Source organism: Photobacterium sp., from assembly GCF_033720175.1.
In the GTDB taxonomy this organism is placed as follows: Bacteria; Pseudomonadota; Gammaproteobacteria; order Enterobacterales; family Vibrionaceae; genus Photobacterium.
Genome location: NZ_JAWWDA010000012.1, coordinates 57,672 through 155,720 on the forward strand (window position 1 = coordinate 57,672; position 98,049 = coordinate 155,720).

General features: G+C 47.3%; 85 protein-coding genes, 1 tRNA gene, 1 pseudogene and 1 riboswitch (1 of these 88 cut by a window edge). Of the genes and pseudogenes, 54 read left to right on the plus strand and 33 right to left on the minus strand.

The genetic code is table 11. The features are described from left to right. A protein-coding gene (locus R3289_RS13945) for a multifunctional CCA addition/repair protein (RefSeq protein ID WP_318926300.1) crosses the window boundary here: on the plus strand, positions 1–438 show its end. It extends 798 nt beyond the left edge of the window; 438 of the gene's 1,236 nt are visible here — the last part of the coding sequence; its start codon lies off the left edge, out of view; it ends in the stop codon at positions 436–438. Between the two features lie 106 nt (positions 439–544). Here R3289_RS13945 and R3289_RS13950 read toward each other — a convergent pair whose 3' ends face one another. Genes R3289_RS13950 through folB form a run of 3 tightly spaced genes read right to left on the minus strand, consistent with a single transcriptional unit; the run spans position 545 to position 2,192 of the window. Continuing rightward, positions 545–1,351 (minus strand): undecaprenyl-diphosphate phosphatase, encoded by an 807-nt coding sequence (locus tag R3289_RS13950; protein WP_318926301.1) that lies wholly within the window; start codon positions 1,349–1,351, stop codon positions 545–547. Next, a complete protein-coding gene (gene folK, locus R3289_RS13955; protein ID WP_318926302.1) occupies positions 1,351–1,842 on the minus strand; it encodes a 2-amino-4-hydroxy-6-hydroxymethyldihydropteridine diphosphokinase in 492 nt (163 codons plus the stop codon). The genes R3289_RS13950 and folK overlap by 1 nt, the downstream gene beginning before the upstream one ends. Beyond that, on the minus strand, positions 1,839–2,192 hold the full coding sequence (gene folB / locus R3289_RS13960) for a dihydroneopterin aldolase (RefSeq protein ID WP_318926303.1): 354 nt from the start codon (positions 2,190–2,192) through the stop codon (positions 1,839–1,841). The genes folK and folB overlap by 4 nt, the downstream gene beginning before the upstream one ends. A 236-nt stretch (positions 2,193–2,428) precedes the next feature. Between folB and plsY the strand changes: the two genes are divergently transcribed. Then, positions 2,429–3,046, plus strand: coding sequence for a glycerol-3-phosphate 1-O-acyltransferase PlsY (gene plsY, locus R3289_RS13965; RefSeq protein ID WP_318926304.1), 618 nt, complete (start codon positions 2,429–2,431; stop codon positions 3,044–3,046). Positions 3,047–3,078: 32 nt separating this feature from the next. Here plsY and tsaD read toward each other — a convergent pair whose 3' ends face one another. Continuing rightward, on the minus strand, positions 3,079–4,098 hold the full coding sequence (gene tsaD, locus R3289_RS13970; RefSeq protein ID WP_318926305.1) for a tRNA (adenosine(37)-N6)-threonylcarbamoyltransferase complex transferase subunit TsaD: 1,020 nt from the start codon (positions 4,096–4,098) through the stop codon (positions 3,079–3,081). A gap of 253 nt (positions 4,099–4,351) precedes the next feature. Here tsaD and rpsU point away from each other — a divergent pair, with 253 nt between their 5' ends. The 7 genes from rpsU (at position 4,352) to R3289_RS14005 (ending at position 10,710) form a co-directional block, all read left to right on the plus strand. Then, complete coding sequence (gene rpsU / locus R3289_RS13975) at positions 4,352–4,567, plus strand: 30S ribosomal protein S21 (RefSeq protein WP_062691783.1); 216 nt, start codon at positions 4,352–4,354, stop codon at positions 4,565–4,567. A gap of 26 nt (positions 4,568–4,593) precedes the next feature. Then, the gene (locus R3289_RS13980; protein ID WP_318926306.1) at positions 4,594–5,037 is read left to right on the plus strand and encodes a GatB/YqeY domain-containing protein; all 444 of its coding nucleotides are present in this window, start codon (positions 4,594–4,596) and stop codon (positions 5,035–5,037) included. Positions 5,038–5,168: 131 nt separating this feature from the next. Beyond that, positions 5,169–6,920, plus strand: a complete 1,752-nt coding sequence (gene dnaG, locus R3289_RS13985; protein WP_318926307.1) for a DNA primase — start codon at positions 5,169–5,171, stop codon at positions 6,918–6,920. A 92-nt stretch (positions 6,921–7,012) separates the two neighbouring features. Next, the gene (rpoD, locus tag R3289_RS13990; RefSeq protein ID WP_318926308.1) at positions 7,013–8,854 is read left to right on the plus strand and encodes an RNA polymerase sigma factor RpoD; all 1,842 of its coding nucleotides are present in this window, start codon (positions 7,013–7,015) and stop codon (positions 8,852–8,854) included. A 223-nt stretch (positions 8,855–9,077) separates the two neighbouring features. Then, positions 9,078–9,153 (plus strand) — tRNA-Ile (locus tag R3289_RS13995). 476 nt (positions 9,154–9,629) lie between these two features. Continuing rightward, complete coding sequence (locus R3289_RS14000; RefSeq protein WP_318926309.1) at positions 9,630–9,815, plus strand: hypothetical protein; 186 nt, start codon at positions 9,630–9,632, stop codon at positions 9,813–9,815. Between the two features lie 124 nt (positions 9,816–9,939). Further along, on the plus strand, positions 9,940–10,710 hold the full coding sequence (locus R3289_RS14005) for a reverse transcriptase domain-containing protein (protein WP_318926310.1): 771 nt from the start codon (positions 9,940–9,942) through the stop codon (positions 10,708–10,710). Between the two features lie 48 nt (positions 10,711–10,758). Here the strand turns inward: R3289_RS14005 and R3289_RS14010 are convergent, their stop codons facing one another. The 5 genes from R3289_RS14010 to R3289_RS14030 all read right to left on the minus strand — a co-directional run bounded on the left by R3289_RS14010 (position 10,759) and on the right by R3289_RS14030 (position 14,471). After that, positions 10,759–12,312, minus strand: a complete 1,554-nt coding sequence (locus tag R3289_RS14010; RefSeq protein WP_318926311.1) for a replication endonuclease — start codon at positions 12,310–12,312, stop codon at positions 10,759–10,761. Next, positions 12,306–12,560 (minus strand): hypothetical protein, encoded by a 255-nt coding sequence (locus R3289_RS14015; RefSeq protein WP_318926312.1) that lies wholly within the window; start codon positions 12,558–12,560, stop codon positions 12,306–12,308. The genes R3289_RS14010 and R3289_RS14015 overlap by 7 nt, the downstream gene beginning before the upstream one ends. Continuing rightward, the gene (locus R3289_RS14020; RefSeq protein WP_318926313.1) at positions 12,553–12,795 is read right to left on the minus strand and encodes a helix-turn-helix domain-containing protein; all 243 of its coding nucleotides are present in this window, start codon (positions 12,793–12,795) and stop codon (positions 12,553–12,555) included. The genes R3289_RS14015 and R3289_RS14020 overlap by 8 nt, the downstream gene beginning before the upstream one ends. Positions 12,796–12,867: 72 nt before the next feature. Continuing rightward, the gene (locus R3289_RS14025; RefSeq protein WP_318926314.1) at positions 12,868–13,836 is read right to left on the minus strand and encodes a hypothetical protein; all 969 of its coding nucleotides are present in this window, start codon (positions 13,834–13,836) and stop codon (positions 12,868–12,870) included. 296 nt (positions 13,837–14,132) lie between these two features. Continuing rightward, positions 14,133–14,471 carry a hypothetical protein gene (locus tag R3289_RS14030; protein WP_036802973.1) on the minus strand — a complete coding sequence of 113 codons (339 nt, stop codon included), beginning with the start codon at positions 14,469–14,471 and terminating at the stop codon, positions 14,133–14,135. Positions 14,472–14,982: 511 nt separating this feature from the next. On the opposite strand from R3289_RS14030, the gene R3289_RS14035 reads away from it, so the two are divergent. Continuing rightward, positions 14,983–16,062 (plus strand): hypothetical protein, encoded by a 1,080-nt coding sequence (locus R3289_RS14035; RefSeq protein ID WP_318926315.1) that lies wholly within the window; start codon positions 14,983–14,985, stop codon positions 16,060–16,062. 108 nt (positions 16,063–16,170) lie between these two features. Here R3289_RS14035 and R3289_RS14040 read toward each other — a convergent pair whose 3' ends face one another. Next, on the minus strand, positions 16,171–17,493 hold the full coding sequence (locus tag R3289_RS14040) for a hypothetical protein (RefSeq protein WP_318926316.1): 1,323 nt from the start codon (positions 17,491–17,493) through the stop codon (positions 16,171–16,173). Between the two features lie 570 nt (positions 17,494–18,063). After that, on the minus strand, positions 18,064–19,299 hold the full coding sequence (locus tag R3289_RS14045) for a site-specific integrase (RefSeq protein WP_318926317.1): 1,236 nt from the start codon (positions 19,297–19,299) through the stop codon (positions 18,064–18,066). Positions 19,300–20,012: 713 nt separating this feature from the next. Between R3289_RS14045 and dmeF the strand changes: the two are divergent. The 8 genes and pseudogenes from dmeF (at position 20,013) to pdxY (ending at position 26,823) form a co-directional block, all read left to right on the plus strand. Further along, positions 20,013–20,958, plus strand: a pseudogene (gene dmeF, locus R3289_RS14050) (CDF family Co(II)/Ni(II) efflux transporter DmeF). Further along, positions 20,921–21,337 (plus strand): MarR family transcriptional regulator, encoded by a 417-nt coding sequence (locus R3289_RS14055; RefSeq protein ID WP_318926319.1) that lies wholly within the window; start codon positions 20,921–20,923, stop codon positions 21,335–21,337. Before dmeF ends, R3289_RS14055 begins: the two are co-directional and overlap by 38 nt. Before the next feature lie 512 nt (positions 21,338–21,849). Continuing rightward, the gene (tnaC, locus tag R3289_RS20555; RefSeq protein WP_413466705.1) at positions 21,850–21,948 is read left to right on the plus strand and encodes a tryptophanase leader peptide; all 99 of its coding nucleotides are present in this window, start codon (positions 21,850–21,852) and stop codon (positions 21,946–21,948) included. A 172-nt stretch (positions 21,949–22,120) separates the two neighbouring features. After that, complete coding sequence (gene tnaC, locus R3289_RS20560; RefSeq protein ID WP_413466707.1) at positions 22,121–22,207, plus strand: tryptophanase leader peptide; 87 nt, start codon at positions 22,121–22,123, stop codon at positions 22,205–22,207. A 211-nt stretch (positions 22,208–22,418) separates the two neighbouring features. Further along, complete coding sequence (gene tnaA, locus R3289_RS14060; RefSeq protein ID WP_318926320.1) at positions 22,419–23,885, plus strand: tryptophanase; 1,467 nt, start codon at positions 22,419–22,421, stop codon at positions 23,883–23,885. Between the two features lie 114 nt (positions 23,886–23,999). Then, on the plus strand, positions 24,000–25,253 hold the full coding sequence (locus tag R3289_RS14065) for an aromatic amino acid transporter (protein WP_318926321.1): 1,254 nt from the start codon (positions 24,000–24,002) through the stop codon (positions 25,251–25,253). Positions 25,254–25,350: 97 nt separating this feature from the next. Beyond that, positions 25,351–25,731 (plus strand): Rid family detoxifying hydrolase, encoded by a 381-nt coding sequence (locus tag R3289_RS14070; RefSeq protein ID WP_318926322.1) that lies wholly within the window; start codon positions 25,351–25,353, stop codon positions 25,729–25,731. A gap of 216 nt (positions 25,732–25,947) precedes the next feature. Further along, positions 25,948–26,823, plus strand: a complete 876-nt coding sequence (gene pdxY / locus R3289_RS14075) for a pyridoxal kinase PdxY (protein ID WP_318926323.1) — start codon at positions 25,948–25,950, stop codon at positions 26,821–26,823. A gap of 41 nt (positions 26,824–26,864) precedes the next feature. Here the strand turns inward: pdxY and R3289_RS14080 are convergent, their stop codons facing one another. Beyond that, complete coding sequence (locus R3289_RS14080) at positions 26,865–27,338, minus strand: glycine zipper 2TM domain-containing protein (protein ID WP_318926324.1); 474 nt, start codon at positions 27,336–27,338, stop codon at positions 26,865–26,867. Between the two features lie 358 nt (positions 27,339–27,696). Here R3289_RS14080 and fusA point away from each other — a divergent pair, with 358 nt between their 5' ends. From fusA to R3289_RS14095, 3 genes are all read left to right on the plus strand, one after another. After that, on the plus strand, positions 27,697–29,727 hold the full coding sequence (gene fusA / locus R3289_RS14085) for an elongation factor G (protein WP_318926325.1): 2,031 nt from the start codon (positions 27,697–27,699) through the stop codon (positions 29,725–29,727). Between the two features lie 659 nt (positions 29,728–30,386). Next, entirely contained in the window at positions 30,387–31,799 is a 1,413-nt protein-coding gene (gene pykF / locus R3289_RS14090; RefSeq protein WP_318926326.1) for a pyruvate kinase PykF, read from the plus strand. 310 nt (positions 31,800–32,109) lie between these two features. Continuing rightward, positions 32,110–32,754 (plus strand): FCD domain-containing protein, encoded by a 645-nt coding sequence (locus tag R3289_RS14095; protein ID WP_318926379.1) that lies wholly within the window; start codon positions 32,110–32,112, stop codon positions 32,752–32,754. Between the two features lie 577 nt (positions 32,755–33,331). Here R3289_RS14095 and ilvN read toward each other — a convergent pair. The 6 genes from ilvN to R3289_RS14125 all read right to left on the minus strand — a co-directional run bounded on the left by ilvN (position 33,332) and on the right by R3289_RS14125 (position 44,348). After that, positions 33,332–33,829 (minus strand): acetolactate synthase small subunit, encoded by a 498-nt coding sequence (gene ilvN / locus R3289_RS14100; protein ID WP_107285451.1) that lies wholly within the window; start codon positions 33,827–33,829, stop codon positions 33,332–33,334. Further along, positions 33,829–35,547: an acetolactate synthase 3 large subunit gene (locus tag R3289_RS14105; RefSeq protein WP_318926327.1), complete on the minus strand. Its 1,719-nt coding sequence runs from the start codon at positions 35,545–35,547 to the stop codon at positions 33,829–33,831. The genes ilvN and R3289_RS14105 overlap by 1 nt, the downstream gene beginning before the upstream one ends. Before the next feature lie 590 nt (positions 35,548–36,137). Then, positions 36,138–37,955, minus strand: a complete 1,818-nt coding sequence (locus R3289_RS14110; RefSeq protein ID WP_318926328.1) for a long-chain fatty acid--CoA ligase — start codon at positions 37,953–37,955, stop codon at positions 36,138–36,140. Positions 37,956–38,330: 375 nt separating this feature from the next. After that, positions 38,331–39,290 (minus strand): transcriptional regulator LeuO, encoded by a 960-nt coding sequence (gene leuO / locus R3289_RS14115; RefSeq protein ID WP_318926329.1) that lies wholly within the window; start codon positions 39,288–39,290, stop codon positions 38,331–38,333. 544 nt (positions 39,291–39,834) lie between these two features. After that, positions 39,835–42,963, minus strand: coding sequence for an efflux RND transporter permease subunit (locus R3289_RS14120; RefSeq protein WP_318926330.1), 3,129 nt, complete (start codon positions 42,961–42,963; stop codon positions 39,835–39,837). After that, positions 42,960–44,348: an HlyD family secretion protein gene (locus R3289_RS14125; RefSeq protein WP_318926331.1), complete on the minus strand. Its 1,389-nt coding sequence runs from the start codon at positions 44,346–44,348 to the stop codon at positions 42,960–42,962. The genes R3289_RS14120 and R3289_RS14125 overlap by 4 nt, the downstream gene beginning before the upstream one ends. A gap of 773 nt (positions 44,349–45,121) precedes the next feature. Here R3289_RS14125 and leuA point away from each other — a divergent pair. The 8 genes from leuA to thiQ all read left to right on the plus strand — a co-directional run bounded on the left by leuA (position 45,122) and on the right by thiQ (position 54,575). Further along, positions 45,122–46,666, plus strand: coding sequence for a 2-isopropylmalate synthase (leuA, locus tag R3289_RS14130; protein ID WP_318926332.1), 1,545 nt, complete (start codon positions 45,122–45,124; stop codon positions 46,664–46,666). Between the two features lie 169 nt (positions 46,667–46,835). Further along, entirely contained in the window at positions 46,836–47,924 is a 1,089-nt protein-coding gene (leuB, locus tag R3289_RS14135; protein WP_318926333.1) for a 3-isopropylmalate dehydrogenase, read from the plus strand. Positions 47,925–47,951: 27 nt separating this feature from the next. Beyond that, positions 47,952–49,388, plus strand: coding sequence for a 3-isopropylmalate dehydratase large subunit (leuC, locus tag R3289_RS14140; protein ID WP_318926334.1), 1,437 nt, complete (start codon positions 47,952–47,954; stop codon positions 49,386–49,388). A gap of 17 nt (positions 49,389–49,405) precedes the next feature. Beyond that, the gene (gene leuD, locus R3289_RS14145) at positions 49,406–50,008 is read left to right on the plus strand and encodes a 3-isopropylmalate dehydratase small subunit (RefSeq protein WP_318926335.1); all 603 of its coding nucleotides are present in this window, start codon (positions 49,406–49,408) and stop codon (positions 50,006–50,008) included. Between the two features lie 97 nt (positions 50,009–50,105). Further along, the gene (locus R3289_RS14150) at positions 50,106–50,888 is read left to right on the plus strand and encodes a DUF547 domain-containing protein (protein ID WP_318926336.1); all 783 of its coding nucleotides are present in this window, start codon (positions 50,106–50,108) and stop codon (positions 50,886–50,888) included. A 73-nt stretch (positions 50,889–50,961) separates the two neighbouring features. Continuing rightward, a riboswitch (TPP riboswitch) is annotated at positions 50,962–51,076 on the plus strand. A gap of 98 nt (positions 51,077–51,174) precedes the next feature. After that, positions 51,175–52,164 (plus strand): thiamine ABC transporter substrate binding subunit, encoded by a 990-nt coding sequence (thiB, locus tag R3289_RS14155; RefSeq protein ID WP_318926337.1) that lies wholly within the window; start codon positions 51,175–51,177, stop codon positions 52,162–52,164. An 81-nt stretch (positions 52,165–52,245) separates the two neighbouring features. After that, on the plus strand, positions 52,246–53,841 hold the full coding sequence (thiP, locus tag R3289_RS14160) for a thiamine/thiamine pyrophosphate ABC transporter permease ThiP (RefSeq protein WP_413466706.1): 1,596 nt from the start codon (positions 52,246–52,248) through the stop codon (positions 53,839–53,841). 8 nt (positions 53,842–53,849) lie between these two features. Continuing rightward, on the plus strand, positions 53,850–54,575 hold the full coding sequence (gene thiQ, locus R3289_RS14165) for a thiamine ABC transporter ATP-binding protein (RefSeq protein ID WP_318926338.1): 726 nt from the start codon (positions 53,850–53,852) through the stop codon (positions 54,573–54,575). 162 nt (positions 54,576–54,737) lie between these two features. Here thiQ and R3289_RS14170 read toward each other — a convergent pair whose 3' ends face one another. Continuing rightward, positions 54,738–56,114, minus strand: a complete 1,377-nt coding sequence (locus R3289_RS14170; protein ID WP_318926339.1) for a PhoH family protein — start codon at positions 56,112–56,114, stop codon at positions 54,738–54,740. 296 nt (positions 56,115–56,410) lie between these two features. Here R3289_RS14170 and rapA point away from each other — a divergent pair, with 296 nt between their 5' ends. From rapA to R3289_RS14185, 3 genes are all read left to right on the plus strand, one after another. Then, a complete protein-coding gene (rapA, locus tag R3289_RS14175; RefSeq protein ID WP_318926340.1) occupies positions 56,411–59,329 on the plus strand; it encodes an RNA polymerase-associated protein RapA in 2,919 nt (972 codons plus the stop codon). 116 nt (positions 59,330–59,445) lie between these two features. Further along, positions 59,446–60,159, plus strand: a complete 714-nt coding sequence (gene rluA, locus R3289_RS14180) for a bifunctional tRNA pseudouridine(32) synthase/23S rRNA pseudouridine(746) synthase RluA (RefSeq protein ID WP_318926341.1) — start codon at positions 59,446–59,448, stop codon at positions 60,157–60,159. 132 nt (positions 60,160–60,291) lie between these two features. After that, on the plus strand, positions 60,292–61,245 hold the full coding sequence (locus R3289_RS14185) for a D-2-hydroxyacid dehydrogenase (protein ID WP_318926342.1): 954 nt from the start codon (positions 60,292–60,294) through the stop codon (positions 61,243–61,245). Positions 61,246–61,350: 105 nt separating this feature from the next. On the opposite strand, the gene djlA is transcribed toward R3289_RS14185, so the two are convergent. Next, a complete protein-coding gene (gene djlA, locus R3289_RS14190) occupies positions 61,351–62,196 on the minus strand; it encodes a co-chaperone DjlA (protein ID WP_318926343.1) in 846 nt (281 codons plus the stop codon). Between the two features lie 175 nt (positions 62,197–62,371). Between djlA and lptD the strand changes: the two genes are divergently transcribed. The 6 genes from lptD to R3289_RS14220 are packed head-to-tail and all read left to right on the plus strand — an operon-like array spanning position 62,372 to position 69,154. Next, a complete protein-coding gene (lptD, locus tag R3289_RS14195) occupies positions 62,372–64,756 on the plus strand; it encodes an LPS assembly protein LptD (RefSeq protein ID WP_318926344.1) in 2,385 nt (794 codons plus the stop codon). Between the two features lie 46 nt (positions 64,757–64,802). After that, a complete protein-coding gene (surA, locus tag R3289_RS14200) occupies positions 64,803–66,101 on the plus strand; it encodes a peptidylprolyl isomerase SurA (RefSeq protein ID WP_318926345.1) in 1,299 nt (432 codons plus the stop codon). Next, complete coding sequence (gene pdxA / locus R3289_RS14205) at positions 66,094–67,086, plus strand: 4-hydroxythreonine-4-phosphate dehydrogenase PdxA (protein ID WP_318926346.1); 993 nt, start codon at positions 66,094–66,096, stop codon at positions 67,084–67,086. The genes surA and pdxA overlap by 8 nt, the downstream gene beginning before the upstream one ends. Then, positions 67,083–67,898 carry a 16S rRNA (adenine(1518)-N(6)/adenine(1519)-N(6))-dimethyltransferase RsmA gene (gene rsmA / locus R3289_RS14210; RefSeq protein ID WP_318926347.1) on the plus strand — a complete coding sequence of 272 codons (816 nt, stop codon included), beginning with the start codon at positions 67,083–67,085 and terminating at the stop codon, positions 67,896–67,898. The genes pdxA and rsmA overlap by 4 nt, the downstream gene beginning before the upstream one ends. Before the next feature lie 39 nt (positions 67,899–67,937). Then, positions 67,938–68,327, plus strand: a complete 390-nt coding sequence (apaG, locus tag R3289_RS14215; RefSeq protein WP_318926348.1) for a Co2+/Mg2+ efflux protein ApaG — start codon at positions 67,938–67,940, stop codon at positions 68,325–68,327. Between the two features lie 8 nt (positions 68,328–68,335). Next, positions 68,336–69,154, plus strand: a complete 819-nt coding sequence (locus R3289_RS14220) for a symmetrical bis(5'-nucleosyl)-tetraphosphatase (RefSeq protein WP_318926349.1) — start codon at positions 68,336–68,338, stop codon at positions 69,152–69,154. Between the two features lie 52 nt (positions 69,155–69,206). Here R3289_RS14220 and folA read toward each other — a convergent pair whose 3' ends face one another. The 7 genes from folA to rplU all read right to left on the minus strand — a co-directional run bounded on the left by folA (position 69,207) and on the right by rplU (position 73,352). Continuing rightward, on the minus strand, positions 69,207–69,695 hold the full coding sequence (gene folA, locus R3289_RS14225) for a type 3 dihydrofolate reductase (protein ID WP_318926350.1): 489 nt from the start codon (positions 69,693–69,695) through the stop codon (positions 69,207–69,209). A 35-nt stretch (positions 69,696–69,730) separates the two neighbouring features. Then, positions 69,731–70,204 carry a threonine/serine exporter family protein gene (locus tag R3289_RS14230; protein ID WP_318926351.1) on the minus strand — a complete coding sequence of 158 codons (474 nt, stop codon included), beginning with the start codon at positions 70,202–70,204 and terminating at the stop codon, positions 69,731–69,733. Next, positions 70,201–70,992, minus strand: a complete 792-nt coding sequence (locus tag R3289_RS14235) for a threonine/serine exporter family protein (RefSeq protein ID WP_318926352.1) — start codon at positions 70,990–70,992, stop codon at positions 70,201–70,203. The genes R3289_RS14230 and R3289_RS14235 overlap by 4 nt, the downstream gene beginning before the upstream one ends. Positions 70,993–71,197: 205 nt before the next feature. Then, the gene (cgtA, locus tag R3289_RS14240) at positions 71,198–72,370 is read right to left on the minus strand and encodes an Obg family GTPase CgtA (protein ID WP_318926353.1); all 1,173 of its coding nucleotides are present in this window, start codon (positions 72,368–72,370) and stop codon (positions 71,198–71,200) included. Between the two features lie 90 nt (positions 72,371–72,460). Then, positions 72,461–72,670 carry a hypothetical protein gene (locus R3289_RS14245; protein ID WP_318926354.1) on the minus strand — a complete coding sequence of 70 codons (210 nt, stop codon included), beginning with the start codon at positions 72,668–72,670 and terminating at the stop codon, positions 72,461–72,463. 92 nt (positions 72,671–72,762) lie between these two features. After that, on the minus strand, positions 72,763–73,020 hold the full coding sequence (rpmA, locus tag R3289_RS14250; RefSeq protein WP_107285195.1) for a 50S ribosomal protein L27: 258 nt from the start codon (positions 73,018–73,020) through the stop codon (positions 72,763–72,765). A 20-nt stretch (positions 73,021–73,040) separates the two neighbouring features. After that, a complete protein-coding gene (gene rplU, locus R3289_RS14255) occupies positions 73,041–73,352 on the minus strand; it encodes a 50S ribosomal protein L21 (RefSeq protein WP_107285196.1) in 312 nt (103 codons plus the stop codon). A gap of 279 nt (positions 73,353–73,631) precedes the next feature. Here rplU and ispB point away from each other — a divergent pair, with 279 nt between their 5' ends. Both ispB and R3289_RS14265 read left to right on the plus strand, forming a co-directional pair. Next, positions 73,632–74,603 (plus strand): octaprenyl diphosphate synthase, encoded by a 972-nt coding sequence (ispB, locus tag R3289_RS14260; protein WP_318926355.1) that lies wholly within the window; start codon positions 73,632–73,634, stop codon positions 74,601–74,603. A gap of 151 nt (positions 74,604–74,754) precedes the next feature. Next, on the plus strand, positions 74,755–74,946 hold the full coding sequence (locus R3289_RS14265) for a hypothetical protein (protein WP_318926356.1): 192 nt from the start codon (positions 74,755–74,757) through the stop codon (positions 74,944–74,946). A 98-nt stretch (positions 74,947–75,044) separates the two neighbouring features. Here R3289_RS14265 and mdh read toward each other — a convergent pair whose 3' ends face one another. Beyond that, positions 75,045–75,983 (minus strand): malate dehydrogenase, encoded by a 939-nt coding sequence (gene mdh, locus R3289_RS14270; RefSeq protein ID WP_318926357.1) that lies wholly within the window; start codon positions 75,981–75,983, stop codon positions 75,045–75,047. 363 nt (positions 75,984–76,346) lie between these two features. Between mdh and argR the strand changes: the two genes are divergently transcribed. The 4 genes from argR to R3289_RS14290 all read left to right on the plus strand — a co-directional run bounded on the left by argR (position 76,347) and on the right by R3289_RS14290 (position 81,286). After that, a complete protein-coding gene (gene argR, locus R3289_RS14275; RefSeq protein ID WP_318926358.1) occupies positions 76,347–76,817 on the plus strand; it encodes a transcriptional regulator ArgR in 471 nt (156 codons plus the stop codon). 296 nt (positions 76,818–77,113) lie between these two features. Then, entirely contained in the window at positions 77,114–78,085 is a 972-nt protein-coding gene (locus R3289_RS14280) for a TAXI family TRAP transporter solute-binding subunit (RefSeq protein WP_318926359.1), read from the plus strand. Between the two features lie 96 nt (positions 78,086–78,181). Continuing rightward, entirely contained in the window at positions 78,182–80,758 is a 2,577-nt protein-coding gene (locus R3289_RS14285) for a TRAP transporter permease (RefSeq protein WP_318926360.1), read from the plus strand. A gap of 81 nt (positions 80,759–80,839) precedes the next feature. Next, positions 80,840–81,286, plus strand: a complete 447-nt coding sequence (locus R3289_RS14290; RefSeq protein ID WP_318926361.1) for a universal stress protein — start codon at positions 80,840–80,842, stop codon at positions 81,284–81,286. 68 nt (positions 81,287–81,354) lie between these two features. On the opposite strand, the gene R3289_RS14295 is transcribed toward R3289_RS14290, so the two are convergent. Both R3289_RS14295 and mpl read right to left on the minus strand, forming a co-directional pair. Then, positions 81,355–81,975: a flavin prenyltransferase UbiX gene (locus tag R3289_RS14295; protein ID WP_318926362.1), complete on the minus strand. Its 621-nt coding sequence runs from the start codon at positions 81,973–81,975 to the stop codon at positions 81,355–81,357. Between the two features lie 21 nt (positions 81,976–81,996). After that, positions 81,997–83,352, minus strand: coding sequence for a UDP-N-acetylmuramate:L-alanyl-gamma-D-glutamyl-meso-diaminopimelate ligase (gene mpl, locus R3289_RS14300; protein WP_318926363.1), 1,356 nt, complete (start codon positions 83,350–83,352; stop codon positions 81,997–81,999). A 208-nt stretch (positions 83,353–83,560) separates the two neighbouring features. On the opposite strand from mpl, the gene fbp reads away from it, so the two are divergent. The 3 genes from fbp (at position 83,561) to R3289_RS14315 (ending at position 85,742) form a co-directional block, all read left to right on the plus strand. After that, entirely contained in the window at positions 83,561–84,577 is a 1,017-nt protein-coding gene (fbp, locus tag R3289_RS14305; protein ID WP_318926364.1) for a class 1 fructose-bisphosphatase, read from the plus strand. 153 nt (positions 84,578–84,730) lie between these two features. After that, positions 84,731–85,261 (plus strand): inorganic diphosphatase, encoded by a 531-nt coding sequence (ppa, locus tag R3289_RS14310; protein WP_318926365.1) that lies wholly within the window; start codon positions 84,731–84,733, stop codon positions 85,259–85,261. 88 nt (positions 85,262–85,349) lie between these two features. Beyond that, positions 85,350–85,742, plus strand: coding sequence for a rhodanese-like domain-containing protein (locus tag R3289_RS14315; protein ID WP_318926366.1), 393 nt, complete (start codon positions 85,350–85,352; stop codon positions 85,740–85,742). A 51-nt stretch (positions 85,743–85,793) separates the two neighbouring features. Here R3289_RS14315 and R3289_RS14320 read toward each other — a convergent pair whose 3' ends face one another. Both R3289_RS14320 and R3289_RS14325 read right to left on the minus strand, forming a co-directional pair. Next, positions 85,794–89,531 (minus strand): translocation/assembly module TamB domain-containing protein, encoded by a 3,738-nt coding sequence (locus R3289_RS14320; RefSeq protein ID WP_318926367.1) that lies wholly within the window; start codon positions 89,529–89,531, stop codon positions 85,794–85,796. Beyond that, on the minus strand, positions 89,528–91,249 hold the full coding sequence (locus R3289_RS14325; protein WP_318926368.1) for an autotransporter assembly complex family protein: 1,722 nt from the start codon (positions 91,247–91,249) through the stop codon (positions 89,528–89,530). The genes R3289_RS14320 and R3289_RS14325 overlap by 4 nt, the downstream gene beginning before the upstream one ends. A gap of 175 nt (positions 91,250–91,424) precedes the next feature. Between R3289_RS14325 and msrA the strand changes: the two genes are divergently transcribed. After that, entirely contained in the window at positions 91,425–92,057 is a 633-nt protein-coding gene (gene msrA / locus R3289_RS14330; protein ID WP_318926369.1) for a peptide-methionine (S)-S-oxide reductase MsrA, read from the plus strand. Positions 92,058–92,084: 27 nt separating this feature from the next. Here msrA and R3289_RS14335 read toward each other — a convergent pair whose 3' ends face one another. Beyond that, the gene (locus R3289_RS14335; protein ID WP_318926370.1) at positions 92,085–92,294 is read right to left on the minus strand and encodes a DUF1107 domain-containing protein; all 210 of its coding nucleotides are present in this window, start codon (positions 92,292–92,294) and stop codon (positions 92,085–92,087) included. A gap of 311 nt (positions 92,295–92,605) precedes the next feature. On the opposite strand from R3289_RS14335, the gene R3289_RS14340 reads away from it, so the two are divergent. From R3289_RS14340 to R3289_RS14365, 6 genes are all read left to right on the plus strand, one after another. Further along, complete coding sequence (locus R3289_RS14340) at positions 92,606–93,157, plus strand: YtfJ family protein (RefSeq protein ID WP_318926371.1); 552 nt, start codon at positions 92,606–92,608, stop codon at positions 93,155–93,157. 443 nt (positions 93,158–93,600) lie between these two features. Then, the gene (gene zrgA, locus R3289_RS14345) at positions 93,601–94,182 is read left to right on the plus strand and encodes a zinc uptake protein ZrgA (RefSeq protein WP_318926372.1); all 582 of its coding nucleotides are present in this window, start codon (positions 93,601–93,603) and stop codon (positions 94,180–94,182) included. 72 nt (positions 94,183–94,254) lie between these two features. Further along, positions 94,255–94,950: an ATP-binding cassette domain-containing protein gene (locus R3289_RS14350; RefSeq protein ID WP_318926373.1), complete on the plus strand. Its 696-nt coding sequence runs from the start codon at positions 94,255–94,257 to the stop codon at positions 94,948–94,950. Then, positions 94,947–96,206, plus strand: a complete 1,260-nt coding sequence (locus tag R3289_RS14355) for an ABC transporter permease (RefSeq protein WP_318926374.1) — start codon at positions 94,947–94,949, stop codon at positions 96,204–96,206. Before R3289_RS14350 ends, R3289_RS14355 begins: the two co-directional genes overlap by 4 nt. Before the next feature lie 12 nt (positions 96,207–96,218). After that, a complete protein-coding gene (locus R3289_RS14360) occupies positions 96,219–96,701 on the plus strand; it encodes a DUF3299 domain-containing protein (RefSeq protein ID WP_318926375.1) in 483 nt (160 codons plus the stop codon). Between the two features lie 271 nt (positions 96,702–96,972). Further along, the gene (locus R3289_RS14365; protein WP_318926376.1) at positions 96,973–97,851 is read left to right on the plus strand and encodes a TIGR03899 family protein; all 879 of its coding nucleotides are present in this window, start codon (positions 96,973–96,975) and stop codon (positions 97,849–97,851) included. Positions 97,852–98,049: the final 198 nt, after the last annotated feature.

Here is a 98,049-nt window from a genome sequence, read left to right on the forward strand (position 1 = left end):
CTACCAAGCCATAAAATGCATTGCCATACCGGGTTAAAGGCAATAAAAACGTTATGCCAACGCTTGCGGATCCCCAATGATTATCGCGATACCGCACTGATGGTATGTGCTCAGCATACTAAAATTCACCTTGCCGATGAGATGCGCCCGGCGACCTTTATCAAAATATTGGATCAGATAGATGGCTGGCGAAAACCCGAACGGGTTAACCAGCTAGCACTATGCTGCAGGGCTGATGCGCGAGGCAGAACAGGTCATGAACAGGATGAATACCGCCAAGCTGACATCTTGGTGGCCGCGTTTACCGCCGCCCAAGGTGTTGCCGTCAAGCCGATTGTTGAGGCAGGCTTTAAAGGGAAAGAGATCAAAGAGCAGCTTGCGATTCGTCGTGCTGTTGCTGTTGAGGAAGCGCTGAAACCGCTGAGATTCAGACACTAACACTGCGTCTCCGTTTCCATCAAAACACAAAGCCCGGCAACGTCAGCCGGGCTTTGTTCTTTTCACAATCGGTATCAGCACCATTTTATACGGTGATTCAACGCCGCTATGACTGGATCAGCAAATATGCAATCAAGCCACCGCCCAAGAGCAGGCGGTAGATAACAAACGGCATCATCCCCAAACGGGTTACCAGCTTGAGGAACACATGGATACAGGCATAAGCGCTGATAAAAGAAACGGCTATGCCTATGTTTAACGCCCCAAAATCGACGGGTTCGCCGCTGGTCACCAGCTTCGTGCCAAGATAGCCACCAGCCAATAGAATAATCGGGATCGACATCAGGAACGAAAAGCGGGCTGCCGCTTCACGGGTAAACCCTAAATACAGCGCTGCCGTCATGGTCGCCCCTGAACGCGACGTGCCCGGGATCATTGCGGCCGCTTGTGAGAATCCGATAAACAGCGAGCGTTTCCAATCCGTCTGATATTCATCATCCTGCTGAGTTGCACGTTTATCTACCCACCATAGCAACAAGCCAAATACGATGGTCGTACAGGCAATAACCCAGGCTGAACGCAGATACAGCTCAATAATATCTTTCATGAACAAGCCAAAAATACAGGCCGGAATCGTTGCCAGTACAATCATCCAGGCCAACTTAGCTTCTGCGCTGCGATGGCCTTTGAAGATCGATCCAATCCAGGCTGATAGCAAGGCCACCACTTCTTTGCGGAAGTACAGGATCACCGCCGCCAACGTACCGACATGCACGGCGACATCAAAGGCTAACCCCTGATCGCTCCACCCTAATATCTCGGAAGGTAAGATCAGGTGGGCCGAGCTTGAAATAGGCAAAAATTCTGTCAGCCCCTGGATCAGGGCCAGCATAAAGGCTTCAAAATGACTCATTAATTATCCTCTGTTACTAATTCCACCGGCCACAAGGCTTGAGAATGTTCAAATGCCTGCCATAACTGCCCGATGGTACGACCATCACCCGGAATCACGCGATCAGGGCAAAGCTCCGCCATCGGCCATAAAACAAAGGCAAATTTATAAAGGTCTGAACGTGGAACGGCAGGGCCAGCCTCACGTAACTCCTCACCGAACAACAAGATATCCAGGTCTAACGTTCGACTTTGGTTTTTTTGCGCATTCGGCGACCGCCCGTATTGCAGCTCCAGCTGTTTAAGGGTCTGTTGCAGACTATCAAGTGTCAGCGACGTCTCTATTTCAACCACACAATTAAAAAAATTGGGGCCGGTAAAGCCCACGGGCTCGGCTTCGAAGATTCGAGACGCCCGGTAATGTGCACCCAGTTCTCTCAGCTCAGTCATTGCAGCCTGAATATGGTACTCACGCTCAATATTGGATCCCAGGCTGATGTACACTCTGGTCACTTGCTGCCTCTCTCGATCTGAACCCCGACACCACGGGCATTAACAACCGCGCCGGGTTTGGTGACCCGCACCTTCAGCCAAGGAACAGAAAACCGCTCCATAATCAGACTGGCGACTTCTTCCGCCACCCGCTCGACCAGTAAAAAACGGCCATTCTGAATATGGTCCGTCACCGCGGTACTGACCGCGGCGTAATCCAATGCATAGACCACATCATCACTGTTTGCCGCCGGGCGATTATCGTGCGCCATTTCCAAATCGAGCACGAGTTTCTGTTTTATTTCTTGTTCCCAGTCATACGCCCCGATAGTGGTGATAACTTCAAGATGTTCGATAAATACTAAATCCATGTTCAATCGCTAATTTTGTTAGAGGTCGGATACCTAATGTGAGCAAAAGCGCGTATTATCAGGTCGTAATCGTCAAAAATTATGACATTCATTCGTCAGGTCATTATATTGCATATCAACCTGGAGTGGCACTATACCACATGAGTGAATATCTGGGATGGAACCGGGTGATTATCATCACGATAACACCTGAATGATACGGCAGCGATGTTGTCGCTAGCCCGCTGGAATTTTGCATGACGCCATTAGTTCTTCTGATCATCATTGGAGCCTACCTGCTAGGCTCTATATCGAGCGCGGTCTTAATCACCCGGTTCTATGGGCTGCCCGACCCCCGCGATTCAGGGTCAGGCAATCCCGGGGCGACCAATGTCTTACGCCTGGGCGGCAAAAAAGTCGCAACCATGGTGCTGATCTGCGATATCTTGAAAGGTATGCTGCCGGTCTGGCTCAGTTACTACCTCAACATCAACCCATTCTTACTTGGCATTATCGGTATTGCCGCTTGTCTCGGCCATATCTATCCGATTTTCTTTCATTTCCGGGGCGGAAAAGGGGTTGCGACGGCTTTGGGGGCACTGGCACCAATCGGCTGGGATCTCAGTGGGATGTTGATTGGAACATGGTTGCTGGCGGTATTTATTACCGGCTACTCATCGCTTGCTTCACTGATCACCGCACTAGCCGCGCCGATGTTAACCTGGATGGTAAAACCGGAATACACCATGCCGGTCTCAATGCTCTCTTGCCTGATTGTACTCCGCCACCATGACAATGTACGTCGTCTGCTGGAAGGTAAAGAGACCAAAATCTGGCAAAAAATAAGCCGCAAAACCAAATCCGGATCGAATTGATTAATGCGGCCCTGTCTACTTGCTGCGATAACTTAGTTGTTCACCGGCTCCAGCTGATCAATCGGCCAGCGCGGGTAGGCTTTCACCGCAAGATCGGTGGTTTCCTGATTCTTCAGGCGCTGCATGCCAGCATAGGCAATCATTGCACCATTATCGGTACAGAACTCAGTACGCGGATAAAATACCTCACCCTGCATCTTCGTCATCAGCGCCTCTAATTCCTGACGCAAGTATTTATTCGCACTTACACCGCCAGCAATCACTAACCGTTTCAGGCCAGTTTGTTTTAACGCGCGCTTACATTTAATCGCCAGCGTATCAACAACCGCCTCCTGGAAGGCAAAGGCAATATCAGCACGGGTCTGCTCATCGTCCTCATTGGCACGAATGGTGTTGGCGGCAAATGTTTTCAACCCAGAAAAGCTAAAATCCAGCCCCGGACGATCGGTCATCGGTCGCGGAAATTTAAAGCGTCCCTGGGTGCCTTTTTCTGCCAGCTTTGATAACAACGGGCCGCCAGGATAGTCCAGCCCCATCAGTTTCGCGGTTTTATCAAAGGCTTCACCTGCGGCATCATCAACAGACTCACCCAGGATCTGGTAGTCACCAATGCCTTTGACTTCCACCAGCATGGTATGCCCACCAGAAACCAGCAGGGCCACAAATGGAAATTCAGGTGCATTATCTTCCAGCATCGGAGCCAGCAGATGCCCCTCCATGTGGTGTACCGCGACAGCGGGCAGATCCCATGCATATGCCAGGCTGCGACCGATGGTGGCACCCACTAGCAATGCCCCCACCAAGCCAGGCCCTGCAGTGTAGGCCACACCATCAAGATCGGCTGGTGTTAGCCCTGCATTTTTCAACGCCTCTTTGATCAGCGGAATGGTTTTTTTTACATGATCGCGCGACGCCAGTTCTGGCACCACGCCGCCATAATCAGCGTGAAGTTTTACCTGACTGTAAAGCTCATGTGACAGCAGACCTTTTTCATCATCGAAAATTGCAACGCCTGTTTCGTCACAGGAGGTTTCGATGCCCAGTATACGCATAACAACCTCTATACTATTAGAGTGCCAATCTGATTAAATATGTCGCCCTTTCAGAGCACTTAACACGTCAGATTGGTATTTAGGGGGAGTAATTGTGGGCCATGTTACCGCCCTTGACAGAAATTAACCAGTTCATGGTTGCAGAATGCTTTACAAATGCCCCCTAATCAGATTAGAATTTCGCACCATTTTTAATCAGCTGACACTCTTCGACTGTCAGCGTTAAACCGAATCACTCTGAGGTGAGTATTACATGCCAGTAATCAAAGTACGTGAAAACGAACCGTTTGACGTAGCACTACGTCGTTTCAAGCGCTCTTGCGAAAAAGCAGGTGTTCTTTCTGAAGTACGTCGTCGTGAGCACTTCGAAAAGCCAACAACTGTACGTAAGCGTGCGAAAGCAGCGGCAGTTAAGCGTCACCTGAAGAAATTGGCTCGCGAAAACGCGCGTCGCGTTCGTCTGTACTAATCGTCAGATAACGAAAGGATCGCGTAATGACTCTGATTGAACGTCTGAAAGACGAACAAAAAGCGGCAATGAAAGCGAGAAATAAACCTCGCCTTGGTGCCATCCGTTTGGTTCTTGCAGCTATCAAGCAACGTGAAGTTGACGAAAGAATAACACTTTCTGATGACGATGTTGTTGCTGTATTAACTAAGATGGTTAAGCAACGCCGTGACTCTGTAGCTCAATATGAAGCTGCAAGTCGCCAGGATCTTGCTGATGTTGAGCTTGCTGAAATTACAGTGCTTGAAGAATTTATGCCTCAACCACTGAGCGACGACGAAGTTGCCGCTCTGCTGGATGACGCTATTGCTTCTACAGGTGCTGCCAGCATGCAAGACATGGGTAAGCTAATGGGCGTGCTAAAACCGCAGATTCAGGGTCGTGCCGACATGGGTAAAGTTAGTCAATTAGTGAAAGCTAAGCTAGGCTAAAACTAACCCAATTCTACAACAAGCCGTGCTATCCATTAGGAATGCGCGGCTTGTTTGTATTTTACCGTCAACATTTTTCAGTCTATTTTTACACTCTATTCCCATAATTATTTTCAGGTGTTACTCATTGTATGGCAGGAAAAATCCCTCGTTCATTTATTGATGATCTCATCACACGACATGACATCGTGGATGTCATTGATGCACGAGTGAAGCTAAAGAAACAGGGTAAAAACTTCGGTGCCTGTTGTCCTTTCCATAATGAGAAAACCCCTTCCTTTTCTGTCAGCCAGGAAAAGCAGTTCTATCACTGTTTTGGCTGTGGCGTGCACGGTAACGTTCTTGACTTCGTCATGGAGTTTGATCGGCTTGAGTTTGTCGAAGCCGTTGAAGAGCTTGCCTCACAACTCGGTCTTGATGTTCCCCGTGAAGACGGCGGCAAACCTTCTGGCCCACGTACTGCAGAAAAAAGAAGCCTGTATGATCAGATGGGGTTAATTTCACAATTTTACCAATCCCAACTCCGTACTCCTGATGGACAAGTCGCGATCGATTACCTGAAAAACCGAGGCCTGTCCGGTGAAGTCGTGCAAAAATTTGGGATCGGTTATATCCCCGATCAATGGGATATGGTCCGCAGCCGTTTCGGCCGGGATCCTGAATCGCAAAAATCACTTGTCACCACCGGCATGTTGATCGAAAACGATAATGGTCGTCGTTATGACCGTTTCCGTGGCCGAGTGATGTTTCCGATCCATGATCGCCGCGGGCGCGTCATTGGCTTTGGCGGCCGGGTATTAGGTGATGGAACCCCCAAATACCTTAACTCGCCGGAAACCCCGATCTTCCATAAAGGTCGCGAATTGTACGGCCTTTATGAAGTGCTGCAAGCCCACAGGGAACCCGAAAAGCTCCTGGTTGTCGAAGGATATATGGACGTCGCAGCCCTGGCGCAATTTGGGGTTGATTATGCCGTGGCCTCTCTGGGAACGGCTACCACAGGCGATCATATCCAGACACTGTTTCGCCAGACCAGTACTGTCGTTTGCTGTTACGACGGTGATCGGGCAGGCCGGGAAGCGGCATGGCGCGCCATGGAGCAGGGACTGCCCTTCCTGACCGATGGGCGACAGTTGAAATTCATGTTTTTACCCGATGGTGAAGACCCGGATTCCTGTATTCGCAGTGAAGGCAAGGAAGCATTCGAGCAACGGATCAACCAGGCCATGCCCCTGACAGAGTTTTTATTTAATACCCTGATGCAACAAGTTGATACCAGCAGCAAAGAAGGTAAAGCCAAAATCAGCACCCTGGCGGTTCCGCTGATCGATAAAGTGCCAGGTGGAACGCTGCGACTATACTTACGTGAGCAGCTCGGGAAAAAGTTAGGTTTACCAGACGAAACACAACTTCAACAGCTAATATCAAGGCAAGGTGTTGAAACTAAAAAAGTTGGTCAACCCGACATTAAGCGAACACCAATGCGTGAGGTGATCGCATTACTGATCCAGAAACCGAACTTTGTCAACAGCCTCGAATTTGACATGGCGGCATTTGAAGGAATAAACGTAGCTGGGTTAAATTTATTGCTGTCAATAGTTGATAAATGCCGAGCTAACCCCAATATCACCACAGGCCAGCTACTAGAGAACTGGCGTGGTAATAAGCAAGAATCCATGATGGCCCGTTTGGCGGCATGGGAACTGCCTCTGTCAAAAGACGAGGACAACACTCTAGATGTATTTTTAGACGCCATGGACAAAGTAATTGGCCAGTGCGTTAAACAACAAATCGAAAAATTGCAGGCGAAATCAAATACCGTCGGCTTATCAGTCGAAGAAAAGCAGGAGTTACAGTTACTATTACTGAACCGTCCTGGCTAGTATGTAGTCAACAATTAAGAAATTTGTTATAGTTAATGGTTTGCATCTCTGCACACTAAATTCTCACTCAGACCCGAAGTTGGATATCGTCTATGGAGCAAAATCCGCAGTCTCAGCTAAAGTTACTTGTCGCGAAAGGCAAAGAGCAAGGCTATCTGACCTACGCCGAAGTAAATGATCACCTGCCGGAAGACATTGTTGATTCCGATCAGGTTGAAGACATTATCCAAATGATCAATGACATGGGTATTAAGGTAGTTGAAACCGCTCCTGATGCCGATGAATTGATGATGACTGAAGATAATGCAGATGAAGACGCCATCGAAGCGGCGGCCCAAGCGTTATCTAGCGTAGAAAGCGAGATCGGTCGTACCACTGACCCGGTTCGCATGTACATGCGTGAAATGGGTACGGTAGAACTACTTACCCGTGAAGGCGAGATTGATATCGCAAAACGCATTGAAGATGGTATTAACCAGGTTCAGTGTTCAGTAGCTGAGTATCCTTCTGCAATCGCTCACCTGTTAGAGCAATTTGATAAAGTTGAAGCCGACGAGCTTCGTCTGACTGATATCATCTCTGGCTTTATTGACCCGAACGAAGAGCAAACCGCATCACCGACGGCGACTCACATCGGTTCAGAGCTAAGCGAAAGCGAACTTGAAGATGAAGATAAAGATCTTGAAGACAGCGATGACGACGAAGAAGAAGAAGAAGATACTGGTATTGATCCAGAGTTAGCTCGCGAGAAATTCCTCGAGCTACGCAACTCTTATGAAAAAATGGCGACAGCAATTACGACTCACGGCCGCCACAATGCGAAGACCGAAGTGGCTGTTGCAGAGCTATCTGAAATTTTCAAGCAGTTCCGCCTGATCCCAAAACAGTTTGATAAGCTTGTTCGCTCACTACGTGATTCCATGGATAAAGTACGCACCAATGAGCGTCTTATCATGCGTATGTGTGTCGATAACAGCAAGATGCCAAAGAAAACCTTTATTAAATTCTTTGCTGGCAACGAATCTTCAAGTGAATGGATTGATGAAGCACTTAATTCTGGCAAGCCGTATGCCGAGCGTCTGAAGAACTATGAAGAAGATCTTCGTCGCGCATCATATAAGCTGAGAATACTGGAAAAAGAATCTGGCCTGTCAATCGAACGTATTAAAGATATCAGCCGTCGTATGTCTATCGGTGAAGCGAAAGCCCGCCGAGCGAAGAAAGAGATGGTTGAAGCAAACCTACGTCTGGTTATCTCGATTGCGAAGAAATACACCAACCGTGGTCTGCAATTCCTGGATCTGATCCAAGAAGGCAACATCGGCCTGATGAAAGCGGTAGACAAGTTCGAATACCGTCGTGGTTATAAGTTCTCAACTTATGCAACATGGTGGATCCGTCAGGCTATCACTCGTTCGATTGCTGACCAAGCGCGCACTATCCGTATTCCGGTACACATGATTGAAACGATCAACAAACTGAATCGTATCTCTCGCCAAATGCTACAGGAAATGGGTCGTGAACCTTTACCGGAAGAACTGGCTGAGCGCATGCAAATGCCTGAAGACAAAATCCGTAAAGTGCTTAAGATTGCCAAAGAGCCGATTTCGATGGAAACCCCAATTGGTGATGATGAAGATTCACACCTAGGTGATTTCATTGAAGATAACACGCTGCAGCTACCAATGGATGCCGCGACAGCAACGAACCTGCGCGGAGCAACTAACGATGTTCTGGCCGGTCTGACGCCTCGTGAAGCTAAAGTCCTTCGTATGCGTTTCGGTATCGACATGAACACTGACCACACCTTAGAGGAAGTCGGTAAGCAGTTCGACGTAACGCGTGAGCGTATTCGTCAGATCGAAGCGAAAGCACTGCGTAAACTCCGTCACCCAAGCCGTTCAGACGTGCTACGCAGTTTCCTTGACGAGTAACTGCTGAAGTTTACAATAAAAAAAGCGAACCTTCGGGTTCGCTTTTTTATTTCCGCTCCAACCTTCTGCACTGCTCTCATCATTTCTCCAGCCCGGTAATCGTAATCTCTCCTTACCTAATGATTACAAGGCAATAATTTTTTAACTGCCTAAAAAGCAAACAAAACATCGCCTTTAATCGCTAGACAAGCGTCAGGTCATCCCATATAATTTCCCGCACACTGGCCCCTTAGCTCAGTGGTTAGAGCAGGCGACTCATAATCGCTTGGTCGTCTGTTCAAGTCAGACAGGGGCCACCAGATATAGAAAGGCCGAGGCGGTTAGTAACCACTTCGGCCTTTTGCATTTCTGAAAGCTGTGTAGCATATATGTAGCATTTATTTCTATCTAACTTCAGACTCTTTGCCCCTCAATCTCATCAAATAAGAATCAAACAACAAATTTGATGTACTCATCTAAATAAACTCATAGCATTCATATGCTGACTGCCTATAAATCAATAAAAAATGCCCCCAGTCAACCACAAGGCTTACTAATCAATAAATTAGAAGAATTAAGATTGACTTACAGTACCAGAAATATATTATAAAAATCCCTGGCATAAGGCGGTTCGGTCCGTCACCTCTTACAGTTGTCACTTAGTGATTGTATGCCCGACTTGGATATCCTAATTAGTTATCTCATTAATAATTTGATTAGTTATCCCTCCAAGTCATCTTAAACAAAGTCATGCGCTTGCGCTGGGCGTGTCAGGGATGGTAAGAGGAGAATAATTATGAATAATAATTGCCGCCCTGTCGAAGATAGCACTCAGCCTAAGAAGAGTTCAATGAAGAAATTCATTCAGAACTCTGAGCTTTGTATGCGTATTTATACGTATGCAGACAAGCTTGGCCTGCTTGACAAGCTAAAGGATGTGGATTTTAGCGAACTTTTTCAGTCGATTGTAGACTTTTTGTAATTGTTAGCTACGAGAAGCGTAATACACAGGTGAGTTAGGCGGTCAAAACTTAACCAGGCCTCATCTGTGGAATCTTCGACATGGCTTTTTTTAATTACTCCTCCCCCCTCGTTTGAAGGCCAACATGAATTCACCTGTAAGCTGGACTGAAAAATATGAAGTAAAGCCAGGTCGGTGGGTATATGTCCCAAAAGAAGAAACAAAACTACTCGGTCGAAAAATCATTGATGTAGTTAATAAAAAATGGACAGCTCCCGAGTACTTTTTTCACCTTAAGAAAGGGGGGCATGTACGAGCTTTAAAAGAACATACTAAGAATGTTTTTTTCTCTTGTTTAGACCTGACTGACTTTTTTGGTTCAATGAGCCGAACAAGAGTTACACGTTCATTAAAAAGCCATATAGGTTACGAGGCAGCCAGAGCACTAGCCAAAGCCTCAACAGTTCCTCACCTAAGAATGAATGAACACAGTCACTCGATACCATATGGCTTTAGTCAATCACCGATTTTAGCCACTTTATGTCTCGATAAAAGCACGTTAGGACAATGCATAAAACAGTGCCATGAAAGTAGAGATGTCACTGTTACCATTTATATGGATGATATTGTTATTTCCTCTAGTGATTCAGTCTATCTTGCAACTTGGATAACACTATTTAAAGAAGCAGCACTAAAATCAAAACTTGTTCTCAATGACTCCAAAGAATCACCAATTGCAACAAGTGTTGAGGTTTTCAATATAGAGCTATCCCATAAACATTTAAAAGTGACAGAAGAACGATTTAATTTATTTTATAAGGCTTATAACGAAAGTGATTCACTCCAACAACGTAATGGTATTGGCGGCTATGTATGGACGGTCAATCCAGCTCAAGCTAAAATGTTAGATCAATAGAAACAATAATTATCGGTTCTAAAATACACTTATTCACAGAACTCCAAGTTAAGGCGCGCATGGCACCTGAAACGCTATGCGCCATTCATGTAAGCGGGTAATGATCGCTTTGCCCGCTATCGTGACACCTTTAAGCGCCCTGACAAGCTCGCTCTCGCAATACTGGCTGGTCTTCACAGCTCCGGTATCGGTATCAACCGACAGCTCATAGTGAGGCTGGAAAGCCTGCTCTTTGCGTTTGCAGAACACACCACCCATCAGTTGGGTAAAGCTTTTCCAATCACTGCTATCAGCCGCTTCTGTAATTTGCTGGGCCACTTTTCCTTCACCCAGTAACGACTTAAGACGGCGCAGTTCACGCCAAACAGTAACGGAGCAACCACCTAATTGCTGAAACTGCCTGATACCCCAGCAAGCGGCCCATGCATCAACACGCGCTGCGGCGTTTTTAGGATCTTCGCCATAAATTCCGGAATCCAGATTCTCACCATCGATATTCTTTGAAATGTACTTAGCGATGTAGCCTGTTGCCGATCCTTTGCTCTCGTCAATCTTGACCTCGGTGAAACGATGTTGGTCTGCGCCCTTCTCTTGGCTATCTTCGCGCATGGCATACTCACGCATGATAGACGTCATGCCTTGGTAGTGTTCCGGCTCAACAAACAAGAGTAAATGCCAGTGCGGCGTTCCATCATGCTGTGGCTCTGCAACCCGAAAACCATAGAAACGGATCCCTTCACGATGTAACTTAGAACGAATCAGCTTCCATACCTCATTGAGGTACTGCTGACCATCCAACGGCGTATAACCTTCCCAGTTGGGATTTTCCATACCAGACTTTGAATAACTGCGGTGATACTTAGACGGGCAAGTAATGGTGATAAAAGTCGCAACATGACCAAGCCCTTTCGCCAACTCTTCAAAGCCCCTCGCCCTTACCATCAACTCGGCTTTACGGATTTTAGGATCAGCGACGCCTTTTTGTGACAACTCCAATAGCGAGAAGCTCTGTCCATCCTGATTAGTTGCGATGGTGTTAGCCAGGTACTCTTGCTGAAAGTGTTTCTGGTTTATCCTGGCTTTCAAGGTTGAATTGGAACAATAGATGCCCTTAATACGATTAACCTGATTGAGGTGATGATAAACCAGCTCAACATTACGGTTATGGGCTTTACGTAACTTACGAAGCCACCACTTATCATCACAAAGACGGCCTGTGATCCCTTCCATTGAATAACTTTCACGGCTTGGAGACTTCACACCTTGAATAGTAGCAAACTGTTCAAGCTGCAAAAGTGCCTCTTCTGGTTCGTTGATATGGAAACGACGAAGAGAAAGGCAAGCAGACGAAAAACTCTTGGCATCAGCCCGTAGCCCATCTTCACTGACATTAAGATTGAGCTTTTTAATAGGAATTGAAATCTTATTGGCGAGAGAATCCGTTGTTTCCCTGAGGTACGCATTGCGATCCCGTTTGCTCGGCATTGAAAGATAATGGTTAAACAGTTTCTGCTGAACAAAATCAGGAAAAGGCCGAAGACGGCCTTTTACAAATTCCTTATCGTCCCAGTCGACCACGGCAAAATTTAACCCTGTTAGCATAACGCCATCTTCCCTTTCAGCGTGATAGAGAAGCGATCCCAACGAACACCATACTTCTGAATTTCGTGGTACTTAATCAAGCCTTCACGGCGAAGTTTGCAAATGGTTGGATGAATAATTCGAGTTGTAAGGGGATGAGATAAAATCACCTTCCCTTGCATAGAGCAGTATTCAGAGCAAACATCGAACGTATGGCCTTGCTTCAACCATTCCAATACATTCTTTTGCTCTTTAGTGAGGTTATGCATAAGCGCCCCCTTCATGAGAGAGTTGATGCATTTTGCGATGGCTATCTAACCATTGGTCGAGATCTTCTTTGAGGTATCGCACAGCGCGGCCAATTTTAATAAACGGCGGGGATTCAGTGCGGTTCTTGCGTAGCCCTTCCATTCGCGACTGACGAAGGAAGGAACGGCTCATGCCGATGTAGTGGGATGTTTCTTGTTCTGTGTATACACGTTTTTCTTGAGTTGCTGACTGCATGTTTGTGTCTCCAGTTGTTTACTGAGAGACAATCTACAACTGCAAAACGTCACGTTACGCTGAGCGTGACGTTCAGCGTGATACTTTTTGTTTTCGTTCTTTCTTTACCTCTGAAACAAGGTTTTTGAAGCGGGAAAAACCTGTTGTCACTTGGGCTTCAGTACCAACACCAAAACGGATTATCTGTTCCGAATCCATTTCATCAATCACGCACTCATCATCAAAACGACGGGTTTCGGTTAACACATCTTCTTTTAAGGCATTCCAAACCTGCCTTGACCCTAAATCAGGCCAAACATCTAAGATGGAATGAATCACCACCTTGAGCGGGTTTGTCTCCATATTTGGTTTTATTGGCTTTACCGTTTGGCTTGAAAGCGAATCCTTTTGGTTAACGGTTCGGTTAGTTACGCCTAAACGTTCAGGTTGTTTTAAGCAATCAATACCAAAATATTCGGTTAATTTTCGAATATCAAACCGTAACTGTTCTGGCTTAATTTCTATAGGTTGAATACCAAGCTGTTTAACGGGTGCATCGACAAATAAAGACATCCAATCATCAAATAACTTAACCTTTTCGCCCTGCTCTAACGCTTTTTGCTGCTTTTCCTTAATATGATTCAAAGAGGCTAGTTGGTCAGATACCTCACCAACAGAGCCACACGCCACGAACAGAGATGTAGGCACATCACTTCGGTATAGTAGCTTCGAAAAGGTGCGGTTAGGCAAACCAGCGAACCGATCCCGACAATCTACGATCGCCTTGATTCGCTCTGGCTCTTGGATCTTAAACTGTTCAAGGCGAATACTTTTGCCTTCACAAAGCAACGTTTGGGATTGTTGTTTGGTTAAGCTAACTGTACCGTTATAGTCAAACAGACCTAATAAAGCATTTGTTTTGCTTACCAAGCCGAAATCTTTTCCTTCTATCCAAGCGCATAATGCAAGATCTTGGCGCTCGACAGCATCTAGTAAGTCACTTTTGGTTAGGCTGGTTATATCGGAGATCTCATCAATTCGATAGAAATTGCGCTTTATCATATGCATCAGTTATTGGTTGCAAAGATTACAAGTTATCGATTGGGTTCGATTAGCTCAAATAGACCGCTGCATAGCCGTTAAGTGACTCGCATTTATCGATAAGAATTACTCTTTGACTCAGTTATAAACTGATTACTCAAATCCATATGGCTATCGAAAAGGCGGGAGCATTGCCTTAGGACAACGAATCTAATTTTTGGTAATTTCAACGCCAAGTTCAGCCTTTATCTATCACGCTTTTGCCCCATTCCTTGCTAGGGGTGCCAATTCGCCGATTTCAACTTACTGAATAATTTTCAGTCCATTCGGGTAATAAAGGTTTGCTCGTCATCCACAAAAGCCACAAAGCCGCCGTAATAGATAAACACCCGACCACGCCCCTCAACTAGGCAGGCAAGCTGTGGGTTCAAATCTTCTTCGTTATCCTGGCTTTGAAAAGTGCCGGTATCGGTGATTACGCCGCTGAGTGTAGGCAAATATCCATAAGTGCGCTTGGCTTGATCAATCAGGTTCAATTCGCTGGCGGTAGAGAAGCAAAAGGGGATCGCACCGGCTTCTTCGATAAATATAGTTTTCAGTTCTTCAAAAGCTGTAATCACCAGCCAGTCGATGCCGTTAACATGATGGATAAACATAGAGTTTCTCGTTAATTCTGATGCGGAGATTTTATCACTATCAGGGGCAGAACGTAGTAGAGATTTAGTTGCTAAAGGCGGTAATTCTGTGCCATTTCCGGACATTCACTAAGCCAACTTGAAACACGTTTTTGCCCCATTCGGTGTTAGATCAAATACTCATTCATAAGCTGTTCAAGCTGATTTTCGATACTTGACGTAATGTGATGATGGTCTGTTTTTCCGAGAGTCAGCATCGCACGCTACTTCCAATACCTAGCGTTGCGCAAATTTTAATGGTTCTTAGCGGCATTGTTTTTTCGCTAGCTATCAGGGACAGCTAGCTTTGATTCCTCTTAGAAGAAGCATGAGTATATTGAAAATATATTCAAACATTAAATAGCCACTTGGTATGTCATATTTATAAGCATTTGATAATCATGGTAATGTTTTACTTTTGTTGATGTCGTTCACGGATCTTAATTACAGTTGCTGATATTTTTCCACCTTGTAATAATTGCTAGTTAACATTATGAAAATTAATAAACTTTTACCCTTGGTAGCTGCCATTTCTGTTTTATGTGGCTGTGTATCGGTATCTCGAACAGAAAAACCATTCCTTTACGACATAACCACTTATCCTGAGCGCGTTGAAGTAAACAAAGATAATTGGGATGAGGTTGTAAAAGTCAGCTATATGGCTAATATGCTAATGGAAAACGATAATCGCGCTGAAATCATAAAAAAGGTGACTAATTCAGAGGTTGTGAAAGAGTGGAACTCTGCACAAACTGCCACGGTCGCACAAATGTCGACAGACTTAGCTGTGGGGCAATTTAACTCTGGGGCTGGAGCGCATGTGGCAACCGCCGTATTTGCCGCTGATGTGTTGTTGGGTGAGTTCTTCGATGGTAGTGAGGACTTCGCAACAAGAGCATGGCTACCAAAAACATACAATGGACAAGAGTTAAATACTGAGCAGCAGGCTCAAGCAGCGTTAGTCGATTTTTCTATCAAGCGAGCACAAAAAGTCGCGAAGACATTAGGCTGGGAAACAACATGTATTTATGGCTGTGAATCAACACGTATTGTAATGCATTTTAAAAATACACAAGAACGCCCACTACATGCTGATTACATCTATAAGCCTGCCGAGTTTGTCATTCAAATTTCGTTCAATCCATTGATTAAATTTGATGCTCAAGATCCCATTCATGCATTAATGGGGGAACCACTTAGTTGGAAAACTAATGGACATAACTCTTATTTTGTCAAAGTGTTGAGTGGTCTTGTACACGATGAAAGTGCTGGGTTCAAATTTACCGTTGACGAAAATAATGGAGACAAATATATTTTCGCTTACAGAAACATGGGTGAAACGCATATGGGGCGCGACATCCTTCGTACTTATCACAGCACACCATACACCTTGTTTGGTTCTAATGATCAATATCCACGCGTGATCTATTACAACGGTGTGGCTTACACGTTCTTGAGTAACAGCAACACTTATATTGCGTCTGATTATCTTGATGAACCGTATCTACTGGACGGCAAAGCGCCAGTTCGAACTCCTGTAGAGAGCCAGACACAGGTTGTAGACGGTTATTAGATACAAATATTTTGGGGACGTTTTGGGTTATAGACGCCATCTCTCCGGTCTATGCGTTCTACAATATTTGGAAAAGAAGGGAGCGTTATAGCTCCCTCATTTTTTCTATTAATATTTAGCTGGTATTACACGTTTTACATCGTATAGCGTTTTTTCTTTATCAGTATCGACCACAACATATTTCATAGCAGCACCAATCTTAATGCTTCGCTTAAGATCGCTTGCAACAACATTATTCATAGTAAGTCTTTTTGTTGTCAATCTATAGTCACTCATAAGACCGATATGTTTTTTTGCTTGAGGTGGGATATTAATCGAAAGATTATTTTTAGTTTCAATATCTTCACCAACGTAGAATGATAGCGCATCTACTTTAACGAATGAATTTGTGTTGTTAACCACCACTATTTCACTGTTATCTTTAGAAACTAAAGAGATATTCCTATCTTTTAATGCAGGGAAGTAGTCTATCTTATCTGACTTTTTGTTATTAACTTGATACGTTACAGATAGTTTTTGGTTATGGCCTAAGCCAACCGATTTGTCACAACCGCTGGTTGATAGTGACCATTGACGAAATTGATTTGTATCACAATTAACCGTAAATGTTACTAGTTCTTTTTTGAATTTTATTTGCTCATTTAGAGCTTGATATAATTCAGGCATGTCTGAAAAAACGGTCCAAGGTGTAGATAATTCAATATCGACGTGTCGCTGGCCCAACCTTATTGCTTGTTTATCAAGGGTATCCTTGTACAACTTACTTTTATCAATAAAATGAATATCTAGTGAGTTCTTTAACTGCAAATATTTTTTATCAATGGCGGCATTCAGACTATCTTCATTTTCTTGCTTATCAACAAGAAATTTATCGAGTTCGTTTCGCAACTTATTCAGGTCGATTTTTGAACTGGCATCTTTTACGGCTTTCTCATATGCATCTATGTCAAACTCACTTGTATAGTGACCTTCAGCAGATAACGCCCCAAGGCCAAAAGAGAAAACAATGTAAGCGGCATTAAGGACTGTTGATTGTGCTACATCACCTGCACTTAGTGTGGATGAACGGAACAATTGATCTTTAAGTTCCTCAGAGTCACAAATTTTATTATTGGGTTTTGAGGCACTGCCTAGTAAACCTCCGGTAGAGCAGTCAATGTTTGATACAACAAATTGAGGTTGCATGTCATGGAGAGACACCCAAGGCTCTTCAGAAATTCGACTTGGAGTTTCTCCACCGCGTTTGAATTTTGAAAAGCTGTAATTACCTTTTTTATCTTTTTCTAGGTAACCATAAAGATTAACCTCTGAGAACGCGTCACTTGTCGAAATGTTGGTTGAATCATTATTTGAATTATTAGGTGTTGAAGTTGAAGAACAGGCGCTCATCAGTACACAGGCGGTTAAAACCACTGACTGTTTTAAATTCATGATATTAAATCCATATGGGTAATATTTTATTACAACTAACAACATTATAATTGCAACACATTGTTTTTAATATCTATTGTTATGATTTGTGTGATTTATGTGATTTTTTAGCTTAGTATCCAGTTTAGAGTACGACTAAATCGAGAGATGAGTGAGTTTTCACAAGTTGTAGCAAAAAAATAAATATGATCTGCTTAATAGCCGTTACTTATAAGTTAACCAAGCTCATCGGCTCCGAAAAACTCAAATTAGAAAAAATCTAAGGTTTTTGTGCCCAAAGCAGGCAGGCTAGTGAAAATTATTTATGAGGTCATTTTGACCATCCTAAAAATTTCCCACGTTCGGTTCTTCTCGTTTGTGAGGGTAACAGTGTGAATAACGATGTCGGTAGTAACAGATCAGTACTTGGTAGTTTGAGGTACTTTCTCTTATCCGACAGATCCAAGTTTAAGCATAAGTTCTAAATCACTTCTGTCCAAAAGCAACTCAGCCGTGTTCTTTCTATCATCAACAATAGAACGCTACACTTTGATGGTGTTGTATGGCGCAATAGGAGCTAAAGCGAATTAATCACCCGATTAGGTTTACCGCAGCCGCTTTGTGCTCCGGTGCCAAATGCGCGTATCTCAAAGTCATGTTCAAATCAGCATGCCCCAACAATTCGCGAACAGTATTCAGATCAACGCCAGCCATCACCAACTTACTGGCAAAGTGATGACGTAAGTCGTGAAACTTGAAGTCTGTTATATAAGCAGCTTCCAGCACCAAGCCCCAAGGCTTCTTCACATCCGTCAGGGGTTGGCCTGTTTTCCCCTCATATATATAGAGGGAATCGGAATTTTGCTGTCGCCAACTTTCCAATATTGAAAACGCCTCATTATTAAGAGGTACGATTCGTCCTTCTTTTGATTTAGCATTACTGGCGCGGACCGTTAAGTATCGACCTGAAAAAGAAATATCCCCCCAAGCAAGGTTCAACAGCTCACCTCTACGTAATCCGGTATTCATAGCAATCAATACCAATGGCTCAAGGTAATCAGAAAAGGCTATCTCATCCAAACTCGGTGAAGGTTCTTTATGTCGTTTAATTTTGTGTTCATTTGCTGATTGTCTAGCAAGGCGAATTTTCTGATCGCGGTCTTTAAGTGCATGCCGTAATCTCTTCTCTTCCATCTCGGTTAAATATCGCACCCGAGTATTATCACTCTTGATTGCTTTAACCTTACTGAGTTCATGACTGTCAATGAGCCCCCACTCTACTGCACGAGATAATGCCCCCTTCAGAGTATTGACGGTGTAATTGATCGTTGCAGGTGCTTTACCCAATCTACGTTGTTCACTGCGCCACTTTTCCAAATCCCACGCTGTTATTTGGTCAAGGTCTCTTTTTAACAGGAGGTCGAATCGAGAACGAAGGTGGTTAACGATTCGGTTAGCTGTTTTAGGATTGCGGGTATGTAAGAAAGGGAGGTAACGTTCTTTGAGGAAGACTGACAAATTGAGGTGTTTACGACGAAGGGTATCTTCTCTTGTTTGTTTCTTCACGGCATGAACATCATTACCTTTTGCTACCTCACCCATTTTCTCTTTGGCAAGGTCTCGAGCCTGTGCTGGCGTTAGATCACTGGCGGGACCAATCTTGTAGTTGACCTGTTTTCCATCAAGACGGTAGTAAAGGTAATAGACGATACGACCCGCACTGGAGATTCGAGCATGAAAACCGAGAATCTCAGTATCATTGAGTCGTTTGTCTTCAACTGTGAGCTGTTTGATGGTTGAGGCCGATATCTTCTTCTTCAATGCCATTTCATTCGCTTCCCTGCATTAGGCCACTCTCTATATGTAGCATATATGTAGCAAATGAATTGTATTTCAGTAGATCTCAGTGAACAACGAAAAACCAACTCGTAACTATAAGTCATTGATAACAAATGGAGTTATGTCACATTACTGTTCACTGGCGTTCATTGGAATTCACTAAAAAATCGACTCATAATCGCTTGGTCGTCTGTTCAAGTCAGACAGGGGCCACCAGATATAGAAAGGCCGAAGCGGTTAATAACCACTTCGGCCTTTTGCATTTCTAAAAGCTGTACTACAAATTTTTCAGGCTTCCATTCCCGACGACTATTCCCCCAGCAGAGAGTGCTTTATCCTCCGGCCGCAACGCTGGCAACCCGTTTTACAGATGCACAGACTTGCCGAAGTATCGTTATATACACCTATAACGCGGGGCTGAATCATCCTGCTTGTAACTCGCATCACTCCTAATCGGACTTGATTCATTTAACACGCCGCTGCCCCAAAACGTATTTCAGGACTTCCTGTTAGCCATTACAGTGGTTAATGAGGTCCCTAGCACTACAAGCTCTCTATCCAGAGCCACTACCATTCACCGAATAGGACACAAATATGTGCACTCGATATCTACGTTTGACAATGTTTGACAATCAAACTAAATTGACAATCAAACTAAATTGACAATCAAATAATTTGACAATCAAACTAATGGTGGGACTTTGAACTTATCACTAAAACATCATCATGATTTTTCAGGCCATAACCATCATGGTGAAAAGAGAACGTTCTACGTACTGATACTAACGGTCATGACAATGATCGTTGAGATTGTTGCAGGGACAGTATTTGGTTCAATGGCGCTGTTGGCTGACGGCTGGCATATGGGAACTCATGCTGCTGCATTCTGCATAACATTATTCGCATACCGTTATGCTAAAAAACACGCGGAAAATGATAGATTTTCGTTTGGTACCGGCAAGGTGAGTGTGCTTGGTGGCTACACGAGTGCGATTGCATTAGGGATTGTGGCGTTATTAATGTTTGCGGAGTCTGTACATCGATTATTTAACCCACAAAACATCCAGTTTAATGAGGCTATAACTGTCGCATGTGTCGGTCTGGCAGTAAACGTTGCAAGTATGTTCTTGCTTGGAGATCATCATCATGATCATGACCACTCTCATTCACATGATAATGGGCATAGCCACCACCATGATCATAACCTCAGAGCCGCATACCTACATGTTCTCGCAGATACACTCACTTCACTGCTCGCAATAGTCGCACTACTTTTTGGCAAGTTTTATGGATGGAACTGGCTTGATGCCTTTATGGGTATGGTGGGAGCCGTCGTAATTACGAAATGGACACTTAACTTGCTCAACCAAACGAGCCCAATCTTACTTGATGAGAATATTGACGAGGCATATCGTATTGCCATCAAAGATGAACTTGCTCCTTTTGCGACGGTAACTGACTTACACATTTGGAAAATTAGTGGGCACCATTACTCTGCAGCAATAACACTGGACTCAACAACCAGTTTGACGGCTGGTGAATACAAGCAAAAGCTTGCCAAGTTTGATAAGATTAATCATCTTACTCTGGAAGTACATACCTCATCACCATGCGAAACATAGAGCTTTTAAATCAACTTCTTACTGAGTTTTACGATAAAATGTCGTCTTGGGAGCAATCTGTTGTGAGAGAAACGGGTTACTCCCTTGCTCAAGTTCATACGATAGAAGTGTTAGGTGTTCATGGTGCTTTGAGGATGAAAGAACTAGCAGAGAAACTAGGGATCACGACTGGAACCTTAACGGTTCAAATCGAAAAACTCGTTACCGCAAACTTAATCGAGCGTTGTGCCCATCCTAGTGACCGCAGAGCTATCGTTGTCAGACTGACAGAAGAAGGTCAGATAATTCACCGCCATCATAATCAATTACACTTGGATTTAGTTAAGGATCTCACTAGACATATCGATCCTGAACATGAGGAGCTTTTTGCTTCATGCCTTAATAAAATGAACCAAGAATTTTAACAAGGTGTGATAAAAAAGACGCAACGCTGTTCATCGCGGTTGCGCCTCATTAAAGCGTGGATTATAGGATTGGGGTGATATCTTGCTTGGTATATTCGTCAGCTTTTACATCAACTGGCGTATAGTGTTGATAAATCATACACCTCTTGACAAAACTCCACGCTAAGGGGCGAATGTTAAACGCTAACACCCTGCCCAATTGTCCTGACCACTCACCCACCCTAGAAAAGATTGGCGACTGAAAATTCACTGAATCATGACTGAGTATTGTCTAGAGGTAACCTGCGTATATGAGATGTGGATGGCACTAAACCGATAGATTCAAACCAAATGCAAAGCCCTTTACTTTCTATCTTTGACTTCGGTCACAACCTGACAGCCATTCAATTTCCGCATGCGATTTTTTGCTTGGCTTGGTCACATTTATTGATAACAAGCATATATTTAACAATTGAACTATAGGATACTTTCGTCATTAGTTTAACGCATTGCTTTTCCATATAGGACATAAAATGAACGTGTACCTCAAATGGCAATCAACTTCGGCGCTAACATTGTTAGCCTGGTATAACGTAGATCACAAACTATCCTTTCATTTATCTTCAGAGTAAAGTCTAGAGGCGAATTTAGCGCAGCCTCAAAAAATCAATATATTTTAACAACTAACTTTTAATGTTATTAGGTTAATTTAATTGTGTGGTGTCAATTCGCACCTGCATATTTAACCCATAATAATGAACGTTAATTTTTAACTTGTTTTTCATATTGGAAAATAACATGAATATGTATCTGAGATGGCAATCATCATCTTTGTCATTGCTGACACCATGGTATATTGAAGATAATAAAATATCTTACTATTTCCCATAAAAATCATTCTGATCGCGTTTACGCCTGATTTATTGTAGGCGACATTAGCAACCCTGATATTTCGTTATTTATTTGGCGCGATTTTATTCACCATAAAAATCAGCACATCCGATAACGTTGAAGGAATGTTATTCATTTAATTTTTATTTTTTATAAAACCAAATATTAACTTCTGGTGAACAACACACCACATAAGAGTAAAGGCATTATTATGGAAAACTTTAAACACTTACCTGAACCATTCCGTATCCGTGTTATTGAACCGGTAAAACGTACTACTCGTGAATATCGCGATGAAGCTATTTTAAAAGCAGGTATGAACCCATTCCTACTAGATAGTGAAGACGTATTTATCGATCTACTGACTGACAGTGGAACAGGTGCAATTACTCAAGAAATGCAAGCCGCGATGTTCCGCGGTGATGAAGCATACAGCGGTAGCCGCAGCTACTATGCACTTGCAAACGCGGTAAAAGATATCTTTGGTTATGAACTAACCATTCCGACCCACCAAGGTCGTGGTGCCGAGCAAATCTACATTCCTGTTCTTATTAAGAAACGTGAAATGGAGAAGGGACTAGACCGTAGCAAGATGGTCGCACTGTCTAACTACTTCTTTGATACAACACAAGGTCACACTCAGGTGAACTGTTGTGTGGCGAAAAATGTATATACAGAAGAAGCGTTTGATACCTCGGTCAATGCCGACTTCAAAGGTAACTTTGACCTTGTCAAGCTAGAAGAAGCGATCCTTGCCGCAGATCCTGTAAACGTACCTTACATTGTAAGTACTATTACCTGTAACTCTGCAGGTGGTCAGCCTGTTTCTATCGCCAACCTAAAAGCCGTGTATGAGATCGCGAAGAAGTATGATATTCCAGTGATTATGGACTCTGCTCGTTATGCTGAGAATGCCTACTTTATTCAGCAGCGTGAGCCTGGTTACAAAGATTGGACTATCGAAGAGATCACTCGCGAGTCCTACAAGTATGCAGACGGCCTGGCGATGTCGGCAAAGAAAGATGCCATGGTACAGATGGGTGGGCTGCTCTGCTTCAAAGATGAGTCGATGATGGATGCGTACACCGAGTGTCGTACTTTGTGTGTGATTCAGGAAGGTTTCCCAACCTACGGTGGCCTGGAAGGCGGAGCGATGGAGCGTCTTGCCGTTGGCCTTTATGACGGTATGCGTCAGGAGTGGCTGGCATATCGCATCGGTCAAGTGCAATACCTTGTAGATGGCCTGGAAGCTATCGGTGTCGTCTGCCAGCAAGCGGGTGGTCACGCAGCATTCGTAGACGCAGGCAAGCTGCTTCCACACATTCCTTCCGAGCAGTTCCCAGCCCATGCACTGGCTTGCGAACTCTATAAAGTTGCGGGTATCCGCGCAGTTGAAATCGGCTCTTTATTACTAGGTCGCGATCCAGCGACGGGCAAACAACATCCTTGTCCTGCGGAGCTACTTCGTCTGACTATCCCGCGTGCGACTTATACTCAAACGCACATGGATTTCGTTATCGAAGCGTTCCAAAAAGTGAAGGAAAACGCCGCAAATGTGAAAGGTCTTGATTTCACCTATGAGCCTGCGGTGCTTCGTCACTTTACTGCTCGACTCGAAGAAGTTGAGCCCGCGCAAAAGGTGACAAAAACGAAAACCAAAACTCTAGAAGAAGCTTAATTACAATAAAAGAGCGCAACCCCTTGGGGTTGCGCTCTTTTCCTAAACACATAATAAAAAATACGGTTTAGGTTCATCAATCCAATGACGTGAAATTACAAGAGTGACTGAATTATGGAAAAGAGTCCGACGTTAGTAATAAGTGATAGCATTAAGGAAAAGAATCCGTCGTTAATCGGTGGGGCATGCATTATAGCCAGTGTCTGCGTCGGTGCAGGTATGCTAGGGCTCCCAAGTGCGGGAGCCGGTGCATGGACTACTTGGTCTGTTTTCGCGATTACATTAACAATGGTCGTAATGACCGTTTCGGGTTGGATGCTGCTAGAAGCTTTTAAGCATTATGACTTAAAGGTCTCTTTCAACACGGTAACCAAAGACATGCTTGGTGATAAGGTCAACATGTTCAATAACCTGACGGTGTATTTTGTAGGGGGTATTTTACTGTACGCCTATATCACATCTTCAGGCCTTATCCTTCAAGATGTTCTGGGCCTCGATAGTAAAATCACCTCTATCTTGTTTGTATTGGTGTTTTCAGCCTTTGTGTGGCACTCAACTCGAGCAGTAGACCGAATTTCCGTTGTTCTAATCGCATTTATGGTCTTAAGCTTTGTCTTTGGTGTGTCAGGACTGGCGATCAAGGTCGATATGTCCATCTTGTTTGACACTATCAATGAAAAAACAAGCTACGCCCCCTACGCTATGGCGATGCTGCCTGTCGCGTTGACCTCGTTTGGTTATCACCATTCAGTGGCTTCAATGCGTGCGTATTACGGCGAAGAGCGAAAAGCAAAATACGCGATTTTGGGCGGCACAGTCATCGCATTAAGTCTGTATTTCCTGTGGCTGTTCAGCATTTATGGAAATCTGCCTAGAAGCCAGTTTGGATCGGTGATTGAGCAAGGCGGTAACGTAGATGCACTGCTAGCCGCGTTAGGCTCAGTCATTGAGTCTGAAAAAGTGGCGAATGCGATCAATACCTTCTCAATGGCAGCTATTCTCTCTTCTTTCATTGGTGTGGGTCTTGGGGTGTTTGACTATTTGGCCGATCTGTTCAAGTTCGAAGACACCAAGCAAGGTCGTGCAAAAACGTGGTTGGTGACGTTCTTGCCACCACTGATCCTGTCATTGCTCTTCCCGTTTGGTTTTGTGATTGTAATTGGCTATGCCGGCGCTGCAGCAACGGTTTGGACCTGTATTATTCCGGCTCTACTGGTGAGAAAATCACGCTTGTTAGAGAACGGTAATGAAGGCTTTAAAGCGCCAGGTGGCAAGCTAATGATTGCTTTCGTCATTGGCTTTGGTGTCTTAACCGCCGCCTTCCACTTCTTGTCGATGCTAGGCATACTCCCGGCATTTACAGGCTAAAAAAATCTAAATCCGTATCATCATAATTGGCTGGTTATCTCCCCCTCTCATTAAGAAAACAGGGATAGCCAGCTTATTAAATAAATAGGAATATAACATGGTTGCAATTAATACCCCCGATGCGCCTGAAGCTATTGGTCCATACGTGCAAGGTGTCAATTTAGGTAGTCTGGTCATAACCTCAGGCCAGCTACCTATAAACCCAGAAACTAAGGCAATGCCGGATGATGTTGCTGAGCAGGCAACTCAATCTTTAAGAAATGCATTAGCGATTGTAAAAGAAGCGGGACTGGACGCCAAAAATATCGTTAAAACGACGGTCTTTGTCAAAGATCTGAATGACTTTGCCCGTGTTAATGGGGCTTATGAAGCCTTCTTCAAAAAGCATGACGCGCCTTTCCCAGCTCGCTCTTGTGTTGAAGTGGCTCGCTTACCTCTGGATGCAAAAGTTGAAATTGAAGTTATCGCCTCACGATAGTTTTATGGCTTTAAAAAGCGCGTTTTCATCCTAATGGATGGCCCTGTCATACACCAATGACAGGGCTGAATATTTTAAACTTAATTATCCACTCTCATTTCAAGTTCATTTAAAATAAAAACAATAAAATCACCAAATGCAACTTTAGACTATCCCTATGACTCTGAATTCGCCATTTGGATGCCTCCTTGAATAATTTATAGAAAGGAAAATATTATGCATGGCATTCTGTCCATTCAATCACATGTTACTTACGGGCACGCAGGAAACAGCTCTGCTATTTTCCCGATGCAAAGAATGGGGTTCGAAGTCTGGCCAATACACACTGTCCAGTTTTCTAATCATACCCAATATAAACAAGGTTGGACTGGACGTGCTTTCTCTGCCTCAGATATTGATGAACTGGTTCAGGGGCTTGATAACATTGATGCGCTAGCGCGTTGTAAAGCGATTCTCACGGGCTATCAAGGCAGTGCCGAACAATGTGAGGCTATCATCAGAACGGTAGAAAGAGTAAAAGCCAAAAACCCTTCATCCTTATACATCTGCGATCCTGTCATGGGGGCGCCGGATAAAGGTTGCATCGTGGCTCCCGGCATTACGGAATACTTAGTGGATCATTTAATGCCAATGGCAGATGTCATCGTGCCGAATCAATTCGAACTCAGTCAATTTGCACAAATGGAAATCAACACGCTTTCTGATGCAGTGAAAGCTTGCAACATTGCATTAGCTAAAGGTCCAAGAGTTGTTCTGGTTAAGCATTTATACTGTGTTTCAGACGATAAGTTCAGCATGCTGTTAGCTACCCCTGAAGGCTGTTTTCTGGCACAGCGTCCTCATTTACCTTTTGCTCAGCAACCTGTCGGCGTGGGTGACCTGATATCTTCAGTATTCACCGCGGGTCTATTAAAGGGCTACTCAACAATCGAGGCATTTCAACATTGTCATGATGCTTGCTATGGCGTGCTCAAACACACTCATCGACAGAACGAGTGGGAATTACAAACCATTCTGGCTCAAAATGAACTCGTCAAGCCCAGCGAGACATTTCCGGTGGACATGATCGACCTGAACTTGAAGATGGCGTAACGGTAAAAAACGGTTTACTGGGGTATTGCCTTTAGTCAGATTTAGTTGGCCGGCACAACCCGAGCCTGACTGCCATCAATATTGACCTGAACTTTCTGGCCGATCTGAAAGATCATGTTCGGATTCGCCTCCTGAACGATGGCAATCACTTCTCCGTTATCCATTTTAATTGTCAAGTTAACACCATTACGGCGAGTAGCCGCATCCGCGGCTTTACTACCGGCGACGCCACCCAGCACTCCGCCACCGATAGCGGCTATATCTGAACCTGAGCCGCCACCAATTTTAGAGCCTAAAATCCCACCAACGGCGGCACCGGCAACGGTACCGACAAGCCTTCCTCCACTTTCACCTTCAATGGTAACCGGTTCGGCTTTCATAATGGTGCCATAACGTACCCTTTGGATCTTCCGTGTATCCTGGACGCCATAAGAGTCGCCATAAGGGTTGCTCGAACACCCCGCAAACACAAAAACAGAAAGCAGCAACATGAGAGAGAAAGAGGGGATCTTCATGGTGAACTCCTGAAAGAAAGGATTTAAAACAAGTATAGCAACTCTGTATCTCTGCCATGGCTTCAGCAACGACTTCATTGCTCTGCTTCTGCGACCAAATTTATGATTTAACACACAACTTAGCCGGTATAGCGCAGACTTCCCATACCAGGTATTAAGATATGTACTATCTATAATGTAGTGCCGATTTTTTATACTGATTGCAAAAAGTGCTTATAAGGAACGTGGCCTAAAGGCAGTAACGTTACGGATGGAATAGCAACCGGTTTTGCAACGCTGGTATTAATCAAGTCGCACCTGAACGAACACCATTGCATTTTGCTACCACCACCGGTTCGATTACCAGAGGAGGCCACGTATGTCTGTGGCGCTAATTCGCAACATCGCATTTGCTGGGCAATCCGGCTCAGGAAAAACCAGCCTGGTTGAACGTCTGCTGTTTGAGTCCGGCGCCATCAAGACGCTTGGTGAGCTCCCGCGGGGTACTACCGTGACAGACTTTGACCGTCAATCCATCGATTACCAGCACTCGGTAGAAGCCACTCCCGTTAACTTCTGCTGGCAAAAAAATCAGTTTAACCTGATCGATACCCCGGGAGCCGGGGATCTGATAGGCCGTGCGATGAGCATTTACCCGGCGATTGAAACCATCGCGCTGGTGGTCGATGCCACCGCCGGGCCGGCATCACTTTCCGACCAGCTGTTTCAAATGGCCCATGACCACAAGAAGTGCCGTCTGATCATCATTAACAAGATAGACGCAGACGGGATCAACTTACATGCTCTTTTGGCTCAGCTGAAAGAACGTTATGGTCCGCAATGCCTGCCCATAAACCTGCCCGATCCCGGCGGGCATGAGGTGGTAGACTGTTATTTTAAACCGGACCCCGACGAGCCGACGCTGTTCAGCACCGTCGAGGAGGCGCACGACGCTTTAATCGATCAGGTGATTGAAGTCGACGAAGAACTGATGGAGGTTTACCTGGAGCAGGGACAAGATCTTAGCCCGCAGCAGCTGCACGCTCCCTTTGAGGCTGTACTGCGCGATGGCCAGCTGATCCCGGTCTGTTTTGTTTCGGCCCAAAGTGGTGCCGGGATCCGGCAACTGTTGCGGATAATGAGCGAGCTCATACCATCACCTCTCGAAAGCAACCCCCCACTCTTTTATAGTGGCGACAAACCGATAACCGTAAGCCTGAGCGAAGAAGATCATGTTGTTGGCCATGTGTTTAAGGTCAGTATCGATCCATACATGGGCCGGATGGCCTTTGTCCGAATTTTTCAGGGTGTACTGACGCCCGACAGCCAACTCTACATTGACGATGGAAAAACGTCTTTCAAAGTCGGGCACCTGTACCAGGTACAGGGTAAACTGCGACGTGAAATTCAGCGCGCCGCTTCCGGTGATATTTGCGCCATCGCCAAAATTGACGAGCTGCAATTTGATAGCGTTGTACACAACTCCCACGACGAAGACGGCTTGCATTTGGCCAGCCTTAACCTGCCTGCACCTATGTATAGCCTGGTCGTGCATCCGGCACGGCGCGGTGATGAACAAAAACTTTCCGATGTATTGAAAAAACTCACGTCTGAAGACCCGAGCCTGCAGGTAACACACCGGGTACGGGTTAACGAAACCCTGCTGACCGGTATTGGCGAGTTTCATCTCAAGATTGCGCTGGAGAAAATGCAACAGCAGTACAAGCTGAACGTACAAACCAGTGCACCGAGTATCGACTATCGCGAAACGATTACCCGCCCAGCCGAAGCACACCACAGGCACAAGAAACAAACGGGAGGGGCCGGGCAGTTTGGCGAAGTCTATCTCAAGGTTAATCCCTTGAGTCGCGGTGAAGGCTTTAAATTTGTCAACAAAGTGGTGGGCGGGGCAATTCCCGGGCAGTTTATTCCGGCGGTGGAAAAAGGGGTGCGTCAGGTACTCGAAGAAGGCGCGATTGCAGGCTATCCGTTGCAGGATCTGGAGGTGATCGTCTATGACGGCAAGCACCATAGCGTGGACTCCAAAGAGATTGCCTTTGTATCCGCTGGCCGTAAGGCATTTTTAGAAGCGGTAAAACAGGCAGATCCAATTATCCTGGAGCCCATCGTGGATATAAAAATCCTTACCCCTTCAGACTGTATCGGCGATATTTCCGGGGATTTATCCAGCAGACGCGGCATGATCAACGACTCACAACCGGAAAGTCAGGATCGTACCTTGATCCAGGCCAAGGCTCCGCTTACGCAGCTGCAGGACTACTCGCAGCGCATTAAATCGCTAACCCGAGGAGAGGGCAGTTTTAGTTTGTCGCTCAGCCATTTTGAACCGGTTCCCACCCCATTACAGCAGCAGCTCACCGAAGCGTACAGGGAAAGCGATAGTGCCTGAGATAGATGGCCAGCGGCCCGGGACGCTTCCTGGCTCAGCCTTGTCCCACCGTTGCTAGCCCGCGGGCAGTCAATGCCCGCAGGCGAGCCTTTGCGCAAAAAATGTAACAGTCAATTCTAATAGTGTGATAACGGCCCTGCCCACCACAATCATACAAATCGAAACTTTATTTAAATAAAAGAGCAATAAATCGCTTATGTATTGATAAATGACAAAACTTTATTCGAGATTCCGTAGATAATCACCGTCATCCTTTCAAACATGAAGGCCAAAAGCATGACCGCTATCACAGGGTGATAATAGATAAGAACTCTGTTATAATACTGCGCTTGTTTATCGCACAGATTTATGGCTACAGATTTATGGTTGCGTGATCGTTGATATCACCCCTTTTTCATCGTTGCCTGACATGAAGAATCCGCGGTAACTTAGGAAAGAGCCACTAGAACCAGCCTTATAAAAGCAACTAGCTGCTTTCATAAGGCAAGATTTTTGTAAAAAATTTGTATTATCACCACACCCTGCAGGCGGTAAGTTGAAGATTTATGATCTACTTCTCACTTTGCGGTCATTATTCAACATTAATGGTCCGTAACTTTCAGGTATAACACTGTGGTTAAATTTCCCTTGGGTAAAAGTTTGTCCGGAGACAATCCTCAATGAAAAAGACCAAAATCGTATGTACGATTGGACCTAAAACAGAATCTAAAGAAATGCTTACCAAACTAGCTAACGCTGGTATGAACGTAATGCGTCTAAACTTCTCTCACGGTAACTTCGAAGAGCACGGTCAGCGTATCGACAATCTTCGTGAAGTAATGACCGAAACAGGTATGCCTCTGGCGATTCTGCTTGATACTAAAGGCCCTGAAATTCGTACTATCAAACTAGAGAACGGTAATGATTTTGCTCTAGTTGCTGGTCAAGAATTCACATTCACTACTGATATTTCTATCGTTGGTAATCAAGACCGTGTTGCGGTTACTTACCCTGGTTTTGCTAAAGATCTTGTTAAAGGTAACATCATCCTTGTTGATGACGGTCTTATCGAGATGGAAGTACTGGCAACCACAGAAACTGAAGTTAAGTGTAAAGTCCTTAACAACGGTGACCTGGGTGAAAACAAAGGTGTTAACCTACCTGGCGTTTCAGTAAAACTGCCTGCACTTTCAGAGAAAGATAAAGCAGACCTTAAGTTTGGTTGTGAGCAAGGCGTTGATTTCGTTGCTGCTTCTTTCATCCGCAAAGAAGAAGACGTTAAAGAGATCCGTGAACTGCTAAACGCTAACGGTGGCGAGAAGATCCAGATCATCTCTAAAATCGAAAACCAGGAAGGCGTAGACAACTTCGACTCAATCCTTGCAGCTTCTGACGGTATCATGGTTGCTCGTGGTGACCTGGGTGTTGAAATCCCGGTTGAAGAAGTTATTTTCGCTCAGAAAATGATGATCGAGAAGTGTAACCGCGCTCGTAAAGTCGTTATCACTGCAACTCAGATGCTTGATTCTATGATCAAGAACCCACGCCCAACGCGCGCAGAAGCGGGTGACGTGGCGAACGCAATCATGGATGGTACTGATGCAGTAATGCTTTCAGGTGAATCGGCTAAAGGTAAGTACCCTATCGAAGCGGTAACTATCATGGCAAAAATCTGTGAACGTACCGATTCAGCACTAAAAGCAGAGCTTGGCTCACGTCTGGACAGCCCACGTCTGCGTATCACAGAAGCGGTATGTAAAGGCGCTGTTGACACCTCTGAGAAGCTAAATGCTCCTCTAATCGTTGTGGCAACAGAAGCAGGCAAATCTGCACGCTCTGTACGTAAGTACTTCCCAACAGCTAACATTCTGGCTCTAACAACTAACACTAAGACTGCGGCTCAGCTGGCGCTGACTAAAGGTGTTACACCTGTTGTTGTTGATACAATTGACAACACTGATGCATTCTTCAACCGTGGTAAAGAGCTTGCTCTTGAAACGGGTCTGGGTGCGAAAGGCGACATCGTTGTTATGGTATCGGGTGCACTAGTTGATTCTGGCACCACAAACACAGCATCAGTACACGTACTATAATTCGTAGACTGAATAAAAAACGGGAGCAAATGCTCCCGTTTTTTATATTATCTTATTAATCTCCCTCCCCCTCCAGACTGGTATGTATTCACAGTTCCAGCCTTTCTGTATCGCGCCCTGATATTATTAATCGTATACTCACCAGACAGCAGATTCTTTCAAGGAATACAGTCGCATAATAATCATGCTTCGGTTGCTAAGAAAGCTACGATCGTATCCCCAGCCATCATAACTTGACGAGGCTCTCGGGAGAAAACAATAAAAACCTGTGAGGAATTCAGTGTCTAGTCCTACTTTGACCAACACAGTCATGGAATTGATTCGACAAGACATCTTGCTTGGTGAACTTGCACCAGAGCAAAAGCTTGTTGTTGCCGACTTAAAAGCCCGTTATAACGTAGGTGCGTCTCCGATCCGGGAAGCTCTTGTTCAGCTATCATGGAAAAAATACGTAAAATTCGCCCCCCAAAAAGGGTGTTGGGTTGCTCCTGTTTCAGTCGATGAGCTCGAAGATCTCTTTGAAACCAACCTGGTGCTATCAAGGGTCCTGCTGGAACGCGCTATTCTCAATGGCGACGAAGCATGGGAGCTGAATATTTTGACCAGCTACCACAAACTCCACCGTATTAACCCAGCCGATAAGACCATTGATTTTTCTGAGTGGGAAAAACGCCACAGTGAATTCCACCTGGCACTGCTTGAAGGCTGCCAGTCTCCTGTCATGCTGACCCTCTACCGTGAAGTGTATGAACAGATCGAACGTTATCGCCATATCTGGATTAACCACAGCCGCGAATATGAAGAGCGCTATCATGATAACGGCGAGCACGAAGCGATGATGAAGGCGGTACTGGAACGTAATACACCGCAAGCGCTAGAATTGCTTAACAACCACTTCCAACGTGCAATTGCATTCATTAAGACCTATATACCTAAAGCCCCTCAAGATGTGTGACTCGGTTTTTACTTTTAATTCATTCTCTTACCGTGGCTTGAGTATGTATCATTGATTTGAAGCTCGATCAAAGATCGAGCTTTTCTGCGATTACGAACCGTTGTCTTTGTTTGCACGAAACAAGGCCAGATGTCAGCCAGAGCGTCAGAATGGTCACCCTACCAGCCAAAGATTTCTTTATGATGGGTATTGAGCAACAATACAGCGAGCAAAAAATAAATCGCGCTAATTTTAAACCCAAGCATCAACAACAACAGGATCAAAAAACGCACTATAAACTTATTGATCATTGTTAATCCTCCTCTTCTTCTCCTAGCAAGAGTCCTTTCACTTTGATCTCAGTGCATCCAATGCGCTCAAGCGCCGCCAGCCTCACCCACTCCAACCAAAATCAAGATGGTCATACCCTTATTTAGCTGCCGGTTAGTTTACTCCTTCTCTCCCATGGTGGCTTTTATTAGACTTTAGTCTAATAGTCATCACCTGATGATAGTTTATACCAACCGAATTCCGTTTCTGCACGCAGCAAAAAGCCCAACTCAGGCTAAGCCTGAATTGGGCTTATATACCAAATGCCTTACGCTTTTAGTGCACGTTCGCCACGGGCCATACCAACAACACCACTTCGGGCAACCTCAACAATATCGGTCGCTTCCCCCACCGCGGCAATAAAAGCATCCAGTTTGTCACTGGTTCCCGCGAGCTGAATGGTATAGATCTGGCTGGTCACATCCACGATTAATCCACGGAAGATGTCCGCAGTGCGTTTAACTTCAGCCCGAGCAAAACCGCTGGCTTTTACCTTTACCAGCATCAGTTCACGCTCAACATGCTCAGCTTCGGTAACATTGCTGACCTTTAAAATATCGATCAGCTTATGCAGTTGCTTCTCGATTTGCTCATACGCCGCATCATCTTCTACATTGGTGGTGATATTCAGACGTGACAAGGTCGGATCATCGGTTGGTGCCACCGTCAGTGATTCAATGTTATAGCCTCGTTGAGAAAACAGGCCAACGACACGGGACAATGCACCGGGTTCATTCTCAAGCAATACTGATATAATCCTGCGCATTATGTTCTCTCCGTTTTACTTAACCACATTTCACTCATTGAGCCACCACGAATCAACATCGGGTAGACATGCTCGGTTTCATCAATACTAATATCAACAAAAACCAGCTTATCCTTCAGTGCCAGCGCTTTTTCCAGCTCACTATCAAGCTTGGCCGGATCTGAAATGCGCACCCCGACATGACCATAAGCTTCAGCAATCGCCGCAAAGTCAGGCACCGAATCCATATAAGAATGAGAGTGGCGGCCTTGATAAATCATGTCTTGCCATTGTTTAACCATGCCTAAGAAGCGATTATTCAAATTAATGATTTTAACCGGTATATCGTATTGTAATGCTGTCGACAGCTCCTGAATATTCATCTGGATACTACCATCGCCGGTGACACATACCACTTCAGCATCAGGCAGGGCAAACTTCACCCCCATCGCCGCCGGCAAGCCGAAGCCCATGGTGCCCAGACCGCCAGAGTTGATCCATCGACGAGGTTTATCAAACGGATAATACAACGCGGCAAACATCTGATGCTGACCAACATCCGAGGCAACATAGGCCTCACCATTCGTCAGTCTGTAGAGCGATTCAATCACCTGCTGTGGCTTTATACGTTCATTACTTAACTCATAACTCAGACACTTACGTGCACGCCATGATTCTATCTCTGCCCACCAGCTATCAATGGCTTGCTGGTCATTGCCGCCATCCTGCTCTGCCAGCAATTTAATCATTTGGTTCAATACGGTATCGGCCGAACCGACAATGGGAATATCAACGGCAATCGTTTTCGAAATGGACGACGGGTCAATATCAATATGCATGATGGTAGCATTCGGACAATATTTCTCGACGTTGTTGGTCGTACGATCATCAAAACGAACACCGATACCGAAAATAAGATCGGCGTTATGCATCGCCATATTGGCTTCATACGTTCCGTGCATGCCCAACATGCCTAAACAATTTTTATGGGTTCCCGGAAAGGCCCCAAGCCCCATTAAGGTATTAACTACCGGTATGTTCAGTGACTCCGCCAGCGTCAGCAGCTGTTCGCCACAGTCCGACATAATGGCGCCGCCCCCCACATACAGAACCGGCTTTTTTGCGGCCTGCAAGGCTTTTAATCCCCGTTTGATTTGGCCTTTATGCCCCTGCGTTGTTGGGTTATATGAACGCATGGCGATCGATTCAGGGTATTGGTAAGGATAAGTTTCAGCCGGGTTCAGCATGTCTTTCGGAATATCGATAACCACAGGGCCAGGACGGCCGCTTGCAGCGATATAAAAGGCTTTTTTGATGATTTCAGGGATGTCTTCCGGCTTTTTCACCAGAAAGCTGTGCTTTACAACAGGGCGAGAAATCCCCACCATGTCGCACTCCTGGAAGGCATCATTACCAATCAGGTTGCTCATTACCTGACCAGAAAAGACAACCAGTGGAATGGAGTCCATATAAGCAGTAGCAATACCCGTAATGGCATTCGTCGCGCCCGGGCCTGATGTTACCAGTACCACACCGACATCACCGGTTGCACGGGCATAACCATCGGCCATGTGCACTGCCGCTTGCTCATGGCGAACGAGTACGTGTTCAATATCACTTTTCTCATGCAGTGCATCGTAGATATCAAGTACTGAACCGCCGGGGTATCCGAAGATATGTTTTACGCCTTGATCGATCATTGAACGAACGATCATATCGGCGCCGGACAACATTTCCATATTTCTTGCCTCCAGGTTGATTACACCAACCCATAGCGCTAATTCTTCCTTAAAATAAAGCTCAACAGAAAACGGGGGAATGCCTGTAAGCGGGAACCATACAGACAACAAACCGAGTTAGATAGTGCAGCTAAACTTTATCATTGTGCGTTATCAGGCGCGTCTGGGGCCGTTTGTGAGTATCCTATACCACACAAAATACCACCGCCCGATAAACAATTAGCTATAAGGGCTGATATAACATAGTTAGGGCTTATTTTTAGCCTAAATTGAAATTAGTGTTACTTTTTCATGCTATGCGAGCTACTACCGGTCATAACAAGCAGCAGTTACCTGCAACAACTTTAACGCTTTTTTAGCAATCAAGTCTATTGCTGAAAAGCATGTTTGACCTATTCATCTGGATGCAAAAGAAATTAACCCTATTCGTCCGGAGCTTACCCTGTGTGCCAGTAGGTATTCACTGCAACTGGCCAAAAATTCAGATAGAAACTCTTAACGTAAACGGAAAGATAAAGAGAGAATGGTGAACAAGTCTCCGAAAACAACAAAGGGGCCATGTGGCCCCTTTACGCAGAATTATTGATTATTTACCGTACCGACGATTTTTTATGGCTCTCTTCGTACATCCGCTCAATTTCCTGGTGGTAACGATCATGAATGACCTTACGACGCAGTTTCTGGGTCGGCGTCAGCTCGCCTTTATCCATCGAGAATGATTTAGACAGCAAGGTGAATTTCTTCACCTGCTCAAAGCGCGCCAGATCTTTTTGCAACTCTATCACACGCTTCTCAATCAACTCCACAATCTGGTTATGTTTCACTAGTTCAAGGCGATCGTGATATTTAATGTTCAGCTCGCGGGCATGCGCTTCCAGAGTGTCGAAGCAAGGTACAATCAGTGCAGAGACAAATTTACGGGTATCAGCAATCACGGCAATCTGCTCGATAAAGTGATCTTTACCGATCGTTCCTTCGATGACCTGGGGTGCAATATATTTACCGCCAGAGGTCTTCATCAGCTCTTTTATACGATCGGTGATAAACAGGTTGCCCTGCTCATCGAAACGTCCCGCATCACCGGTTTTTAAGAAGCCATCTTCGGTAAAGTTCTTCGCGGTTTCTTCCGGCATTTTATAGTAGCCGCGCATCACCATCGGGCCACGGACCAGGATTTCATCGTTCTCGCCGATCTTCACTTCAGCACCCGGCATTGACATACCGATAGAATCAGGATTAAAACACTGATCATCCCAGCATGATACGGTCGCCGTGGTTTCGGTCATACCATAGCCAAGCTTAACGTTAATGCCTATTGCGTGAAAGAAACGGCCAATCCCAGCGTCTAACTTTGCCCCGCCACAAGGCATGAATTTGATCTGTCCGCCCAGCAGATCACGCAGCTTAGCCAGGACCAGTTTATCAGCCAGTTTATAGCTTTTTTTCAGCATCACTGACGGCTGGCGTTTTTCCTGCTGGCAGGCCGCCATACGCGCCCCCATATTCACCGCCCAGGTAAAGATCACCTTACGGTGAAAAGGTGCACGCGCGACTTTATCATGAACCGCAGAGTAGATTTTCTCGTACACCCGAGGAACCGCAGCCATGACATTCGGCTTTATTTCGACCAGAGCTTCACGCACCTTGTTGGTGTCGGCCAGATAGCAGTTGACCGCACCACGGTGCAAGACAAAAAACGTCCATGCCCGTTCAAAAACATGAGAAAGCGGCAAGAAACACAGTGATGTATCACCTTCGTCCAGAGCCAGATTCTGATCATGGCCTTCAAGCTGAGACGCAATATTGGCGTAATCCAGCATCACGCCTTTAGGTGTTCCTGTTGTGCCGGAGGTATAGATCAGAGTCAGCAGATCATCCATCGCTTTAGAGTCCAAACGATGTTCAAGTTCAGCTTCTAAGTCGGGGGTAGCACAAGCTATAAAGTCATTGAAATGACAGACTAATGGGTGATCAGATAAGATCACATCATCAGCCAGCGCAACAATGCGCTCCAGTTGAGGGCATTGCTCGATCATGTCAACAGCCGCATCGTGTTGCGCCTGCTCACCGACAAACAGGATACGCACATCGGCATTGTTGATAATATAAGCCGACTGCTGCGGAGTATTGGTTGGGTAGATAGGTACGGTGACACAGCGATTATACAAAGCCGCGACATCAGCAATGGTCCAGCGGGGCATATTATTGGAAAAAATACCGACTTTATCCTGAACGTTCAGCCCTTGCGCCAACATGGCTAATGCCAGTTGTTGGATCTGCTCGCCAAACTCAGCCCATGAAATATCCTGCCACTGGCCTTCAACCTGATGACGTAAAGCAACCTGATCGCCTAAACGGGCGATCTGGGTACGAATTCGATTTACTATGTGATAGTCGTGTTCGGCCATAACTACTCTGCTATTCTAGCTTACACTTGTAAGCCCACTTGAGCTGAGAAGTCTACCTTTGATGTAAATAAAGGCAACTATAAAGGGCCACTATTTATCTTTTTTGCTATTTCGTTCTCAGTACCAGCCCTTATCCCTACAGGCTTTATACGAGTGATTAATAGAATGACTACAAGTATAAGAAAGTACGGCCATTCTGTTACACCCATTCCTTCAACAAGCCGGGCTACCCTGTACGACAAAAATTGCAATGATGCTAATTACATCGATTATCTGACCATTCAGAAAATTAAGGGATTTGGAGTCAATCGACTAAACCAGAAATTGAAACATGAGCATAAATAAAAAGCCGGCTGGCGCCGGCTTTTAAGAAAATCAGAAAGAGGAATTGCCACATATGGTGAGCAGCTGATCACGCATCCAGATATGGCCTTTATCTTTTTGCGAAGATTCATGCCAGCTCAGATAACCACTAATGGAGGCCGACTCAAACGGTAAAGGCAACACTTTTAACTGCAGGTTTTCGGCAACAGATTCCGCTAGCCAGCGAGGGGCGACAGCAATCAGTTCAGATTGGCCAACCATATACATGATATTACTCAGACTAGCGCCCTGGTAAACCTCCTGATATGAGGTGTGCTGATTATAGATATGATCGGCAAACATCTTCACGCCCGGCTGAGACTTGAGTACCGCATGCGTTTCTGAGGCAAACATCACTTCAGAAATCGAGTCTCCGCTGATCCTCGGATGGTTACCTGCCGCAATGACGACCAGCTCATCGCTGAATAATTCGCTACTGCAAAAACCCGGATCATCAAAGCGAACGTAGTCGATCACAAAATCAATCTCCTGATAACGCATTTTTTTCGTTAGCTCTGCATCAAATTCCGCTTCAAACTGCATTCGTAAATTCGGCGCCTGCTTTGTCACATTACGCAGGATCCGAGGAGCAAAACGCATATCCGACGGGCTGCAAATCGCCAGCTTAAAAGTACGAGTTGAGCTTTCAGGCGAGAAGATTGACGAAGGCAGTTCATTCTTCACCAGCTGCAGTGCCTGGCGGATTGGACCAAACAGCTGCTTAGCACGCTGCGTTGGCTGGATACCTCGACCATGACGAATAAAGAGTTCATCATTAAACATCACCTTTAAACGAGCAACCGCGTTACTTACCGCAGGCTGAGACATACCCAGGCTGTGCGCTGCTCGGGTGATGTTCTGCTCTTGCATAACGGCGTCAAATACTGTCAATAAATTAAGATCAACACTTCTTAAATTTGACTCTGTCTTGTAACTATCAGCAGGGTGAATAAACGAATTGCTACGTGTCATATGTTGCCTCTAAATGAAGTTATCCGGGCGCATCCGTTATGCCATCGCTGAATTAAAGAACCGAAATTTTGTTCTCAATTAAGTTTACCCAATACCGGGATGCACTAGTATCATTCAAATAGATTGATGTAACCAATAGCTGAAAATCGGCAAGTGTAAGCAAATATAAACCACACGCAAGAAATCCAAAATAAATCATTAAGTATCAATAACTTGAAAACAAATAAAAAGACCTAAAATAACTATAAATAAAATAAAGATGTAATTACAATCGGAAAATGTCACTTTTTTGTCCGATTATCATGACGCTTAAACGTCACCATTTCAGGTTTAAAAAACAATTAATTAGTTTGAGTGATTAATTATCGGCGCTAAGAAGGGCCTTAATACCGGATCATTTCGGCCATCGCGGACCAAGCAAATAAAGACATTCAATACGACACCAGGGATACAACTTAATCGCAGTAAAAAAACGAGGCACTGTTAATTGCCAGTGCCTCGTTTTCGTTGCTCTTTGTGACTGGCCACTCTCAGCCGTTAACCATCAGGCCGCCAGTGCTTCATGCTTACGCACTAAACCAAAATCCGCCAGAATGGCGTAAGCCGCCGGGATCATAAACAACACCAGCAGGGTCGATGTAAAAATACCGAACACAATAGAAACGACCAAAGGTTGAATAACCTGAGCCTGTAAACTGGTTTCCAGCAATAGAGGCAACAGGCCTGCTGCGGTTGTCAGCGACGTTAAGAAAACCGCCCGAAAACGCTCTCTACTGGCTTTCACCACCGCGTCGTGGACACTGTCACCGTCATCAAGATGGTGACGAATATATTGCACCAGCAGAATCGAGTCATTCACCACCACCCCCGCCAATGATACAAATCCCATAATACTTGGCATACTCAGTGCGTAACCCAACAACCAATGGCCCCAGAGTACCCCTATAGCCGCAAGCGGGATCGCCAGCAAGACCACAAAAGGTTCCAGGTAGCTGCGGAACTGGAAGCTGAGGATCACGAACACACCGAAGATCCCCAATGCAAAACCAATGCCCATTGACTGGCCCGTCTCAGCGGTATCCTTCGCCTCACCTTCAAAGTCAAACCTCAGCCCGGGATACGTCTGCTGCAACTGTGGCATCAAACGGTTGCGAAATTCCTTCAGCACTTCAGCCGAACTGATCTTGCTGCTCTCCAGATCACCAAACACACTCAGGGTTCGTAACCCGTTCACCCGTTGGATCCGGACATAATTGCGTTGGTGTTCCAATCTCGTCACCGAGGCCAGCGGGATCTGGCTGCCATTACCGAGGATAATGGGAAAACTGGCGAGGATTTGCAGGCTGGCCGCTTCCTGCTTATCAAAACGTACTTCTACCTCTATATTTTCCGGACCGAGCTGAATTTCATCGGCGGTCCGGCCAAAATAAGCAGCCCGCAGCTGAGAAGCGATCATTTGCCCGTCGACACCAAAATTTTCAGCCCCGGGACGCAACGTCACCAGCACCTCCGGCTTCCCCATCCGCATATCATCCAGCACGCCGGACACCCCATCAAACTCATTGAGGAAGCGCTGAATGTCAATCGATGCCGCCTTCAGCTGATCCAGATCATCATGCTGCATGCGAATTTCAACCGCCCGTCCGCCCGGCCCCATGATCGGCTGCTTAAAGACCAGAGACACCGGATCGGCGATGACGCCGACCTCTTCCCGCCAGGCCGCAATGAAATCATCGATCATCGTATTGCGCGACTCTGCACTCAGTAAATCGAGCCGAACTGTCGCCACATGAGGACCATTTTCATCAGCATCGGCATTGAAGTTGTATTGCTCGGTAATATGCTCAACGAGAATTTGACCGTCTTCTTTACTGGCACTCCATTGCTGATTGAGCTTTTCTGCCGCCACCACTATCTGCTGTACGACTTTTTCAGTCTGAGCCAGCGACGAACCCGGCGGTAAAATCACCCGCGCTTCAGCAATATCACCGTCCAGTTCAGGAAAACCGATAAATTTCAAAGCGCCGCCGGCAAGAAGTGACAATGAGATAAACAGCATCGCAATCACACTGCCGAGGAACAGATATCGCCAGCGTACAACGGCCTCTACGGCAGTCACCAGCTGCTTCTGGCGAAATGCTTCGAATTTATTTAAGAACCAGGTTTTGAAGGCTAAGTTCGGTTTTTCCCCTTTGGCACCACGGCCTTGCTCGCGCTGTTTTGTTAGGGAATGACTTAAATGGTGCGGCAAAATCAAAAACGCCTCGACCAGACTTAAGGTCAGTACCAGAATTAGCACCTGAGGCACCACCTTCAGTACCGCCCCCATTTCGCCTTGAAGAAACAGTAAGCTACCGAAAATACAGACAGTCGTGAGATAGGATGACAGTACCCCGGGGAAGACTTTTTTCACCCCGTTGGTCACCGCCTCGGTAACCGGCTGACCGCGTTCGAGATGGGCGGCAATGGATTCAGCGATCACAATCGCATCATCCATCATAATACCAATCGCCATTAACAGGGCGACCAATGACATGATATTGATGGATAACCCCAACCCTGCCATGAGAAACAGACTGCCGAGAAAGGCGACAGGCAATCCCGCCGCCACCCAGAATGAATAGCGGAAAGTGAAAAACAGCCACATAGTGGCAAACACCAATGTCACCCCTTGCCAGCCATTTCTGACCATCATGGTTAAGCGATCCCACAGCAGCGATGACAAGTCATTGGTCATACTGAGAGTGACACCGGTTGGGGCGATCTGGTTTTCATCTTCGACAAACTGTGCGACCCGCTCTTTAATACGCAGGGCATCGTCCGCTTTATTCTTACTCACCTTCAATATCGCGGAGGGCTGGCTATCAAACAGGATCTTTTGTTCATCGAGCTTAAAACGATCGGTAAGCGTCGCGATATCGCCAAGTCGCAACACACCCCCTTCACTGTCTGCGCCGATAACGGTTTGTGCCAGGGCCGCGGGTGTGATCTTTTGTTCATCAAAGCGGATCAATAAATTCTTATCGCCGAGCTCGATGTTTCCGCTCGGTAATGTAATATTCTGCCGTGCCAGACGGTCAGCAACATCACCGACACTCACCCCCAACTGGCGTAATGAGGCTTCTTTGAGCTCGATCCGGATCTGGTGATCGGAAAAACCACTCACCGCCACTAAAGAGACCCCATAATCGAGCTTTAGCTTGCGTTTGAGCTGTTCGGCATACGCTTTCAGCTGCGGCCAGCTGGTATCGGCATTAATCGCCACATCGACGACCGGCTCATTCCAGTCCAGCTCACGGACAATCGGAGATTCAATCTCGTTAGGAAAATCATTAATTGCATTGATTTGAGTTTGTACATCCACCAGCATCCGCGACACGATATCGCTGTGGGTCAACTTTAAGATCAAAGAAGCCGAGCCTTCTACGGCTTCACAGCGGGTTTCCACGATATTGGCCAGCCCGTCAACAGCATCTTCCATCCGCATACAGATACTCTCTTCCACCTCTTGTGGTGAAGCGCCGGGATAGGCCACCGAGGCGATGATGTAGGCAGGTGAAAATTCAGGGAAAGTTTCCCGTTTAATTTGCGGCAGTGAAACCAGGCCAAGAAGCAGCAAGGTCAGCATCAACAAGTTAGCGGCCGTCGGATGACGCGCGAAATAACGGATCATAACGTCAGATCCTCTGCCGGGGTTGCTTTTTCTGACAATGCCCCTTCCATCGACAACGCTTCTTCCACCGCTTCACCATTCAGACTGACGATCCTGACCGCCATCCCCGATACCGCAGGTAGCAAATCGTTAGTGATCAGTTGTTGCTGATCCGCCAGCTCGCCGCTGATGGCAACGACCCCATCTCGGCGAAACAGAACCTTAACTGGCTGAATTTTCAACACATCCCCGTTAATGCCATTATTTCCAACCAGATAGACATGATCGCCATGCAACGCCCGCTCGGGAACGATCCAGTGGGCATTCGCCTGGCCTTCAATTTTCGCTTCGACAAACATACCGTTAACTAATGGGGGGGCTGTTTCCGGTGATAATTGACTGTAATCCTGGGCAACTTCCAGGATCACCCCTACCGTGGCTTGGTTGGCATTGACGGTATCACTGATACGGGTCACGTTTGCCGGCCATTGCTGGATAAAACTGCCGCTGGAAAGCCGGATGCTAGCAGTCAGATCAAGCTGATCCCCCCGTGGGCGCCCATCGGCGTGGGCGGTATACTGAGTCAGGCTTGAGGCCAGTACCTGCATATCATGCAGGGCAACCTGTGCATCGATCTCGACCTTATTGATGCCATGAGCCACCAGCATCGACTGCTGCAGGTTGACCACCTGATCCTGTTCAATATCGACACTGGAAATTCGCACATCAATCGGCAAAACAATGACCGTTTTTTCCAGCGAGCGTTTAGCTTCCGCCTGACGAGATTGATTGATCTGTAACTGCGCGAGTGTCACCTTGCGTTCACTGGGTAACACGATCAGCTGGTTTTCAATATCCTGCACGTTTTTCTGGCTGGCAAGATAGGCTTGCTTTTCTAAATCCAGCGCTGACTGGGAAGCCAGCCCTTTCCGGCGCAACTCTTCCTTGCGGGCCACTTCTTTTTGGCTGATCGCTAGGCGGTTACGTTCAATTTTTAGTGTCGCCTTGAGGTTCTGCTGCTCCTGATCTAACTTGGCCAGTTGTGCCTGGCTGGAGCTGATATCCGCCTCGGCCTGAGCCAGCGTCAATTCATAATCCCGCGGATCAATTTTGATAATGACCGTTCCGGCATCCAGCACCCGGCCTTTTTCTAAATCAGGATGACGATAGACAACTTTACCGGTTACCTGGGCAATCGCCTGCCATTCAACCTTCGGTTTTACCCGGCCAAAACCACTGACCACAGGAGCCAAAGGCTGCTGCTGCAAGCTAATCACATCAACCGCCCGCGCCCGGTTTGCCGCCGGTTTCACTCCGGGGGAGGGGCGCATTTTGATAGCCAGAGCCAGCACCAGAACACCCAGTAAAATGGTGGGAACAAGCAGTAACTTCCGGTTGCTTTTCACGTGTCATCATCTCCTTGCTCAGCCAGGATCCCTTGCATCAGTACCTTGACATTGTGATCAGCCAATTCCATTAAATAGGCTTCATTGATGGATAGAAACCTTGCAGTAAGGCAGCGCGACAAACAATTTTTTGCCTGACGCAACCAAACAGGTTCTGGTATCAGACTCTCCGACGGGACGACCTGCCTTCGCGATCATCATGTCGTAACCCACTCATTATTAATTATTTGATTAATAATCTACGCTACAAATAACAATGTTGTTCACTGCTTTTAGTCACTCCAATATAAGCAAATGATTAATGACTAACCGTGCTCCCCTTCATCATCTCAGCAATTAGATCCCTTCCTGTTACAATTATGCAAACACCGGAATATGCCGAAGTCACACCGGAAGTAACAGAGATCCACCGCGGTGAAAGTCATTGCCATTATCTACGGGTCCCCTCTCACACTCAAGCACTTAAAAATCAGCAAGATAGCAATTATCGAAAAATAAATAATCAATTAATGGTTGACGTTTGTCCTGTCTATTTGGTATTCATTTGTTAACCAACTTTGTGGATATCATTTAAAAAATGAAAAATCGTTTCTCTCTACTCCTAAGCCTCCTCCTTATCGTGAACAGTTCGCGCGGGTAGCTTATGGTGAGAAACACCACTAAGAATTTAAAAAACCCGCGCAATCAGCGCGGGTTTTTTCATATACAGGGCCAGCGCAAGCGGATGCAGACAATGCCAACTCAAAGGCAGGCCAACAAAAAAGGATGTTGCAATGAAAGATCAGGTCATTATTTTCGATACCACCTTGCGCGATGGTGAACAGGCGCTATCTGCCAGCCTTACGGTTAAGGAAAAACTTCAAATCGCTTATGCGCTGGAGCGCCTGGGTGTTGACGTGATCGAAGCCGGCTTCCCGATCTCCTCACCGGGTGATTTCGAATCGGTACAAACCATTGCTAAACACATCAAAAACAGCCGGATCTGTGCCCTGTCGCGGGCTGTTGCAAAAGACATTGATGTCGCCGCCGAGTCACTGAAAGTCGCCGAGGCATTTCGCATCCATACTTTCATTTCTACTTCTACTATTCACGTCCAGGACAAGCTGCGCCGCAGCTATGATGATGTCATCGAAATGGGTGTTGCTGCGGTAAAACGCGCCCGTAATTATACCGATGATGTGGAATTTTCTTGTGAAGACGCTGGCCGTACGCCGATTGACAACCTGTGCCGGATGGTCGAAGCCGCCATCAAGGCCGGCGCCAGCACCATCAATATCCCGGACACCGTGGGCTATACCCTGCCCAACGAATTTGCCGGCATCATCACACAGCTGTTTGATCGCGTGCCGAACATCGACCAGGCGATTATTTCCGTTCACTGCCATGACGATCTGGGCATGTCGGTTGCCAACTCGATGGCGGCGGTGCAGGCAGGAGCCCGTCAGGTCGAAGGAACGATTAACGGCCTGGGCGAACGTGCCGGTAACTGTTCGCTGGAAGAAATTGCGATGATCATCAAGACCCGCGCTGACTTTCTGGGGGTTCACACCAACATCAAACACGACGAAATTCACCGCACCAGCAAACTGGTCAGCCAGCTTTGTAATATGCCGATCCAGGCGAATAAGGCGATTGTCGGTGCCAATGCATTCAGTCACTCCTCGGGGATCCACCAGGATGGCATGATAAAGAACAAAAATACTTACGAGATCATGACCCCTGAATCGATCGGCCTGAAAAACCAGGCACTGAACCTAACCAGCCGTTCAGGCCGCGCTGCGGTTAAAAACCATATGGATGCACTGGGTTACACCGAAAATGATTACAATCTTGATACGTTATACACCGACTTCCTGAAGCTGGCCGATCGCAAGGGGCAGGTGTTTGACTACGATCTGGAAGCGCTGATGTACTTTGCCAACCTGCGTGATGAAGATGACTTTTTCAAGCTGAATTATCTGAGTGTGCAGTCTGGCAGCATCATGGCGACCACCAGCATTAAATTACAATGTGGTGATGAAGAGAAATGTGAAGCTGCGGTTGGTAACGGGCCGGTTGACGCGCTATACCAGTGTATCTACCGCTTAACCGGCTATGAAATCGTGCTGGACAAGTTTGATTTGACCGCCAAAGGCGAAGGCGAAGATGGCCTGGGCCAGGCCGACATCATTGCGAACTACAAAGGCCGTAAATATCACGGTACCGGTCTGGCTACCGATATTGTTGAAGCCTCGGGGCAGGCTCTGCTTCACGTAATCAATAGCATCTACCGCGCAGATCAGATAGCTGAAATCAAAGAACGCGTTGCGACGGTTTAACCAAACAACCTTATTCAAAGTTAGCTTGATTCAACGCTATTTGGTGCAAGAACACAGAGAAAACGTGGAGTTTATAAGGATAAATGAGCACTTTCGATACCGTGCTTGTACGAAATAGCAAAGATGCAAGTTAACGAAAACAGAAATCAAAAATGGAGACAGCATAACCATGGCAGGTACATATAAAATAGCGGTTCTACCGGGCGACGGTATAGGCCCGGAAGTCATGCAACAGGCGCATAAAGTAATGGATGCGATTGAAGAAAAGTTCGGTTTCACTCTAGAGCGTTCAGAGCACGATGTCGGCGGTATTGCGATTGACAACCATGGCTGTCCGCTTCCCGAATCAACCATGCAAGGCTGTGAAGCATCAGATGCGATTCTGTTTGGCTCTGTCGGTGGCCCGAAATGGGAACACCTGCCACCAAACGATCAGCCTGAGCGTGGGGCGTTACTGCCGTTGCGGAAGCATTTCCAGCTGTTCTGCAACCTGCGTCCGGCACAAATTCACAGCGGCTTAGAAAGCTTCTCGCCATTGCGTGCCGATATCTCCGAACGTGGTTTCGATATTGTGGTTGTCCGTGAGCTGACCGGCGGTATCTACTTCGGCCAACCAAAAGGGCGGGAAGGCGAAGGCCCGCAAGAGAAAGCATTTGATACGGAAGTTTACCACCGCTACGAAATCGAGCGTATTGCGCGTATTGCCTTTGAATCGGCACGGCTGCGCGATAAAAACGTCTACTCAATCGACAAAGCCAATGTACTGCAGAGCTCTATTCTATGGCGTGAAGTCGTCGAGGAAGTGGCAAAAGAGTACCCGGATGTCACGCTGAACCACATGTACATCGATAATGCGACCATGCAGCTGATCAAAGATCCGTCACAGTTCGACGTGATGCTCTGCTCAAACATCTTTGGTGACATCATCTCTGACGAATGCGCAATGATCACCGGTTCAATGGGCATGCTGCCTTCGGCCAGCCTGAACCAGGACAAGTTCGGTATGTATGAGCCGGCCGGCGGGTCAGCGCCGGATATCGCGGGGAAGAACATTGCTAACCCGGTCGCGCAGATCTTATCTGCAGCCCTGATGCTGCGTTACAGCTTGGGTGAAGAACAAGCCGCACGTGCCATTGAACAAGCCGTATCTCAAGCACTTGAAGCCGGCGAGCTTACCGCCGACCTAGCCGGCAAAGGGGAAGCACTGAGTACCAGCGAAATGGGCGATAAAATCGCTGCATACATTCGCCAAGCCTAAGCACCACCGATTCAAGGAGCATTGAGCATGTCTGTAAAAGCAAAAAACGGAACATCAAAAACACTGTATGAAAAAGTCTACGATGCCCACGTCGCGGTAGCAGCTGAAGGTGAAACCCCGATTCTGTATATCGATCGCCATCTGGTCCATGAAGTTACCTCACCGCAAGCTTTTGATGGCTTGCGTGAAAAGGGCCGTAAAGTTCGCCAGATCGGCAAGACTTTCGCGACGATGGATCACAACGTTTCAACCCAGACCAAAGACATTAATGCATCGGGTGAAATGGCTCGGATCCAGATGGAAACACTAGCAAAAAACTGTCAAGAGTTTGGTGTCACCCTATATGACCTGAACCATAAATATCAAGGCATTGTCCACGTCATGGGGCCTGAGCTGGGGATCACCCTGCCGGGTATGACCATTGTCTGTGGTGACTCGCACACCGCCACCCACGGTGCATTTGGCTCCCTGGCATTTGGTATCGGCACATCAGAAGTCGAGCATGTACTGGCAACACAGACCCTGAAGCAGGACCGGGCTAAAACGATGAAAATCGAAGTCAGAGGCAAGGTTGCTGAAGGCATTACGGCCAAAGACATCGTGCTGGCGATTATCGGTAAAACCACCGCATCTGGCGGTACCGGGTATGTGGTGGAGTTCTGCGGTGAAGCCATCACCGATCTGACCATGGAGGGGCGTATGACCGTCTGTAACATGGCCATTGAACTGGGTGCAAAAGCCGGTCTGATCGCCCCGGACCAGACCACCTTTGACTACATTAAAGATCGTAAGTTTGCCCCTGTCGGTGCGAACTATGAAGCGGCAGTCGAATACTGGAAGAGCCTGAAAACCGATGATGACGCTGAGTTTGATGCCGTTGTGACCTTAGATGCAAAAGCGATCAAACCTCAAGTCACCTGGGGAACCAATCCGGGTCAAGTTATTGCTATTGATGAATTAATACCAGGCCCTGACAACTTCACCGATCAAGTAGATAAAACCTCAGCAGAAAAAGCACTGGCCTACATGGGGTTAGAAGCAGGCAAGAAATTATCTGACTTCAACATCGATAAAGTCTTTATCGGTTCTTGCACCAACTCTCGAATCGAAGACATGCGTGCAGCGGCGGCGATTGCCAAAGGGCGCAAAGTCGCAGCCAGTGTTCAGGCTCTGGTGGTTCCGGGATCGGAACAAGTAAAAGCCCAAGCTGAGAAAGAAGGGCTGGATAAAATCTTCATTGAAGCCGGGTTTGAATGGCGCCTGCCGGGTTGCTCAATGTGTCTGGCGATGAACAATGACCGTTTAGGGCCAAAAGAGCGCTGTGCGTCAACCAGTAACCGTAACTTCGAAGGTCGCCAGGGTCGTGATGGTCGAACGCATCTGGTGAGTCCGGCAATGGCTGCGGCAGCAGCATGTGCCGGCCACTTTGTTGATATCCGCGACTTAGATAACGCAACGGCTTAATCAGGAAGGAACGAACAATGACAGGTTTTAAACAGCACACAGGATTAGTGGTTCCACTTGATACCGCGAATATTGATACCGATGCGATCATTCCTAAGCAGTTTTTGCAAAAAGTAACACGCACAGGGTTTGGTAAGCACCTGTTCCATGACTGGCGCTTTTTAGATGATGCCGGCGAGCAACCGAATCCGGAGTTTGTGATGAACTACCCGCGTTATCAGGGAGCCAGTATCCTGCTGGCTCGGGAAAACTTCGGTTGTGGCTCATCCCGTGAACATGCCCCATGGGCACTGGCTGATTACGGCATTCAAGTGATGATTGCGCCCAGCTTTGCCGATATTTTCTATGGCAACTCAATCAACAACCAAATGGTGCCGGTTCGCCTGACAGAGCAGGAAGTCGATGAGCTATTCCACTACGTTGAAGCTAACGAAGGTGCCGAGATCACCGTCGATCTGGAAGCGATGTCAGTGACCGCTAACGGCAAGTCGTATTCATTCGAAATTGATGAATTCCGTCGCCACTGCTTGCTGAACGGCCTTGATAACATTGGTCTGACCCTGCAGCATGAAGACGAAATCACGGAATACGAAAACAACATTCCGTCATTTCTTGTTTAACGTAAGCAATCACTAACCCAAGGCGCTCTGTCTGAGCGCCTTTTCTTTATACCTAAGCCGTTGAATGCTAGCTTTTAGCCACAATAAGGGAACAACGATGCGCACCTTACTTTCGCTATGCCTGTTAATGGTGTCGAATAGTCTTTGGGCAGCCCCAAAAGCCGATCTGTGGCCTTACTGGCAGCAAAGCAATGAAGCCAATAGCACCGCAGTTTCCCATGTCCTCTGGCAACAACTGCTGGACAAGTATCTCGTGCAGCAACCTCAGCAGACGTTGTTTCGCTACCGCGCAGTTTCCGCCAATGATAAGTGGGATCTTGACCGCTATATCCGCTCCCTCACCGCCAGCGATCCCCTTAAGTATCGAAAAAGCGAGCAATTTGCCTACTGGGTTAACCTCTACAATGCGCTCACCGTCCGACTGATCCTGGATAATTACCCGCTGAAATCGATCACCAAACTGGGTGGGTTCTTCACTTTCGGACCTTGGGATGAGGATCTGATCACCATCAATGGCAAACAATTGTCACTCAATGACATAGAGCACCGTATTTTACGCCCGATCTGGCAAGATCCGCGTATCCATTATGTCGTCAATTGTGCCAGCCTGGGGTGCCCGGATCTTCAGCCTCAGGCCTTTACTGCCAGCAATAGCGAAGACTTACTTGACCAGGCCGCCATCCGCTTTGTGAACAGCACCAAGGGCGTTCAGCTGACAGGCGATAAAGTCCGCCTTTCCTCTATCTATGACTGGTATGGCGAGGATTTTGGTAATAAGGCCGCACTGCAAAATCACCTGAATCAATACTGGAAAGGGGCTCCAGTGGAACTTAACCACATCAGCTATGATTACGACTGGGCGCTGAATGAAACAGAATAAGACAGTGCACGCCATTAAATCAGCACAGGCGTATTACGCTGGCAACAGACTGCTTAGCGCATTACAATAGCTACCGTTCTCATTGGGGAGTCGATGTTGTTTAAGCAACTAAGGCTGAGATTGCTGACGCAGAACCCATTGAACCTGAACCAGGTCATACTGGCGTAGGAATTGAGAAAATAGCCGCTGCTTGTTTTACCAGAGCAAAAGCATCAGACAACACCTTCTCAACCTTCGCTCACTTGAAATAATTGTCCCGCAGGATGTTGGGCATCAGGAGCGCATCGTGAAAAAACGACTACCAATTCTTTCTCTGTCTTTATTAGCCGCAAGCTCGGCATGGGCCAGTGACAATACCTTAACGGTCTATACCTACAGCTCATTTGCATCAGACTGGGGACCGGGCCCGGCCATCGAAAAAGCCTTTGAAGCCCAATGCAATTGTAACCTTGAGTTCGTCGCCCTTGATGACGGGGTGTCGATCCTAAACCGTGTCCGCCTGGAAGGCCGCAGCACCAAAGCGGACATCTTGCTGGGGTTAGATAACAACCTGATGGCGGAAGCCAAGCAAACAGGCTTACTGGCCGTACATAATGTCGATACCGGTGCCGTTGACCTCCCCAATGGCTGGAGTGATACAACCTTTGTTCCGTACGACTACGGCTATTTTGCCTTTGTCTATGACTCGGAAAAGCTAACTAACCCGCCCAAGAGCCTGGCAGAGCTGATCCAACGTGATGATATCAGCGTGATCTATCAAGATCCCCGCACGTCGACACCGGGGCAAGGCCTGATGCTGTGGATGAAGTCGGTCTATGGCGATAAGGCAACCGATGCCTGGCAGCAGCTGGCAAAGAAAACAGTCACCGTCACCAAGGGCTGGTCTGAAGCTTACAACATGTTCCTTAAAGGGGAATCTGACATGGTGCTGTCTTACACCACGTCTCCGGCTTATCACATCATTGCTGACAAAGAGATCAAATACCGGGCCGCAGAATTCAGTGAAGGTCACTACATGCAGGTTGAAGTGGCGGCTAAGCTGAAAAACAGTCCAAATGCCAAACTGGCCGATCAGTTCATGACGTTTATTCTGAGTGATGAGTTCCAGTCTGCAATGCCAACCGGTAACTGGATGTACCCTGTCACCAAACAAGCATTACCGGCAGGTTTTGAGCAATTAACCCTGCCCGAGAAAGCCTTGCAATTCAGTGCAAAGGAAGTGGCATCACAACGTCGCGGCTGGATCCGCGAATGGCAGAATGCCCTTACGCAATAGCGCTGCTACATCCCTCCACTGAGCGCTCTGACTGAAGAGCGCTTACAAAAAAAGAATATTATCAATAATGGTCACTGACTTTTGAATACCCGTTTTCGTGCTTCACTGCCCGGCATGATCACCGCCGGGCTGATCGCCATCGTGGTGATCAGTGCCATCACCGCGTTGATCAGTCAGGCGACCGACTTTGACTCTCTGAAGATCTGGCAAGACCCCTATCTGCGCCACGTGGCGGGATTCAGCTTTTATCAGGCTTTGCTCTCGACCTTGCTCAGCGTAATGCCGGCTATTCCGGTTGCCTATGCGCTGTCGCGTCGGCAGTTTTTCGGCCGTAGCTTATTGCTGCGGTTATTTGCGATGACTCTGGTGCTACCGGTACTGGTTGCGGTCTTTGGCCTGCTGGCGATTTACGGCAAAAGCGGCCTGCTGGCTGCCATACTGGGCATCTGGCAGCAGCCGCTACCGTTTAACCTTTATGGCTTAAACGGCATTTTGCTGGCGCATGTGTTCCTTAACTTACCGTTAGCCACCCGTCTGTTACTGCAAAGTATCGAAGGGATCCCTTTTGAACAGCATAAACTGGCAGCCCATCTGGGTATTACGGGCTGGAGTAAGTTCCGCCTAATTGCCTGGCCGCGCTTAAGGCAACAGCTGCCTCATGTGATTGGTCTGGTTTTCATGCTCTGCTTTACCAGTTTTGCGGTGATTATGTCACTGGGCGGCGGGCCAAAAGCCACCACCATCGAGCTGGCAATTTATCAGGCGTTGCGCTATGACTTCGACCTGGCAGCCGGAGCCGTTCTGGCGTTGTGGCAAATGCTGATTTGCTGCAGCCTAGTGTTATTCACCCTGCGATTTGCGAAACCACTTTCAACCCTGACGGGCTCGGTGGCAGAGCACCAACCTAATTATCTCGACAATCGACGGGCAAAAATCTGGGACTGGAGCTGGATCAGCCTAGCCCTGCTGCTCGTTCTGCCGCCCTTACTCGCCGTCATTGGTGCCGGGCTCAACAGTAAACTTCCCCAGCAACTGGCCGAGCCCGCGCTGTGGCAAGCCATCGCAAATTCACTCAGGATCGCGGTGGTTTCCTGCCTGATCGCCGTCTTCAGTGGTCTCGCTATCTTACTGACCAGTCGCCACTGGCGCCTGCACAATAAAAGACTTCGTGCTGATGGAATAGAACTGCTCGGCACCATTATTCTGGTTACCCCCAGCTTAGTGCTCAGCACCGGGATCTTTTTGCTGCTGCGCCAGTATACCGATGTCTTTGCCACCGCTCTTTGGGTGATTATCTTCGTCAATGCGTTAATGGCTCTGCCATATGTGATAAAAACCCTGAGCCAGCCAATGCTCCATGTCGCTCAGCAATACAATCCATTGTGCCAGAGCCTGGGAATGAGCGGCCTGTCACGCCTGCGGCTGGTTGAGTGGCGCGCCCTGCGCAAACCGATCGCCCAGGCTCTGGCGATCGGTTTTGTGCTCTCGCTCGGTGATTTAGGGGCTATCGCCTTATTTGGCAGTCAGGATTTCCAGACCCTTCCTCTGTATCTGTTTCAGCTGTTGGGAAGTTATCAGATGGATGCCGCAGCCGTGGCGGCCTTGCTGCTGCTATTACTCAGCCTCGGATTATTTACCTTGGTCGAGAAAGTTCTTATTTCTGATCATAAAAAGTAGAAGTCATCATGCTCAAACTCAATCACTTATGTCACCACTATGTACACCCCGGCCAGTCAGCCCAGAATAGAATACAACCTATGGTATTCGACCTGCAGGCTGAAAAAGGCGATATCGTGGCATTGATCGGCCCTAGCGGAGCCGGGAAAAGTACCTTGTTAGCCATGGTGGCGGGTTTTCTTAACCCTGACAGCGGTGAATTGCACATTGCCGGGCAGCCGATAACAAGCCAAACGCCCGCCGAGCGTCCGCTCTCCATTTTGTTTCAGGATCACAACCTGTTCCCCCACCTTACAGTGTTTGAAAACATCGGCCTTGGGATCCACCCCGGATTAAAGCTAAGCCGGGAAGATAAAGAGAATATAGTCGTCGCGGCATCTCGGGTGGGAATAAGCAAGTATCTCGACCGCCTGCCGGAACAACTCTCCGGCGGGCAGAAACAGCGGGTGGCGCTGGCACGCTGCCTGATCCGGCAGCAACCCTTACTGTTACTCGATGAGCCGTTCTCGGCGCTCGATCCGGCGCTGCGCAAAGAAATGCTAACACTGGTAAAAAGCCTCGCAAAAGAGCAGCAAATCACCGTACTGATGGTCACCCACAGCCCCGAAGATGCCCTGAAAATTGCCAATAAATGCGCGTTCATCTATGAGGGGCAAGTGACGGTGTCAGGCCCGACGCGGCAAGTGCTGGTCGAGCCTGAAGATGAAGCATTGAAGAAGTACTTAGGTATTTAAGATGTGTGAGGTTCTATGGTTCGATGGTTCTATGGTTCTATGGTTCTATGGTTCTATGGTTCTATGGTTCTGCAAGTTTGCTCTAAAGCCCCATACGGTCAATAAGAGCAACAACAAACACCGCCACAGAACCACAGGGCCACTGGACCGCTTTTCCCTTTACTACAAATTCTCTTCCGCAAATTCAGCAAGACGACTGCGGACAACCCCATTGAGGTAGATGTTGGCACTGCCTTCAAAGTGTTTAAAGCGTTCGACAATATAGGTTAAGCCCGATGTAACGGGTGAGAGATAACTGGAGTCAATCTGAGACAGGTTACCGGAACAGACCAGTTTGGTACCTTCACCGCAACGGGTAATGATCGTTTTGATTTGTGAAGCCGTTAAGTTCTGGCATTCATCCAGCAATACAAACGCATTCTGAATTGAACGGCCACGCATGAAGTTAATGGATTTGAACTGAATATTGGCTTTCTCAAAGATATATTTCATTGAGCCATCAGTACAAACATCGTTTTTATGTAGCGCTTCCATAGTATCTGTTACCGCCGCTAACCACGGCATCATTTTTTCTTCTTCCGTCCCCGGTAAGAAACCAATAGATTCGGCAATTTCCGGAGTGTTACGGGTGACAATAATCTTGTCATACATGCTTTTTTCAATCACCAGCTCCAGCGCGGCGGCCATTGCCAGAATCGTCTTACCGCACCCGGCCGGACCGGTCAGAATGACCAGATCAATATCAGGGTCGAGCATCGCATCCAGCGCCATTCCCTGATAGACATTTTTAGGGTGGATCCCCCATGCCTGGCGGTGCATCAATCGCTCATGACCCAGATCTTTGACCGTGACCGTTGCACCATCAATACTGTCGATCCGGCCCGCAAAATCATCTCCGTCATCAAGAAGGTACTGATTAAGATAAGGAGCCTCAAACAGCTCTGTCGGCAAGGTATGCACGGTGGCACGCCCGCGGCTTTCCGTCTGACACTCCCCGACCCGATCCCAAAACAGCCCGTCAAATTGATGAAAACCTTTACTTAATAATTTTACATCATCAATAAGCTGATCAGAGCGATAATCCTCAACCTTATAGACGCCGGCACCTTTGGCGCGCAGCCGCATATTGATATCTTTGGTTACCAATACGACTTCGCGCGGAGCATAGTGAGATTGCAGGTACAGAACCCCGTTAAGAATCCGGTTATCGCCGGCCTTATCAGCAAATGCGTGCACCATTTCTTTGATCGTGTAATCGGCAAAAATAGCAACCGTCCCTTTATGACCGCCATCATGAGTAAAAGGAATTCCGGCAGAAATCTGCTCGGGGGTGGCATCGTGGAAGATATCTTCCAGCGCGCGGATGGCTACCCGAGCATCGCGGGAAACATCACGTTTACTGTCTTTAATCCGATCGAGCTCCTCCAGTACCGTCATCGGAATAACGACATCGTGCTCGTGGAAAGAATAAATCGCGAGAGGTTCATGAAGTAGAATATTGGTATCAAGTACAAAGATTTTCCGTGCATAATCGTCCATAAGCACCTCCTTGGTAGCATCCTGATAGCAAAATAAATTGCCACTACACTTAAACGTACGTCAAAACACGGTAGTTACTATTAAAGACCGGAGATCATGAAATAAATGTGACAAAAATACTGTGACGGATTTGGGCAACTTTCGCCGTGACCTCAATCACATCATGCAGTAACATGACTCCCCTTTTTACCGATGCGAATTCTGGCTTACACTTAATCTCAGTGTAGCCCAAAGATCACAAAGCGTCGGGCTTCACATTTTCCTTAATATCAAATAATTAGAAGGTTTTTACCGCTATGCCATTTGCTTTGGGCCAACGTTGGATCAGTGATACAGAGAGTGATTTAGGTTTAGGCACTGTCGTTGCAGCAGATGCCCGTACTGTCTCCCTGATGTTCTCCGCCAGTGAAGAGAGCCGCTTGTATGCACGCCATGATGCTCCTGTTACCCGTGTAATGTTTAATATTGGTGATGTGGTTGAAAGCCATGAAGGCTGGTCACTAAACGTTGAAAACGTTGAAGAAAGTGGTGGCGTCTTTACCTATATCGGTACCCGCACAGACACCGGGGAAGAGAACGTTACACTGCGTGAAATTTTCCTCTGCCACCAAATCCGTTTTAACAAACCGCAGGATAAATTATTTGCCGGCCAGATCGATCGTATGGATCGGTTTGCCCTGCGTTACCGCGCGCTAAAAAATCAGTACGAACAACATAAAAGTCCGCTTCGGGGCCTGTGTGGTATGCGTGCCGGTTTAATCCCGCATCAGTTATACATCGCCCATGAAGTCGGTCGTCGTTACGCACCACGCGTGCTGCTGGCCGATGAAGTCGGCTTAGGTAAAACCATTGAAGCGGGCATGATCATCCACCAGCAAATACTGTCAGGCCGTGCCGAGCGCATCCTGATCCTGGTGCCGGAAACGCTTCAGCATCAATGGCTGGTTGAGATGATGCGTCGCTTTAATCTCCACTTTTCAATTTTTGACGAAGAACGCTGCGTTGAAGCCTATGCCGATGCGTCAAACCCGTTTGAGACCGCGCAATACGTGCTGTGTTCGCTGGACTTCCTGCGTAAGAGCCGCCGCCGTTTTGAGCAGGCTCTGGACGCTGACTGGGATCTGCTGGTCGTCGATGAAGCGCACCACCTGGAGTGGAGCGAAGACAAACCGAGCCGCCAGTATCAGGTGGTAGAGGCATTATCCGAAAAAACCCCTGGCGTACTGTTGCTCACCGCAACTCCGGAGCAACTTGGCCACGAAAGCCACTTCGCCCGTCTGCGCCTGCTCGATCCGGATCGTTTCTACGATTATGGCGCTTTTGTTGAAGAAGAGCGCCAGTACGCACCGGTAGCCGAAGCCGTCTCCCGCCTGTTGTCCGGCGAACAACTGGACCATGATGCCAAAGAGAGCCTGACAGCGCTGCTGTCAGAGCAAGATATCGAGCCGATGCTGCGTATTATCGAATCTGGCGAGATCGATAATGAACAATCACAGACGGTACGCCATGAGCTGATCGATAACCTGATGGACCGTCACGGTACCGGCCGCGTGCTGTTCCGTAATACTCGGGCGGCGATCAAAGGCTTCCCGCAGCGCCACCTGAATATGTACCCGCTGCCACTACCGAACCAGTATCAGACGGCAATGCGTGTCGCTGGCATGATGTCAGGCAAAGTGCCAAGCGAACAAAAAGCAATTAAACTGCTTTATCCGGAAGATATTTATCAGGAGTTTGAAGGGGAATCAGCAACCTGGTGGAACTTCGATCCGCGCGTAAACTGGCTGCTTGATATGCTGAAAGCCAATCGCAGCGAGAAGGTACTTGTCATTTGCTCCCGCGCCCAGACTGCGCTGACCCTGGAGCAGGCACTTCGCGAGCGTGAAGGTATTCGTGCCTCCGTGTTCCATGAAGGGATGTCTATCATCGAACGCGATAAAGCCGCCGCTTACTTCGCCCAGGAAGATGAAGGGGCTCAGGTACTGCTCTGTTCAGAAATTGGTTCGGAAGGCCGTAACTTCCAGTTTGCCAATCAGCTGGTGATGTTTGATCTGCCGATCAACCCGGATCTGCTGGAGCAACGTATCGGTCGCCTTGACCGTATCGGCCAGCTGCGTGATATTGAAATTCACGTACCACACCTGCAAGGCACGTCGCAGGCGCTGCTGGCTCGCTGGTATAACGAAGGCCTGAATGTTTTTGAAGAAACCTGTCCGACCGGCCGGGCGGTATATGAAGCGGTAAGAGATGACTTGATTGAGCTGCTGGCCAGCGAGAGTCACGACGCCGATGTACTGGAAAGCCTGATCGAGCAGAGTGCGGCGATGCATCAGTCGCTGAAAGCCAAACTGGAACAAGGCCGCGATCGCCTGCTAGAGATCCACTCCAACGGCGGGGAAAAAGCACGCGAACTCAGCGAGCAAATTGCCGCTAAAGACGGGGATACCAATCTGGTTGCCTTTGCACTGGGTCTGTTTGATACCATTGGCCTGAATCAAGACGACAAAGGTGAGAATGCGATTGTCGTAACGCCATCTGAGCATATGATGGTCGCCAGCTACCCGGGGCTACCATACGATGGCTGCACCATCACCTTTGAGCGCGACACCGCGCTGTCACGTGAAGACCTGCACTTTCTTAGCTGGGAACACCCGATGATCCAGGGCGGTATCGACTTACTGTTGTCTGAAGGCGTTGGTACCACGGCGGTTTCTCTGTTGAAAAACAAAGCCCTGCCTGCCGGCACCCTGCTGCTTGAACTGGTTTATGTGGTCGACGCTCAAGCACCGAAACAATCGGGCATTGGCCGCTTCCTGCCACAGACCCCTATTCGGATCTTACTGGATGCCAAAGGGAATAACCTGTCGGCGAAAGTGGAGTTTGAAGGCTTTAACCGTCAGCTAAGTCCGGTTAACCGCCATTTAGCCAGCAAACTGGTCAACTCGGTGCAAAAAGAGATCCATGTCCTGATTGCTCAGGCTGAGCAAGAAATCGTCAAAGAGCAAGTCACAGTACGTGAAGCGGCTCAGGCTGACATGGAAACCAGCCTGCGGGCAGAGCTGAATCGCCTCCGGGCTCTGAAAGCGGTCAACCCGAATATCCGTGACGATGAACTGGAACTGATCGAAAGCCAGATCCAGGATCTGACCGGTTATATCAGTAAAGCTCAGGTACAGCTGGATTCATTGCGTCTGATTGTGGTCAGCCACAACTAATTCACTTGCTTTCAGTTCATGTGAAGCCGCGTGATGCTCAGTATCATGCGGCTTTTATGTTAGTATTCCGATGACACCCATTGTGCTTACTTCCACCTACATCATTCGAGTAACTCATGAAACCATTGCCATTGCTGGACTACAATCCACCCGTCGAACCCTGGCTGGATGTACTTCACCTCGATCGCGATATCATTGCCCTGAACAAGCCTTCGGGACTGCTTTCAAATCCGGGGCGGGATCCGGCGCATTATGACAGTGTGCTTAGCCGAGTTCTGCGTGACTACCCGCACGCCCAGATTATCCACCGCCTTGACATGGCGACCTCTGGCTTGATTGTCCTGGCCCTAAATAAAAATGCCGAACGCCACCTGAAAATCCAGTTCCAAAAACGCCAGACTCAAAAAATCTACTACGCCCGGGTGTGGGGCCACTTAAAACAAGATACCGGCACGATTGACCTGCCACTCGTTTGCGACTGGCCAAACCGCCCGAAACAGAAAGTCTGCTTTGAAGATGGCAAACCGTCGGTTACTCATTACGAGGTAGTCGCACGGGAAGAGAACGCCACCCTGGTTCGCCTGCAACCGATTACCGGCCGTTCGCACCAGCTCCGGGTACATCTGCTGGCATTAGGCCACCCTATTCTGGGGGATCGTTTCTACGCCCACGATGAAGCCAGAACAATGGCTCCTCGCCTGCAGCTGCACGCCGCAGAACTGACATTCGCACATCCTTATACCGAACAGCCGATGCACCTGTTTGCCCCATGCAGTTTCTTTCCTGAGGCGCCAGAAAAAACTCTCGAATTGCCCGCTGCAGTTCAATAATATCAACGTTTCTGGGTCTGTGTCTGTTTCGACATAATTGCCGCAATGTTGATACATAAACAGACCCGGGTTGAGACTTCATCCGGATTTGATATAAATGACTCCTCTTACAACCAAATCGGATCAACTGACATGGAAACTATCGTCTTTCTCGATCGCGCCACGATTCCCGCTCATATCCCAATGCCGCAGCCAGCCTTTGCACACCGGTGGCTTGAATACCCTGCCACCGATGCGAGCCAGCTCGTTGAGCGCCTGCAGGACGCCACCATTGTGATCGTCAACAAGGTGGTTCTTGATGCCGATATCCTGTGTCAGTTACCACAGCTCAAAATGGTGGCAGTGGCGGCGACAGGCACCAATAACGTCGATCTCGATTATTGTCACCAAAATCAGATCACCGTGGCTAACATCCGAGGCTACGCCACCCGATCGGTACCGGAACATGTCATTGGGTTAATGTTTGCGCTGCGACGTAATTTAGTCGGATATCATCAGGATATTCAGGCCGGTGTCTGGCAGCAAAAAAAACAATTCTGTTTTTTTACTCACCCGATTGGGGATATTGCAGGATCGACGCTGGGCATCATCGGCCATGGCGGGCTCGGACAGGCGGTCGCTACATTAGCGACTGCACTGGACATGCAGGTGTTGTTTGCCGAACACAAAGGAAGAGTCGCTTGTCGTGAAGGCTACACCCCATTTGACGAGGTACTGGCGCAAGCCGATGTCCTGACGCTGCATTGTCCGTTAAACGAGCAGACAACCAACCTGATTGGCTCAGCCGAGCTGGATAAGATGAAATCTACCAGCATCTTAATCAATACCGGGAGAGGGGGGTTAGTTGATGAGGCCGCCCTGGTCGCAGCATTAAAAAATGGCACGATTGCCGGTGCGGGTGTCGATGTCTTTACCCAGGAGCCCGCAGACAGCAGCAATCCTCTCGTCGCCAATGCGGAACTGCCCACGCTTTTACTGACCCCTCATGTTGCCTGGGGTTCAGACTCCTCAATTCAGGCGCTGGCTAACCAGCTTATCGACAATCTCAATGCCTTTATCGCCGGTAAACCGCAAAATGTCATGTAATACCAACCCCTTCGTTATCAAACCATTCCGATGGTTAATGGACTCGGCATAGAAACGGGAGCAAAAGCTCCCGTTATCAACCCGCCCGGTAGAACTACAGGTTAACTATTTGAAACCATTTTCTTTACGGAGCAGGTCATAAGCCGCCTGCAACTCTTGCGCCTTCTGCTTAGCCATCTCCCTCATTTCCGGCGGCAGGCCTTTCGCCGCCAGCTTATCCGGATGGTGCTCATTCATCTGCTTACGATACGCTCGTTTGACATCCTGAGCCGATGCTCCATCAGTCACTCCCAGCAGCTCATAGGCATCCGCCACTTGATCACGCGTCGGAGCCTGCTGGTAAGCACCTTGCTGCTGACCTTGCTGATTAAAGCCACCCTGCTGAAAACGAAACGCCGCTTCTTGCATGTGCAAGCGTCGCTCTAGCTGCTGCGAAGAGAAACCTAAACTACGGGCTATAACATGCAGTAACTGGCGTTCACTCGGGTGTAATATACCGTCGGCAAACGCAGCCTGGATCTGTAACTCTAGGAAAAACTGTAATAAATCAGCGCGTCCAGCACAATTTCGGCGGACACTAGAAAGTGTTTCGTCAAGCAGGAAGCTCTCTCCCTTCCCTTCTCTGAAGGCATTTTGCGCCTGACGGCGAGATTCGCCATGCAGCCCCATACGATCCATAATGGCGCTGGCCACCCGGATTTCATCTTCAGTAACCCGGCCTTTCGATTTGGCCATATGGCCCATCACCGCAAAACCCGCGTAGAAAAACTCCGCCTGGCGCTCAGCGCTATTGGCTTGATGCGAACCAAAACGGCCAAAACCGCCACTGCGATAAATATTTGTTCGGGCTTTATCGAACTTATGGCCTAAAAACAGGCCTAAAAACAATCCAAATGGACCACCAAGAAGGAAGCCAAAAAATGCGCCTAAAAGCTTACCCCACACCTGCATTCTGTACTCTCTGGTAATTTGCTAAATTTATTCATGGTTTACTCGACACTGTGGCCTGAAAAGATGCCGTCGAGGTGAAATTGCATTATGATAGCTGTCATTTATCGGGAATGCTTGTAAAAAGCGCAACCAAATAGCTATGCGCCACAAACTGAATACAGGAACGTTTAATTCGATGTCATTAACCTCCCGCAGCTTACTTGCCACCATGATCAGCCTGGCTCTTTATGGCCCGGCACTGGCAGATGAAACTCCAACCCAGAGCGACGATGTCAATGATGCGTTTTCTGTAGCTGACCAAAAAACGGATGCGCTTGAACTGGTGCGCGGTATCTGCATCGCCCCTCAGGATCGCTCTGCTGATCCCAATAATGAGCCAATCAAAGTCACCGCCGATCATGCAGAAGCAAAAACTAACACCAAAATGACTTACTCTGGCGATGTGGTTGTCCAGCAAGGCCACCGGACGATGGCGGCAGATATGGCGACATTACGTCAGCCGGAAAATATCGTCACGGCGGAAGGCAATGTCTATTTCCATGACGGTGGTATGGAAGTCTACTCCGATCGCCTCCAAAGCAACCTCGACAGTGAAGATGCCGAAATGGAGAACGCGGTCTATAGCATGACCTGTGAAGCCGGTCGGGGGGAAGCAAGCCGGATCAGCAAGAAAAATGTTCTGGGAACCCAGTTCTACCGGATGAAAGACGGAACCTATACCACCTGCCCGACTGACGATAAGAGCTGGCGCTTTGCTGCGACCACATTGGAGCGAGAGGGGGAGTCACCTTTTGCTGACTTGTACAACGCCCGCTTCGAAGTGCTTGATGTGCCTGTTTTCTATTTACCTTATTTAAGAGTGCCGGTAGGCAAAGAGCGTTTAACCGGCTTCTTGTACCCGTCTCTCAGCTATGGCTCCCGTGATGGTTTCGAGTTTGAAACACCGTTTTACTGGAATATTGCCCCGAATTACGACATGACCATCACTCCTAAGTACATGAGTAACCGCGGCCTGCAACTTAATTCCCAATTCCGTTACCTGAATGAATTTGGCCGCGGCCAGTTAAGCGGCGAGTACCTTGGTGATGATAAAATCGCACCGGAAAAAGATGCCCGCTGGGCCTTTAACTGGTCTCACACCGGGACTTACCGAAGCCACTGGCTATTTAAGGCCGATTACAGCAAAACCAGTGACTTCAGTTATTTCAATGAAATCGATTCCAGCATCGGTAAGCGCGAAGATAACAACCTGTTGCAGACCGGAGAGGTCTCTTACCGCGAGCAGAACTGGGATTCAACGTTAAGGGTGCGTGATTTCCAACCGTTAACCTCAACCGGCGAAGGAACGCAATATCGTCTGATGCCCCAGCTGGAGTTTAACTACTACCGCCCGGATCTGCCTTACGGCTTCGATTTCTCGATGGCCAGCCATCTCAGCCGTTTTGAAAATGATTCAAACGCTAAGCCCTCGGCCGATCGTGTTCACCTCGAACCGAAGCTCACACTGCCCTATTCAACGCCTTGGTGGTCTATCACTTCAGAAACTAAGCTGATGTACACCTATTACAATCAAGACTTTGATAACTCGCTCACAGGTTTATCAACGCTTGACGAAACGGCTTCGCGGACAGTTCCAAGTGTACGTATCCACAGTGGGCTCTACCTGGAACGGGACACCGCCTTTTGGGGTAACCGTTATACCCAAAGCCTTGAACCGCAGATCCAATATCTCTTTGTACAGAACGTTGACCAGTCAGGTATCTATAACCCGGTAACATACTCTGGTGGTGGTTATGACAGTACCCGCCTGCAACAAGACTACTACGGCCTGTTTAGTGACAAAATATATAGTAGTGTTGATTACATTGCTCCGGCAAACCAATTTACCCTTGGCGCCTCGACTCGTTACTTTGACAATAATTTCAGGGAACGATTTACCCTGTCGTTAGGTCAAATCTTTTATATCGAGAAACCAACATTTGATGGTACCAGTGAAGATGATGCGGAAAGTTATTCGGCAACAGCATTAGAAACTGAATTTAACTATGCCGATTGGCTCTTCTTCAAAAGCTCCATGCAATATGATGCGAGTGATCGAAAGGTGCAGCTGGCCAGCGGAGCAATTGAATACCGTACCGGAGGGGTTTATATTCAGCCAAACTACCGCTACGTCTCTAGCAGCTACCTGGACCGATTCGTCGCCAATCCAAACGCTGCCGATGATAGTGGCAAACAGGACGGTCTTTCTCAGCTCGGCCTGTCAACAGGTATTCCTCTTTACGAGGGCTTGAGCCTGCGTGCCGACTATTTCCATGATCTGAATGTCAATAAAATGCTGGAAACCCAGGTAGGCTTGACTTACACCTCTGCTTGTTGGCTTATCGGTCTGACTTATAACCAGTATGCATCGAGTTCTTTAGGGGCGGAGAACACCCAATACGAGGATAACATAACATTATCCTTCAGCTTGCTCGGCCTGCAGGGCGCAAAACCTCTGGGTTACAGTACTGATACGGGTAATGCATTGTCGTACGGTAATTCATTCTCTTTAAATAATTAACCCAATTACGGCCATAAGTCGTAATTGCAACACAGATGGAACGTAAATGAAAAAGTGGAAGTCTTCTCTGTTAGGCCTGGTTATCTGGAGCCTCGCAGCCGGCAGCATTGCTGCCCCCAAGGAAATGGACAAGGTCGTGACGCTGGTTAACAACAGCGTGATCCTGCAAAGCGATGTCGATGCCATGCTTAAAACGGTACGCATCAATGCCGCCGAACAAAATCAGCCTTTGCCTTCTGACGAAGTCCTGACTGAACAGATCATGGAAAAGCTGATCCTTGAGGCCCTACAGCTGCAGCAGGCTGAGCAATTTGGGATCCGAATCGACGATACCCGCCTTGATCAGGCGATTGCCCGAATCGCCCAAGAGCGGCAAATGACGGTTCCCCAACTGCAGCAAGAACTGGCTTCAAACGGCATCGGTTATTCAATGTTCCGCGAGCAAATGCGCCGTGATATGACAGCAAGCGAAGCGCGTACCATTCAGGTTCGCCGCCGCATCAGTATTTTGCCACAAGAGGTAGACACGCTGGCAGAGCAACTTAACAAACAAAATCTCCAAAGTGTACAGTTCAACATCAGCCACATTCAGCTTCGGGTCGAAGACGGTGCCAATAAGGCACTGCGCGAAGAAACGGAAAAGCAAGCTCAGCAGCTGGTGAATGAACTCAAGCAAGGCGCCGACTTTGCCAGCCTCGCTTACCGCTACTCAAAAGGCCCGAAAGCACTGCAAGGTGGCGAATGGGGATGGATGCGCCAGGAAGAGATGCCAACCATCTTTGCCGATCAGATCAAATCAAATGGCAAAGGCGCCATTATCGGTCCTTTCCGGAGCGGTGTTGGCTACCATATTATGAAAATCAACGATGCCAAAGGGTTAGAAACGGTCTCGGTCACCGAAGTCAATGCACGCCATATTCTGTTGAAAACTTCGGTCATTTTAAGTGATGACGGCGCACAACGTCAGCTGAAAAATGCGCGCAACAAGATCCTGGCGGGAGAGCAGACTTTTGCCGACGCCGCTCAGTCACTGAGTGCCGACCCGGGCTCGGCGGCCAACAAAGGTGAACTGGGATGGCAGACTCCTGACATTTATGTGCCTGAATTTAAAGATAAAGTGGAAAGCCTGCCAACCGGCACTATCAGTGAACCCTTTAAAACCGTCCATGGCTGGCACATTGTTGAAGTATTAGAACGCCGTAATGTTGACCGTACTGATGCCGCAGTCAAAGACCGTGCTTACCGTATTTTGTTCAGCCGTAAGTTCAACGAAGAAGCTCAGGCGTGGATTCAGGAATTACGCGCCGGTGCTTATATCGAACAATTAGGAGCTGACAATGAGTAAGGTTAAACGCATCGCGATCACACCGGGAGAACCTGCTGGTATCGGCCCTGATTTAGTGATTGCTATCGCCCAGCAGAACTGGCCACATGAACTGGTTATTTGTGCTAACGCCCAGCTTATGGTAGAACGTGCAGCCCAATTGGGATTACCGCTGGAAGTAAGAGTGTATGATGCCTCACTTCCCGCGCAGCCGCATCAGGCTGGCACCATGGTTGTCACTGACCACGATCTTAAAGCACCAGTGACGCCTGGTGAGCTAAAGGAACAAAATGGTCACTACGTACTACAAACGTTAGAGCGAGCTGCTCAGGGGTGCTTGAGTGGCGAATTTGCGGCATTGGTAACAGGCCCTGTTCACAAGGGTGTGATTAACCGTGCTGGTGTGGCATTCAGTGGCCACACCGAGTTTTTCGCCCAGCAAGCGGACACAGCGCAAGTTGTAATGATGCTGGCGACTGAAGGCTTGCGGGTGGCGTTAGTGACGACGCATATCCCTTTGGCTTATGTTTCCAAAGCGATAACAGAAGAGCGGCTGCAACAAGTCATCCGCATTTTACACGCGGATTTAGTCAGTAAATTTGGTATTAAACAGCCCAAAATTTACGTTTGCGGCTTAAATCCGCACGCCGGTGAAGACGGCTGTCTGGGCAGAGAAGAAATCGACATCATTTCTCCGGCCTTAGAGCAGCTTCGCCAACAGGAAGGAATGAATCTGGTAGGCCCATTGCCTGCCGATACTATCTTCCAGGATAAATATCTGGCCGATGCAGACACTGTATTGGCTATGTATCACGATCAAGGGCTGCCAGTGCTGAAATATAAAGGCTTTGGTAAATCGGTCAACATTACGTTAGGTCTGCCCTTCATCAGAACTTCAGTAGATCATGGTACCGCACTGGAACTCGCAGGTACTGGACAGGCGGACACGGGTAGCCTTTGGACAGCGCTATCACACGCCCTCAAATTGGTAGAAAAACAAGCATGAGCAGCGATCAAGTCCACCTGGGTCACCGCGCCCGTAAGCGCTTTGGCCAGAACTTTTTGAACGACCCGTATATCATTGATGGCATTGTATCTGCCATCAACCCGCTGCCAGGTCAAAACCTGGTTGAAATTGGCCCGGGTCTGGGTGCAATCACCGAGCCTGTCGGCAAACTGGTCGATAAATTTTCAGTTATCGAGCTGGATCGCGATCTGGCGGAACGCTTACGCAACCACCCTGATTTGGCTCATAAGCTAACGATCCACGAAGGCGATGCCATGCGTTTCGACTTCACCCAGCTGATCAAGCCGAACAACAAGCTGCGTATTTTCGGTAATCTGCCGTACAACATTTCCACGCCATTGATGTTCCACCTTTTTACTTTTCATGAAAATGTGCAAGATATGCACTTCATGTTACAAAAAGAGGTGGTCAATCGTTTAGCGGCGGGGCCTGGCTGCAAAGCGTATGGTCGCCTGACCGTCATGGCTCAGTACTACAGCAAAATAATGCCGGTACTGGAAGTGCCGCCAGAGTCATTTACACCAGCACCAAAAGTGGACTCTGCGGTTGTACGCCTGACGCCATATGAAACCCTGCCCTACCCATGTACTAATCTTAAATGGTTAGATCGTGTGTGCCGTGAAGGTTTTAATCAGCGCCGTAAGACAATCCGCAACTGTTATAAAGCGCTGTTCAGCGTCGAAGAACTGGAGAACCTGGGAATTAACCCGGGATTACGTCCGGAAAATATCACGGTTGAGCAGTTCGTTGACATGGCAAACTGGCTGGATGCCAACCATAAAAACGCATAAGCGCATAGGTTGGGGTTTGGCTGAACAAAGAAAGGAAGCATGATTTTGAGTACTAACGCCACCCCAACCATCAAATGCAGAGTGGTTACTCACTACCTGGAAGACCAATCTGAACCTGAGAATCAGCGATATGTGTTTTCGTACACCATCACTATCAGTAATCTCGGGCAGGGAACGGCTCAGTTGCTGAGCCGTCGCTGGCTGATCACAGATGCCAACGGCAAAAAATTAGTGATCGAAGGCGAAGGTGTCGTCGGCGAGCAGCCTGAAATTGCTGCCAACGAAGAATACACCTATACCAGCGGTACTATCATTGAAACCCCTCTGGGAGTCATGCAGGGTCACTACGTCATGAGTAATGAGCTGGGGGATGAATTTATTGCCGAGGTTGCTCCCTTCCGACTGGCTATTCCCAATATTCTTCATTAAGGAACCGTATGGCTACCTACCTTGTCGGTGACATTCAAGGTTGTTTCGACGATCTCTGCCACCTGCTTGATCAGGCCCGATTCGATCCTGAATGTGATGAATTATGGCTGGCTGGTGATCTCGTCGCACGGGGGCCTAAATCGCTTGACACCTTACGGTTTGTGAAAGCGCTTGGCTCCCGGGCAACAACAGTATTAGGCAATCACGATTTGCACTTACTCGCCATTGCTAATGGCATCGCCAAGCCGAAAGCCAAAGACAAAATTCAGGCCATCTTAGATGCTCCCGACAGTGCCGAGCTGCTCGACTGGCTCCGGCGACAACCGTTACTCGCCGAACACCCGTCCTTACCTTTCGTCATGGCTCATGCCGGTATTCCCCCGCAGTGGGATCTTAAGCAAGCCCATCAGCATGCACGGGAAGTTGAAAGCTGCTTGCAGTCTGCAGATTATCTCTGGCTACTGCAAAACATGTACGGCAATGGTCCTGACCTCTGGACTCCCGAGCTGAAAGGCATCGATAAGTACCGCTTTACCATTAATGCCTTCACCCGTATGCGCTTTTGCTATCCGGATGGCAGGCTGGATATGGCCTGTAAACTCCCCCCCGATCATCCTGACACCGGTGAACTGCTTCCTTGGTTTAGCCTTCCCCGCTCACAACCATTAGGGAAGAAGATCATTTTTGGTCACTGGGCCGCGTTATCCGGCTACGAAGATAACACGGTGATAGGTCTTGATACGGGATGTGTATGGGGAAACAGCATGACGTTATTACGCTGGGAAGACGATGCCAGATTTGAAACCGCTTGTCCGGTATATGCATAGGAGAGAAAAGAGCCGAGGAGCTAGGGACGAAAACTCTCGCCCCTCGAGACTCTTAACTCGACGCTCGCTCTAATATCGTAAAGCGCATGTTGTGGGCATTTTTGTCATCGGCAGCATAATCTTTGCTGTAGGTTTCCAGCCAGTTATTGCCCCAGTCAGGAAAACAGGTATCTCCCTCAACCACCAGATCAATAAAAGTCAGATACAGGCGATCAGCCGCCGGCAGGCAGGCCGCGTAAATACTGCCACCACCGATAACCATCAGCTCCTCTACATCACCCGCCGCACTCTTGGCTGCATCAATGTCAGCAACCACGGTCACCCCTTCAGCGGAAAATTCAGGATTACGGCTGATCACGATATTATGACGGCCCGGCAGCGGACGTCCAATCGACTCAAAAGTCTTGCGTCCCATCACAATGGGTTTGCCTAATGTCGCCTGCTTAAACCAGGCAAAATCTGCAGGCAGATGCCATGGCATCGCATTGCCTTTACCGATAACACGATCTTTCGCCATCGCTGCGATCATACTGATCTTCATCACTTCCCCTGTTAACCGCCACCAGAAATAAAATGTTATATCACCGGCCGGCGACGATAAAACAATAGTCCCGGCATTGCCAGCCCTATCGCCAATGCCGCGACAATAAATACCGCCTTGATAACATTTTCCATCATCAGTACCCACAGCTCCTGACTAAAGCCGCGATGATTTATTTCGACTAATGCGATCATGGCTTTAAAGGCAAACACTCCCGGAACCATAGGGATCATCGCCGCAACGGTAAAGACCTTCGGATGGGCCAGAAAACGGTGCGACCAGTGCACACCAATCATCCCGACCATCGTCGCGGCACAAAACGTTGCCCATTCAATCGGCACTCCAAAATGCATCAAGACAAAGCGGCCACCATGACCCAGCGCCCCGCCGATAGCACAGTATTTCAGCGCTTTCTGCGGAACATTAAAGACCAGAGCAAAACCAACCGCCGGGATCATCGAAAAAAACATGTCATTGAGCAGTGCAAGCATAAAGGCTAAATCGATCATGACAGCCACCCCCATACGCCCAGCACATTCATTGCGGCCACAATACCGGCACTGGTTGATAATGTCAGTAAGCTGGCTATGGTCCAGCGGGCAATCCCCATATTCGAAAAGCCTTTGACCATATCTGAAACCGCATTGATTAACGGAAAACCGGGGACCAGCATTAAGACTGAAGAAGCCATCGCCAGAAACGGGGTTTCGCCAATCTGATAAACCTGACCCATGCCTGAAATTAAGGTCGTCACAAAAGCCGTCACGCCGAAATTCAGTAATGGATTAAAGTGAGCGTGGGCTATCTCCTGACGCACAAACATCCCGACCGAGGATGCCACAAAGGTCAGCAGGAAAACAGGCCAGTCTCCCCCAGCCAAGCGGCTGAAGGATGCACAGGATAAACCGATCATCACGATAACCAGAACACGGTTGTAACGCAGGGGTTTAATCTGCTCTAAACGCTGATGGACACCATCCACATCAATGACTCCGCGCTCAGCCATGATGCAGACTCGTTGAATTTCCGTCACCACTTGCATGTTAATACCGCGATCCTGACAGCGGCGAGTCGTCGTAATACAGCGGCCATCGTGCAATGTCGTCAGCACCATCGAACTGGCCGATAACGACACTTCAACGCTCTCAACGCCCAGCGCTAACCCCAACCGCGTGGTGACATCCATCACCAGCGTGCTTTCAGCGCCATGCTGTAATAGCCTTTGTCCTGCTGCAACCGCCAGACGGGACACTTCCCTCTGCTCTGGCTCTGACAGCTGCTTTATCCCTCTCACCATTAATCTTCCCTCTGTCTCATCTCTACATCAAGCCTAACGGGCATCCCCTTGCCCTCGGGGATTATTCAGTAACAGCTGAAGATTATCAATCATTTCGCCCGGCCATCATTGGCCATGAATTATCAGACAAATTTACTCTGGCAGTGTTGATTAGACACAAAAAAGCCGCTCATAGGAGCGGCTCATTATCTTGGAAAGGCATGAATTATGGCTTGTAAATGATCTCTACATCATAATCATCTTCGTTCCAGTCATCCCAATCGTCGTCATCGTCATCATCTTCCGCTTTTTTGATTTGCTCAGCGTGATAATCGTCCCACTTGAATTCGACTTTCTCTTGTTCTACCGCTTCTTCTTCGAACGTTACTTTTGGTAACTGCTCAATGAATGCCATCAGATCATAGGTAAGCTCTTTCGTGCCCATACGATTGAGGCCAGAAATACAGTAATAGTCACCTTCCCAGGCAAGTGCGCCCAGGATCTCATCGATCTTGGCTTGCGCATCTTCTTCTGATAACAAATCCACTTTATTGAAGATGATCCAACGAGGTTTATTCGCCAGCTTCTCGCTGTACTTATCCAGCTCATTCAAAATTGTGAATGCATTTTCAACCGGATCTGAACCATCGGCAGGCAACAGATCAATCATATGCAGAAGAATACGACAGCGTTCAAGGTGTTTAAGGAAACGAATCCCCAAGCCAGCGCCATCCGCCGCCCCTTCGATCAGGCCTGGAATATCTGCTACAACGAAGCTGCGGTCAGAGTCGACACGCACCACACCCAAGCTAGGAACCAGGGTTGTAAACGGGTAATCCGCCACTTTTGGGGTTGCCGCAGAAACCGCACGAATAAAGGTTGATTTACCTGCATTCGGCAGACCCAGCATACCAACATCCGCAAGCAACAATAGCTCAAGGCGCAAGTGACGGATCTCACCTTTGGTTCCCATGGATTTCTGACGCGGCGCCCGGTTTACTGACGATTTATAACGGGTATTGCCTAAACCGTGGAATCCGCCTTTTGCGGCCATGACCTTCATACCGTGCTGTGTCAGGTCAGCAATGATTTCACCGGTCTCTTCATCAACCGCACGCGTCCCGACAGGAACACGTAAGATACAATCTTCACCGCGTTTACCGGTACAGTTACCGCCACGGCCATTTTCGCCGCGAGGGGCTGAGTGAAAACGCTCAAATCGATAATCGATCAGGGTATTAACGTTTTCATCGGCCAATAGGTATACGTCACCGCCGTCACCGCCGTCACCGCCATCAGGGCCGCCTCTTGGCACATATTTTTCAGTACGGAAACTAACGGTACCATTACCACCATCACCGGCATCAACTCTAATTACCGCTTCATCTACAAACTTCATATCTTTCTCCGCACAGTGGCGTTCAATATCTCAATCTGATCAATCATCAAATTGTTCAGATTGCTATTAATCTATTGTAATGGACCTTGGCTATTTGTGCTGACGAATAATTTTATGCCCAATCGCACGGAACATGGCACTACTCACCACAACCATAGCACCAATATAACCCAATAGATTAAGGGCTGCGGCGGCAACAAACTGTGGCCAAATCAGACTAGCAAGATCACCAAATATTATCGTAAACAAGGGAGCTAAAGTGATCCCCGCGCTCACTTGCGAGGCTTGCCAGCGCGCCATTGCTTCTGTAGGGTTTTGGTTAAACGTAAACCCTCAAAACATAAAAAGCCCCGCCAGTTGGCAGGGCTTTAAGATTCGTTACGAGACTGAATTTATTCAGCTTCGATAGTTACGAATTTACGGTTTTTAGGACCTTTAACTTCGAACTTAACTTTACCGTCAGTTAGTGCGAATAGTGTGTGGTCTTTACCGCAGCCTACGTTAGTGCCAGGATGGAATTTAGTACCACGCTGACGAACGATGATGTTACCTGCAAGAACAGATTCACCACCGAAACGCTTAACACCTAGACGTTTGCTTTCTGAATCACGGCCGTTATTAGTAGAACCGCCAGCTTTTTTATGTGCCATTTTTTAAATTCTCCTAATTATTAAGCGCTGATGCCAGTAATTTTGACTTCAGTGAACCACTGACGGTGGCCCATTTGCTTACGAGAATGCTTACGGCGACGGAACTTAACGATTTTAATCTTATCGCCGCGACCGTGCGTAACAACCTCTGCAGTCACTTTACCACCCGCAACGAATGGTGCACCTACAGTTACTTCTTCACCGTTGGTTACTAGAAGAACGTTGTCAAATTCAACGCTAGCGCCTGTTTCAGCGTCTAGTTTTTCCAAGCGTAAGGTCTGGCCTTCGCTTACTCGGTGTTGCTTACCACCACTTTGGAAAACAGCGTACATGTCTTACTCCGCTTTTCCGCATAGGCCATCTGCCACGTTATATTTTGGGCAACGGGTATGCGCTTAATCTTGTCATCAATAGGGCGCGAATGTTACGTGAAAACGGTGCTTGTGGCAAGCCATTATACAAAGAAAATTGGTGAAAAGCTGTTCAGCAGAACAACTCTCTGATCTGTAGTAATTAGAGGTTGTGAAGAAAGGGATATTTTAGTGTAAGATCCTATGACAAATTCGAATAACCTTTCCGCCTTAGCGGCCAATAATTTTGCTGGATGTATAATGGATTTTAAAGCTATCCAAGCGCTCACCGCCAATGATATGGCGGAAGTTAACGCGAAGATAAAAGCACAACTGAACTCAGATGTTGCTCTGATTAATCAACTCGGTTTTTACATTGTCAGCGGCGGAGGTAAGCGTCTGCGCCCGATGTTAGCGGTTCTTGCTGCCCGAGCGCTGAATTACGAAGGGGATAAACACACGACAGCAGCCGCTTTTGTTGAATTTCTTCATACTGCAACCTTGCTTCACGATGATGTGGTTGATGAGTCGGATATGCGCCGAGGCAAGAAAACCGCTAATGCCGCATTCGGCAACGCCGCCAGTGTCTTGGTTGGTGACTATATCCATACCCGTTCATTTCAGATGATGGTCAGCCTACGATCTTTAAGGATCTTGGATGTTATGGGCGATGCCACTAATGTGATCGCCGAAGGTGAGGTGCAGCAATTAATGAACTGCAATGATCCTGACATCACCGAAGAGAGCTACATGCGGGTGATCTACTCAAAAACGGCACGCTTATTCGAAGCCGCAGCACAAATTGCTGCCATTATTACGGACTCGCCGAAACAGATTGAAACCGCCCTGCAGGATTATGGCCGTTATTTAGGGACAGCTTTCCAGCTGATCGATGATGTGCTGGATTACGTTGCTGATGGCAAAGAGATGGGGAAAAACGTCGGCGATGATCTTGCTGAAGGTAAACCGACTCTGCCGTTGCTACATGCTATGCGCCATGGTAACGCTGAGCAGGCTGTAATGATTCGCGAAGCTATCGAAAAAGGGAATGGTTTAGATAAACTTGAACCAATTCTGGCTTGTATGCGCGAGACGGGCTCGCTGGAATACACCCAGCTGCGCGCCGAAGAAGAAGCCGATAAAGCAATTACTGCGCTGGCGCCAATACCAGAATCAGATTACAAAGAGGCCTTAGTTGCGCTTGCACACCTTGCCGTGCAACGCAATAAATAACCCCTTAGACGCCTGCGCTGATCCCGTTTGCCGATCACACCTCTCAGCAGGCTTTCCCCTCCCCAGCCCTTTCTTCCCACAAAGGATCCTCCGGTTGATCTATAGTTAATATATGGATCATCTTTGCCCTGAGCAATATTTGGAGACCGTGATGCAAGCTAAAGATCTGAAAAAAGGGATGTGGGTGGAATGCCCGCAAGGCGTGGTAGAGATCATTGAAGTTGATCCAGACCATAATTCTGCAATTGTCGAAAATATGCATGATCATTCGCGCAGCACTGTTAATTGCGATGATATTCAGGAACAACCACAACTGCATACAGGTTGTAATATTTACTACTAACATAGCCTTTTCTATCGGTAGCTGCTCGATATAAAGCGCCACACTGAATACACAAAAAAGCGGCTAAAATGCCGCTTTTTCAGTTCACCGTATCACGATTATTTAGCGGCGAATTCTTCACCAAGCGCGATATCGGATGACAAAGTATCCAGCATGCTATCAAGTGCTTCCTGTTCGAATGCACTCAGCTTACCGTAATCCATCACCTCTTCAACGCCCTCTGTACCTAGCAGTACCGGTTGCGCAAAGAAACGGGCATGCTTACCATCGCCTTCAACGTAAGCGCATTCAACAATACCTTTTTCACCCTGTAGTGCGCGGACCAATGCCAAACCAAAGCGACATGCTGCCTGACCCATAGAAAGGGTGGCTGAACCACCGCCTGCTTTGGCCTGAACAACTTCTGTACCCGCGTTCTGAATGCGAGGTGTCAATGCTTTGATTTCTTCTTCCGTAAACTCAACACCTTCAACCTGAGACAAAAGAGGAAGAATAGTGACGCCAGAGTGGCCACCAATCACCGGCACTTGGATCCCACTTGGATCTTTTCCTTTCAACTCGGCAACAAATGTCTCTGAACGGATCACATCAAGGGTTGTCACGCCAAAAAGTCTGCGCTTATCGTAAACACCGGCTTTTTTCAGTACGTCAGCGGCAATCGCAACTGTCGTATTCACAGGGTTAGTAATAATACCGACACAAGCTTTTGGACAAACAACAGCAATTTTCTCCGCCAGTGCCTTAACAATACCGGCATTCACATTGAAAAGATCGGCACGATCCATGCCTGGTTTGCGCGCAACACCTGCAGAAATTAATACGACGTCAGCGCCTTCCAGTGCCGGTGTCGGATCCTCACCGCCATAACCTTTAATTGAAACAGGAGTAGGGATATGGCTCAGATCAGCCGCAACACCTGGCGTTACTGGAGCAATATCATACAACGCAAGATCAGAACCTGCTGGCAGACGATTTTTTAATAGCAGAGCCAATGCCTGGCCGATGCCACCAGCCGCGCCAATTACAGCAACTTTCATTTTCGTTCTCCTTTACGATAGAAGTATATTTTTCAGACCTATAGGTGACGTTATAGCAACCAATTGTTAAATACAATCAAACCCAATCAGCTTTGCGAAGTAACGCATAGGCCATTATAAAGCGGGCTATCTACGTGCAACAATCGGAATCGTTGCCGAATGATACTCAGATCGAAAAACCAACTGCAACAATCAGGTAATACCGATCTAAACAATTCTCTTGAGGATAAAGCCGGCTAAATAAATCCCCATTTTTTAAACGATAAAAGTGATTGAAACGGCAGTTTCCATGAACTCTGTTTGCTACTCACCAAGAGGTTATGCGAAAATATGCTACCTCGTCCCTGTACATAAAATTTACTTATGCGAAATTCAGACAAACAAGAACGTTTAATCAAAGCATTCAAAGCGATTCTAAAAGAAGAAAAATTCAGCTCTCAGGGTGAAATTGTTGATGCCTTGAAAGCTCAGGGGTTCGATAATATCAACCAGTCAAAAGTCTCTCGCATGCTGACCAAGTTCGGCGCAGTCCGAACCCGCAATGCTAAGATGGAGATGGTTTACTGCCTGCCTGTAGAATTAGGTGTGCCGACCACAACCAGTCCGCTGAAAGAGCTGGTAATGGAGATAGGCCATAACAACGCCTTGGTTGTAATTCAGACTGGACCAGGTGCCGCACAACTGATTGCTCGCCTTCTGGACTCTTTAGGTAAAGCCGAAGGTATTTTAGGGGTTGTTGCCGGTGATGATACTATTTTTATCACGCCAACTAGTGGCACCACCACCGAAGAACTCTTTGAGTCTGTCTGTGATCTTTTCGATTACAGTAACTAATGTGTTAATGGGGGGGCATCAGCTCCCTATTAAACGTGACAAAGCTCACAATCAGGAAATCTTATTATAACCGGTTCAAACCCAACCCAAACTATTGATAATAATAGTCAATAAATTAAAATCACCTCTAATCACCGGTGATTTCATCAACTATTTAGCAAATCTTTGTTAACGCAGTTTTAAATCCTTTCATCTCTTTTGCTATTATCTGCCTGATTTGCTTTCGCAATAGTGCCTTTTCCAACGATGGAAAAACATTTCTCCCTGGAGATAACAACAATAAGGAAAGGATTAACATGGCATTGAAACAACTAATTAAAATGAGTGCACTCGCAGCCGTTGTTATGACTGCTGGTATGGCCAACGCCCAGACTTTCATCACAATCGGTACCGGTTCAGTAACGGGAGTTTACTACCCTACTGGCGGTGCGATTTGTAAGCTGGTGAACAAAGATCGTAAACAGCACAATGTTCGCTGTTCCGTCGAATCGACCGGTGGTTCTATCTATAACGTGAACACCATGCGGGCCGGTGAATTAGACTTTGGCATTGTACAATCGGACTGGCAGTATCACGGCTATCACGGCACCAGTAAATTCAAGGATCAAGGCTCTTATAAAAAACTTCGCGCCGTTTTCTCACTTCACACCGAACCATTCAACATTATTGCCCGCACAGATGCAGGCATTAACAATGTCGAAGATCTAAAAGGCAAACGCGTCAATATCGGTAATCCGGGCTCGGGTGACCGCGCGACCATGGGTGTGGTCATGGAAGCGCTAGACTGGACTCAAGATGATTTCCAATTGGCATCTGAACTAAAAGGTTCCGAGCGTTCACAAGCACTGTGTGATAACAAAATCGATGCATTCATCTACATGGTCGGCCATCCAAACGGTTCAATCAAAGAAGCAACGACTTCTTGTGATGCTAAGCTCGTCTCTGCTACGGGACCGGCTATCGATAAAATTGTTGCCGACAACCCATACTACGCCAAAAGCACAGTGCCTGGCGGCATGTATAAAGGTACCGATAAAGACGTCAATAGCTTTGGTGTCGCTGCAACATTAGTGTCGTCTACGGATGTTTCTGACGATGTGGTTTACGCGCTAGTGAAGTCGGTATTTGAAAACTTCGATACCTTTAAGCGCCTGCACCCGGCATTTGCTAACTTGAAGCCAGAGCACATGGTTAAAGATGGCTTGTCAATTCCCCTCCACCCTGGGGCAATTCGCTACTACAAAGAAGTGGGTTATCTAGCAAAATAACCGCCCTTGACTACATTTAAGAAACACTCGTTGCGCCGCATCTGCGGCGCATGCTTTTTCACACGCCCATAGAATTACAACAAGCTAGGATGCTGCATGACGAAGACAACACAGACGTCGACAGATGTTCAAGAGATGGTAGCCCAGGCGGACACAGGGGCTAGAAACCCTGACGGCATTACGGGACGTATCTTATGGTTCGTTCCACTTTGCTGGTCTTTATTCCAGCTATGGTATGCCTCTCCACTGCCGTTCATTTTTAATTTCGCCATCTTAAATGATACCGAAGCCCGTTCAGTGCACCTTGCCTTTGCCATCTTTCTGGCTTTCACCGCTTATCCGGCACTGAAGCACTCACCACGGGATCGTATTCCTGCTATCGATTGGTTACTGGCGCTGGTCGGGAGCCTGTCGGCTGGCTATATCTATCTGTTTTACACCCAACTCGCCGAGCGATCTGGCGCTCCGACCCAGTTTGACATTATCGCCGCCGTCTGCGGAATGATACTGCTGCTTGAAGCCACTCGACGCGCCTTAGGCCCACCGTTGATGGTGGTTGCTGCTGTATTCTTACTTTATACCTTCGGCGGCCCTCATATGCCCGATGTCATCGCGCATAAAGGGGCCAGCCTGAATAAAACGATGTCACATATGTGGCTTACGACTGAAGGGGTCTTTGGCGTTGCCCTCGGGGTATCAACATCGTTTGTATTTCTGTTCGTACTGTTTGGCGCTATGCTGGAGCGGGCAGGAGCAGGCGCTTACTTCATTAAAGTCGCATTCTCCTTATTAGGTCATATGCGTGGTGGTCCGGCGAAAGCCGCCGTTGTCGCCTCGGGCTTATCAGGGCTGGTGTCGGGCTCATCGATTGCCAACGTCGTCACCACCGGAACTTTCACCATTCCACTCATGAAGCGTGTGGGATTTTCTGGTGAAAAAGCGGGGGCTGTCGAAGTTGCCGCTTCTACTAATGGCCAGCTAACACCACCTATTATGGGTGCCGCTGCATTCTTGATGGTTGAATATGTTGGGATCTCCTATGTGGAAGTCATTCGAGCTGCGATCTTACCGGCATTGATCTCATACATTGCCTTGCTATATATCGTTCACCTCGAAGCCTGTAAGGCCGGTATGACCGGTCTGCCGCGTCGTTATAACCCGACAATGGCACAAAGCTTATTATCCTTTGTCGGTACCTTACTCGGCCTGATAGTGATCAGTGGCGCGGTGTATTACGGTATTGGCTGGACGAAAGAGGCCTTTGGCGCGGCAGCAACACCGATGATTGGTGTACTTATTCTTGTGGCCTATATCGCTTTAATCAAAGTCTCGGCTAACTATCAAGACCACACCATGGAGAACCCGGATGAGGAGTTACTCGAAGTGCCGGAACCCGGGCCCACGATCAAATCGGGGCTGTACTTCCTGCTACCCATAGTTGTTCTGGTTTGGTGCTTAACTGTTGAGCGTTTCTCACCGGGCCTCTCGGCATTCTGGGCGACGATATTTATGATCTTCATTTTATTAACCCAGCGTCCATTATTGACAATGTTTAATAAAGAGAAAACATTAAAAGATGCCGCACGTGAAGGGGTTGATGATCTGTTAGAAAGTCTCGTTTCTGGCGGTCGCAACATGATCGGTATTGGTGTCGCAACGGCTGCCGCAGGTATTGTCGTCGGTGTGGTCACCCTCACCGGCATCGGTCTGGTCATGACTGACTTTGTCGAGTTCATCTCCGGCGGTAACATCATGCTGATGTTACTGTTTACCGCACTGATCAGCCTGATCCTGGGAATGGGCCTACCAACGACCGCTAACTACATCGTGGTGTCAACCCTGATGGCCCCCGTTATCGTGACGCTGGGTGCGCAAAGCGGACTGATTATCCCGCTGATCGCCGTTCACCTGTTTGTATTCTACTTTGGTATTCTGGCCGATGACACACCACCGGTAGGCCTTGCCGCCTTTGCCGCCGCCGCCATCGCCAAATCCGATCCGATCCGTACCGGTATCCAGGGGTTCACTTACGATATCCGAACCGCGATCCTGCCGTTCATGTTTATCTTCAACACCCAGTTGTTATTGATGGATATTGACTCCTGGTGGCATTTAGTCCTCACCATCGTTTCGGCTGTGCTCGCGATGCTGACCTTTTCTGCTGCCACTCAGGGGTGGTGGTTTACCAAAACCAAATGGTGGGAAGTCGCGCTCTTACTACTGATCACTTTCTCGCTGTTCCGCCCGGGTTACTGGTGGGACATGGTTTACCCAGCCAAGCATGAAATGCCAGGCATGCTCATTGCAGATGCAGCCGATAAACTGGACGTGGGTCAGCCGCTTGAGCTGCAAGTCCGCGGGGAAAACCTGGAAGGTAAGATCATTAGCAAACTTGTCTTATTACCCTTTGATGAAGATGCCATTGCGCCAGATGACCGGATCGCGTCAACCGGATTAATGCTCCGTCAAGACGGTGAAAAAATGATAGTTGATATGATCGAGTTCGGTAGTGCGGCAGAATTAGCAGGGATCGATTTTGACTGGGAGATCACAAAAGTCAGCCTACCCGCCGTACGACCGATGAAAGAATGGGTTTTTGTTCCCACTTTATTACTCTTAGGTGCTTTAGGATGGAACCAACGCCGCCGTGCTAAAGCTGGAATCATACAGTAAATGCACCCTGCATAGGTCTACACTCAATATTAGGGAGAAGTTATTCTCCCTAATTGAGCCCACACAGCTTAAGGGAATAATATGTTTAAACAAATTTTGGTTCCGGTCGATCTCAATGAACAGGGCTTCTCAGATAAAGCCGTTGAGATCGCGGTCTGGCATGCGAAACAATCCAATGCCACAATTCATCTACTGAACGTCTTGCCCGGCATTCACATGTCGATGGTGTCGAGTTATTTCCCCAAAGATGCCGCCCGAAAAATGAAGCAGGATGCTCAGCATCAGCTTAATCTTTTTGCTAAAAAATACATTCCGGATGACATTATCCATCATATGTATGTTTCTGAAGGAAAGGCCTGGACAACCATCTTAGAGCAAGCCAGCCGTGTTAGTGCTGATTTGATCATTATGCCTAGCCATCAACGATCGAAGCTGGATAAAGTTATGCTCGGTTCCGTTGCATCGAAGGTGGTTGAAAACTCCCCCATCAATGTCTTGGTGCTCAAACCACAAGCTCATTTAAAATAGCCAAAAACACAAAGCCCGCAGATGCGGGCTTTGATTTATTCCAGGGCTGATATCTGTGTTCATCAGGCTTAGACGTTGCGCTGATCATACCCCCAGCGCGGCACTAGGTCTTGTTCAATGCCAAGGTGATCAAGAATCCGTGCCACCATAAAGTCCACCATGTCTTCAATGGATTCCGGCTGATGATAGAAACCTGGCGCGGCCGGCATGATAGTCACGCCCATTTTTGACAGCTTCAGCATATTTTCCAGGTGCAGGGTCGAGAACGGTGTTTCCCGTACCACCATCAATAGCTGCCCCCGCTCTTTCATAACCACATCGGCAGCACGCTCTAGCAAATTATCAGACATACCATGCGCGACAGACGCAAGCGTTCCTGCAGAGCAGGGACAAACGACCATTTGTTTGGGCGCCGCCGATCCCGAAGCGACGGGCGAAAACCAATCTTGCTTGCCGCACACATCCAGCTTGCTGGCATCGCAGTTCAAATGTTTCACCAGCAACTCTTTCGCAGCAGCCGCTCCGCCCGGCAGTTTTAAACCATGCTCTGTTGCCAGGACCACTCTCGCGGCGGATGAAATCATCAAATAGACCTGATAGTCAGCGGCTAGAAGGCATTCCAATAAACGCAAGCCATACGGTGCTCCGGACGCCCCCGTCCAGGCAAGTGTAATGCGCTTATCTTTCATTTTATTTCCCTTCATTTTAGGTTACTTCACCGCGAGTCCAGCCAGTAACTTGTCATGTATACCGCCAAAGCCGCCATTACTCATCACCAGAATATTGTCGCCCTCTTTTGCTTCGGCTGTAATTTTTTCCACCAGCAGATCAAGATCATTTTCAGTCATCGCCGGCTGAGTACAGGAGCGGGTTATTTCCGCCACTGACCATGGAATCGTCTCCGGCTGGAATACGAACACCTGGTCGGCAACATTTAATGCAGGGGCAATATCGTCTTTATGCACACCTAACTTCATGGTGTTGGAACGAGGTTCTAACACCGCCAGGATCCGCTCATCACCCACTTTGGCCCGCAAGCCGTCCAAGGTTAACTTAATGGCTGTCGGATGATGGGCAAAATCATCATAGACCTTAATCCCCTTCACTTCGCCTTTGAGCTCAAGCCGACGTTTGGTATTGATAAACCTTGCTAACGAGTCGCAGGCAAGATCCGGCGTAACGCCAACATGGCGGGCAGCAGCAATTGCCATCAGGGCATTACTCACATTATGCTCACCCACCAAATCCCAGCGGACGGTTCCCGCTATGGCACCCTCAAAATAAACGTCAAACATACTGCCGTCGGCAATGTGCTTTTTCGCCATCCAGTGGCCATCCTCACCGGTATATTCCAACTCGCTCCAGCACCCCATCTTCAGGGTCTGCTGAATATTCTCTACACCTTTTGGTGCCAAAATCCTGCCATTGCCCGGTACGGTTCTCACTAAATGGTGAAATTGGCGCTGAATCGCTTTCACATCATCAAAAATATCGGCGTGATCGAACTCCAGATTATTCATAACTAGCGTCCGTGGTCGATAATGAACAAACTTAGAACGTTTATCGAAAAAAGCACTATCGTATTCGTCCGCTTCGACAACGAAGAACATACTTTCACCTAACCGCGCAGAAACGCCGAAGTTTCCGAGTACCCCACCGACCAGAAAACCGGGTTGATAACCACAATCGTCAAGGATCCAGGCCAACATGCTGGCTGTGGTGGTTTTACCGTGAGTACCCGCTACCGCTAAAACCCAGCGGTCATGCAATAAAAATTCCTGTAGCCACTGCGGACCAGAGGTGTAACGCAGGTTACGGTTAAGTACATATTCAACACAGGGATTACCACGGCTCATCGCATTACCGACCACCACTAAATCCGGAGCCGGTTCCAACTGTGATGGATCGTAACCTTGTATAATTTCAATACCTTGAGATTCAAGCAAGGTACTCATTGGAGGATAAACATTGGCATCACTGCCGGTCACTTTATGGCCCAATTGTCTGGCAAGAATGGCGGCACCGCCCATAAATGTGCCGCAAATACCTAAAATATGGATATGCATAATTCTCGGCTCACTGGCTAAATTCAGATGATTTCACGCTTTTGCGTTACTTCGTTACCATAAAAAAGATCTTTATATACAATTCTTTATATACAAAAAAGGTAACCCCCTTAAAACGGCTAACCACCATTATGGGTATATAATTGTCCGTGAGAGACATTGTACCTGAGATATCCGCCCCAAAGACAACTTGATGCAAGGATTGTACATGCCCGATATTAGAACCCTTGGTGAGTTCATTGTCGAGAAACAGAATGACTTCCCCCATGCCAGTGGTGAACTCTCTTCACTGCTAGGCTCGATAAAGCTGGCGGCTAAAATCGTCAACCGTGAAATCAACAAAGCTGGACTGGTTGATATTACTGGTGCTGTCGGTTGTGAAAATGCGCAAGGTGAAGAACAGCAGAAACTCGATCTTTATGCCAATGATAAATTTAAAGCAGCGCTGGAAGCCCGTGACCAGGTTTGTGGTGTCGCCAGTGAAGAAGAAGACGAAGCGGTAGCATTCAATAAAGAATTGAACCGTAACGCAAAATATGTGGTTTTAATGGATCCACTGGATGGTTCTTCGAACATTGACGTAAACGTTTCCGTCGGTACCATTTTCTCCATTTATCGTCGTATCTCACCAATAGGGACGCCACCGATACAAGAAGATTTCCTGCAGCCCGGTCACCGTCAGGTCGCTGCCGGTTATATTATCTATGGCTCATCGACCATGCTGGTATACACCACAGGCAATGGCATCCACGGGTTTACCTACGACCCCTCGTTAGGTGTGTTCTGCCTGTCTCACGAAAATATGCGTATTCCTGAAAACGGAAGTATCTACTCTATCAACGAAGGTAACTATATTCGCTTCCCTGAGGGGGTGAAGAAATACATTAAATACTGTCAGGAAGATGCGCCTGAGGATAACCGCCCTTATACTTCGCGCTATATCGGCTCTCTGGTGTCTGACTTTCACCGCAACCTCCTCAAAGGGGGGATCTACCTCTATCCAAGCACCGCGGCTTATCCTAACGGTAAGCTACGCTTACTGTATGAGTGTAACCCGATGGCATTTCTGATTGAGCAAGCTGGTGGTTTAGCCTCCGACGGTGAGAATCGGATCATGGATATCAAGCCAACAGAGCTGCACCAGCGTGTCCCGTTCTTTGTCGGCTCCACAAAGATGGTCCGTCAGGTTGAGGGCTTCCTGAAAGAGTACCCCGAACAGCACTAAACCTTCATCCGGCAGGCTGTTAATTTTCAGCCGGCCGGGTATCTCTTTGTCGTAAAATCCTGCATTAACAAGCTACCCACTGTTTTTTTTAAGTCCGATGGTTATAATTCATACATCAATAACAATTAATTAACGAAGCATGAGGTGTGGACCATGAGCCTTAACCAAATCCCAGCAGGTAAAGATATCCCGGCAGATATCTATGTTGTTATCGAAATTCCGGCCAACGCAGATCCAATCAAATACGAAGTCGATAAAGAGACGGGGGCAGTTTTTGTTGACCGTTTCATGTCGACTCCAATGTTTTACCCATGCAACTACGGTTATGTAAATCATACTCTGTCACTCGACGGCGATCCGGTGGATGTCTTGGTTCCCACTCCGCACCCGCTCATACCTGGCTCTGTAATTCGTTGTCGCCCCGTTGGTGTATTAAAGATGACCGACGAGTCAGGTGAAGATGCCAAAGTGGTTGCCGTGCCACACAGCAAACTGACTAAAGAGTATGACCATATCCAGGATGTCAATGATTTACCCGAGCTGCTAAAAGCACAGATCACTCACTTCTTTGAACATTACAAAGCACTTGAAGCGGGTAAATGGGTAAAAATTGATGGCTGGGCTGATGTAACTGCGGCTAAAGAAGAAATTATGACTTCTTTCAACCGCGCCCAAGAAAAATAATTCCATGAGTCGGTCAGATAACGCTCCTTGCTTCTGATTAAATTGAGGAGCGTTTCAGCCGACGGATACAGCAGAACAAGGTATTAAAATGAAACCAAACGTGCTTATTGGGTTATTATTTCTGGCTTGCTTTCACTCAGCCTCTGTTCAGGCCAAGATTGTTACCCCGGAAGAGTTTTGGCAGCATTCTACCCAAGGTAATACCTTGCTGGTTGATGTTCGCAGCAACGAGGAATTTATTCGTGGCCACCTGCCGTTATCGCTCAATATCCCATACGACAAGATAGAAACAATCACGACATTTGCTACTGATAAATCTCAGCCTATTCTGCTTTATTGCCGCACAGGGCGACGAGCTGACATTGCCGAGCAGACATTAAACGAGCTGGGTTACCACAATATCTATAACGGCCAGAGCTATCAGGCTCTACTGACGGCAATGCCGGAATCACCGCTTTCGCCAAACAATAAAGCACCATAGATCATCGCTATGGTGCTTCTATGTATGACTCATTCACAGCCCGAATGATCCTTAATCAAACTCAAACTGGTACAGTAAGTCAACGGCACTATCTAATCCCGATACGGCCTCGACATAGAGATCTTTCATCAGCCGGTAACGAACCGTAAATTCACCGACAGAGTTAAATATCCCCACGCCATATTTGACCTGCAAGCCCGGCGCAATATAACCACTGATAGTCACTTGCGACCCATCGCCCGCACCTGCGGTATCCAGAGCAAGATCCTGAACACCGAAGGCTTCACCGACATTACCCACCAACTGACCACTTTTTGCAATCCCCATGCTGATCAGTGCGGTTGTCATCGCACTGCCACTATCGCCCGATTCACTGTCCAGGTTTTTACCACGCAAGAGATAAGATAAGGCATTTTGCTGCGCCATCGCCGGGTCCGAAAATATATCAATTCGGGGGGCATCTGCAGGGCCACGGACCCGGATCCCTGCCACCACATCATCTTCAATGTTGTTGGGGTTTCGGATCGCTTCAATCGATAAATAAGGCTGATCTGCCGGGCCATTAAACAAGATCTGGCCTTTACGAATAACCAATTCCTGGCCAAATGAACGATAGGTACCATCTTGAAGGTTCACTTCCCCGTAAACCAGCGGGCCTTTGTCCTTCTGACGAACATTCAGCTCGCCGACCAACCCGGCATTAAGACCGAAAGCGGACAGATTTACATCATTGCCTATCTTCACCAAGATGTTGGTTGTCAGATCAAATGGCATCTTTTGCTCAACGTCTACGGGCTGCAAATCATCCGTCAACAATATTTCATCATCCGATACCGAAACTGCCGACTCCGGCAACTGATCAACCTTGATCCGCCCCCAAGGAATGGCAATATTTCCGGTGATCTCCGCTTTATTGGGAGAGGCGGCAATGGTTAACGCCGGCGACACTTTTAGCGCCAGCATTGGTGGGAGGTGGATCTCCAATTCACGACCATCCACATCCAACAGAGCTTTCCAGTTTGCCAGATCCTGCCAGTCCCCCTTACCGCGCACTTGCAACTTGCCATCAGGAGTGATCACTTCTCCCTCAAGAGTCGCGTTATACCCCGAGAAAGTTGCACGAATATCGGCTTGTTCAATATCGAATGGTACTTCACGCCCGATAGCCTTAACCTTTGTCACCAGAAGCTGACCATTAACCGCTGGATGCATGACAGGGCCAGTTACGGACAGATTAGCGTCAACCTGGCCATCAAACTGATGGTAGTCCTTAATGACAGGTTCAAAGATACCCAGCATAAGCCGATCAATGTTGACCTTGGCCTTCAGCTGCTGCTCAGCCATTAACTGAGTAATTTGAGCCTCACCACTGAGGTTACCATTATCCGTTATCGCAATTAGCCAATCGGCATTCAGGACATCATCTTTAATTTCAGCATTGACCGTGATCTTATCCCAACCCACAGTGAGAGGGGGTTGATCTGCTCCCAGCTCCTGAGTCACCGATCCCGTAGGGAGCTTAATCAGTGCTTTCACAAACGGCGATGTGCCAGGTGCCCACGCGGCTTCGAGATTGGCATCAGCCACTCCCTTAACCACAATAAATTCGGGAAGATAAGGATCAATTAAATCAAACTCAAAGTTGTTGACCGCCAGCTTGGCATGGCCGGATGTTCCGGCTTCTAAATCTTCAGTTAGACACAGCGCCGATTGACTTTGCTGCCAGCAATGAGCGGCGATATGGGCTAACTCAGTTTTCAGGCTGTAGCCCAGCTTCGTGGGATGATTCAGCGTCCATAAACCAACCTCGGTATCAATTGCTGCCTGCTCCAAGCTTCCTTGCCAGCCGGTCTTACGATCAAGCCGACCTGACAGAGCGAGCTCTGCGCTGACTGGCTGGGCATTCACATCAAGGGTTAATGTATGTTTTTCTTCGCTACCACGGAAGCTCAGGCGAAGATCATCAAGCTTAAAAGCATCATATTCACCATCTGCGGCATACAGGCTGACATCCGCCTTTAATGCAGGCATTGGCGTTACTTTCCCTTTCAACTCAAAAGCCTGCAAACTCGCCAGATCCTGCCATCCCAAAGCATTGCCATTCAGTACCAGATCGAGCTCGGGTTCAGCCATTATTCCCGATAAATCAACCTGTCCAAACACTCGCCCACGCAGTCCGGGTAAAGATTGTGCTAAATCAGGAGCGTCAATCTGAGCGCTCATGGCCCATTCTTTTGTTAGCTTTCCTCTTGCCGTTAAGCCATTTGGACCATGCTTTAAAGTCAGCCCTCGGGTTATCAGCTGAATGTCGCCTTTACCCTTCAGATCTTTGGCGTCGAATTCCCCATTAAGGGTAAAAGCTTGCTTCATGACAACCCCGTCGACGGCCAACTCCGGCAAGGCGACAAACCAGCCACCTTGCTCGGTCAGTCCACCCGATGTCCTTAATTTTCCGCTTAGATCACCGTCAGCCTCAGGCCATTCCAAGCCTGGTTGAATATGGCTGAAATCAAGTTCTCCCTGCCACGTCAGGGCATCTTTCCAGCTAGCATTCGCTTTACCGGCAATGGTACCGCCTAGGGTCTCGATCTTAAGCGCCTCAAGGCTCACCGTGTTCAAGTCCCCTTGACCACTCAGGCTCACCGCAACTGACGGCATTGGCTCGCCATCAATCTTGCTCTTTAAATCAAATTTATAGCCATCAAGGCTGCCTTTAGCGCTCACTAAGGTATCAGCAACCTCGAACTCAGGTTTGGTTTCAATTGGCCATTGGAGATGATGACTGGAAACAACCAAGTCAAACGGTAGCTTCGGATCAAGTGGTGAGAGTTGCCCCGAAACAAGCGCATCCAACGTCCCTTTCAAGCGGGCATCTAAAACCAGCTTTGCCAGTGAACCCGATACGTTCAGAGCTACCTGATGATCGTGCAGCGGCTCCATTTTAATATCGGCATTCGCGTCTAAAGATAACGGGTAGTCACCGGTTAACGAGACATCTGCCGTTGCTTGTAGTTTCGCCTGAGGTATATCTAAAACAAACTTACTGATAGCGATATCACTTGATTTCGCACTTGCCACAAGCTCAAGTAAATTGACCTGTTGCGGTATGTCGCCATTAAGCTTGAACTCCCTCACGGTAAGGCGCTGAATATCAAACGACATTGGCAATATGACTTCCGGTAAAGTCACAGACTCAGAAGATGGCTTGTCGTCTGCCTGAGCCTTATCCTGTTCAGTAGGCGCTAGTGTCAACTCAATACCTTGCCAGTCGGTTGGTTTCAGTACCAAATGGCTGCCTTCAATCTCTGCGGCAGTAGAAAACTGTTGCCATGTGAGCTTGTTACCCAGAATATCCAGCGCAATATCATCAAGACGCACGCGCTCAATCCGGATCGGCAAGGGCATAACAACATCCGTTACGGGCTCTGATGCGGGCTCTTCCGTATCGGCTTCTGATGGCGGCAATTCAGGCAGACTAAAACGAATTCCCGACAATCCAAGCTCAGAGATGCACACTTCAGAGATGAAAAAACAACGGTCATCCAGCTTAAGGTTGACGTTATCAGCGGCTAAGTCCACCAGCTCATCTCGATATTTGACCAGATTTAACTGGAAGCCTTTAAGCAATGCACCACTGCTACTGCCAACTGACAGGGCCGGCAGCGCTTTTTGTGCCCCCCACACCGCAAGTTTTACCCCGGCAGAGGTATAAAGCAGTGTCGCAACGGTAATGATTAAAAATACAATCAGAACCAGCAACCCCAGAGGAATACGTTTCACCCAGATCATAATTCAGGCCCCAGAATAAAGTGGATCTGGAACTTATTTTCTTCTTTCTCAAGTCCCCATGCAAAATCAAGACGAATCGGACCGATAGGCGATGCCCATCGCACCCCGACACCGGTACCACTCAGCCAATGAGGATTATCAATCCAGGCAGAGCCGTAATCGTAAAAGACGGCCCCCCACCAGTCGCCATAGACACGATACTGATATTCAAGCGATGAGGTCAGCATATACTGACCACCTATCAACTGTTCCTGATCATCTCGAGGGGCTATGGATTGGTAGCTATAACCACGTAAACTATTATCGCCGCCGACGAAAAAACGCATCGATGGCGGCACGTCTTCAATTTTATCGGCAATCACAGCACCACCATCGAGACGTAACAGCCCACGGTGATCTTCTCCGGCACTGCGTATCCAGGTACTACGGCCTCGGAACCGGGCCAAGCGTGTATCTGAGCCGAACGCTGGATCTGAATACTCAACAGACATCAATTGCTTGTCTCCCCAGCTTGGCATCGCACCGCCGCGGGATCTGGCTTTACTGTAGCTGATACCGGGGATGATCATTCTCAACACACCATTTTCATCTGCCCCCTGATTATAATTTTCATATAACCCGCGAACGGAAGCGACCCGCTTCCAACCCGACTCCAGAAGCCAATGACGTTCTAGGCCGATATTGTATTCGGTACTGACGGTATCGTGGTTATCAACATAACGGATCCCGCTCACCACCTGATAGTAGTCAGTTAGCACCTCATCAAGAGGGATTTTATAGACCGCCTCAATTTTTGGCTGCGCTTTCGATATCTCAGTTTTTACGTTCAGGCTATGACCGGCACTATTCAGCCATGGCTTCTTCCAGTTAAACTTCAAGCGCATCCCGACATCCGTCGAATAACCAATACCGGTTTCAACCTGATTACGCACCTGGGGTTCGAGGATGACTTGAATGGGCACCGTTTCGTCATCTAAATGGGCGACATCGCCTCCCACAAAAATAGAAGAGAACCAGCCTACATTTGACAAGCGCTGGTTAAACTCACCTAATTTGGAGGCTAAATACGGCTCATTTTCTTCAAAAGGAATTAACGATTGCAGACGGTTTTCTTCAATCTGACTACCGGTAAAAGTCGTTTCACCAAAATGATAGCGCCGCCCTGCAGAAAATTCGATCGTAATAAAGGCTTCATTTCGAGATGGCGCCACCTCCATTACACTCTTTGTCAATTCAGCATCAAAGTAACCTTTCCGCAATGCCAGGCTGGAGAGCGACGACTTCAATGCTTCATATTTACCATGGTTGAGAGACTGACCAAGCCCTAAACCACTCTCTTTCACTAATGCAATAAAATCAGGATCATCTCCTGCCATCCCAGTAACCATGATATTGCTTCGGACAATACGCGTAACTGGTCCAGGCTCCACGGTCACAGCTATATGTGTATCCTGACCCTCTTGGTCGACCTGATAGGAAAAAGAGGGCTGATAATGACCTAACGCTTTAAGCGCGTCTTTAATCTCGCCTTCAAGTTGCTCACGAAAGCGCAAAGTCGTACTGTAATCATCCTTAGGGATCGCTGATACATAAGCAGCTACGTTGCTTTTTAGCTCGCCTTGTAACCCCTCAATTTCAAGCGAAGTCTCCGCTAACAACGAATTTGAAAAAATAATAGCTACAGCGGTGATACCAAATCGCTTAAAAAGGTTAGTCATTATTGTGGTACTTCATTTATAAGGGGTTCATTTCAGGTGTGCACATATGCACATAAATGATTCTGACAAAGCCAGCCGTAACTGCCAACCTTTATTGTCTGAAAAAATTGAATATTGATTGTCTTGCCGTATTCCTCTACTTTCTATCTATCAGACAGTGTAAAAGGATCTAACAATGTCACCAGTAAAACAGAAAATGATCGCCCCAAGTGCCGCACTTATCGGACGGGCAACCCCAACCCTGCCATCCCAGCCTCACGCCATAAATCGCACTTTACTCAATGATGATAAGCCTCAGGGACACGAGACGCTCATTGTCGGGATGGGTTGCTTCTGGGGAGCCGAACGCCTCTATTGGAAGCAAAACGGTATTTACAGTACCGCTGTAGGCTACAGCGGTGGTTTCACTCCAAATCCAACCTATGAAGAGGTTTGCACAGGTAAAACAGGACATGCTGAAGTTGTCAGGATCATTTATGATCCGATGCAAATTAGCCTGCCTCAGCTACTTACTCTTTTCTGGGAGAATCATGACCCGACTCAGGGCATGCGCCAGGGAAATGATATGGGTACCCAATACCGCTCTGTGGTTTATGTAACATCGCCAGAACAGCTCGCACATGCCAACGCCAGTAAAGATCGCTATCAACAGGCTCTGCAACAACATACTAGCAGCCCAATTACGACAGAAATAGAATTGGCTGGCACATTTTACTTTGCCGAAGACTACCACCAGCAATACCTGGCCAAGAACCCTGGTGGATATTGTGGCTTAGGCGGAACAGGGATTTGTTTACCCCCTCTATGATTTTCTGGCCAGAGCCACAGCCTCTGGCTACATCACGTCCGCGGCTAAAGACTGAATTTCCCTGTTAACTTCAGATAATGCATTAAGTGCCTTAAGATTCTGATTTTTTGGTGGCAATAACCGCCCATAATCAAATTCGAAGGCACCAATACCAACAATAAACAAGCGACCACGAAAATAACTTTTTACATATCGCGCAATTTGGTTGGGGCGATATTGTTTAAATATTCTTAGCATGGTTCCCTCACATAATTGACATAATAGACCTTGAGAATTCCTATTCGTTTCAAAGTCGGGTCTAAACTAGCTGCCAGCCTTTGATATTTATCTGTCACTTATACCCAAATATAAATAAGAACTTTAGAACATTTTTTAATGGCTGGCATAGAAATGCCAGCCCGCTCTTCAATTAAATCCACGATAGCTTCGCAATATAAATAAAATCAGACCTATTTAGTGATAAAGATCAATTATTCTGGATGGGTATAACCAGAACATCAAAAATTAACTAATATAGTGATGCATCCAAAATAAATGGAATAAATACAATGAATAAGAAGCCAACAATAGCTTTACTTGCTGCATTATTACCGGGTATTGCAGTCGCACATAATATTCAGATCGGACAGAGTCTCCCTAATGTAACAGTGTCTGAATCAGGAGAAATCATGCTAAGTGGTGACAAAGTCATCTATCAGCCCTGGGAAAGTACACAGTTACCGGGCAAGGTCCGGGTGGTTCAGGCTATTGCCGGTCGTAGCTCAGCCAAAAAAATGAATGCAGAAATCATAGATGCAATAAAAGCGGCAAATTTGCCTGGAGAGGTATATCAGACCACAACCATCATAAACCAAAATGATTCAATCTGGGGAACGGGGGGCTTTGTAAAATCTTCAGCTGAAGATAGCAAGCAAGAATTTTCCTGGTCATCCATGGTGCTCGATGCAGACGGCATTGTGCAGTCAGCATGGCAGCTACAAAAAGATAATTCTGCCATTATTATTCTCAATAAAACGGGACAGGTACTCTTTGTTCAAGAAGGTAAACTGACACCACAAGAAATTGAACAAGCCATGGATCTACTTAAAGCCAACCTGTGATCATCTGGCGTTAGTATTCTCTTCATACTGACAAAGTCATGACCAAACCCCAAAAGTAATGTTATATTATTACAATACTATTGGTTATGGCTTTTTCTCTTTAAGTGACAGTCAAAAAATGGCTTAGATTGCCGCGTTTCTGCATCGCTTTTCTGATCTTCCTGATTTACTCAATCGGGCCAATTACTGCACTCCATAAACTGGAAGCCATCAATCCGCACCACCATGTTCAGGATTGCAGTATTTGTCATCTTGTTCATGAAGCGACAACGCCCTTCTCTGTCACTCTACCAGCTGAAAACAGCCATAACTTCAATCACCGAACACGAGCTCCCTCTCAAGGCTACACACAGCCTTCAACCCGGTTCGCTCGTGCCCCACCGATACATTCCTGATGTCAAAATATAAATCTATCCAATCATATTTTATCGTAAGGAATTATTATGACTTTTCTACCCCGCATTACCACCTGTGCCCTGGTTGTCAGCTCCCTTTTATCTACAGTAACGACTGCTGATGAGTATCATCGCCAACATAATGCTCATCAGCACGGAATTGTAGAGTTCAACATTGCTCAAGATGGCCAAGACCTGTTACTCGAAATTACCGCCCCCGGCGCTGATGTCGTGGGCTTTGAGCATTCCCCAGCCAGCGACGAACAACGGCAAGCCGTAGAAAGAGCTGTTGATGTACTGAAACAAGCCACTGATCTGTTTGCATTCACAGCATCAGCGAGATGTCAGCAGACTGAAGTACTTGTCATCGAAACCCTGACAGCACATGACAGTCATGCCGGACATGATCACGAAGAACATAATCATGACAATCACCATGAACATGCGACTCACGGTGGCTTTTCCGCTCAGTATACCTTCCAGTGTGCCGACATTAAGCAACTAGAAAACTTACAGGTTAGTTGGTTTAAATACTTCCCTTCAACGGAAAAAATTGCGATTCAGGCGATCACAGAAACTAGCCAAAAGGCTGAACAGCTGACTCCAACGAGTACGCTATTTACGTTTTAATCAAAAAGTCATCGCTAATAATTTCAGTCATCATGGAGGGGGGACTCATCCCCCCCTACCTGAGGAAGTACAATGAACGTTATAGAACTGAGCAACCTGACATTCAGATGGCCTAAACAAACGGAAAATCTACTCGACATTCCATCCTTGACGATCAATCAAGGTGAAAAGGTCTTTATCAAAGGGCCAAGTGGCAGTGGTAAATCCAGCTTATTAAGCCTGCTAACGGGGATCTCGCAGCCGACCACAGGTAAAATCAACCTCCTGCAACAATCTTTCAGTCACCTCGAATCAACACAGAGAGATAAGTTCAGAGCCGACCATATTGGTTACATTTTTCAAATGTTCAATCTACTTCCTTACCTTTCCGTCATTGATAACGTACTGTTACCCTGCCGCTTCTCAGCCCGGCGAAGAGTACAGATAAACAATCGTCTGGAAGCCGAAGCCAAAAGGATTTTAACTCAGCTCCATCTCCCCCAACGGTGCCTGAACAGACCTATTTCCGAATTAAGTATCGGCCAGCAACAGCGCGTTGCGGCCGCACGTGCCATAATTGGCCAACCAGAATTATTAATCGCAGATGAGCCGACTTCCGCATTAGACCATGATAACCGGGAGGCTTTCATCGCACTGCTAATGAAGGAATGCGAGCAAGCTCAAACCACACTGTTGTTTGTCAGTCATGATGAAACTCTGGAATCCTTGTTTGATCGCAGCATCGCACTCAATGACATCAATCAGGCCTACAAGGGAAGTAAACAATGAGTGCAATATTACGATTGGCCTGGCAAAGCCTGGCAAACCGCAAAACAACGGCACTTCTTACCTTATTGACCGTCGCTATTTCTGTCACTCTACTACTTGGTGTAGAAAGAGTTCGTACCCAGGCTAAAGCGAGCTTTGCTAATACGATATCTGGGACGGATCTCATCGTTGGGCCTCGATCAGGACAAGTAAACCTATTACTTTATTCTGTATTTCGGATTGGAAATGCAACCAATAATATCGACTGGCAGAGTTACCAGGAGATCAGCCAACACCGAGCCGTAAAATGGGCAATACCTATTTCACTCGGAGATTCGCATCGCGGGTTTCGTGTAATAGGAACTAATCAAACCTACTTCGAACGCTACCAATATGGTAATAAACAACCCTTATCATTATCTAAAGGCCGTTCGTTTACTAACTTATTCGAGACCGTGTTAGGTGCAGAAGTTGCCAAAAAACTAGGCTATCAACTAAATGATGACATAGTCATTGCACATGGTATTAGCGATAAAAGCTTCAACCGTCATGATAATCTGCCTTTTAAAGTTGTGGGGATCCTGGCACCGACCGGGACACCTGTAGACCGAAGCGTTCATGTATCATTAGCTGCAATCGAAGCGATTCACGTAGGCTGGGAGTCCGGAGCAAGGCTAGGTAATACCCCTAATGCCATCACCTTAGCGAACCATCAATTTGAACCCCAGCAAATAACAGCGGCGATCTTAGGTCTGCAATCTAAAATCCAAACGTTCGCATTACAACGTTATATCAATACTTACAAGAAAGAGCCATTGAGCGCTATCATGCCGGGTATTGCCCTGCATGAGCTTTGGGGAATGATGTCTGTTGCTGAGCAGGCATTACTGGTTGTCTCGGTTTTTGTTGTCGTTTCAGGTCTGCTTGGTATGTTAACCAGCTTGCTCACCAGCTTAAATGAAAGACGCCGAGAGATGGCTATCCTCCGGGCGATGGGCGCCAGGCCTGGCCATATTTTCTTTTTACTTGTCAGCGAAGCAACAGTACTAACAGCAATAGGTATTGCCATTGGTACTGTCCTTCTATTCTGTATATTGCTAGTTTTACAGCCTCTTATCCAGCAACAATTTGGCCTGTATATTGCGGTTACAGCACTAACATCGCATGAACTGAGTCTGTTGGGATTAGTTCAAATAGCTGGTATCTTGGTCGGGATAATCCCTGCAGTGCGTGCTTATCAACACTCATTAGCAGACGGCATGACAATAAGAATATAGGACGGACAAATAATGAAGAAATGGCTATTTGTGATCTGCTGCTGGTTGCCTCTGAGCTGTAATGCTAACGATGTCCTTACGTTAGACTGGATTGATTTAATTCCAGAACAGGAAAGAAATCAATTTGGTCAAAATCAGATGCCTTCACTCAATCACAATGGGAAAGCTTCAGAACAGTCAAGAATTGGTGGTGTGCGTGAAGAGCTCAATGGAAGTGAAGTGAAAATTCCAGGTTTTGTCATTCCCTTAGAAGGTGATGATAAGATGGTCACGGAATTCTTATTAGTTCCGTATTTTGGTGCATGCATTCATGTCCCACCACCACCACCAAATCAAATACTCTATGTGAAATTTGAAAAAGGAGCACCAATCCAGCAGTTATGGGATGTTGTTTATGTAGTCGGAAAATTAAAGACTCAGCATATCAGCCATGAGATAGCGGAAGCTGGTTACTTACTAGATGGGGTTAGCCTTGAAGAATACGATGATATGTAATAGTTATATTTTTCAGAGCTAAAGTTGGCTTATCTGCACTCGTTAAACGTGAGAGGCAAGATAAACCAACATAGTCACGTAACCTAAAAGCAAAAAAATGTTTGTAATCCGTTTACCTGACTTCTTCATCATTATCTCCAGCTCACCACATGTTGATTAAATAAAATAATTAACAAATTTAACCATTAACCAACACAAATGTCACGCCTATTGATCAAATATACGAACAACTGGTAAAACTATAATCGAGGAATTTTTATCAGGAACTATTATGAACAAAGAACACGACGAAAATGCCACCGAATCAGAATCACCAAAAGCCTTTTTAATAATGAAAGAGAAAAATGAAAAAAGCAGCTATATAAAAAACAGTCGGGAACGCACTAAAGAGATCGCATTTATTTATGCTATCAATGCAATGATCAGCAGCTCAAATGAACAAGACCTACAACAAAGAGCTGAGCACAGAGAAAAGAGAGAGCAACAACGCAGGCAACATAACCTTGAGGTGATCATTAAGCACGCACATGACGCATGTTGCGATGAAACCGCTGATGAACCCGAACCTGACTGGCTTACACGCTTTTTTTCTATGGCTCAGAATATTCACGGGGCATCAATGCAAAAACTGTGGGGGAGGATCTTGAAACAAGAAATTCTATCTGCTGGATCTGTATCTCTAAAGGCCTTAGAAACATTACAAAATATGACTCACAGAGAGGCACAAACTTTTCAACGGGCCAGTGTACTCGCTTGCCATTTTGGCAATGACAGCAGTAAAAGACTACTCACAGGAATTAATATAAAGAAAGGGAGGTTCCCATTACTCAGGCATAATTCAAGCCAAAAGCTACAATTAGGGAACTACCAACTTCCTTACTCAAACCTACTCATCCTGATGGAGTTAGGATTACTCTTACGAACAGAATTAGAATCAGGCGAGATCTCCCTAGAGCATACGCTACCTTTTAGCTATCAAAACACCTCATATACGCTAAAAGCAGTGAAGAAGGGTATTACTTTTACCTATTATCGTTTCTCTCCAACAGGACAAGAATTAGCACGATTGCTCAGAAATAAAGATCATGAAATTTACAAAGAAAATCTACTTGATTTATTAAGTAAACATTTCATCGTTGAAGTGCATTAACTTAGGCAGTATAAACTTACCAATCAAGCGCTTGGAATAGCTTTATCACTAACACAAAGGGCTCTGTTCAGTACTCAAGTTGATAAACTATATTATAGATAGATATGCTAACTCCTTGAGGCTACCAGCATGGAAGACTTCAATTTTACGCAACTATTAGAGTCTATCCAACGACTTACACCTGAGCAAAAACAGTGC

What these genes read in the sequence shown, in the direction of transcription:
- R3289_RS13950 (WP_318926301.1), bottom strand. Translation starts at nt 1,351, where the DNA reads ATGAGTCATTTTGAAGCCTTTATGCTGGCCCTGATCCAGGGGCTGACA.
- folB (WP_318926303.1), bottom strand. Translation starts at nt 2,192, where the DNA reads ATGGATTTAGTATTTATCGAACATCTTGAAGTTATCACCACTATCGGG.
- plsY (WP_318926304.1), top strand. Translation starts at nt 2,429, where the DNA reads ATGACGCCATTAGTTCTTCTGATCATCATTGGAGCCTACCTGCTAGGC.
- tsaD (WP_318926305.1), bottom strand. Translation starts at nt 4,098, where the DNA reads ATGCGTATACTGGGCATCGAAACCTCCTGTGACGAAACAGGCGTTGCA.
- rpsU (WP_062691783.1), top strand. Translation starts at nt 4,352, where the DNA reads ATGCCAGTAATCAAAGTACGTGAAAACGAACCGTTTGACGTAGCACTA.
- R3289_RS13980 (WP_318926306.1), top strand. Translation starts at nt 4,594, where the DNA reads ATGACTCTGATTGAACGTCTGAAAGACGAACAAAAAGCGGCAATGAAA.
- dnaG (WP_318926307.1), top strand. Translation starts at nt 5,169, where the DNA reads ATGGCAGGAAAAATCCCTCGTTCATTTATTGATGATCTCATCACACGA.
- rpoD (WP_318926308.1), top strand. Translation starts at nt 7,013, where the DNA reads ATGGAGCAAAATCCGCAGTCTCAGCTAAAGTTACTTGTCGCGAAAGGC.
- R3289_RS14000 (WP_318926309.1), top strand. Translation starts at nt 9,630, where the DNA reads ATGAATAATAATTGCCGCCCTGTCGAAGATAGCACTCAGCCTAAGAAG.
- R3289_RS14005 (WP_318926310.1), top strand. Translation starts at nt 9,940, where the DNA reads ATGAATTCACCTGTAAGCTGGACTGAAAAATATGAAGTAAAGCCAGGT.
- R3289_RS14010 (WP_318926311.1), bottom strand. Translation starts at nt 12,312, where the DNA reads ATGCTAACAGGGTTAAATTTTGCCGTGGTCGACTGGGACGATAAGGAA.
- R3289_RS14015 (WP_318926312.1), bottom strand. Translation starts at nt 12,560, where the DNA reads ATGCATAACCTCACTAAAGAGCAAAAGAATGTATTGGAATGGTTGAAG.
- R3289_RS14020 (WP_318926313.1), bottom strand. Translation starts at nt 12,795, where the DNA reads ATGCAGTCAGCAACTCAAGAAAAACGTGTATACACAGAACAAGAAACA.
- R3289_RS14025 (WP_318926314.1), bottom strand. Translation starts at nt 13,836, where the DNA reads ATGATAAAGCGCAATTTCTATCGAATTGATGAGATCTCCGATATAACC.
- R3289_RS14030 (WP_036802973.1), bottom strand. Translation starts at nt 14,471, where the DNA reads ATGTTTATCCATCATGTTAACGGCATCGACTGGCTGGTGATTACAGCT.
- R3289_RS14035 (WP_318926315.1), top strand. Translation starts at nt 14,983, where the DNA reads ATGAAAATTAATAAACTTTTACCCTTGGTAGCTGCCATTTCTGTTTTA.
- R3289_RS14040 (WP_318926316.1), bottom strand. Translation starts at nt 17,493, where the DNA reads ATGAATTTAAAACAGTCAGTGGTTTTAACCGCCTGTGTACTGATGAGC.
- R3289_RS14045 (WP_318926317.1), bottom strand. Translation starts at nt 19,299, where the DNA reads ATGGCATTGAAGAAGAAGATATCGGCCTCAACCATCAAACAGCTCACA.
- R3289_RS14055 (WP_318926319.1), top strand. Translation starts at nt 20,921, where the DNA reads ATGCGAAACATAGAGCTTTTAAATCAACTTCTTACTGAGTTTTACGAT.
- tnaC (WP_413466705.1), top strand. Translation starts at nt 21,850, where the DNA reads ATGAACGTGTACCTCAAATGGCAATCAACTTCGGCGCTAACATTGTTA.
- tnaC (WP_413466707.1), top strand. Translation starts at nt 22,121, where the DNA reads ATGTATCTGAGATGGCAATCATCATCTTTGTCATTGCTGACACCATGG.
- tnaA (WP_318926320.1), top strand. Translation starts at nt 22,419, where the DNA reads ATGGAAAACTTTAAACACTTACCTGAACCATTCCGTATCCGTGTTATT.
- R3289_RS14065 (WP_318926321.1), top strand. Translation starts at nt 24,000, where the DNA reads ATGGAAAAGAGTCCGACGTTAGTAATAAGTGATAGCATTAAGGAAAAG.
- R3289_RS14070 (WP_318926322.1), top strand. Translation starts at nt 25,351, where the DNA reads ATGGTTGCAATTAATACCCCCGATGCGCCTGAAGCTATTGGTCCATAC.
- pdxY (WP_318926323.1), top strand. Translation starts at nt 25,948, where the DNA reads ATGCATGGCATTCTGTCCATTCAATCACATGTTACTTACGGGCACGCA.
- R3289_RS14080 (WP_318926324.1), bottom strand. Translation starts at nt 27,338, where the DNA reads ATGAAGATCCCCTCTTTCTCTCTCATGTTGCTGCTTTCTGTTTTTGTG.
- fusA (WP_318926325.1), top strand. Translation starts at nt 27,697, where the DNA reads ATGTCTGTGGCGCTAATTCGCAACATCGCATTTGCTGGGCAATCCGGC.
- pykF (WP_318926326.1), top strand. Translation starts at nt 30,387, where the DNA reads ATGAAAAAGACCAAAATCGTATGTACGATTGGACCTAAAACAGAATCT.
- R3289_RS14095 (WP_318926379.1), top strand. Translation starts at nt 32,110, where the DNA reads ATGGAATTGATTCGACAAGACATCTTGCTTGGTGAACTTGCACCAGAG.
- ilvN (WP_107285451.1), bottom strand. Translation starts at nt 33,829, where the DNA reads ATGCGCAGGATTATATCAGTATTGCTTGAGAATGAACCCGGTGCATTG.
- R3289_RS14105 (WP_318926327.1), bottom strand. Translation starts at nt 35,547, where the DNA reads ATGGAAATGTTGTCCGGCGCCGATATGATCGTTCGTTCAATGATCGAT.
- R3289_RS14110 (WP_318926328.1), bottom strand. Translation starts at nt 37,955, where the DNA reads ATGGCCGAACACGACTATCACATAGTAAATCGAATTCGTACCCAGATC.
- leuO (WP_318926329.1), bottom strand. Translation starts at nt 39,290, where the DNA reads ATGACACGTAGCAATTCGTTTATTCACCCTGCTGATAGTTACAAGACA.
- R3289_RS14120 (WP_318926330.1), bottom strand. Translation starts at nt 42,963, where the DNA reads ATGATCCGTTATTTCGCGCGTCATCCGACGGCCGCTAACTTGTTGATG.
- leuA (WP_318926332.1), top strand. Translation starts at nt 45,122, where the DNA reads ATGAAAGATCAGGTCATTATTTTCGATACCACCTTGCGCGATGGTGAA.
- leuB (WP_318926333.1), top strand. Translation starts at nt 46,836, where the DNA reads ATGGCAGGTACATATAAAATAGCGGTTCTACCGGGCGACGGTATAGGC.
- leuC (WP_318926334.1), top strand. Translation starts at nt 47,952, where the DNA reads ATGTCTGTAAAAGCAAAAAACGGAACATCAAAAACACTGTATGAAAAA.
- leuD (WP_318926335.1), top strand. Translation starts at nt 49,406, where the DNA reads ATGACAGGTTTTAAACAGCACACAGGATTAGTGGTTCCACTTGATACC.
- R3289_RS14150 (WP_318926336.1), top strand. Translation starts at nt 50,106, where the DNA reads ATGCGCACCTTACTTTCGCTATGCCTGTTAATGGTGTCGAATAGTCTT.
- thiQ (WP_318926338.1), top strand. Translation starts at nt 53,850, where the DNA reads ATGCTCAAACTCAATCACTTATGTCACCACTATGTACACCCCGGCCAG.
- R3289_RS14170 (WP_318926339.1), bottom strand. Translation starts at nt 56,114, where the DNA reads ATGGACGATTATGCACGGAAAATCTTTGTACTTGATACCAATATTCTA.
- rapA (WP_318926340.1), top strand. Translation starts at nt 56,411, where the DNA reads ATGCCATTTGCTTTGGGCCAACGTTGGATCAGTGATACAGAGAGTGAT.
- rluA (WP_318926341.1), top strand. Translation starts at nt 59,446, where the DNA reads ATGAAACCATTGCCATTGCTGGACTACAATCCACCCGTCGAACCCTGG.
- R3289_RS14185 (WP_318926342.1), top strand. Translation starts at nt 60,292, where the DNA reads ATGGAAACTATCGTCTTTCTCGATCGCGCCACGATTCCCGCTCATATC.
- djlA (WP_318926343.1), bottom strand. Translation starts at nt 62,196, where the DNA reads ATGCAGGTGTGGGGTAAGCTTTTAGGCGCATTTTTTGGCTTCCTTCTT.
- lptD (WP_318926344.1), top strand. Translation starts at nt 62,372, where the DNA reads ATGTCATTAACCTCCCGCAGCTTACTTGCCACCATGATCAGCCTGGCT.
- surA (WP_318926345.1), top strand. Translation starts at nt 64,803, where the DNA reads ATGAAAAAGTGGAAGTCTTCTCTGTTAGGCCTGGTTATCTGGAGCCTC.
- pdxA (WP_318926346.1), top strand. Translation starts at nt 66,094, where the DNA reads ATGAGTAAGGTTAAACGCATCGCGATCACACCGGGAGAACCTGCTGGT.
- rsmA (WP_318926347.1), top strand. Translation starts at nt 67,083, where the DNA reads ATGAGCAGCGATCAAGTCCACCTGGGTCACCGCGCCCGTAAGCGCTTT.
- apaG (WP_318926348.1), top strand. Translation starts at nt 67,938, where the DNA reads ATGATTTTGAGTACTAACGCCACCCCAACCATCAAATGCAGAGTGGTT.
- R3289_RS14220 (WP_318926349.1), top strand. Translation starts at nt 68,336, where the DNA reads ATGGCTACCTACCTTGTCGGTGACATTCAAGGTTGTTTCGACGATCTC.
- folA (WP_318926350.1), bottom strand. Translation starts at nt 69,695, where the DNA reads ATGAAGATCAGTATGATCGCAGCGATGGCGAAAGATCGTGTTATCGGT.
- R3289_RS14230 (WP_318926351.1), bottom strand. Translation starts at nt 70,204, where the DNA reads ATGATCGATTTAGCCTTTATGCTTGCACTGCTCAATGACATGTTTTTT.
- R3289_RS14235 (WP_318926352.1), bottom strand. Translation starts at nt 70,992, where the DNA reads ATGGTGAGAGGGATAAAGCAGCTGTCAGAGCCAGAGCAGAGGGAAGTG.
- cgtA (WP_318926353.1), bottom strand. Translation starts at nt 72,370, where the DNA reads ATGAAGTTTGTAGATGAAGCGGTAATTAGAGTTGATGCCGGTGATGGT.
- R3289_RS14245 (WP_318926354.1), bottom strand. Translation starts at nt 72,670, where the DNA reads ATGGCGCGCTGGCAAGCCTCGCAAGTGAGCGCGGGGATCACTTTAGCT.
- rpmA (WP_107285195.1), bottom strand. Translation starts at nt 73,020, where the DNA reads ATGGCACATAAAAAAGCTGGCGGTTCTACTAATAACGGCCGTGATTCA.
- rplU (WP_107285196.1), bottom strand. Translation starts at nt 73,352, where the DNA reads ATGTACGCTGTTTTCCAAAGTGGTGGTAAGCAACACCGAGTAAGCGAA.
- ispB (WP_318926355.1), top strand. Translation starts at nt 73,632, where the DNA reads ATGGATTTTAAAGCTATCCAAGCGCTCACCGCCAATGATATGGCGGAA.
- R3289_RS14265 (WP_318926356.1), top strand. Translation starts at nt 74,755, where the DNA reads ATGCAAGCTAAAGATCTGAAAAAAGGGATGTGGGTGGAATGCCCGCAA.
- mdh (WP_318926357.1), bottom strand. Translation starts at nt 75,983, where the DNA reads ATGAAAGTTGCTGTAATTGGCGCGGCTGGTGGCATCGGCCAGGCATTG.
- argR (WP_318926358.1), top strand. Translation starts at nt 76,347, where the DNA reads ATGCGAAATTCAGACAAACAAGAACGTTTAATCAAAGCATTCAAAGCG.
- R3289_RS14280 (WP_318926359.1), top strand. Translation starts at nt 77,114, where the DNA reads ATGGCATTGAAACAACTAATTAAAATGAGTGCACTCGCAGCCGTTGTT.
- R3289_RS14285 (WP_318926360.1), top strand. Translation starts at nt 78,182, where the DNA reads ATGACGAAGACAACACAGACGTCGACAGATGTTCAAGAGATGGTAGCC.
- R3289_RS14290 (WP_318926361.1), top strand. Translation starts at nt 80,840, where the DNA reads ATGTTTAAACAAATTTTGGTTCCGGTCGATCTCAATGAACAGGGCTTC.
- R3289_RS14295 (WP_318926362.1), bottom strand. Translation starts at nt 81,975, where the DNA reads ATGAAAGATAAGCGCATTACACTTGCCTGGACGGGGGCGTCCGGAGCA.
- mpl (WP_318926363.1), bottom strand. Translation starts at nt 83,352, where the DNA reads ATGCATATCCATATTTTAGGTATTTGCGGCACATTTATGGGCGGTGCC.
- fbp (WP_318926364.1), top strand. Translation starts at nt 83,561, where the DNA reads ATGCCCGATATTAGAACCCTTGGTGAGTTCATTGTCGAGAAACAGAAT.
- ppa (WP_318926365.1), top strand. Translation starts at nt 84,731, where the DNA reads ATGAGCCTTAACCAAATCCCAGCAGGTAAAGATATCCCGGCAGATATC.
- R3289_RS14315 (WP_318926366.1), top strand. Translation starts at nt 85,350, where the DNA reads ATGAAACCAAACGTGCTTATTGGGTTATTATTTCTGGCTTGCTTTCAC.
- R3289_RS14320 (WP_318926367.1), bottom strand. Translation starts at nt 89,531, where the DNA reads ATGATCTGGGTGAAACGTATTCCTCTGGGGTTGCTGGTTCTGATTGTA.
- R3289_RS14325 (WP_318926368.1), bottom strand. Translation starts at nt 91,249, where the DNA reads ATGACTAACCTTTTTAAGCGATTTGGTATCACCGCTGTAGCTATTATT.
- msrA (WP_318926369.1), top strand. Translation starts at nt 91,425, where the DNA reads ATGTCACCAGTAAAACAGAAAATGATCGCCCCAAGTGCCGCACTTATC.
- R3289_RS14335 (WP_318926370.1), bottom strand. Translation starts at nt 92,294, where the DNA reads ATGCTAAGAATATTTAAACAATATCGCCCCAACCAAATTGCGCGATAT.
- R3289_RS14340 (WP_318926371.1), top strand. Translation starts at nt 92,606, where the DNA reads ATGAATAAGAAGCCAACAATAGCTTTACTTGCTGCATTATTACCGGGT.
- zrgA (WP_318926372.1), top strand. Translation starts at nt 93,601, where the DNA reads ATGACTTTTCTACCCCGCATTACCACCTGTGCCCTGGTTGTCAGCTCC.
- R3289_RS14350 (WP_318926373.1), top strand. Translation starts at nt 94,255, where the DNA reads ATGAACGTTATAGAACTGAGCAACCTGACATTCAGATGGCCTAAACAA.
- R3289_RS14355 (WP_318926374.1), top strand. Translation starts at nt 94,947, where the DNA reads ATGAGTGCAATATTACGATTGGCCTGGCAAAGCCTGGCAAACCGCAAA.
- R3289_RS14360 (WP_318926375.1), top strand. Translation starts at nt 96,219, where the DNA reads ATGAAGAAATGGCTATTTGTGATCTGCTGCTGGTTGCCTCTGAGCTGT.
- R3289_RS14365 (WP_318926376.1), top strand. Translation starts at nt 96,973, where the DNA reads ATGAACAAAGAACACGACGAAAATGCCACCGAATCAGAATCACCAAAA.